Source organism: Neomegalonema perideroedes DSM 15528 (assembly GCF_000374145.1).
GTDB lineage: Bacteria > Pseudomonadota > Alphaproteobacteria > Rhodobacterales > Rhodobacteraceae > Neomegalonema > Neomegalonema perideroedes.
Genome location: NZ_KB893653.1, coordinates 282,259 through 390,367 on the forward strand (window position 1 = coordinate 282,259; position 108,109 = coordinate 390,367).

Below are 108,109 nucleotides of genomic sequence, written 5' to 3' on the forward strand. Positions count from 1 at the left end.
CGCCGCCGGTGTAGAAGATCGGCCGCTCGGCGCGCTCGATCAGCTCCACGGCTTTTTTAATGTCGGAGAGATCGCCGCGCGTCTGGGGATTATAGCTCTTGCGCCGGGATTCGCGGGCCGGGACATAGACGCCCGGCGACATCTGCACGTTCTTGGGGATGTCCACCAGCACCGGGCCGGGACGCCCCGTGGTCGCCACCTGAAAAGCCTGATGCATGGCCTTGGCGAGGTCGTTCGCGTCCTTCACCAGCCAGTTATGCTTGGTGCAGGGGCGGGTGATGCCCACCGTGTCGGCTTCCTGAAAGGCGTCGGTGCCGATGAGGAAGCTGCCCACCTGACCCGAAATGCAGATGATCGGGATCGAATCCATCAGGGCGTCCTGCAGGCCCGTCACGGCGTTGGTGGCGCCGGGGCCGGAGGTCACCAGCAGCACGCCCGGCTTGCCCGTGGAGCGCGCATAGCCCTCGGCGGCGTGCGCCGCGCCCTGCTCATGGCGGACGAGGACGTGCTGGATGGCGTTTTGCTTGAAGATTTCGTCGTAGATCGGCAGAACCGCGCCGCCCGGATAGCCGAAGATCACCTCGACTCCCTGATCCTTCAGGGCTTTCAGCACGATCTCCGCGCCGGTCATGGTCTGCGACATGATGATTTCCTCAAACTTCCTCGACATCGCCGCCGTCTCGCCGTCTGGGGCTCCGGGGGACGGAGCGCGGCGATTCGGAAATGAAAAAGGGGCCTCGAAGGCCCCCCGAATAGCGCGCCCTGCGCCGACGGATCATCCCGCCGCGCTCAGGCGCGCCCCGTAACGATAAGAACGCCGCGCATGGACATCGGCTCGACTCCCTGAACCCCGCCTGCGCCGGAGGCTCCTCCGGGAACTTCGCGCGGGAATGGCGGGCAAATTAATCAGGCTCCGGGAGCGCGTCAAGACGCGAATCGCGAGTCATGGAGGAAAATAGCGGGAAACAGCGTCATCCGCGCAATAATCTTGCTCGGAAAGCTTTAACCAGTCGCGGGCGCGGTTGCGAAACCACGTATCCTGGCGTTTGGCGTAGCGGCGGGTGTTGACGATCGCCTTCTCGCGGGCCGCCTCGAAGCTCATGCGGCCTTGCAGATAGGCGGTCAATTCCGGCGCCCCATGAGCCTGAAGTCCGGGGATCTGCGGCGGCAGGCCGCGCGCGAGAACCTTGCGGGCCTCCTCAAGGGCGCCTTCCGCCAGCATCTGGTCGAATCGGATCTCGATGCGCGGCAGGAGCCAATCGCGGTCCGGCGTCAGCGCGACCGCGACGCAGGCCGTCAAGGGGAGAAGCGGCGGCGGAGTCTCCCGCGCCCAGTGCGCGAGGCCCCGGCCGGTGCCTTTCAGCACCTCCCAGGCTCTTTGCACGCGGCGGGGATTGGCGCGGTCCAGAACCTCCAGAGTCTCGGCGTCCAGTTCGGCGAGGAGTCCGGCGGCTCCCTCGCGGGCGATGCGCTCGGCGGTCTCGGCGCGGAGTTCGGGCGGAATCGGCGGAATCTCCGCGAGGCCCTTGGTCAGGGCCTCGAAGTAAAGCCCCGTGCCGCCCACGAAGACCGGACGCCAGCCCTTCGCCGCGCAGAGCTCCAGAGCCTCCTTCGCCTCGCGCAGCCAGTCGCCGACGCTATAGGGCAGGGCGGCGTCGCGATGGCCGTAAAGCAGATGCGGGACGCGGGCGGCCTCGGCCTCCGAAGGCCGCGCCGAGAGCAGCCGCCAATCGGCGTAGACCTGCATGGAATCGGCGTTGATCGAAGCCCCGCCGTCTCGTTCCGCCACGGCCAAGGCCAGCGCCGATTTCCCCGAGGCGGTCGGGCCGCCGATGAGAATCGGCGGGGCTTTGCGGAAGGCTTCGGCGAGGGAATTCGTCGTGGCGGCGGGCATGGGGGCGGGATCCGGGAGCTGGAATCGAAAGCGCCGCGCTCCGGCGGAGGCGGCGCTTCCGGCGATTCGGCGATCTTAGCGCGGATCGACCGGCGAAATATCCTCCAAGTCGGGGGCCTCCTCGACCGGCGCGGCCTCCTCCTCAAGAGCGGGGGCGACCTCTTCGGCGGGCTCATCCTCCTCCGAAGCGGCGGGCGCGACGCCCTCGCGCAGCTCCTGCTTCAGCGGCCCGAGAAGCTCGTCGAGGTCGATCCATTCCTCTTCCTCGCCGGTCGGGGCGTCGAGGTCGATGACCTCCTCGCCTTCCTCTTCGCCCGCGGCGGCGGCCCGCAGAGCCTCCTGCGCGGCCGTGACGGCGGCCTGAGCCTCCGTCAGCGCGCTGAGGGCGCGGTCCAGATCCGCCATGGCCCCGGCTACGGAGCGCGATCCTTGAGGGGCGGGCTCGGTTTCGGCGTCCCAGAGATGCTGAAGCTCGGCGGTCACCTGATCGGTGTGGTCGTCCGTGGTCTCCACGAAGGCGCCGTAGACCACGAGGAAGGCGTTGTAGACGCCGCCGTTGACGACGGGGCACATGATGAGCACGTCGTTGTCGCCGGGCTCAAGATCATAGCCGTATTTGGTCCAGCTGTCGGATTCGACGCTGTGGCCGCCATTGGCTTCGAGATAGGCGTTCAGCACGCGGTCGGCGCGGTCCATGCAGAGATCCCGGCTTTCGACCTCGCCCAGATCCGTCACCACCCAGCCCTCTGCGAGGGCGGGCCCTGCGAGAGCGGTCGCGCAGGTCATCGCCAGAGCGGCGCAGATGCGTGTCATGGGCTTTTCCTCCTCCCGACCCGGCGGAGGCGCCGGGATTCTCTCGGAGGATCATGCCCATGGCGAGGGCGGGCCGCAAGCCCGCCTCTCGCTCGGGCGCCCGTTCTTGAGGTCAGCCTCGCGGCCTCCTCAGGGCGCGGGCGGAGTTTAGCGCGGGGCGTTGTCCCACTGCTCCTTGAGCCGCTCGGCGACGGTGTCGGTGAAATCCTCCTTCGAGTCTTCGAAGGCTCCGTAGACGCTGAGGAAGGCGTTATAGACGCCGCCGTTGACCACCGGGCACATGATGAGCACGTCGTTGTCGCCGGGCTTGAGGTCGTAGCCATAGGCGGTCCAGCTGTCTTTTTCGACGCTATGGCCGCCGAAGGAGCCGAGATAGCCGTTCAGGACGCTCTCGGCGCGGCTCATGCAGATTTCGCGCGTGGCGGTCTCGCCCAGATCCATCACCACCCAGCCTTCCGCGGCGGCGGGCAGGGTCAGACTCGCTGTGAGGACGGCGACAAGGGCTCCGACGCGTTTCATGAGGCTTCTCCTTCAATTCAAGCAGGACGGGTCACGCAGAAGACTGAGGATTCTCTATGGGAATGAGAAACGCAATCCGTAAAAAAGACGTGCGCGCCGAAGAAGCGCCGCCAATCAGGCGAGTTCCTGCGTCGAATATCGAGGAAAAGGCGACGGAGCGGAGACGAGGCGAAAAAATCGCGAGGACTCAACCCGCCGTCGTCGGAGCCGCGCCCCGGGCGGGAAGGAGCCTCGCCACGGGCGCCGCCGGATTCAGGTTCGGGGCCGGGATCTCGCCCGCGCAGAGCGAGCGGCCGCGCACGGCGTCGGCGGCCTCGATCTCCAGATCCTCGGTGAAGGCGGAGCCGGTGAAGGCCACGGCGTTCAGCGTCGGGCTGATGGAGGCGTAGCGCAGGCGCAGAACCTCGGCGCCGGAGAGGTCGCGGGCGCGAATCCCCTCGTCGGCGATCTCCAGATCCGCGAAAGGCGCGCCCGGCCCGCGCCAGCAGCGCGCCGCATGCAGCGAGACGGCTCCGCCGACCTCCTGAAGGCTCAGATTCGGAAAGACCGCCAATTTGGCCTCGGCGCCGAGCTGGTCCAGCGGCGTCGCCTTGACCGAAACGACGGGCGCGGCGGCGGGCGGCGGTCGCAGACGGGAATCCACGCTTGCGGAGGGCGGGCGCGTCGAGGCGCAGCCCGCCGCCGTCAGAGCCGCCAGAACGACGAGGACGGGCTTAAGGGCGCGGGTCATGCGGCTTCCTGCGTCAGGGTCTCGAACATGGGCAGGCCGTCCACGCCGCCGAGGATCGCCTCGATGGCGCGCTCGGGATGGGGCATCATGCCCAGCACGCGGCGGTTCTCCGAGAGGATTCCGGCGATGCGGCGCTCGGAGCCGTTGACCTCCTCGGCGTAGCGGAAGGCGACGCGGCTTTCGCCCTCCAGTCGGTCGAGGGTCTCGGCTTCGGCGACGTAGCGGCCGTCATGATGGGCGATGGGCAGACGAATCCGCGCGCCCGCCTCATAGCCGCGCCCGAAGGGGCTTTGCGTCTCCTCGACGATCAGCTCCACGGGCTTGCAGAGGAAATCCAGACCGGCGTTGCGCATCAGGGCGCCGGGGAGCAATCCGGCTTCGGTCAGCACCTGAAAGCCGTTGCAGACGCCGAGCACCATCCCGCCCCGCGCGGCGAAATCCGCCACCGCCCGCATGGCCGGAGAGCGCGCCGCGATGGCGCCGCTGCGCAGGTAGTCGCCGAAGGAGAAGCCGCCCGGAACCACCGCCAGATCCACGCCCAGAGGCAGCTCCGCCTCCTTATGCCAGACCATCTTGGGTTTGCGCCCCGAAACGCGCTCCAGAGCGACGGCCATGTCGCGGTCGCAATTGGAGCCGGGGAAGACCAGAACCGCGCTTTTCATGCTGCGCTCGCCTCCGTTGGGGGGATGCGGATGGGGGGTGCGGGAGAGGGGCCGCTCCGCCCCTCTCCCGGATCAGCCCGAAGTCAGTTCAGGATCTCGACGCGCCAGGTCTCGACGACCGTATTCGCCAGAAGCTGACGGCACATGGCGTCCACCTGGGCGCGGGCGGCCTCGGGGTCGGTCTCGTCGAGATCCAGATCCAGCACCTTGCCCTGACGCACGCCCTTCACGCCCTCGAAGCCGAGGGTTCCGAGCGCATGGGCCACCGCCGCGCCCTGCGGATCGAGAACGCCCGGCTTCAGACTCACATGCACGCGCGCTTTCATGGTCAGGTCTCCTCAGGATCTTCCTTGCCGCGGAGCGCGGCGGGGGGATCTTCCTTGCCGCGCTGGGCGGCGGGCTCGTCTTTGCGGCGCGAGGCCGCGGGCTTGGCCCTTTCGGGCGTCGAACCGGCGGAGCGCTTCGCCCCTTCCGCTCTTAAGCGGCGCCGGTTCGCAAGTTCGCTTCAATGAACGAGCTTGGGCCCGCCTTCGTCGTCGCCGGCCGAGACGTTTTCGGGCATCACGCCGAGCCGCCGCGCCACTTCGGCGTAGGCCTCGACCAGATCGCCGAGATTCTCGCGGAAGACGTCCTTATCGAGCTTGCGCCCGCTCTTGACGTCCCAGAGCCGCATGGAGTCGGGGCTGATCTCGTCGGCGAGCAGCACGACCTGCGTGTCGCCGTCCCAGATATGGCCGAACTCGATTTTGAAATCGACGAGCTTCAGCCCGACGCCCATGAACAGGCCGCTCAGGAAGTCGTTCACCCGCAGAGCCATGGAGATCATGTCGTCCATGTCCTGCTGGCCCGCCCAGTTGAAGGCGGCGATATGCTCTTCGCTGACCATCGGGTCGCCGAGCTTGTCGTCTTTGTAATAGAATTCGACGATGGGGCGCGGCAGGGCCTCGCCTTGGGTCAGGCCGAGCTTCTTGACGAGGCTGCCCGCCGCGACGTTGCGCACCACCACTTCCAGCGGGATGATCTCCACGGCCCGGATGAGCTGCTCGCGCATGTTGATGCGGCGGATGAAATGCGTCCGTATGCCGATGGCGTTGAGCTGCGTCATCAGGAATTCGGAGATGCGGTTGTTCAGAACGCCCTTGCCGTCGACGATGGCGTGCTTCTGCTTGTTGAAGGCTGTCGCGTCATCCTTGAAATATTGGACCAGCGTTCCCGGCTCCGGCCCTTCGTAGAGATTCTTGGCCTTGCCTTCGTAAACGAGACGCCGACGGCTCATGGAAGCCTCCGTGAGGGCGGCTCGACCGCATGCGGGAGCCGCAAAGAAGGGAGGGAGCCGCCGGAGATTCCGACGGCTCGCCTTTCGCGCTGTATATGGGGAGCGGCGGCGTCCCGCAAGCGCGGCGGAGGCGCGCAGGGAGACCGGCGAGGTTTCAGGGGGCGTCTTCAGAGCGCGAGGCGCATCAGGACGTCGTCGTAAAACCGCCCCTCCACGGCGTGGGCCTCCGGCATTAGGCCGATCTCCGCGAAGCCGAGCCGGGCGTAAAGCGCGCGGGCGGCGGCGTTCTGCGTCATGACGTCGAGATGGACGGCGCGCAGGCCCGGAAGGCTCCGGGCGTGGTCGAGCGCGGCCTCGACCAGTCCTGAGGCGAGACCCCGCCCGCGCTGGTCAGGCGTCAGATAGACATGGACGAGCGCCGCGAGATGGCGGCGTCTGGGGCTGGATTCCCGCCAGATCCCGCTCAGACCGACCATACGATCCTCCGCGAAGCCGCCGAAGAGCGCCAGATCTCCCGCAGGCTCCAGCCGCGCCCGCCAGAATTCAGGCGGGCGGGCGCTTTCCTCCTCGAAGCTTGCGCCGAAATGCGCAGGCTCCTCGCGCAGGGCGCGCAGCCGCAAGGCTTGATAGGCTTCGAGATCCTCGGGCGTCAGGCGTCGAACGAACATGGCGAACCTCCTCTTCGCCCCCGGAAGGGGACGAAGCCGGAGATCAGCGCGGATTCCCTGCGGAGTCGAGGATCAAAACTCCTCCTGCATCCCCTTGGGAGACTCGGCTTCGGCCCGCAATCCGCTGCGCCAAGCCAGAATCGCCAGAACCGGAGTCGCCAGCGAGAGCAGGATCAGCGTCGGCCAAAGTCCGATCCGCGAGACGAAGAGCCAATCCATGGCCGCGTCGAAACGCTGAAGGAATTCCGGAGAGGAGGGAAACAAAGCATAACCGAATTGAGCGCCCGTCTGGGCGATCACGAAAATCATAAGCGATGCGGCCGCAAGCGCCCTGCTGATGGGATTCATGGCGGTCTCCGGGAATGTCGGGGTGATCCTTGGCGGTCAGTATGCTCCGGATTTACGAAGGAAACCTCTCCGTCCGGCGGGGTCGGACGAAAAAAAGCGCGGAGTTCGCGCTTTTTTGAGGTTTGGACGAAAGAGGGTCGAAAACCGGGGCGCCGCCCTTGCCTCGGGGCGGCGCCGGAGTCGCGTCAGGCGACGGGCTCAAGCTCGGGCTCGGCCCGCAGAAGGCCCTTGTCGACCGCCAGCTCCTTCATACGCTGCTGGAGCTTCTCGAAGGCCCGCACCTCGATCTGGCGGATGCGCTCGCGCGAGACGCCGTAGACCTCGGCGAGCTGCTCCAGCGTGGCCGGATCGTCCTGCAGGCGGCGCTCGGTGAGGATGCGCTGCTCGCGTTCGGTGAGGCCGCCCATGGCCTCCGCGAGGATCTCGCGGCGGGCGTCCATCTCCTCGCGCTCGGCGTAGTCTCCGGCTTGGTCGGCGTTCTCGTCGGCGAGCCAATCCTGCCATTCGGAGGTCGCGTCGCCGTCGGATTTCACCGGCGCGTTCAGCGACTGGTCGCCGCCGCCCTGAAGGCGGCGGTTCATGGCCACCACCTCGTCGGCGGGCACGTTGAGCTTGGTGGCGATCTGCGCGACGGCGTCGGGATGCAGATCCCCGTCCTCCAGCGCGTTGATCTGGGATTTGGCGCGGCGCAGATTGAAGAACAGCTTCTTCTGCGCGGCGGTGGTGCCCATTTTCACCAGCGACCAGGATCTGAGGATGTATTCTTGAATGGCGGCCCGAATCCACCACATGGCGTAGGTGGCCAGACGGAAGCCGCGCTCCGGATCGAAGCGCTTCACCGCCTGCATCAGGCCCACGTTGGCCTCCGAGATCACTTCGGAGACCGGCAGGCCGTAGCCGCGATAGCCCATCGCGATCTTCGCCGCGAGGCGCAGATGCGACGTCACCATTTTATGCGCCGCCTCGCGATCTTCGCGGTCGGCCCAAGCTTTGGCGAGGAGATATTCCTCCTCAGGCTGGAGCATTGGGAATTTCCGGATTTCGCTCAGGTAGCGGCTCAAGCCGCTGTCCGAGGACAGGGCCGGCAGATTGCCATAGCTCATGGAGTCGCTCCTATTTCTAACCCTTGGCGCGATTTGGAAACCTCGCGCCCCCACCATCGGCATCATAGAAAGAATCTGGTCAAGACTGTGACCGGAGCCTTAAGATTTCTCCATGAGCGCCTTAAGATTTCTTCATGAATCCGCGCAAATCCTCCAGCAGGCGGGCGAAGGCGGGCGGGGGCGGAGCGCAAAAGGTCAGCATAGCCCCGTTTTCCGGATGCGGGAAACTCAGCCGCCCGGCGTGAAGGGCTTGGCCCTCCAGTCCGGCGATGGAGGCGCGCAGAGATTCGGGCGCGCCTTCGGGAATCGGGCGGGCGCGGCCATAAACCGGATCGCCGATCAGCGGATGGCCCAGATAAGCCATATGGACGCGGATCTGATGGGTGCGCCCGGTCTCCAGCTTGCAGCGCAGGAGGGAGGCGAAGGCGAGATCCCCCTCTTCCTCTCCGAGCGCGAAGCGCTCCTGAACCCGGACCCGCGTGACGGCCCGCCGCGCCGCGCCGCTCGATTCGGGTTTGACCACCGCCATGCGCTTGCGGTCGGCCGGATGGCGGCCGAGGAGGGTCTCCAGCCGCAGCACGTCGCCCGTCTCGAAGCTCACGCCGTCGAGCCCGCGGATTCGGCCGCTGGCGCTGGAGGGCGAGCCCCAGCAGACCGCCTCATAGACGCGCTCCAGATCATGGGCGGCGAATCGGGCCGCGAGGGCCTGATGGGCGGCGTCGGTCTTGGCGACCACGAGGACGCCGCTGGTGTCCTTATCGATGCGATGGACGATTCCGGGGCGGATCTCGCCGCCGATTCCCGAGAGGCTCGCGCCGCAATGATGGAGCAGGGCGTTGACCAAAGTGCCGCTCGGCGTGCCCGGCGCCGGATGGACCGCCATGCCCACGGGCTTGTTCACCACCACGATCTGGGCGTCCTCATAAAGGATCTCCAGCGGAATGGCCTCGGGCTGAGGGCGGGCCGGGACGGGGGCGGGGGGCGAGACCCGCCAGACCTCGCCGGCTTTGACCTTGCGGGAAAGCTCCGTTAGCTTCGCGCCCGATCCGGCGGACCCGGCCGGATCGAGCCGCTCCACGGCGCCTTGCGCCGCCAGAGCCTGAAGCCGCGAGCGGCTGAGCGCCAGATCCGGCGCCGCCTGCGCGAGGGCTTCGGCCAAAGCGCGGTCGGCCCGCAGCCCTTCGGCTCCGGGCGGCAGGGTCACGATCAAGGGCGCGGGCGCGTTCGGGATCGGCTGGGAGGGCGTCGCGCCCTCATCTTCGCCCGGATCTTCTTCAAGGTCGGAGTTCATGCGCGAGACGGAAGCCGAAAACCTCTCCGAAGTCGAGGAATATCCTGAAGCCCCGCAATTTCGCCTTCTGCGGCGGCTGGTGAGCCTGCTGCTCATGACGCTGATCGTCGCCACCATGGCGATCACGCTGGCGCTGGTCTCGAAGCTGGCGAGCTTCGGCGGCTCCTCCGCCGAGGTCGCGGCGGCGCCGGGGCTGCGTTTGGCGGCGGGCGAGCGCATCGAGGCGGTGGGCTTCGAGCAAGGTTCGGGCGGCGCGCGGGCCCTCGTGGCGGTGGAGGGTCCGGAGGGCGCGCGGCGCCTCGTGGTGCTGGAGATTCCGCCGGGCGGCGAGATTCTCGTCGAGCCGCCGAAAAATGCCCATTGACCGCCTGTCGCAAGACCGTTAAGAAGCCTCCCACGCCTGCAAGGGCGGTCCCGCGCCGCGTCCCCATCGTCTAGTGGCCTAGGACACCAGCCTCTCACGTTGGGAACAGGGGTTCGAGTCCCCTTGGGGACGCCACGCGCGTCACGAAAAAGCCTCTCCGCAAGGAGGGGCTTTTCGTTTTTCCCGCCTTCAGGCGAAGCGGCGCCCATGAAAAAGGCGGCGGATCGCTCCGCCGCCCCTGTGGCCGCCTTCCGCAGGAGAATCAATCCTCTTCCTGAAAGACCTCTTCGCGGCGTTTGCGGATCGAGGGCAGCAGCACCACGAGCAGCACCAGAACCGTCGCGATCAGCAAGCCCGCGCTGATGGGGCGCGTGAGGAAGGTCGTGGGGTCTCCGCGCGAGATCAGCATGGCGCGGCGGAGATTCTCCTCCATCATCGGCCCGAGCACGAAGCCGAGCAGCAAAGGCGCGGGCTCGCATTTCAGCTTCAGCATGAGGTAGCCGACCAGACCGAAGGCGCAGATCGAATAAAGGTCGAAGGCGTTGCCGTTGACGCTGTAGACGCCCACCGAGCAGAAGGCCATGATGATCGGGAAGAGGATGTAGTAAGGCACCGTCAGCATCTTCACCCAAAGCCCGATCAAAGGCAGATTGAGCAGCAGAAGCAGAAGATTGCCGATCCACATCGAGGCGATCAGACCCCAGAAGAGGTCCGGCTTCTCCGCCGCCACGCCCGGTCCGGGCGTGATGCCCTGGATGATCATCGCGCCGACCATCAGCGCCATCACGGGATTGGCCGGAATGCCGAGGGTCAGCAGCGGAATGAAGCTCGTCTGAGCGCCCGCGTTATTGGCCGATTCGGGGCCCGCCACGCCTTCGATGGCGCCCTTGCCGAACTCCTCCGGATGCTTCGAGATCCGCTTCTCGACCGTATAGGCCGCGAAGCTGGCGAGAATCGCGCCGCCGCCCGGCAGAATGCCCAGAAGCGAGCCGATGCCCGTGCCGCGCAGCACCGGACCGGCCATGCGGCGGAAGTCCTCTTTGCTCGGCCAGAGATTCGAGACCTTGGTCTGCAGCACCGTGCGCGTCTTCTCGTCTTCGAGATTGCGCAGAATCTCCGCCACGCCGAAGACGCCCACCGCCAGAGCCACGAAGCTCAGGCCGTCGGCGAATTCGCGGACTCCGAAGATGAAGCGCTCGCTGCCCGTGAAGACGTCGGTTCCCACCAGACCCAGCAGAAGCCCCAGAACCACCATGGCCAGAGCCTTGAGGATCGAGCCGTGCGCCAGAGCGATGGAGGCCACCAGACCCAGCAGCATCAGCGAGAAATATTCCGCCGGGCCGAATTTCAGCGCCACCGTGGTCAGAGGCGGCGCGAAGATCGCCACCAGCAGCGTCGAGACGCAGCCCGCGAAGAAGCTGCCGAGCGCCGCCACCGCCAAAGCCGTTCCGGCGCGGCCTTTGCGGGCCATCTGATAGCCGTCGATGGCCGTGACCGCCGAAGAGGATTCGCCGGGCAGATTGATCAGAATCGCCGTGGTCGAGCCGCCGTATTGCGCGCCGTAGTAAATGCCCGCCAGCATGATCAGCGCCGAAGTCGGGCCGAGCTGGAAGGTCAGAGGCAGCAGCATGGCGATGGTGGCCGTCACGCCGAGGCCGGGCAGAACGCCGACCAAGGTGCCGAGCAGCACGCCCGCCAGACAAAACAGCAGATTCTCCGGCGTGGCCGCCGTCTGGAAGCCGAGAATCAGATTATCGAAGATGTTCATGGGCTCAGCCTCCCGTCGCGGGCGGGGGAGGGGGCGGCGCCGAAGCGAAGAGGCCCTTGACCCAAGCGATGGCCGGAGAAAGATTCGGAACCAAATTCGCGATGGGCTCCGGAATCCAGGGCCCGATGCGCGGATAGGGCAAGCCCAGGCCATAGCTGAAGGCCGCCATGGAGAAGAGCGCCACGCACAGCGCGAGGATCAGCGCCTTGACCGGCTTCATCTTCACCGAGGCGAAGCTGGCGATCAGAGCGCAGAGAAACACCGAGGGCCCGAAGCCGAGCCCCCGCACCGTCACGCCGAAGACCACCGGCGCCAGCAGAATCAGCGCCATGCCGCGCCAGGCCACGGCGCCGATGGGCTCGCCTTCATGGCGGGTCGAGACGGCGACGATGAGCAGCCCGAGCAGAATCAGCACGCCCGAAAGCAGCAATGGAAAATAGCCCGGCCCCATGCGGCGCGCCGTGCCCATGTCGAGATCGAACCAGGAGGTCAGGCCGAAGATCAGCCCGAAGACGATGAACATCAGTCCCGCCAGAAGGTCCGTCAGGTCGAATTTCAAGGATTTCATGCGCGCGGAGGCTCCCCCTCGTCAGAAAAGCGAAAGCCCGGCGCTCCGAGGAGGCGCCGGGCGAAGATCCTCGCTGCGGTCAGTCGGCGTATTGGCCCGCCGCCTCGATGATCGGCCGCCAAAGCGCCACTTCGGCCTCCAGCTTGGCCTTGAGCGCCTCAGGCGTGGCCTCCTCGGCGGTGGAGGGCGCGGTGCCCAGCTCCGCGAAGCGCGTCACGACGTTCGGATCGGTCAGCGCCTTCTGCAGCGAGGCCGACAGGCGGCGGTTGACCTCGTCGGGCGTTCCGGCGGGGGTGTAGATCCCGTGCCAGATGCCCGCCTGAAAGCCGGGAATGACTTCGTTCATGGTCGGCAGATCCGGGAAGATCGCCAGCCGCTCCGGCGAGGTCGCGGCGTAGGCTTTGATGGTGCCGCCGTTGATCTGGGTGGTGGTGTTGGTGGTCTGGTCGCACATGAAGTCGACCTGTCCGCCGATGAGGTCGGTCATGGCCGGGCCGGTGCCCTTATAGGGGATGGTCTGGATCGGGGTCTCCAGCGCGCTGAGCAGCATCATGCCGCAAAGATGCGAGGCCGCGCCCAGACCGGCGTTGGCCATGTTGACGTCGTCGGCGTTCTCCTTGAGGTAGGAGATCAGGCCGGGGAGGTCGCCCGGCGGGAAGTCCTTGCGCGCCACGATGGTCATGGGCACGTCGGTCACGAGCCCGACGTAGTCGAAGGCCTCCAGAGTCTTATAGGGCAGCTTGCGGTAAAGCGTGTCGCTGGTGGCCATGCCGATGTGGTGGAGCAGCAGCGTGTAGCCGTCCGGCGCCGAGGCCGCCAGACGCGCCGCGCCCAAAGTGCCGCCCGCGCCGCCGACGTTCTCGACGATGATCGTCTGGCCGAGATCCTTGGTCATGGATTCGGCGACGAGGCGCGCCACGGTGTCGGTGGGGCCGCCCGCCGAGAAGGGCACGATCATGGTGATCTGGCGGGTCGGATATTGCTGAGCCGAAGCCGCGCCCGTCGAAAGAGCCAAGGCGAGCGCGACGGCCCCGCTCTGGGCGAAGATGGAGAAGCGCACGAAGATTCCTCCCGAAACTCTGGTTTTTGCGTCGGAGCGGCCGCGAAACGCCGCGCCGCCCTGCGTTGTCTTCTAGAAAAGCTTATCCGCGCTCTTGACGCAATGGTCGACTGAACAAGGCCGGAATTCCGGAGGAGGTTCAGGGCGGCTTCAAGAGGCGGCGGCGCGCGTGAAGACTCCGAATTCGGCCAGGCCGTCGAGCATGAACTGCACCGCCAGGGCTCCGAGAATCACGCCGAGGATGCGGGTCAGCAGATTCACCGCCGTCGGGCTGATGTGCCGCGCCAGAGAGCTGGAGAGCAGCAGAAAGACCATGGTCAGCGCCATGGCCGTCGCCAGAGCGGCCAGCACCACGGCCCGCGCGCCCCAATCCTCGCCGGAGCGGTTCATGAGCAGAATCACCGTGGCGATGGCGCCGGGACCGGCCAGAAGCGGCAGGGCCAGAGGAAAGATCGAGGGGTCGCTTTCCTGCGGATGATCCGATTCATGGGCGTGCATGGCGGCGTTGGAGCGTCTCTGACTGCGTTTTTCAAAGAGCATCTCGATGGCGATGAGCATCAGCATCAGCCCGCCCGAGACCCGGAAGGCGGGGAGCCCGATTCCGAAGAGCTTGAGGATCTCGGCGCCCGCCAGAGCGAAGACCACCAGAATCGCCGTGGCCGTGATCACCGCCCGGATGGCGATGCGCCGCCGCTGGACGGAATCCATGCCGGGAGTCAGCGCGATGAAGATCGGCACGATGGCGATGGGATCGACCAGCACCAGCAGCGTGACGAGGGTGGGCAGGAAAGCTTCCAGCATGGGCGCGGCTCCGGGCGTCTGAGGATGGGCGACCGCAGGATGGGCGGAGCCGGGGGATCCCTCTCTTTCTCCCTTGCCGGAAAGGGGAATGCAATTCCTCCGGCCCGCCCCCTCCCAGATTCATGGGGGCGTTCGGCGAGGAGGTTCGGCGTGGGGGGCTTCGGCTTTCTCTCGCGGGGCCTCTTGCGGCGAGGGGAGAGATTCGCTAAAACCCCGCTTCGCGAGCGGCGCGGGTGTAGCTCAATGGTAGAGCAGCAGCCTTCCAAGCTGAATACGAGGGTTCGATTCCCTTCACCCGCTCCAAACCCTCCTCAAGAACCATGAGGGGAAGCTTGCGCGGCGGCCTCCAAGCCGCTATCTAAACGCCACGCGCCGGAGGGGTATAGCTCAGCTGGTAGAGCGACGGTCTCCAAAACCGTAGGTCGCGGGTTCGAGCCCTGCTGCCCCTGCCACCGCGCGTATGGGCTTTGAGGCCCGATAGGGGTCGGGTCGTCTCCCGGCCGAAGGAGGGGGCGCCCTCCGCAGCATGATTCGGACAGCCCATGGCCAGAACCTCCCCCGTTCAGTTCATCAATCAGGTGCGCGCCGAGGCCGCCAAGGTCACTTGGCCCACGCGCCGCGAGACGATCACGGCCACCATCTCGGTGATCGTCATGGCCGTTCTGGCGGCGATCTTCTTCGTGCTGGTCGATCAGATCGTGGGCTTGTTCATCCGCTCCATCCTGAGCATCGGCGGCTGAGCCGCCTCTCCATCCTGAGCGTCGGCGGCTGAGCCGCCTCCGTCGAATTCCGGCGGGCCGGGCTTTCGGGGCTCTGCGGGGCTTCGGCGCCCCGGTCTTCGGCTCTGCGTCGATTTTTCCCCTGACGGCTCTTGCCTTCGCGGAGAAGGGCCGATAAAAGGCCCGCATTCCCCGTCGCCTTCATCCGGCGGCGGGATCGTCGTTTTTCTCCGATTCGCAGACGGCGCCTCGCGGCGCCCAGCTTCCGAGGCCTGCCCCCGCGATGGCGAAACGCTGGTACATCGTCCACGCCTACTCCAACTTCGAAAAGAAGGTGGCCGAATCGATTCGCGAGACCGCTCGCCAATTGGGGCTGGAGGAGTCTTTCGAGGAGATCCTCGTGCCGACCGAGGACGTGATCGAAATCCGGCGCGGCCAGAAGATCAACGCCGAGCGGAAGTTCTTCCCCGGCTACGTGATCGTCAAGATGGACATGAACGACGAGACTTACCATCTCGTGAAGAACACCCCCCGCGTCGCGGGCTTCCTCGGCCCTCAGGGCAAGCCGACCCCGGTTTCGGAAAGCGAGATCGAGCGCCTGATCGCGCAGGTCGAGACCCCCGCCGAGCGTCCCCGCACCACCATCGTCTACGAAGTGGGCGAGACGGTGCGCGTGGTGGACGGCCCCTTCGAATCCTTCACCGGCGTGGTGGAGGAGGTGGACGAGATCTCTTCGCGGCTCAAGGTGGCCGTGTCGATCTTCGGACGCGCCACCCCGGTCGAACTGGAATACGCGCAGGTGCAGAAGGCCTCCTGACGGGATCGTCGGGAGCCCCTCCGGGAGGCGGCGGCGGCCGCATCGCGGGGGGACGCGCTTTAGAAGAATTCAGTCTGGGCCTCGGGCGCTCCGGAGCGGAGCGGGGAGGGGTTCGGGCTTCAGGTTTCGCGGGAGGCCGTCGGGCCGCACCGCGCCCGCCTTCGGCTTCGCCGGCCGGGGGCTCAGGACGGAGAGAGACATGGCGAAAAAAGTCATCGGCCAGATCAAGCTGAACGTGCCGGCCGGCAAAGCGACCCCGTCGCCGCCGATCGGTCCGGCGCTGGGTCAGCGCGGCCTGAACATCATCGGCTTCACCAAAGAGTTCAACGCGCGGACTCAGGGTCAGGAGCCGGGCACGCCCCTGCCGACCATCATCACCTATTATCAGGACAAGTCCTTCAGCTTCGAGATCAAGACGGCGCCGACCACCTGGTATCTGAAGAAGGCGGCGGGCATCCAGTCGGCTTCGAAGAAGCCCGGCCGCGAGCCGGCCGGCGTGGTCACTCAGGCCAAGATCCGCGAGATCGCCGAAGCGAAGCTCAAGGACCTGAACGCGGTGGACCTCGAAGCCGCCATGAAGATCATCGAAGGCTCGGCCCGCTCCATGGGCCTGCGGGTGGAGGGCTGACCATGGCCGCTGGAAAACGCATCCGCGCCGCGCGCGCCAATTTCGCCGACAAGCGCAATCTGCCGCTCGACGCCGCGCTGAATCTCGTGAAGGCCAACGCCACCGCGAAATTCGACGAGACCGTCGAGATCGCCGTGAATCTGGGCGTCGACCCCCGTCACGCCGACCAGATGGTCCGCGGCGTGGTGAAGCTGCCGAACGGCACCGGCAAGAGCGTCCGCGTGGCGGTCTTCGCCCGCGGCGCCAAGGCCGACGAAGCGACCAAAGCCGGAGCCGAGATCGTCGGCGCCGAGGATCTGCTTGAGCAGATCCAAGGCGGCAAGATGGATTTCGACCGCGTGATCGCCACGCCGGACATGATGGGCCTCGTGGGCCGTCTCGGCAAGGTGCTGGGCCCCCGCGGCCTGATGCCGAACCCGAAGGTCGGCACCGTGACCATGGACGTGGCGACCGCCGTCGGCGACGCCAAGGGCGGTCAGGTGCAGTTCCGCGTCGAGAAGGCGGGCGTGATCCACGCCGGCATCGGCAAGGCCAGCTTCTCCGCCGAGGCGCTCGCCGAGAACGCCCGCGCCTTCGTCGACGCGCTGAACCGCGCCAAGCCGGCCGGCGCCAAGGGCACCTACGTCAAGAAGGTCTCGCTCTCCTCCACCATGGGACCCGGCGTCTCGGTGGAGAGCTCCGCCTTCTCGACGGCTGCGGCTTCGTAAGAGATTGAAATTCCGCGCCTCCTTCGGGCGGCGCGGTCTCGGAGGGCCTCGGCCCTCCGCCTGTCCAAGACCACGGGCGCCCAAGCGGTTCTCCGCCGAGGCTTAATCTCCCGTTGAGACGGGGTTCCGGATTCAAGACCGCCTTCGGGCGGGTCGCGGTCTCGGGGCCTGCGGACAGGAGCGGCCCCCTCCGGCGTGAAGCCGCAAGAGGGCCGAACCGGGCGCGGCGGATTCTCCCCGCGCCTCTCGTCCAAACCGGCGGGCCGTTTCGGCGGTCCGCCTCAGGTCAGGAGACCGACAATGGACAGAGCTCAGAAACAAGCCGAGATCGAAGAACTCGATCGCGCCTTTTCTGAGTCCGGCGTGGTGGTGATCTCCCACTATGTCGGCTTGACGGTCGCCCAGATGTCCGAATTGCGCGCGCAGATGCGAAACGTCGGCGCGCGCGCGAAAGTGGCGAAGAACACTCTGGCGCGTCGCGCCTTCGAGGGCAAGCCGGGCGCAGGCGCGGCCGAATACCTCAAGGGCCAGACGCTGCTCGCCTTCTCCGAGGATCCCGTCGCCGCCGCCAAGGTGGTCGTCGATTTCTCGAAGAAGAACGACAAGCTGGTGGTGCTCGGCGGCGCGATGGGCGCGACGGTTCTGAACGCCGACGGCGTGAAGGCTCTCGCCGAACTGCCCTCGCTCGACCAGCTGCGCGGCGGCCTCATCGGCCTGCTGCAGGCTCCGGCCTCCAAGGTGGCGCGCGTCGTTCAGGCGCCCGCCGGCCAGTTGGCCCGGGTTTTCGCCGCTTATTCGGAGAAGGACGCCGCCTGACGGCGTCCGGCGACCCTTTAAAAGACGCGCGGCCACGCCTTTTGCGCGCTTGCGCCGCGTTCAGATCTTGAACCAGAACAGGAATGCTCTAAATGGCTAACCTCACCCAGCTCGTGGAAGACCTCTCGGCCCTGACCGTCCTCGAGGCCGCCGAGCTCTCGAAGCTCCTTGAAGAGAAGTGGGGCGTCTCCGCCGCCGCTCCGGTGGCCGTCGCCGCCGCGGGTCCGGCCGCCGCCGCCGCCGCTCCCGTCGAGGAGAAGACCGAGTTCACCGTCGTCCTCGTCGACGCCGGCGACAAGAAGATCAACGTGATCAAGGAAGTCCGCGCCATCACCGGCCTCGGCCTCAAGGAGGCCAAGGATCTCGTCGAGGGCGCCCCCTCCGAGGTGAAGGCCGACGCGCCGAAGGCCGACGCCGAGAAGTGGAAGAAGCAGCTCGAAGAGGCCGGCGCCAAGGTCGAGCTGAAGTAATCGGACGCGGCGCCTTGAGCGCGGCGATGCGATTTTGAATCCGGGCTGGCTCCGCCTTGCGGCGGGGCCGGCCCTCCGCCGTCTCGAAGTTCGGGGCGGAGATATTCGTTAGTTCCTTTTCAGCCGCGCTCAGACGCGGCGCATTCACTCCCGGCCGCGCTTTTGGGCGAAGCGCGGCGCGACGAATCGACAGGCCGGGGCGGCGCGTTTGGGCGCGGCTCCGGCGTCACGCGGCGGCGCCGGGCCCCGGGGCGCGGCCGCAAGAGCAGGCGAGGACCAGCATGGCGCAGACCCAGTTCGGCCGCAAACGCATCCGCAAGGTTTTCGGCGGAGTCCGCGAAGCCGCGAAGATGCCGAATCTGATCGAAGTGCAGAAAAGCTCGTACGACCAGTTCCTGAACAGCGGCGACGACGGTTCGCCGCGCGACGGAGTCGGGATTCAGGGCGCTTTTCAGGGCGTCTTCCCGATTCGCGACTTCAACGAGACCGCCCTGCTCGAATTCGTGCGTTACGAGCTCGAGACTCCGAAATTCGACGTCGAGGAATGCCAGCAGCGCGATCTGACCTACGCCGCGCCGCTGAAGGTGACTCTGCGCCTGATCGTCTTCGACGTCAACGAGGACACCGGCGCCCGCTCCGTGAAGGACATCAAGGAGCAGGACGTCTATATGGGCGACATGCCCCTCATGACCGAGAACGGCACCTTCGTGGTGAACGGCTCGGAGCGCGTGATCGTCAGCCAGATGCACCGTTCGCCGGGCGTCTTCTTCGACCATGACCGCGGCAAGACCCATTCCTCGGGCAAGCTGCTGTTCTCGTCGCGCGTGATCCCCTATCGCGGCTCCTGGCTCGACTTCGAATTCGACGCCAAGGACATCGTCTACGTCCGCATCGACCGCAAGCGCAAGCTTCCGGCGACGACCCTGCTCTATGCCCTCGGCATGGATCAGGAGGAGATCATGTCCACCTTCTACGGTCAGGCGCCTTACACGCGTCGCGGCGACAGCTGGGCGACTCCCTTCAATCCGGATCGTCTGAAGGGCGCGAAGCCGATCTACGACCTCGTGGACGCGGATTCGGGCGAAGTCGTCGCCGAGGCGGGCCAGAAGCTCACCCCGCGCAAGCTCAAGAAGCTGGCCGAAGGCGGCGTCAAGGAGATCCTCGCGCCCTTCGAGGCCATTCTGGGCCGTTACATCGCCGTGGATCTCGTCGACGAGGGCACCGGCCTGATCCACGCCGAAGCCGGCGACGAGATCGACGAGAAGCTGATCGACAAGCTGCTCGGCCTCGGCATGGACGTCATCCCGACCCTCGACATCGACCATGTCGAGATCGGCGGCTATATGCGCGCGACCATGGCGGTCGATAAGAACGCCACCCGCGAGCAGGCGCTGATGGACATCTACCGCGTCATGCGCCCCGGCGAGCCCCCGACGCTCGACGGCGCCGAGGCTTTGTTCAACAGCCTCTTCTTCGATCTGGAGCGCTACGACCTTTCGGCGGTCGGCCGCGTGAAGATGAACATCCGCCTCGACCTCGACGCCCCGGACACCCTGCGCACCCTCCGCAAGGCCGATATTCTGGCCGTGCTGAAGATGCTCGTGGGCCTGCGCGACGGCCATGGCGAGATCGACGACATCGACAACCTCGGCAATCGCCGCGTGCGTTCGGTCGGCGAGCTGATGGAGAATCAATATCGCCTCGGCCTGCTCCGCATGGAGCGCGCGATCAAAGAGCGCATGTCCGCCGTCGACATCGACACGATCATGCCGCAGGATCTGATCAACGCCAAACCGGCCGCCGCCGCCGTGCGCGAGTTCTTCGGCTCCTCGCAGCTCTCGCAGTTCATGGACCAGACCAACCCGCTCTCGGAGGTGACGCATAAGCGCCGCCTTTCGGCGCTTGGCCCCGGCGGTCTGACGCGCGAGCGCGCGGGCTTCGAGGTCCGCGACGTCCACCCGACCCATTACGGCCGCATCTGCCCCATCGAGACGCCGGAAGGCCCGAACATCGGCCTGATCAACTCGCTGGCGACCTTCGCCCGCGTGAATAAATACGGCTTCATCGAAACGCCTTACCGCAAGGTCATCGACGGCAAGGTCAGCGACGAGGTGGTTTATCTCTCCGCCATGGAGGAGATGAAGCACACCGTGGCTCAGGCCGGCGCCGATCTCGACGAAGAGGGCCGCTTCGCCACCGATCTCGTCTCGGCGCGTCAGGGCGGCGATTTCGTCGTGGCTCCGCGCGAGCAGGTCACCTTGGTGGACGTCTCGCCCAAGCAGCTGGTTTCGGTGGCCGCGGCCCTGATTCCCTTCTTGGAGAACGACGACGCCAACCGCGCCCTCATGGGCTCGAACATGCAGCGTCAGGCGGTGCCTCTGGTCAAGGCCGAGGCGCCTTTCGTCGGCACGGGCATGGAATCGGTGGTGGCGCGGGATTCCGGCGCGGCCATCGCGGCGCGGCGCGGCGGCGTGATCGATCAGGTGGACGCGACCCGCGTGGTCATCCGCGTGACCGACGGCCTGCGTCCGGGCGAGCCGGGCGTGGACATCTATCGTCTGCGCAAGTTCCAGCGCTCGAATCAGAACACCTGCATCAACCAGCGTCCGCTGGTGAAGGTGGGCGACCGGGTGCGCACGGGCGACGTCATCGCCGACGGCCCCAGCACGGATCTGGGCGAGCTGGCTTTGGGCAAGAACGTGCTCGTCGCCTTCATGCCCTGGAACGGCTATAACTTCGAGGACTCCATCCTCATCTCCGAGCGCATCGCCAAGGACGACGTCTTCACCTCGATCCACATCGAGGAATATGAAGTCTCGGCCCGCGACACCAAGCTCGGGCCGGAGGAGATCACCCGCGACATCCCGAACGTCGGCGAGGAATCGCTGCGCAATCTGGACGAGGCGGGCATCGTCTACATCGGCGCCGAGGTCCAGCCGGGCGACATTCTCGTCGGCAAGATCACGCCCAAGGGCGAAAGCCCGATGACGCCGGAGGAAAAGCTCCTGCGCGCCATCTTCGGCGAAAAGGCTTCGGACGTCCGCGACACCTCGCTGCGCATGCCTCCGGGCGGCTACGGCACGGTGGTCGAGGTGCGCGTCTTCAACCGCCACGGCGTCGAGAAGGACGAGCGGTCGCGTCAGATCGAGCGCGAGGAGATCGAAAGCCTCCAGCGCGACCATGACGACGAGCTCGGCATTCTGGAGCGCAACATCTCGGCGCGTCTGCGCCAGCTTCTGGTCGGCCAGCGCGCGGTGAAGGGGCCCAAGGGCTTCAAGGCGGGCGTGGACGTCACCGACGAGGCTCTGGATTCGCTCCAGAAGAACCTTTGGTGGCAGATCGTCCCGCCGACCGAGGAGCAGGCCCGCGAGGTCGAGGCTCTGCGCGAGCAGTATGACGCCCTCAAGAAGACCCTGCGCCGCCGCTTCGACGATAAGGTCGAGAAGGTGCGCCGGGGCGACGACCTGCCTCCGGGCGTGATGAAGTCGGTCAAGGTCTTCGTGGCGGTGAAGCGCAAGCTCCAGCCCGGCGACAAGATGGCCGGACGTCACGGCAATAAGGGCGTGGTCTCGCGGGTGGTGCCTGAGGAGGACATGCCTTTCCTTGAGGACGGCACGCCGGTCGATCTCGTGCTGAACCCGCTGGGCGTGCCTTCGCGCATGAACGTCGGACAGATCCTCGAAACCCATCTGGGTTGGGCCGCCGCCGGTCTGGGCCGCAGCATCGGCGAGGCGCTCGACGGCTTCGAGCGCTCCGGCGACGCCGCGAAGGTCCGCGACGCCATGAAGCGCGCCTATGGCGACGCCTCTTACGCCGAGACCCTCGAAGGGCTCTCGGACGAGGAGCTGGTCGAGGCGGCGGGGAACGTCCGTCGCGGCGTGCCCTTCGCGACGCCCGTCTTCGACGGCGCCAAGGAGGCCGACATCGACAAGCATCTCGCGTTGGCGGGCTTCGATTCCTCGGGTCAGGTCCGTCTGCACGACGGCCGCACCGGCGAGCCCTTCGCCCGCAAGGTGACGGTGGGCTATAAGTATCTTCTGAAGCTGCACCATCTGGTGGACGACAAGATCCACGCCCGCAGCACCGGCCCCTACAGCCTCGTGACCCAGCAGCCGCTGGGCGGCAAGGCCCAGTTCGGCGGCCAGCGCTTCGGCGAGATGGAGGTCTGGGCGCTCGAAGCCTACGGCGCCGCCTACACGCTGCAGGAGATGCTGACGGTCAAGTCGGACGACGTGGCCGGACGCACCAAGGTCTACGAATCCATCGTCAAGGGCGAAGACAACTTCGAGGCCGGCATTCCCGAGAGCTTCAACGTGCTCGTCAAGGAGATCCGGTCTCTGGGTCTGAACGTCGAATTGCTGGACGACGAAGAGCGCTGAGCCCTTCCGCCGTCCCATCCTCCGCGCCCTGAGCAGGGGCGCGGAGCCTCAGACCGCCGCCATAACGCGCCCCGCCTCTCCCCACGGGGCCGCGCAGGAGCATAGTGATGAACGAGATCGCCAACGTCTTCAATCCGCTGGCTGCGCCCAAAAGCTTTGACGAAATCCGCATCTCGCTCGCCAGCCCGGAGAAGATCCTCTCTTGGTCTTTCGGCGAGATTAAAAAACCTGAGACCATCAACTACCGCACCTTCAAGCCGGAGCGGGACGGGCTCTTCTGCGCCCGCATCTTCGGCCCGGTGAAGGATTACGAATGCTTGTGCGGCAAGTACAAGCGCATGAAATACAAGGGCATCACCTGCGAGAAATGCGGCGTCGAAGTCACGCTCTCGAAGGTGCGCCGCGAGCGCATGGGCCATATCGAATTGGCCGCGCCGGTCGCCCATATCTGGTTTCTGAAGTCTCTGCCCTCGCGCATCGGCCTGATGCTCGACATGACTCTGCGCGATCTGGAGCGGGTGCTCTATTTCGAGCAATACATCGTGCTCGATCCGGGCATGACCACGCTGAAGCCGGGCCAGCTGCTCACCGACGAGGAGCTGCTCGACGCTCAGGACGAATTCGGCGAAGACACCTTCACCGCCGGAATCGGCGCCGAGGCCGTCCGTGAGATGCTGTCCGCCATCGACCTCGACGCCGAGGCCGAGCGCCTGCGCGTGGAGCTTTCCGAGGCCACCGGCGAGCTCAAGCCGAAGAAGATCATCAAGCGCCTGAAGTTGGTCGAGAGCTTCATCGAATCGGGCAACCGGCCCGAGTGGATGATTCTGACCGTGGTTCCGGTGATTCCGCCGGAGCTGCGTCCGCTGGTGCCTCTGGACGGCGGCCGCTTCGCGACCTCGGATCTGAATGATCTTTACCGCCGCGTCATCAACCGCAACAACCGCCTCAAGCGGCTGATCGAGCTGCGCGCGCCGGACATCATCGTCCGCAATGAAAAGCGCATGCTTCAGGAGGCCGTGGACGCGCTCTTCGACAACGGCCGCCGCGGCCGCATCATCACGGGCGCCAATAAGCGTCCGCTGAAGTCGCTCGCCGACATGCTCAAGGGCAAGCAGGGCCGGTTCCGTCAGAACCTGCTCGGCAAGCGCGTGGACTTCTCGGGCCGTTCGGTGATCGTGGTGGGTCCGGAGCTGAAGCTCCATCAATGCGGCCTGCCCAAGAAGATGGCGCTGGAGCTCTTCAAGCCCTTCATCTACGCCAAGCTCGACGCTCAGGGGCACAGCTCCACCGTCAAGCAGGCGAAGAAGCTGGTCGAGAAGGAGCGTCCCGAGGTCTGGGACATCCTCGACGAGGTGATCCGCGAGCATCCGGTGCTGCTGAACCGCGCCCCGACGCTCCACCGCCTCGGCATTCAGGCTTTCGAGCCCACCCTGATCGAAGGCAAGGCGATTCAGCTCCACCCGCTGGTCTGCTCGGCCTTCAACGCCGATTTCGACGGCGATCAGATGGCCGTCCACGTCCCGCTGAGCCTTGAGGCCCAGCTGGAGGCGCGCGTGCTGATGATGTCGACCAACAACATCCTCAGCCCCGCGAGCGGCCGTCCGATCATCGTGCCCTCGCAGGACATCATCCTCGGCCTCTACTACATCTCGCTTGAGAAGAAGGGCGAGCCCGGCGAGGGCATGCTCCTCTCCAGCATGAACGAGATCGACCACGCCCTCGCTTCGGGCGCGATCACCATGCATACGAAGATCGTCACCCGCATCGAAGAGACCAACGCCGAAGGCGAAACCGTCTCGCGCCGCGTGGAGACGACTCCGGGCCGCATGAAGCTCGGCGCCCTGCTGCCCAAGACCGGCGACATCTCCTTCGAGATCGTCAATCGTCTGCTCCGCAAGCGCGAAGTGGGCGAGGTCATCGACGCCGTTTATCGTCACTGCGGTCAGAAGGACACGGTGGTCTTCTGCGATCAGATGATGCAGCTCGGCTTCCGCGAGGCCTTCAAGGCGGGCATCTCCTTCGGCAAGAACGACATGGAGATTCCGCCCGAGAAATGGGACATCGTCGAGGCCACCCGCGAACAGGCGAAGGTCTTCGAGGAGCAGTATCAGGAAGGCCTGATCACGCAGGGCGAGAAATACAACAAGGTCGTCGACGCCTGGCTGAAGTGCACCGACAAGGTCGCCGCCGCCATGATGGACCGCATCGCCGCGCCGCGCTTCGACCCGGAGACGGGCCGTCAGCTGGAGCCGAATTCGGTCTATATGATGTCCCATTCCGGCGCGCGCGGCTCGCCCGCCCAGATGAAGCAGCTCGCGGGGATGCGCGGCCTGATGACCAAGCCTTCGGGCGAGATCATCGAGGCCCCCATCGTCTCGAACTTCAAAGAGGGCCTGACCGTTCTCGAATACTTCAACTCGACCCACGGCGCCCGCAAGGGCCTCGCGGACACCGCGCTGAAGACCGCGAACTCGGGCTATCTGACCCGCCGCCTCGTGGACGTGGCTCAGGACTGCATCGTCAAGGTCGACGATTGCGGCACCGAAGAGGGCATCACGGTTCAGGCCGTGGTCAAGGGCGGCGAAATCGTCTCGCCCCTCTCCGAGCGCATCTTGGGCCGCACCCTGCTGGAGGACGTGCTCCATCCGACCTCCAACGAGGTCTTCCTCGCTGCGGGCGCCCTGATCGACGAGACCATGTCTCTGGAGATCGAGAAGATCGGCGTGCAGCGGGTGAAGATCCGCTCGCCGCTGACCTGCGCCCTTGAGGAAGGCATCTGCGCCCAGTGCTACGGCCGCGATCTGGCGCGCGGCACCCCGGTGAACATCGGCGAGGCGGTGGGCATCATCGCCGCGCAGTCCATCGGCGAGCCGGGCACCCAGCTGACCATGCGCACCTTCCATATCGGCGGCACGGCGCAGCTGGCCACCAGCAGCTTCGCCGAGGCCTCGCAAGAGGGAACGGCGCAGATCGTCAATGCGCGCAGCACGCTCACCAACGCGGCGGGCGACGTCATCGCGGCGGGCCGCAACGTGCAGATCGCGATTCTGGACCCGCAAGGGCGTCAGCGCGCGCTGCATAAGCTGGCCTACGGCTCGAAGCTCCTCGTCAAGGAGGGCGACGAGATCCGCCGCGGCCAGAAGATCGCGGAATGGGATCCCTACACCCTGCCGATCCTCTCGGAGCGCGCGGGCGTGGCCAAGCTGGTCGACCTGATCCCCGGCATGTCGGTGCGCGAGGAGACGGACGAGGCGACGGGCATCAGCCAGCGCATCGTCTCCGACTGGCGCGCGGTTCCGCGCGGTCAGGATCTGAAGCCCGCCATCACCATCGTCGATTCCTCCGGCGAGATGGTGAAGCTGGAGAACGGCAACCCCGCGCATTACTTCATGTCGGTGGACGCCATTCTCTCGGTCGAGGACGGGCAGGAGATCAAAGTGGGCGAGGTTCTGGCGCGCATTCCGCGCGAGGGCGCCAAGACCCGCGACATCACGGGCGGTCTGCCGCGCGTGGCCGAGCTTTTCGAGGCGCGTCGTCCGAAGGACCACGCGATCATCGCGGAGATCGACGGCTATGTGCGTTTCGGCCGCGACTATAAGAACAAGCGCCGTCTGACCATCGAGCCCGCGGAAGAGGGCGTCGAGCCGGTGGAGCATCTCATCCCGAAGGGCAAGCACTTGGCCGTTCAGGAGGGCGACTTCATCCAGAAGGGCGAATATCTGCTGGAAGGCAATCCGGCGCCGCACGACATTCTGGCGATCATGGGGGTCGAGGCTTTGGCCGACTACCTCATCAATGAAATTCAGGACGTCTATCGGCTGCAGGGCGTGAAGATCAACGACAAGCACATCGAAGTCATCGTGCGGCAGATGCTGCAGAAGATCGAGATCGAGGAGTCGGGCGACACCACGCTGCTGGCCGGAGAGCAGGTCGAGCGCGACGAATTCGACGCCGAGAACGCCAAGGCGGAATCCGCAGGCCGTCGCCCCGCCAAGGGCAAGCCGGTTCTGCTGGGCATCACCAAGGCCTCGCTCCAGACGCGCAGCTTCATCTCGGCGGCCTCCTTCCAGGAGACCACGAGGGTCCTCACCGAAGCCTCGGTGCAGGGCAAGAGCGACCGCCTGGACGGCCTGAAGGAGAACGTGATCGTCGGACGTCTGATTCCGGCGGGCACGGGCGGCCAGGCCGCGCGCTATCGGCGAATCGCCGCCGAGCGCGACCGCAAGATCGTGGCGGATCGTCAGGCCGCGGCGGACGCCGCTCTGGCTCTCGAAGCTCTGGCGGAGCCGGTCCTCGCGACCGCTCCCGCGGCCGATCCGGCGGCGGATTCCGCCTCCTAATCGCGCGAGCGATCAAAAGCTTATTCCCGTCGCGCCGCAAGGCGCGGCGGGCGTTTCGAGCCGGGCGGGAGGACGCCCTTCGGAAGGCCGGGCCTCAGCCCTGATCCGCGTCCGAAAAGCTGTTGACCTCTTCAGCTCTTCCAATTAGGTTCCGCCAGCGTTCGGGGAATGAGGCGACTCAATTCCTTCCGGGCTTTGGTATTCAAAGCAAACTCGGTTCACGACCTCGGGGCGAAAGCTCTGCGGTCCTCTGGGTTTCTGGCCGCGCTTCCGGCGGAGCGCCGACGCGGCCCTTATTTCTATTCGCGGCCGCGCTAGGGGCCGGTCACGACGGAGTTAAGGCGAAGAGATGCCGACGATCCAGCAGTTGATCCGCAAGCCGCGGACCCCGAAGCCGGTCCGCAACAAGGTGATCCACCTTGAAGGCAGCCCGCAGAAACGCGGCGTCTGCACCCGCGTCTACACCACGACCCCGAAGAAGCCGAACTCGGCGCTTCGTAAAGTGGCCAAGGTGCGCCTCGTGAACGGCTTCGAGGTCATCAGCTACGTCCCCGGCGAGGGACATAACCTTCAGGAGCACTCGGTGGTCCTGATCCGCGGCGGCCGCGTCAAGGATCTTCCTGGCGTGCGCTATCACATCCTGCGCGGCGTTCTCGACACCCAAGGCGTCAAGAACCGCAAGCAGCGTCGCTCGCTCTACGGCGCCAAGCGTCCGAAGTGATCCGCAACTGATCCGATTCGAAGGAAGAACCTATGTCGCGTCGTCACAGAGCGGAAAAGCGCGAAGTCCTGCCGGACGCCAAGTTCGGAGACCTCGTCGTCAGCCGCTTCATGAACAAGCTCATGTATGCGGGCAAGAAGTCCGTCGCCGAAGGCATCGTCTACGGCGCCTTCGAGCGCATCGAGCAGAAGCTGCGCCGCAGCCCGGTCGAAGTGTTCCACGAGGCCCTCGACAACGTGAAGCCCTCGCTTGAAGTGCGCTCCCGCCGCGTCGGCGGCGCGACCTATCAGGTGCCGGTGGACGTGCGCCCCGAGCGCCGCGAGGCCCTCGCGATTCGCTGGCTGATCTCGGCGGCCCGCGGCCGCGGCGAGACCACCATGATCGACAAGCTCTCCAACGAGCTTCTCGACGCCGTCGCCAATCGCGGCTCGGCCGTGAAGAAGCGCGAAGACACCCATAAGATGGCCGACGCGAACCGCGCGTTCAGCCATTACCGCTGGTAAGCGCAACGGAGCCGCCACGAAGGCGTGGCGGCCCCCTCGCATCAGGATGAATTGAGATGGCCCGCGAATATCCGCTCACGCGCTACCGCAACTTCGGCATCATGGCGCATATCGACGCCGGAAAGACGACGACGTCGGAGCGCATCCTCTACTTCACGGGCAAGTCCCATAAGGTCGGCGAAGTCCACGAGGGCGCCGCGACCATGGACTTCATGGAGCAGGAGCAGGAGCGCGGAATCACCATCACCTCCGCCGCGACCACGACCTTCTGGACGGGCCGCGACGGCGAAAAATACCGCCTGAACGTCATCGACACCCCCGGCCACGTCGACTTCACCATCGAAGTCGAGCGCTCGCTGCGCGTGCTCGACGGCGCGGTCTGCGTGCTCGACAGCAACCAGGGCGTCGAGCCCCAGACCGAAACCGTCTGGCGTCAGGGCGACAAATACCGCGTGCCCCGCATCGTCTTCTGCAACAAGATGGACAAGACGGGCGCGAGCTTCGAGAACTGCCTCAAGGACATCAAAAACCGTCTCGGCGCGCGCCCTGTGGCGCTGCAGCTGCCGATCGGCGCCGAGTCCGAGTTCAAGGGCATGATCGATCTCATCGAGATGGACGCCATCACCTGGGACAGCGACGAAGCGACGAATAAGATGTCGCGCGGCCCGATCCCGGCCGATCTTCAGGCGAAAGCCGAGGAGATGCGCGCCGAGATGATCGAAGCCGCCGTCGAGCTCGACGACGCCGTCATGGAATCCTATCTTGAGGGCGAAGAGCCGGACGCCGCCACGCTGCGCCGCCTCGTCCGCAAGGCGGTTCTGACCGGCGCCTTCTTCCCGGTGTTCTGCGGTTCGGCCTTCAAGAACAAGGGCGTTCAGCCCCTGCTCGACGCCGTGGTCGACTTCCTGCCCGCGCCGACCGACGTGCCGGACATCAAAGGCATCGACTATAAGACCGGCGAGGAGACCACCCGTCCCTCCAGCGACGACGCGCCTTTGTCGCTGCTCGCCTTCAAGATCATGGACGACCCCTTCGGCGTCCTGACCTTCGCGCGCGTCTATTCGGGCAAGCTGGAGAAGGGCGTGAGCCTTCTCAACACCGCCCGCGAGAAGAACGAGCGCATCGGCCGCATGGTGCTCATGCACGCGAACCAGCGTCAGGAGATCACCGAGGCCTACGCCGGCGACATCGTGGCGCTGATCGGCCTGAAGGAGACCCGCACGGGCGACACGCTCTGCGATCCCGCCAAGCCGGTGATCCTTGAGAAGATGATCTTCCCGGCGCCCGTCATCGAGATGGCGGTCGAGCCCAAGACCAAGGCCGACCAAGAGAAGATGATCATCGCTCTCCAGAAGCTGGCGACCGAGGATCCTTCCTTCTATCTCGCGACGGATCCGGAATCCGGCCAGACGATCATCAAGGGCCAGGGCGAGCTGCATCTGGACATCAAGATCGACATCATGCGCCGCACGCATAAGGTCGAGGTCAACGTGGGCGCCCCGCAGGTGGCCTATCGCGAGACCATCCGCGGCGAGACCACCATCGACTACACGCATAAGAAGCAGTCCGGCGGTTCGGGCCAATTCGCGCGCGTCAAGCTCGAGGTCGGTCCGAGCGAGACCGGCAAGGGCTACGCCTTCGAGAGCAAGATCGTCGGCGGCGCGGTGCCGAAGGAATTCATCCCCGGCGTGGAGAAGGGCCTGAATTCGGTCCTCTCCTCGGGCCCCATCGCGGGCTTCCCGGTGGTGGACGTGCGGGCCGCTCTGATCGACGGCGCTTACCACGAGGTCGACTCCTCGGCCATCGCCTTCGAGATCGCCGCCCGCACCGCCTTCCGCGAAGCGCTCCAGAAGGCCAATCCGGTTCTGCTGGAGCCGGTGATGAAGGTTGAAGTGGTCAGCCCGGAGGAGTATGTCGGCGGCGTGATCGGCGACCTGAACTCCCGTCGCGGGCAGATCGCCGGAACCGACGTGCGCGGCAACGCGCAGGTCATCACGGCGATGGTTCCTCTGGCGAACATGTTCGGCTATGTGAACACGCTGCGCTCGATGAGCCAGGGTCGCGCGGCCTACTCCATGCAGTTCGACCACTACGACCAAGTGCCGCAGAACGTCGCCCAGGAAATCCAGGCGAAATACAAGTAATCCCATCGATGGCGCGGCGCGTCGACCCTTAGCGGCGGCGCGCGCCTTTCAGCGAGACGGAGGGGCCCCAGATGGCCAAAGAGAAATTCGAGCGTAACAAGCCGCATGTCAACATCGGCACCATCGGCCACGTGGACCATGGCAAGACGTCGCTGACCGCGGCGATCACCAAGGTCCTCGCGGAGAAGGGCGGCGCGTCGTTCAAGGCTTACGATCAGATCGACAACGCGCCGGAAGAGAAGGCGCGCGGCATCACGATCAACACCTCGCACGTCGAGTACGAGACCGCGAACCGCCACTACGCTCACGTCGACTGCCCCGGCCACGCCGATTATGTGAAGAACATGATCACCGGCGCGGCGCAGATGGACGGCGCGATCCTCGTCGTGTCCTCGGCCGACGGCCCGATGCCCCAGACCCGCGAGCACATCCTGCTGGCGCGTCAGGTCGGCGTTCCGGCTCTGGTCGTGTTCATGAACAAGGTCGACATGGTCGACGATCCCGAGCTGCTCGAGCTGGTCGAGATGGAGGTGCGCGAGCTCCTGTCCTCCTACCAGTTCCCCGGCGACGACATCCCGGTGGTCAAGGGCTCGGCGCTCGCCGCGCTTGAGGACAAGACCCCCGAGATCGGCCATGACGCCGTTCTGAAGCTGATGGAGGAGGTCGACGCCTATATCCCGACCCCCGAGCGTCCCATCGATCTGCCCTTCCTGATGCCGGTCGAGGACGTGTTCTCGATCTCCGGCCGCGGCACCGTCGTGACCGGCCGCGTCGAGCGCGGCATCGTGAAGGTCGGCGAGGAAATCGAGATCGTCGGCATCCGCCCGAACCAGAAGACGACCGTCACCGGCGTCGAGATGTTCCGCAAGCTGCTCGATCAGGGCCAGGCCGGCGACAACATCGGCGCGCTGCTGCGCGGCATCACCCGCGAGCAGGTCGAGCGCGGTCAGGTGCTCTGCAAGCCGGGTTCGGTGAAGCCGCACACGAAGTTCGAGGCCGAGGCCTACATCCTCACGAAGGAAGAAGGCGGCCGTCACACGCCGTTCTTCACCAACTACCGCCCGCAGTTCTACTTCCGCACCACGGACGTGACCGGCATGGTCAAGCTTCCGGAAGGCGTGGAGATGGTCATGCCCGGCGACAACGTGAAGATGGAAGTCGAGCTGATCCAGCCGATCGCCATGGAGGAGAAGCTCCGCTTCGCCATCCGTGAAGGCGGCCGCACGGTCGGCGCGGGCGTCGTCGCGAAGATCATCGCCTAAGGCGAACACAACCCCGCGGCGCGGACCCGCCAAGGATCCGCGCCGCTCCTTTATTTTCGGGCGCGTGACGTTTTTCTGACGAGTCGCGCGAAGAAAGCCGAGAGCCACGATGCAAGGACAGAACATCCGTATTCGGCTTAAAGCCTTCGATTTCCGCGCGCTCGACGCCTCGACGCGCGAAATCGTGAATACGGCCAAACGCACGGGCGCGCAGGTCCGGGGACCGATCCCCCTGCCGACCCATATCGAGAAGTTCACCGTGAACCGTTCGCCGCACATCGACAAGAAGTCGCGCGAGCAGTTCGAGATCCGCACGCATAAGCGTCTGCTCGACATCGTCGATCCGACGCCGCAGACCGTGGACGCGCTGATGAAGCTCGACCTCGCGGCTGGCGTCGACGTCGAAATCAAGCTCTGAGGGAGGTCACGCGGATGCGTACAGGCGTGATCGCGAAGAAGCTGGGCATGACCCGGCTGTTCATGGACGACGGGCGTCAGGTGCCGGTGACGGTGCTGCAGCTGGATCGTCTGCAGGTCGTCGGTCAGCGGACCGTCGAGAAGGACGGCTACACGGCCGTCACCTTGGGCGCCAGCGCGGCCAAGGCCAAGAACGTGACCAAGCCGATGCGCGGCCATTTCGCGGCCGCCAACGTCGAGCCCAAGAAGAAGCTCGTCGAGTTCCGCGTCTCCGAGGCCGAATTGGTCGAGGTGGGCGCCGAGCTCTCCGCCGAGCACTTCCTCGTCGGCCAGCATGTCGACGTCGCGGGCACGACCATCGGCAAGGGCTTCGCCGGCGGCATCAAGCGCCACGGCTTCGGCGGTCTGCGCGCGACCCACGGCGTTTCGGTCTCGCACCGTTCGATCGGTTCGACCGGCGGCCGTCAGGATCCCGGCAAGACCTTCAAGAACAAGCGCATGCCCGGCCATATGGGCGACGTGCGCGTGACGGTTCAGAATCTCGAGGTCGTGCGCACCGACGCCGACCGCGGGCTGATCATGGTCAAGGGCGCGGTCCCCGGCTCCAAGGGCGGCTGGGTCACGGTGCGCGACGCCGTGAAGAAGGCGGCTCCTGAGGGCGCGCCCGTTCCGGCCGGCGTGAAATCCGCCGCCGCTCCGGCTCAGGCCGAAGCCGCCGCCGAGGGAGGCGAATGATGAAGGCGCAAGTCGTCACTCTGGACGCGGGCTCCGCCGGCGAGATCGACCTCGACGAGGCGATCTTCGGCGTCGAGCCCCGCGCCGACATCCTGCATCGCGTGGTGCGCTGGCAGCTGGCCAAGCGTCAGGCGGGCACCCACAAGACCAAGACGCGCTCCGAAGTCGCGGGCACGCGCAAGAAGATCTACAAGCAGAAAGGCACCGGCGGCGCTCGCCACGGCGCCCGCAGCGCGCCGATCTTCCGCAAGGGCGGCGTGGCCATCGGCCTCACCCCCCGCAGCCATGCGCATGATCTGCCCAAGAAGGTCCGCGCGCTCGGCCTGCGGATGGCCCTCTCGGCCAAGCAGGGCGAGGGCAAGCTGACCATCGTCGACGCCGCCACCGCCGAGGGCAAGACCGCCCTTCTCAAGGCGAAGCTCGACAAGCTGGGCTGGGGCCGGACGCTCGTCATCGACGGCGCCGAGGTGAACGAGGGCTTCCTCCTCGCCTCGCGCAACATCGAGGGCGTGAACGTGCTGCCGACCATGGGCGCCAACGTCTACGACATCCTTCGCCACGACAGCCTGGTCCTGACCAAGGCCGCCGTGGAGGCGCTGGAGGCGCGGCTGAAATGAGCGTGAAGCCCGAGCATTACGACGTTCTGCGTCGCCCGATCGTGACCGAGAAGTCCACCATGGCCTCCGAGCATAACGCGGTGGTCTTCGAGGTGGCGATCGACGCGAACAAGCCTCAGATCAAGGAGGCCGTCGAGGCCCTCTTCAAGGTCGAGGTCGCGAAGGTCAACACCCTCGTCACCAAGGGCAAGAAGAAGCTGTTCCGCGGCCGTCCCGGCCGTCGCAGCGACGTGAAGAAAGCGATCGTCACCCTCCGCGAGGGCCATGCGATCGACGTGACGACCGGCCTCTGAGCCGGATGACGAACGACGGGAGACGTGAAGAATGGCGTTGAAGACTTATAAGCCGACCACGCCGGGCCAGCGCGGGCTGGTTCTGATCGACCGTTCGGGGCTGTGGAAAGGCCGTCCGGAGAAGACCCTCGTCGAGGGTCTGACCAAATCGGGCGGACGCAACAACCTCGGCCGCATGACGGTCCGGCATCGGGGCGGCGGAGCCAAGCGGCTCTATCGCTTCATCGACTTCAAACGGCGCAAATGGGATGTTCCCGGCGTCGTGGAGCGCTTGGAATATGATCCCAACCGCACGGCCTTCATCGCTCTGGTGAAGTATGAGGACGGCGAAGTCGCCTACATCCTCGCGCCGCAGCGGCTCGCGGTGGGCGACAAGGTCGTCGCCGGCGCGAAGGTGGACGTGAAGCCCGGCAACGCCATGCCCCTCTCGGGCATGCCGATCGGCTCGATCGTCCACAACATCGAGATGAAGGCGGGCAAGGGCGGCCAGATCGCGCGCTCCGCCGGCACCTACGCGCAATTCGTCGGCCGCGACGCCGGCTATGCGCAGCTTCGTCTGAACTCGGGCGAAGTGCGCCTCGTGCGCGAGGAATGCATGGCGACCGTGGGCGCGGTGTCGAACGCCGACCACATGAACCAGAACCTCGGCAAGGCGGGCCGCAACCGGCATCTCGGCTGGCGTCCGACCGTGCGCGGCGTGGCGATGAACCCGGTGGACCACCCTCACGGCGGCGGCGAAGGCCGCACCTCGGGCGGCCGTCACCCGGTCACGCCCTGGGGCAAGCCCACCAAGGGCGCCCGCACCCGCACGAACAAGACCACGCAGAAATACATTCTGCGCAGCCGTCACGCCAAGAAGAAGTAAGGAGCAGCCCCCATGCCGCGTTCCGTCTGGAAGGGCCCCTTCGTCGACGGCTATCTGCTGAAGAAAGCGGAAGCCGCCCGCACCTCGGGCCGTAAGGAAGTGATCAAGATCTGGTCGCGCCGCTCGACGATCCTGCCGCAATTCGTCGGACTCACCTTCGGCGTCTATAACGGCCAGAAGCATATTCCGGTCCTCGTCTCGGAAGAGATGATCGGCCAGAAATTCGGCGAATTCTCGCCGACCCGCACCTATTACGGCCATGCGGCCGACAAAAAAGCGAAGCGGAAGTAAGCCGATGGGACAGAAATCCAATCCGCGCCGCCTCGCGGACAATGAGGCTCAGGCCGTCGCGCGCATGCTGCGCGTCAGCCCGCAGAAGCTCAACCTCGTGGCGCAGCTCATCCGGCATAAGCCGGCGGCTCAGGCTCTGGCCGAGCTGACCTTCTCGAAGCGCCGCATCGCGATCGACGTGCGCAAGGCGCTTCAGTCGGCCATCGCCAACGCCGAGAACAACCACGGCCTCGACGTGGACAGCCTCGTCGTGGCGGAAGCCTACGTCGGCAAGAGCATCACCCTCAAGCGCGGCCATCCCCGCGCTCGCGGACGCTACGCGCGCATCGAAAAGCCTTTCGCCCAAGTGACGATCAAGCTGCGCGAGATCAAAGAGGAGGCCGCGTAATATGGGCCATAAAGTCAATCCGATCGGGCTGCGCCTCGGGATCAACCGCACCTGGGACTCGCGCTGGTACGCCGACGACAAGGATTACGGCAAGCTGCTTCATGAGGACATCGCGATCCGCGACTACGTCCACAAGAACCACAAGCAGGCCGGCGTCTCCCGCGTGGTGATCGAGCGTCCGCACCGCAAGTGCCGCGTCACGATCCACACCGCCCGTCCCGGCCTGATCATCGGCAAGAAGGGCGCGGACATCGAGCAGCTGCGCAAGAAGCTCTCGGACTTCACCGACGCCGAGACCCATCTGAACATCGTCGAGGTGCGCAAGCCCGAGATCGACGCTCAGCTGGCCGCCGAGGGCGTGGCTCAGCAGCTTGAGAAGCGCGTGTCCTTCCGCCGCGCCATGAAGCGCGCCGTTCAGTCGGCGATGCGCATGGGCGCCCAGGGCATCCGCATCAACGTGGGCGGCCGTCTCGGCGGCGCCGAGATCGCCCGCGTCGAGTGGTACCGCGAAGGCCGCGTGCCTCTGCACACCCTGCGCGCCGACGTGGATTACGCGACGGCCGAAGCCAAGACCGCCTATGGAATCATCGGCGTGAAGGTCTGGATCTTCAAGGGCGAAGTTCTTGAGCATGACCCGACGGCCCGCGATCGCCGCGCCGCCGAGGCTCAGGAAGGCGGCGGGGGCGGTCGTCCGCGTCGCGACCGCGACCGCGACTGATTCCGGCCCTCCTAGCTGAGAAGCGAGAGAAACTATGCTGCAACCTAAGCGCACGACCTACCGCAAGGCGCATAAGGGGCGGATTCACGGCCAGGCCAAGGGCGGCTACGAGCTGAACTTCGGCGAATATGGTCTGAAGGCCCTGGAGCCGGAGCGCGTCACCGCCCGCCAAATCGAGGCGGCCCGCCGCGCGCTCACGCGCTACATGAAGCGTCAGGGACGCGTGTGGATCCGGATCTTCCCGGATCTGCCCGTCACCGGCAAACCCGCCGAGGTCCGCATGGGCTCGGGCAAGGGCTCCGTCGATTTCTGGGCGGCCCGCGTCCATCCCGGCAGGATCATGTTTGAGATTGACGGCGTCCCGCCCGATGTGGCAGAGGAGGCGCTCCGTTTGGGAGCTATGAAGCTTCCGATCAAGTGCCGATTCGTTCGACGCACGGACTGGTGATCCCTTAAAGATCTCCAAACAGCCGCTCGGGCGGGGTTATCCCCGCCGCGGGCGGCGAACTTCATCTAGGAGGCCGCCCCTGTCTCAGGGATCAGGCCTCCCTGTCCAAGGATTTCGGGAAGGACCGCCATGAAGGCCGCCGAACTGAAAGACAAGACCCCGGACCAGCTCCAAGAGACGCTGGTGCAGCTGAAGAAAGAGCAGTTCAATCTGCGTTTTCAGCAGGCGACGGGGCAGCTTGAGAATCCCGCGCGTCGGCGCGCCGTTCGGCGCGATCTGGCCCGGGTTTTGACCGTGGTCAACGCCAAGGCGCGCGCCAGCGCCGCCGAAGCCTGAACGCCAAGGAAAGAGAATGCCGAAGCGCGTGCTGCAGGGCCAGGTGGTGAGCGACGCCAACGACAAGACCATCGTGGTCTACGTCGAGCGTCGTCTGACTCATCCCGTTCTGAAAAAGACCGTCCGCCTCTCGAAGAAGTACCACGCCCACGACGAGACCAACTCGGCGAAAAAGGGCGACGTGGTGCGCATTCGCGAGCGGGCGCCCATCTCGAAGCTGAAGCGCTGGGAGCTGGTCGCGGAGTAAGCTCCGTTCCAGTTTCCGGTCGTCGAAACCGAGTCTGAGGCCGAAAAGCCGATAGGCTTAGGTCGGGAGATCGAACCATGATCCAGATGCAGAGCAATCTGGACGTCGCCGACAATTCCGGCGCGCGTCGAGTGATGTGCATCAAGGTGCTTGGCGGAGCCAAGCGCCGTTACGCCGGGGTCGGCGACGTGATCGTCGTGTCCATCAAGGACGCCACCCCGAAGGGCAAGGTGAAGAAGGGCGACGTGCGCAAAGCCGTCGTCGTGCGCACCGCCAAAGAGATTCGCCGCGAAGACGGCACCGTGATCCGCTTCGACGGCAACGCCGCCGTGCTGATCGGCAAAGAGGGCGAGCCCATCGGCACGCGCATCTTCGGGCCGGTGCCGCGCGAGCTACGCGCCAAGAACTACATGAAGATCATCTCGCTCGCGCCGGAGGTGTTGTGATGGCCGCCAAGCTGCGCAAGGGCGACAAGGTCGTCGTGCTCACCGGCCGCGACAAGGGCCGTCAGGGCGAGATCCTCGAAGTGAACCCGAAGGAAGGCCGCGCGGTCGTCGCCGGGATCAATCTGGTCACGCGCCACCAGCGCCAGAGCCAGACTCAGGAAGGCGGCCGCATCAGCAAGCCCGCCGCTCTGGATCTCTCCAACCTCGCTTTCGTCGATCCGAAAAGCGGCGAACCGACCCGCGTCGGCTTCCGCATCGGCGAGGACGGCAAGAAGGTCCGTTTCGCGAAGAAGTCCGGGGAGGCGATCTGATGTCCGAGACTTACGTTCCGCGTCTCAAGACTCTTTACGATTCTGAGATCCGCAAGGCGCTCAAGGAAGAGTTCTCCTATAAGAACGACCTCCAGATTCCGCGGCTCGACAAGATCGTGCTGAACATCGGCGTCGGCGAGGCCACGGGCGACTCCAAGAAGATCAAGTCGGCTGAGGAAGACCTCACCCTGATCGCCGCCCAGAAGCCGGTCGTGACCAAGGCCCGCAAGTCCATCGCCGGCTTCAAGCTGCGCGAGGGCATGCCGATCGGCGTGAAGGTCACGCTGCGTCAGGCCCGGATGTACGACTTCCTCGACCGTCTGGTGACCATCGCGCTGCCGCGCGTCCGCGACTTCCGGGGCGTCAACCCCAAGAGCTTCGACGGCTACGGCAATTACGCGATGGGCGTCCGCGAGCATCTGATCTTCCCGGAGATCGATTACGACAAGGCGGAGAACGCCTGGGGCATGGACGTGATCATCTGCACCACGGCCAAAACCGACGACGAGGCGCGAGCTCTGCTCAAGCGCTTCAACATGCCCTTCATCACCAGCGCTAACTGACGCATCGGAACAGCATCGATATGGCGAAGAAAAGCTCCATCGAGACCAACAACCGCCGCATGCGTCTGGCCGCTCAATACGCGGCCAAGCGCGCCCGCCTCAAGGCGGCGGCGAAGGACGAGTCTCTGCCCCCTGAAGAGCGCTTCAAAGCGCGCATTCAGCTTTCGGAACTGCCGCGCAACAGCGCGCCGAACCGCATCCGCAACCGCTGCGAGGTCTCCGGACGTCCGCGCGGCTATTATCGCAAGCTGCGCATGTCGCGCATCGCCCTGCGGGATTTCGCCTCCGAAGGCTTGATCCCGGGCATGACCAAGTCCAGCTGGTGAGGAGGGTTACCCAATGACCATGACCGATCCTCTGGCCGACATGCTGGCCCGCATCCGCAACGCTCAGCTGCGCCGCCGCTCCACGGTGCGCACCCCCGCCTCGCGTCTGCGCGGCTGGGTGCTGGACGTGTTGGCCGCCGAAGGCTACATCCGCGCCTATGAGCGCCTCGAAGAGCCGGGTTCGCACCCGCAGTTCGAGATCTCGCTGAAGTATTTCGACGGCGAGCCCGTGATCCGCGAGATCAAGCGCGTCTCCAAGCCCGGCCGCCGCGTCTACACCGGCGTCGAGAAGATGCCGCGGGTCCGCAACGGTCTCGGCGTCTCCATCGTTTCGACCTCGCAGGGCGTCATGTCCGACGCCTCCGCGCGGGAGAAGAACATCGGCGGCGAAGTGCTCTGCACCGTCTTCTAACACTGGCCGGTCCGCAAGGCTCCCGCCGCAAGGCGGGAGAACCGACGGACCAGAAGAGGAAACCATGTCGCGTATCGGCAAAAAGCCCGTTCCCGTCGCCAAGGGCGTGGACGTGCAGGTGAAAGGCCAGACGGTTTCGGTCAAAGGACCGAAGGGTCAGCGCAGCTTCACCGTTCCCGACGATGTGTCGGTGGTCTTAGAGAACGGCGCGGTCGCTTTCGCGCCGCGCGGCGACAGCAAGCGCGCCCGCAGCATGTGGGGCATGTCGCGCAGCGTCGTCGAGAATCTCCAGATCGGCGTCACCAACGGCTTCAGCAAGAAGCTTGAGATCGAGGGCGTCGGCTATCGCGCGGCGGTTCAGGGCAAAGTCCTGAAGCTGTCGCTCGGCTATTCCCACGACGTGAATTACGAGATCCCCGAAGGCATCGAGATCAAGACCCCCAAGCCGGTCGAGATCGAGATTTCGGGCATCGACGAACAGCGCGTCGGCCAGGTGGCCGCCGAGATCCGCGCTTGGCGCCCCCCCGAGCCCTATAAGGGCAAGGGCGTGAAATACGCCGGCGAATTCATCTTCCGCAAGGAAGGCAAGAAGAAGTAAGGGCGCCCTCATGGCCAAATCCAATCAGGAAGCCCTCGCGCGCCGCCGTCAGCGGGTGCGGGGCCGTCTCAAGAAGGTCTCCGAAGGGCGCGCGCGTCTTTCGGTCTTCCGGTCTTCGCAGAACATCTACGCTCAGGTGATCGACGACGTCGAGGGCCGCACCCTCGCCGCCGCCTCGACGCTGGAGGCCGATCTGGCCTCCTTCAAGGGCAAACGCAACAAGGACGCCGCCGCCGCCGTGGGCAAGCTCGTCGCCGAGCGGGCCAAAGCCGCGGGCGTGGAGCAGGTCTACTTCGACCGCGGCGCCTATCTGTTCCATGGGCGCGTGAAGGCGCTCGCCGACGCGGCCCGCGAGGCCGGGCTGCAGTTTTAAGGAGGGCGATCCATGGCCCGTCAGGATGGCGAGCGCAACCGCGACCGCAACCGCGACGACGAGCGCGATTCCGAATTCGTGGATCGTCTGGTCCACATCAACCGCGTCTCGAAGACCGTCAAGGGCGGCAAGCGCTTCGGCTTCGCCGCGCTGGTCGTCGTCGGCGACCAGAAGGGCCGCGTCGGCTTCGGCCACGGCAAGGCCCGCGAAGTGCCTGAGGCGATCCGCAAGGCGACCGAGCAGGCGAAAGCCGGCTTGATCCGCGTGCATCTGCGCGAAGGCCGCACCCTGCATCACGACGCTCCGGGCCGTTGGGGCGCGGGCCGCGTCATGATGCGTTCGGCCGCCGCGGGCACGGGCATCATCGCCGGCGGCCCGATGCGCGCCGTCTTCGAGGCTCTGGGCGTGCAGGACGTGGTGGCGAAATCCATCGGCTCGCCCAACCCCTACAACATGGTCCGCGCGACCTTCGAGGCGCTCAAGAACGAGACCTCGCCGCGCGCGGTGGCCGCCCGTCGCGGCAAGAAGGTGGCCGACATTCTCGCCCGCCGTCCCGGCGAGGCCGTTTCGGCCCTGACCGAGTAAGGAGGCGAAGATGTCGAAAGCTACGGTGACGGTCCGTCAGGTCCGCAGCGCCGCCCGCCGCACCGAGGATCAGGCCGCCACTCTGCGCGGCCTCGGTCTGGGCAAGATCAACCGGACCCGGACTCTTGAGGACACGCCCTCCGTGCGGGGGATGATCAACAAGATCCAGCATCTGGTCGAAGTGGTCGAGCCGAAGGCCTGAGCCCTTCGGACCGCATTCTCCGGGCGGCCCCATCGGGCCGCCCGCTTCACATTTTCAGGCCGCGGCCTCCGACGCTGATGACGCGCGTCGATCAGGTCCGGCGATCAGGAGAGCGTCATGAAACTGCATGAGCTTCGCGACAACGAAGGCGCCGTCACCCGCAAATTCCGCGTGGGCCGCGGCCCCGGCTCCGGCAAGGGCAAGACCTCCGGCGTCGGCATCAAGGGTCAGGGCTCGCGCCGCGGCGTGGCCATCAAGGGCTTCGAAGGCGGCCAGATGCCCCTTCACCGCCGTCTGCCCAAGCGCGGCTTCAAGAACATCTTCTCGAAGCAGCACGCGATCATCAACATCGGCGACCTCGAGGCGCTGGTCGAGGCGGGCCGCATCGACGGTTCGGCCGAGATCACCCATGAAGTCCTCGTGGCGGCGGGCGTCTCCCGCGCGGCCAAGGACGGCCTGCGCGTCCTCGGCGGCGGCGAGCTGAAGCGCAAGCTGACCATCCGCGCCGCCGGAGCCTCGGCTTCGGCCCGCGAGGCGGTTGCAAAGGCGGGCGGGACGCTCCATCTTCCCGAAGCCGCGTCCGAAGCCGTCTGACCTGACGGCGCTCGGCGGCTCGGGAGCGCCCTGCGGTCCTCCCGAGCCTCACGGCGGCGCTCCGGCTCCTGAGGAGAGGAGGCGGCGGCGCAAAGATCCCGCGGGGGGGCCTCCTCCGCGGGGCGCGATGCTTCGAGGCGGGCGATCAACGGGCGAGGTCCGGCGCGCCGCGCCGGAATTCGGGGACCCCCATGGCTTCGGCTGCTGAACAACTCGCCGCCAATCTGAGCTGGAAGACCTTCGGCAAGGCCAAAGACCTCCAGCGCCGCATCCTCTACACGCTTCTGGTGCTGGTGGTTTACCGCTTCGGCACCTACGTGCCTTTGCCGGGCATCAATCCTCAGGCCCTGCAGCAGCTGATTCAGCAGAATCAGGCCGGCTTCCTCGGGATGATCAACGCCTTCTCGGGCGGCGCGGTCGAGCGCATGTCGATCCTCGCTCTGGGGATCATGCCCTATATTTCGGCCTCGATCATCGTCCAGCTGATGACCTCGATGGTCCCCTCTCTTGAGAAGCTCAAGAAAGAGGGCGAATCGGGCCGCCGCAAGATCAACCAATACACCCGCTATGGAACCGTGGCTCTGGCGATCCTTCAGGGCTGGGGCATCGTGGCGGGCCTCGCCAATCAGGGCACGCTGATCGACGGCGGCGCCTTCTACCGCGTCGCGACGGTGGCGATTCTGGTCGGCGGCACCATGATGCTGCTCTGGCTCGGCGAGCAGATCACCGCGCGGGGCGTGGGCAACGGCGTCTCGCTGATCATCTTCGCGGGCATCATCGCCGAGATGCCGCGCGCCATCGGCAATCTGCTTCAGCAGGGCAGCCAGAACATCATTTCTCCGGCTCTGATCATCGGCCTGATCGTCTTCGGTCTGCTGGTCATCGCCTTCGTGGTCTTCATGGAGCGCGCCCAGCGCCGGATTCTGGTGCAATATCCGAAGCGTCAGGTCGGCCCGCAGCAGATGACCGGCGGCGAAAGCTCGCATCTGCCGCTGAAGGTGAACACCGCGGGCGTGATCCCGGCGATCTTCGCCAGCTCCCTGCTGCTGCTGCCGATGACGGCGGCCAGCTTCGCCGGCGAAAGCGCGGGCGGCTGGCTCTCGACCCTCACCGCGGCCCTCGGCCCCGGACAGCCGCTCTATCTGATCATCTACGCGGCGCTGATCATCTTCTTCGCCTTCTTCTACACGGCGGTGGTCTTCAACCCCACCGACGTGGCCGACAACCTCAAGCGTCAGGGCGGCTTCATCCCCGGCGTGCGGCCCGGCGAGCGGACGGCGCAATATCTGGATTACGTGCTGACCCGTCTGACCGCCATCGGCGCGGTTTATATGGCGGCCGTCTGCCTCTTGCCGGAATTGATGAGAGCGCGCTGGAGCATTCCATTTTATTTTGGCGGCACTTCCCTTCTGATCGTCGTGAGCGTTACGATGGACACCATCACGCAAGTGCAGAGCCATCTGATCGCCCATCAATATGAAGGGTTGATTCAGAAATCGCGACTGAGGGGGAAACGGAAATGAACATCATCCTGTTGGGGCCGCCGGGGGCGGGCAAGGGCACTCAGGCCCGCATGCTGACCGAAAAGCGGGGGCTGGTTCAGCTCTCGACCGGCGACATGCTCCGAGCGGCGGTCGCGGCGGGAACTCCGGTCGGCAAGGCCGCCGACGCGGTGATGAAAAGCGGCGGTCTGGTCGGCGACGACATCGTCATCGGCGTGATCTCCGAGCGGCTCGACCAGCCGGACGTCAAGCAGGGCGTCATCTTCGACGGCTTTCCGCGCACTCTGGCCCAGGCCGACGCGCTGGAGAAGCTGCTTGCGGATAAAGGGATCTCCCTCGACCATGTGGTCGAGATGAGCGTCGACGACGAAGTCGTGACGGCCCGCATCGCCGGGCGCTACACCTGCGCCAAATGCGGCGAGGGCTATCACGACGAGAGCAAGCAGCCCAATGTTCCGGGCGTCTGCGACAAATGCGGCGGAACGGAGTTCAAACGCCGCGCCGACGACAACGCCCACGCCGTGCGCACCCGGCTCATGGCCTATTACCGCGAGACCTCGCCGCTGATCGGCTATTACTACGCCAAGGGGCGCCTCGCCTCGGTGGATGGTCTGGCCGACATCGACGAAGTCGAGCGCCAGATCTCCGCGGTTCTGGGCTGATCCTCCGCAACGGCGAGAAGGCGCTCCGCCCGCGGCGGGGCGCCGCGACGACCCGACGACAAGCATAGAGTCCTTGACTCGCGAGCGTTCCAGACTATCTTGCGCCGATCTTGACGGCCGGATGAGTCGACGCTCCTTTCAAAGCTCAGGACTCCATTCCGGACGACGCGCCGCAGCTCTTTTGAGAATTCGGGCGCGGCGCCGTCCGGCTCCCCTTTCCGCTTTCACGGGGGAGGGGGCGATTTTGGAAGCTACCGAAAGGCTGACTCAGCCGGAACCGAACGGAGAGAGACGTGGCGCGCATCGCTGGCGTGAACATTCCCACGAACAAGCAGGTCCAAGTGGCCCTGACTTACATTCATGGCATCGGCCCCCACAGCGCGAAAGAGCTCCTCGCCAAGGTCGGCGTGGACGCGACGCGCCGCGTGAACGAGTTGACCGACGCCGAAGTGCTGCAGATTCGCGAGGCCATCGACGCGAGCTATAAGGTCGAAGGCGACCTTCGCCGCGAAGTCTCGATGAACATCAAACGGCTGATGGACCTCGGCTGCTATCGCGGCCTGCGTCATCGCAAGGGCCTGCCGGTGCGCGGCCAGCGCACCCACACCAACGCCCGCACCCGCAAGGGTCCCGCCAAGCCCATCGCCGGCAAGAAGAAGTAAGAGATCATGGCTCCGAACGACAAGTCCCGTCCGCGCCGCAAAGAGCGCAAGAACATCGCCGCCGGCGTGGCTCATGTGAACGCCAGCTTCAACAACACGATGATCACCATCGCCGACGCTCAGGGCAACGCGATCTCGTGGTCTTCGTCGGGGATGATGGGCTTCAAGGGCTCGCGCAAATCCACGCCCTACGCCGCGCAGGTCGCCGCCGAGGACGCGGGCAAGAAGGCCATGGAGCATGGTCTGCGCACCCTCGAAGTCGAGGTTCAGGGCCCCGGTTCGGGCCGCGAATCGGCTTTGCGCGCGCTGCAGGCTCTGGGCCTCGCGGTCACCTCGATCCGCGACGTGACCCCGATCGCCCATAACGGCTGCCGCCCGCCGAAGCGCCGCCGCGTCTGACGCGCCGCGCTGAAGAACAGATCCCTCGTCTTCGCAGGAAGGCGAGGGATTTCGCCGTTTCGGCGAGACTGCCGCCGACAGATTCCCGGATCCTCGGGACACGCGCTTTCGGGCGCGCACGAATTGGAGGACGCCGTGATCCAGAAGAACTGGAAACATCTCATCCGCCCCGAGCGGCCCACCGTCGAGCATGGCGCCGACGCCTCGCGCAAGGCGACCATGACGGTCGAGCCCTTGGAGCGCGGCTTCGGCCTGACGCTCGGCAACTCGCTGCGCCGGGTTTTGTTGTCGTCGATTCAGGGCGCGGCGGTCACCGCGATCCAGATCAACAACGTGCTGCATGAATTCTCCTCGGTCGAGGGCGTCCGCGAGGACGTGACGGACATCGTGCTGAACGTGAAGGGCCTCGCCATCCGCATGGACGTCGAGGGGCCCAAGCGCCTCACGCTGCAGGCCAGCGGGCCGGGCGAGGTCCGCGCCGGACAGATTCAGGCCAGCTCGGGCATTGAGATCCTCAACCCGAATCATCTGATCTGCCATCTGGACACCAACGCCTCGATCAACATGGAGTTGACCGTGGCGCAGGGCAAAGGCTACGTCCCGGCCGATCAGAACCGCCCCGAGGACGCCCCCATCGGCTATATCCCGGTGGATGCGCTCTACAGCCCGGTCAAGCGCGTCTCCTATCAGGTCACGCCGACCCGCTCGGGCCAGATCCTCGATTATGACCGCCTGACGCTGACCATCGAGACCGACGGCTCGGTGACCCCTGAGGACGCGCTGGCCTACGCCGCCCGCATCCTTCAGGACCAGCTCCAGACCTTCATCAATTTCGACGAGCCCCGCGAAGACGTCCGCGAGGCCCCGGAGACCCAGCTCGAATTCAACCCGATCTTCCTCAAGAAGGTCGACGAGCTGGAGCTTTCGGTGCGTTCGGCGAATTGCCTGAAGAACGACAACATCGTCTATATCGGCGATCTCATCCAGAAGACCGAGGCGGAGATGCTCCGCACGCCGAACTTCGGCCGCAAGTCTCTGAACGAGATCAAGGAAGTCCTCTCGGTGATGAACCTGCACCTCGGCACCGACGTGCCGAACTGGCCGCCCGAGAACATCGAGGATCTGGCCAAGAAATTCGAGGACAGCTTCTGAGATTCCGACCGGGCTCCGGCGCGAACCGCCGGAGCCCGCCGGTCTATGGGCTGAAAAGCCCTCTGATCTACGGGCGCCGGGCTTCGGTCGTCGTCCCTCGATCTACGGGCGTCCGGCTTCGGCCGACGCCCTCCAATCTACGGGCGTCCGGCTTCAGCCGACGCCCCCCAATCTACGGGCGCCCGGCTTCGGCCGACGCCCCAAAGGCCCGACCCGACGCAGGGAAGGGCTGACAAAGCATAAAGCTTCAACCTAAGGAGATCCCCATGCGTCACGGCCATGGCTACCGCAAGCTCAACCGCACCCATTCGCATCGTCAGCATATGCTGGCCAATATGGCGATCGCGCTGATCGACCATGAGCAGATCAAGACGACCCTGCCCAAGGCGAAGGAGCTTCGCCCCTATGTCGAGAAGCTCGTCACCCTGAGCCGTCGCGGCGATCTGCATTCCCGCCGCCTTCTGGCCGCCCGTCTGCGCCATGACGCCCCGGCGAAGAAGCTGATCGAGGTGCTCGGCCCCCGTTACGCCGGTCGTCCAGGCGGCTACGTGCGCATTCTGAAGGCGGGCTTCCGCTATGGCGACATGGCCCCGATGGCCATCGTCGAATTCGTGGACCGCGACGTGAACGCCAAGGGCGCCGACGCCCGCGCCCGCGCCGCCGCCGAGGAAGCCGCCGAGGCGTAAGCTTTTCGCGCGTTTCGAGAGATTTCCGGAAAGGGGCGGGCTTGCGGGTCCGCCCTTTTTCTTTCATGCGGAAGGCCCCGCGCGGAGGCTCCGCAAGTTTTCTCCGCGCAAACCACCGGGACGGGCCTGTGTCGCCCGGCTCCCGCTTAGAGCAAGGGAAACTCCCATGCGGAATCTGACGGACAAGGCCGGAGGCGCGCGCGTCTCTCTGGCGCTCGGCGTTCTGGCGATGATGGTCGTCGTGGCCTCCTCGAACTTCCTCGTGACCAAGCCCATCGGCCAATGGCTGACCTGGGCGGCGCTGACCTATCCTTTCGCCTTCCTCGTCACCGACGTGATGAACCGCCTGCATGGCCCGGCCATGGCGCGGCGGGTGATCTGGGCGGGCTTCGCCTGCGCGGTGGTCCTGTCGGTGGTTCTGGCGACGCCGCGCATCGCCTTCGCCTCCGGAACGGCCTTCCTCTGCGCGCAGCTTCTCGACGTGGGGGTGTTCAACCGTCTGCGCGAAGGCTCATGGTGGAAGGCGCCTCTGGCGGCTTCTCTGGCGGGGGGCGCGCTCGACAGCCTGCTCTTCTGGGTTCTCGCCTTCGCGGGCGCGACCGGCGAGGACGCCTTTCCCGGCTGGCCGCGCTACGGCCTCGCGGATTGGGGCGTGAAGATGCTGATCACCTTCGTGACGCTGATTCCCTTCCGGCTGCTGACGGCGGGCAAGATCGGCCCGCGTGAGGCGCGCCGGGTCTGAGGCTTCGCCCCTCACGCGAGAGAGATCGGCGAAAGCGCGGATTCTCCAAGCGCTTTCGCTTTATGGCGCAGAATTCGCTTAACCCCGTCCCATTCTGAGGCTAGGGTTCTCCCGCGAATTCTCGGAAGCTGGGCGCGAGGTCGGTCGAAGATGGTGGAGGAGGCTCAACGCCGCCGTTGGGCGGCGGTCACGCCGGAGATGACGCGGCCCACTCTGACCCTGATCCTGATGATCGCCTTCCTCATCATGATCGGCGTGATCGGCTGGCTGGTCCATGGACGGATCGCGCAGATCTTCGCAGCCCATCTTTATCTGAACATCTTCATCTTCTCGGTCTTTCTGATCGGCGTGGCCTATGTCTTCTGGCAGGTGTTGCGGCTGTTCCGGAGCGTCGAGTGGATGGAGGCCTTCCTCGCCGAGCGCCCCGGCTTCGACCTCATCGAGCCGCCGCCGCTTCTGGCCTCCATGGCGGCGCTCCTGCGCGAACGCGAGAACCGCCGCCGCCTCAGCGCCTTCACGGTGCGGACGATCCTCGATTCGGTGGGGACGCGGCTGGACGAAAGCCGCGATTTCGGCCGCTATATCGCGGGCGCCCTGATCTTCCTCGGCCTTTTAGGCACTTTCTGGGGCCTCTCGCGGACGGTGCCCGCCGTGGTGGACACCATCCGCAGCCTCGCGCCCGAGCCCGGCGACGACGGAACCGCCGTCTTCGGGCGTCTGGTGACCGGGCTTGAGGAGCAGTTGGGCGGCATGGGCACGGCCTTCGCGGCGGCGCTGCTCGGCCTGACGGGCTCGCTGATCGTGGGCTTCCTCGACATCCTCGCCGGAAGGGCGCAGAACCGCTTTTATCAGGAGTTCGAAGAGGCGCTTTCGGGCATCGCCGACGTCAGCCGCAACGACGAAGGCGTGCTCGGCAGGCTCGCGCCCTTGCTGGAGCGCAATTCGGAATCTCTGGAGCGTCTGGCCCATGCGCTGATCGAAGGCGAGGCGATCCGCAATCAGAGCATGGCGCGGCTGGACCACGCCGCGCGGAATCTCGATCTTCTGGCCGAACGCTTTTCGGCGGCCGAAACCACGGTTTCGCGGCTGCTCGATTCGCAAAACGCCCTCGGGACGGTGCTGCGCGAGGCTTCGGCCCGCAATCGGGGCGTGCTCGGCGGCATGGACGAGGCCACCCGCGCCCATATCCGCAATCTCGACACGCAGATTCTCCGTCTCACGGAGGAGGTCGCCGCCGGACGTCAGGACGCGGTGGCCGAATTGCGCGCCGAACTCAAGCAGCTGACCCGCGCCGTTCAGGCGCTCGGCGGCGGCTCCTGACGAGCGGAGGCTCAGGCCATGGCGCTCGGGCGCAGAAGGCGGGACGACGGCGGCGTGACGCGGGACATCTGGCCCGCCTTCGTGGACGTCATGACCTCGCTTTTGCTGGTGCTGATGTTCGTGCTGTCGATCTTCATGCTGATGCAGCATTTCTCCAGCCAGACCATCGCCGATCAATCGAAAAATCTGGAGGCCCAGCGCGCCGCTCTGGCGGCTCAAGAGGAATCTCTGGAGGACGCCCGCGGCGAGGTGGAGCAGAAAACCCTCGCCCTGAGCGACCTCTCCGCGCAGCTCGACGCTCTCGCCCGCAGCCTCGCGCTGGAGCAGGATCAGAGCGGGCGGCTTCAGGATTCTCAGGCGCAGCTGACCTCCTCGCTCTTCGGCCTTCAGAACGAGCGCGACCGCCTCGCCTCCACGCTGAACCTCACCGAACAGCAGCGCGCCGATCTGGAGCGCGACGCCGCCGCCCTCTCGCTGGAGCTTGAGGCTCAGCGCCGCCGCGCCGAAGAGACTCTGACCCTGCTCGCCGCCGCCGAAGCCGCCCGCGCCTCTCTGGAGACCGACGCCGCCCGCGAACGCGCCGAGGCCATGACCGAGACCGAGCGCAACGCCGCCTTGCTGGCTCTGGCGCAATCGCAGCTGGCCGATCAGGAGGCGTTGAACCTTGAGGACCGCCGTCAGGTGGAGCTTCTGAATCAGCAATTAAGGGCGCTGCGGGCGCAAATGGCCTCGGTGGCCGTGGCGCTCGACGCCGTGGAGGCCGACGGCGAGACCCCGGAGGCCCGCATCGCCGATCTCGGGGCGCGGCTGAACGTGGCTCTGGCGGATAAGGTGGACGAGCTGACGCGCTATCGCTCGGAGTTCTTCGGCCGCGTCCGCGAGGCCGTGGAGGGCCGCGAGGGCGTGCGGGTGGTGGGCGACCGCTTCGTCTTTCAATCCGAGGTGCTGTTTCCCGTGGGTTCGGCGGATCTCGGCGAGGCGGGCCGCGAGGAGATCGCTAAGGTGGCGGAGATCCTCAAGGGGGTTTCGGAGGCCATTCCCGCCGAAGTGCCTTGGGTCTTGCGCGTGGACGGCCATACCGACCGCCGCCCCATCGCCGCCGGCGCCCGCTATGCGGATAACTGGGAGTTGTCTCAGGCGCGGGCCTTGTCGGTGGCGCGCTTCCTCATCGACGAAGAGGGCTTTCCGGCGGATCGCGTCGCGGCGACGGGATTCGGCGAATTCCAGCCCCTCGACGACGGCGATGGTCCGGCGGCCTTCGCCCGCAATCGCCGCATCGAACTGAAGCTCACCGAACGCTGAGAGGCGCATATGGCCGCGACGAGACTTCCGCCCGTTCCGGGGCCCCCCGTTCTGGGGCCTGAGGATCCGGCTTTCGAGATCGTCAATCCGGAGGGCGATCCGGGGATTCTGCTCCTCTGCGACCATGCGTCCAACGCGGTTCCGGAGGAATTCGGGACTCTCGGCTTGCCGCCCGAGGAGTTCCGCCGCCACACCGCCTATGACATCGGCGCGCGGGGCGCGACGCTCGCCCTCGCGGAGCTTCTGAACGCCCCTGCGGTCCTCTCGCGGTTTTCGCGTCTGCTGATCGACCCCAACCGCGGCGACGACGATCCGACTCTGGTGCGCAAGATCTCCGACGGCGCGATCATTCCCGGCAATCGCCACGCCGACGCCGCCGAAGTCGCGCGGCGCCGCGCGCGCTGGATGACGCCCTATCACGACGCGATCACGGCGCGCATCGAGGCGGCTTTGGCGCAGGGCGTCCAGCCGAAGCTGCTCTCCATCCACAGCTTCACGCCGCGCATGGCTCTGGGGCCGCCGCGGCCTTGGCATATCGGGGTTCTCTGGGATCACGACGACGGGCGTCTGGCCTTGCCGCTGATGAATTCCCTCGCCCGCGAGCCGGATCTCGTGGTGGGCGACAACGAGCCCTATTCCGGCGCTTTGAAGGGAGACACCATGTGGCGCCATGGGCTTCAGCGCGGATTGCCGCATGTGCTGGTCGAATATCGTCAGGATCTCATCGGCGAGGCGGCGGGCGAAAGGCTGTGGGCCGAAAGGCTCGCGCCGCATTTTCGGGAGCTCATTTCCTAAAAGTATGATTTTATAGATCATACAACCTATGGAGAGCGTTTCTTCATCATTTCCCCTCAATTGTCGAAAGCGCGCCGATTTTAAGCCCAGGAGGGGTGGAATGAGCAAAGTGAACGGGATCGAAGTCCCTGAATATGACGAGAAAAGCTTTCTCGCGAAGGCGGCCTCCTGGGCGGGGTCCATGGGGAGGGAGGGTTTGACGAAGGCCTTCCTCGCCTATCATCTGGTGATGGATTCCCAGACGCCTCTGGCGGCGCGGGGCGTTCTGGCCGGAGCCCTCGCCTATTTCGTCCTGCCGATCGATTTGATTCCGGACGTGATTCCCGTGGTCGGCTTCACGGACGACGTCGCCGCGCTCGCCGCAGGGCTGGCGACCGCAGCCGCCTGCACCACCGAAGAGCATCGCAAAAAGGCGGCGGCCTCGGTCGCCAATCTGATCGGCTGAGGTCGGCGGCTCGCTTGAGGCTCAGGCCGCGCCTTTTCTGAGGCGCGGTCTGAATACCGGGACGTCGCAGCGCCCGGCGCCGCGCTCCGGTCGGCGCGTCACTCGCAGGCGCCGACCTTGAAGACCTCGTAATCCACCCGGCCGACCATGCCCTCGGGCATGGGCAGAGCGCGGATCTCCACCGTCACGGCGCAATCTCCGGCGCGGATGCGCCATTCCGGATTCCCCTCCGCATTGCGCCCCAGCGATTCGACGCCCTCGACGGGCGCGCCCTTCACCGCGTCATAGACCGCGCCGTCCTCCAGAATGGTCTGGATCTGATGGGCGCCGTCATAGAAGGGGGGCAGGGCCGCAAGGGCGGAGCCCGCCGCGAGGAGAAGGCCGGAGGCGAGGGCGACGGCGATTTTCATGGCGGAAATCCTCAAATTCAGAACGAGGACGCCCTCCCGATCCCTGAAGATCGGAAGAGGCCTCTGAAGATTCAGATCAAGTGCTCGCGGATCTTCTCGAAGAGGTCCGGCGTTCCCGCCGCCACCCAGCCGCTGGCGAGCGGATCGTCTCCGCCCGAGAGATCGGCGAGGATTCCGCCCGCCTCGCGCACGAGCAGCAAGCCTGCGGCCATGTCCCAAGCGTTGATCTCGCGCTCCCAGAAGAAATCGAGGCGTCCGGCGGCCACATAGGCCAGATCCAGCGCCGCCGAGCCCATGCGCCGCAGGCCCGCCGTCTGAGGCATGAGGCGGGTCAATTCGCGCGCCGTCTGGGGGAGGGTGTTCTTGGCGCCGAAGGGCACGCCCGTGCCGAGCAGCGCGCGGCTCAGGTCGCGGGTGGGCGCCACGCGGATGCGCCGGTCGTTGAGCCAGGCGCCGCCGCCCTTCTCCGAGACGAAGAGGTCTTGTTTGGCGGGATCGTAGATCACTCCGGCGATGATCTCGCCTTTATGCTCCAGCGCGATGGAGACCGCCCAATGGGGAATGGCGCGCAGGAAATTCGTGGTGCCGTCCAGCGGATCGACGATCCAGCGGCGGGTTTCGTCCGCGCCCTTCTCCTCGCCGGTCTCCTCGCCGAGCCAGCCATAGGCCGGACGCGCCGTCATGAGGTCTTTTTTAATGCTGGCCTCGGCCTTGCGGTCGGCGGCGGAGACGAAATCTCCGGGGCCCTTCACCGAGGCCTGAAGATTCTCCAGCTCGGCGAAATCGCGCATCAGCCCGCGGCCCGCCTTGCGGGCGGCGTCGACCATGATTTTCAGATTGGCGGATGGCGCGTACATGAAGCCCCTGAGATGTCTGGAATGAAGATGGAGGGAAGGGGGCCTCAGCCCTTTTCGCGCAGAAGCCGCGATTTCTCGCGGTCCCAGTCGCGTTTCTTTTCGGTCTCGCGCTTATCGGCGGCCTTTTTGCCCTTGGCCACCCCGAGCAGCATTTTCGCGATGCCCCGGTCGTTGAAATAGACCTTGAGCGGAATCAGCGTCATGCCCTCGCGGTTGACCGCCTGCGCGAGCTTGGCGATCTCGCGCAGATGGAGCAGAAGGCGCCGCGGACGGCGCTCTTCATGGCCGAAGCGGTTGGCCTCGGCGTAGGCGGGGATATAGGCGTTGATCAGATTGATCTGGCCGTCCTTCGCCTCGGCGTAGGAATCCGCGATGCTGGCCTGCCCGTTGCGCAAAGACTTCACCTCCGAGCCGAGCAGGATCATGCCCGCCTCGATGGTGTCCTCGATGGCGTAATGGTAGCGGGCCTTGCGGTTCTCCGCGACCACGCCGTCGCCGCGCTGCGCCTTGCGAGCCATTCAGCTTCCTCTCAGGCCGCGACGGCGTTGGTCAGGCCCGCATGGACCATCGCCGCGCGGATCTGTTCGCGCGTGGCGGGGCCGAGGGGGACCAAAGGCAGGCGCTGCTCTTCGGAGATCAGGCCGAGCAGGGAGAGCGCGTATTTCGCGCCGCCCGGATTGGGCTCCACGAAAAGCGCCTTATGCAGAGGCATGAGCCGGTCCTGAATCGCGCGGGCGGCGGCGTAGTCGCCGCGCAGAGTGGCGGCCTGGAACTCCGCGCAGAGCCTCGGCGCGACGTTGGAGGTCACGGAGATGCAGCCGACGCCGCCATGGGCGTTGAAGCCGAGCGCCGTGGCGTCCTCGCCCGAAAGCTGGATGAAGTCCTCGCCGCAGGTCAGACGCTGCTCAGAAACGCGCTCGACTTTGCCGGTGGCGTCCTTCACCCCGACGATCCTCGGCAGCTTCGCCAGACGGCCCATGGTCTCGGGCGTCATGTCGACGATGCTGCGGCCGGGGATGTTGTAGATGAAGATCGGAATCTCGGCGGCGTCGTGCACGGCCTTGAAATGCTGATAGAGGCCCTCTTGGGTGGGCTTGTTGTAATAGGGCGTGACGACCAGAGCCGCGTCGGCGCCGGTCTTGGCGGCGAACTTGGTCAGCCGCACGGCCTCGGCGGTGGAGTTGGAGCCCGCGCCCGCGACGATCTTCACGCGGCCCGCCGCCTGACGCGCCACGATCTCCACCACGCGCTCATGCTCGGCGTGGCTGAGGGTGGGGGTCTCGCCGGTGGTGCCCACGGGCACGAGGCCGGAAGAGCCCTCGGCGATCTGCCAGTCGACCAACTGTTTCAGCGCTTTCTCATCGATCTCGCCGCCTTTGAAGGGCGTCACGAGCGCGGTGATGGAGCCTCTGAACATAGGAATGTCGCTGGACATGGCCTTTCGCCTTCTTAAAAGCAAAACGCGCCCACTCCCGAATCACGAATCTCGTCTCGGGGGACGCCTCCGCAGCTTAAGATTCCGGGCGCTCGGGCGCAAGCCGCCGAATCGGCGGAGAAGCCCCTCAGGAGGCCCGCGCCGCCAAAGAGGCCGGAGCCGCCGTCTCGGGCGCGGCGTGGACGTGCAGCCCGCATTCCTTCTTGGCGTCGGCCTCCCACCACCAGCGCCCGGCGCGCTCCTCCTCGCCGAGGCGCAAAGCGCGGGTGCAGGGCTGGCAGCCGATGGAGGGGAAGCCCTGATCATGCAGGCGGTTATAGGGAATCCGCTCCAGCGCGACGTAATCGACCAGCCTCTGGCGCGGCCAGTCCAGCAGAGGGGCGGCCTTGATCAGGCCATGGGCTTCGTCCCATTCGACGAAATGGCCGCCGCGCCGCGCCTGCGACTGTTCGGCGCGCAGGCCCGTCACCCAGATTCCCGCCCCCGCCAGAGCCCGCCGCAGAGGCAGAACCTTGCGCGCCCCGCAGCAGGCCTGACGCGCCGCCGCCGATTCGCGAAAGCCGTAGGGCCCCTGCTCGGCGGTGAGGCGGGCGAGATCCTCGGCGGCGGGGTGGAAGACCTCGACGCGGATCCCATAGCGCGATTCCGTCTCGGCCCAGACCTCGTAGGTCTCGGGAAAGAGCCGCCCGGTGTCGAGGGTGCGCAGCCGGATCGCCGCGCCGGAATCGACGATGGCGTGAGTCAGCGCCTGATCCTCAAGGCCGAAGCTGGTGGTGAAGACGGCTTCTCCGCCCGCCTCGCGGGCGGCCTCGGCGAGGCGCCTCAGCCGGGCGCCGAGGCCGATGGAGTCGAAGCCGCGCGCCAGCGACTCGAGACGGGAGATAGGGGCTTCGCTCAACGCCGTCATAGCCGGACCTGATTCTGCTGGGGGGCTGCGGTCCGCGCAGCTTAGGATGCGCGGATCATTTGCAAAGCGCATATTCCCCGATTATCAAATCCGGATGTTGAATTTAAAGCTCGTGCATCTGCGCCTTCTGGAGCGCCTCGGCGCCGACGGCGCCAATCTCAGCGCGGCGGCCCGGGGGCTCGGGCTGTCGCAGCCTTCGGCGAGCCGTCTGCTGGCGGAGCTGGAGCAATCCATGGGCGGGCCGCTGCTGCGGCGCGAGGGCAAACGCTTCGTGGGGCTGACGCCCCTCGCCGAAGAGGCCCGCGCCCATGTGCGGCGCATCGTCGAGGCGGAGCGGGCGCTGGAGTCGCTGGCTCAGGACAAGCGCGACCCCTCGACGGGCGAATTGCGCATCGCCACGACCCACGCCCAAGCGCGGCATTTCCTGCCCGCGCCGCTCAAGCGCTTCCGCAAGCGCTGGCCGGACGTGCGTCTGCGGCTGGTGCAGGGCATGCCGGAGACCCTCGCGGCGCTGGTGGTCGGCGGAGAGGCGGACGTGGCCGTCTTCACCGAGGGGCTCGGCGAGCATCCGGCGCTGAAAAGCGCCCCCTGCTACGCGTGGAGCCATGTGACTCTCTCGGCGCCGGGGCCGGAGGCGGGCCTCGGGCCGATCTCCATGGCGGAGGTCGCGGCGGCGCCGGTGCTGACCTATGTGGCGGGAATCAGCGGGCGGCGGGGGCTGGACGAAGCCTTCGAGGCGGCGGGGCGTCCTTTGCGCGTCGCGCTGGAGGCCGCCGATTCGGACGTGCTCAAGACCTTCGCCCGCGCCGGATTCGGGCGGGCCATCGTCTCGGCCATGACCTACGACCCCATGACGGATTCGGATCTGGTTCTGCGTCCGGTCAAGGAGCCGCTGCCGGTCTTCCACACCCGCGCGGCCTGGCTGCGCGAGCGTCCTTTGCGGCGCTTCGAGCGCGGCTTCCTCGAATTCCTCCGCGAGGAGAGCGTGAAGCTGGAGGAGCGCATGGCCGCCGTGGTCGCCCAGACGACCGCGCATGACGGCTACGGCGCCGACATCTGAGGCCCTTCCCCCACAAAAAACGACGCCCCTTCTCCCGGACGAGAAGGGGCGCGGCTCTTGAAGGCGGCGAAGCGGCCGGAGCGGAGCAAGCGCGCGGCTTCGTCGCGCTTCGAAGCTTTCAGAAGCCCCAGTAGGAGCCGGAGGCCCAGGGCGAGAAGATCCAGGGGCCGGGACGCATCTCCGTCTGAAGGCTCAGCGTGACGGCGCGATCATAGTCGCGGCTCACGGCGTAGGGGCTCGGGTGATGGAGGACGCCGTGTCCGTAGACATAGGCGGGGCTCGACCATTCCCGCAGCGGCACGAAGCGCGCCGTGATCTCGTCGTTCAGGCCGGGGCGCTGCTGGCGATAGACGCCATGCCCGACGTAGGACACGCGCGGCGAGTCGGGGACCATGCGGTCGAGGCAGGTCGAGCCGTAGGCGCTCAGGCTATAGGAGCCGTAGGAGCGGCCGTTGACGAGCAGCTCGACGTCCACGCGCTCATTGCGGTCTGAACGCAGGCAGACGCTGTAGGACGCGGCGTCGTTCAGCGCGACGCGTCCGCCGAAGCTCTCGACGCCCTGCGGCGCCGTGAGGCTGAAGCCGTTGTTCTGGACGGCTTGCGCGGAGAAAGGAAGGGCCGCGAACAGAAGGGCGGCGGCGAGAATCTTGCGCATGACGGGATCTCCTCCGAAGGGGTCGCTTGGGCGCGGGGGGCGGGAGCGTCTGGCCGAAGGCCCCTTGGGGGGCGTCGGGAGGCGTTCGGGCTTCGCCGGGCGGTTGATGGCCCATTTGCAACTTTGAGGGGATTCGAATCAATTTCACGAATTATGCTCCGTAATCCGTGGGGGCTTGCGCGGAATCCGGGGCGGGCGCCTGCGGCGGCGCCCTGAAACGCCGACGCCCCTTCTCTTGCGAGAAAGGGCGCACGGCTTCGGCTGCGGCCCGAAGGCCGGAGCGGCGGGGGGCGCCTCGGGATCCTGAGGATCCTTCGGCGGCCTGCGTTTCTTCAGATCCGGCCGAAGCCGGGGCTTAGCGCCACAGAGGAGCCGGAGCCGGGACGTCGAAGCGGCCGGGCAGGGGCTGGGGCTGCGGGGGCGCCGAGTAGTAGATCGGGGGGCGCGGCTGCGGCTGCGGCCAGGTCACGACCGGCGGCTGCGGCTGCGGCCAGGTCACCACCGGCGGCTGGGGCTGCGGCTGCGGCCAGGTCACGACCGGAGGCTGCGGCTGGGGCCAGGTCGCGATCGGCGGCTGGGGCTGCGGCTGCGGCCAGGTCGTGACGGGCGGGGTCGTCGGGAAGGGCTGCGGCTGGGGCCAGGTGGCGAGGGGCGCCGGCTCCTGACGCAGATCATGCACGAGGCGCAGCTCAAGCGTCACGGCGCGGGCCTGATCGCGCTGGATCGGCTGGGTCTGCGCGAACTGCTGCGAGGACTGGCCGGTCAGGCCGGTCACGCCGCTGGAGAGATTCGGGTCGAACTGCTGCGCGGTGGGCGCCGCGCTGCGGGCCAGGCCCTCGATCTGCGGCATGGCGAGCGTGCTGTGCGGCGCTCCGCCGGAGCGCGCCATGGGCGCCATCGGCGAGAGATTGCGCTCCGGGATGAAGCGGGCGCTGATGCGGCCGCGCTGCTGCTGGCTCACCACGCCCGAACCGGAGGAGATGCCGCCGAAGCTGTCGGCCTTGTAGAAGGTGAACTGGCCGCGCGAGCCGCTGGGGCGCTCAAGGCAGACGTTCGAATAGGGGTTGAGGCGGAAGGTGCCGACCGAAAGGCCGTCCACGCTCAGCTCCACGTCGGAACGCTCGGCGCGCTGGGAGCGCAGGCAGATCTGATAGGTCTGGCCGTCGCGGAGCCGGACGTAGCCGTTGCCGTCCTCGGCGCCGGCCGAGATGGTCAAGCTGTATCCGCCGCTCTGGACCGCATAGGCCGGAAGGGGCGCGACCGTCAGGAAGAGGGCCGCCGTAAGGAACTTGCGCATTTTGAACTCCACTCAATGCCGAAGCCAGGACAAGGTGACCTCGATCTAAGGCCATTCCAAGGCGCAACAATGGTTTTTCGAGCCTTATGAAAGGCCGTTCCGCCTTATACTGTCGAGTGAGGCGGAGCAAGCCGCATCCGCGCGGAAGGGAGCGGAAGCCGCCCCGGCGCGGGGGGCCTCCGTCTTCGTCCTTGTGCGCGGGGCGTGCGGATTCCTCAGGCGGGGGAGGAAAGAACCAAGGGTTTCAAGCCTGTTTTTCCCGAGGGGGAATCCGGCGCGGGGCCGCGTCGAGATCCGGCCTCAGGAGCGCGTCGAGGCGGGAGGGCTCGCCTGCGAGGGGCGACTTGAGCGCCGCATTCGCCTGAAAAGAGGCGAAACAAGGCCGTTCCGGCCAGGGGCCGCCGCCGCTTTGAGCTCGCGGCGGCGGCGGAGAAGGCGTCCGAGGCGAGGATCAGCCCCAAACGTCGCGGACGAAGCTGTCGTACCAGGCGTAGGCTTCGGCTTCGGTGGCCTTGCGGGTCTCGGCGGATTCGCCGACCTCGGAGATGAAGGGCTCGGCGGTCTCGATCTTCTCGGCGCCCGCCTGATAGGTCGCGCCGATCTTCACCGCGTCGCCCACCTCGATGAGGCTCCAGCAGGTGTTGAGATAGCGCGGCGGGAAGGCGCGCTCGCTCAGCAGCCGCGCCCGCAAGGCCGCCGCCGCCGCCTTCGCCTGAGAATTCGCCGAAAAGGCCGATTTGGGCATGTCGCCTTGCGCCGCCGCGTCGCCGAGAATCACGATGTCCGGATCATGGGCGCTTTGCAGAGTCTCGGGCAGGACCTGCGCCCAGTCGCCTTCGCCCGAAAGCCCCCCCAGACGCGCGATCGCCCCCGCCTTCTGCGGCGGGATGAAGTTGATCACGTCGCCCGCGAAGACCTCGCCGGAGAGGCCCTTCACGGTCTTGGCCTCGGCGTCCACCTGCGCGAAGCCGCCGCCGGTGAATTCGGCGGGCACCCATTCGACCATCCCCGGATAATGGCGCGTCCAGCCTTGTTCGAAGAGCGCCTGCTTCGAGAAGGAGCTTTTCGCGTCGAGCAGCAGGATCTTCGAGCGCGTGCGCCCGGTGGACTTCAGCAGATGGGCGATCAGCGAAACCCGCTCATAGGGGCCCGGCGGGCAGCGGTAAGGATTGCCGGGGACCGCCACGATCACCGCGCCGCCGTCCTCCAGAGCGTCGAGCTGGGCGCGCAGAAGCCGCGTCTGAGGCCCGGCCTTATAGGCGTGGGGGATCAGGGTCTCGGCGATTTCAGGCGTATAGCCCTCGACGGCCTCCCATTTGAAGTCGACGCCCGGCGCGAGGACGAGGGAGTCGTAGGGGATGCGCGTCCCGTCGGCGAGGATCACCGCCTTGCCTTCGCGGTCGAGATCCGTCGCGCGGCCCTGAACCACCTCGATTCCGGCGGCCTTCAGCTTGTCGAAGCCGTGGATCAGATCCTCAAAGGCATAGAGCCCGCCCAGATAATAATTCGAGAAAGGGCAGGTGATGTGATGCGGATTCTCGTCGATCAGCGTGACCGAAAGCCCGCCGCCCTGAGCCGCGTAACGCGCCAGAGTCGCGCCGCCCGGCCCGGCGCCCACCACCACCAGACGCGGCGCGGCGCCCTGCGCCAAAGAGGGCGTCGCCAGACCGAAGGCCGCCGCGCCGAGAGTCAATTTGCCGAAGCCCCGGCGGGTGAGGGCGGAGGCGGGGCGAAGAGGGGAGGACATGCGCGGTCTCCTTGAACTGGCCGGAAGCGGGGAGCCGACTGAAAGCGGGGGCGGCCCCGGGCGGAAATCGGCGCGGAGTCTGGCGCCGATCTCCGGGGGCGCAAATAAGAAGCGGAGATTTGCTTATGCCGAATGCGGATTTAGGGCCGTCCGGCGAACCAGGCCGCGACATGGCCGCGCTCCTCGGGCGTCAGGCTGCGGGCGACGACGCCCATCTGGTCATGCCTCCGGGCTCCGGAGGCGTAGGCCTCCAGAGCTTCATGGAGTTCGGCGAAGGGGCGGCCCTCCAGAGCCGGGACGCCGGGCGTCGCGCCGCCATGGCAGGCGGCGCAGCTCTCGGCGAGATAGGCGCCGTAGTCCAGATCCCAAGCCCCCGCAGGAGGGGCGGCCGGAGCCTGAGGCGGCTCCGGCGGAAAGGCCCCGCCCCTGAGGAGCGCCGCGAAGACCGCCAGAATCAGCAGAGCCGCCGGATTCATCGATCCGCCAATTCGTCCGACAAGACGTCGCGGACCACCGAAAGATCCGCCTCGCGCGTGGCGAAGGCCTCGCCGATCCCCCGGACGAGAATGAAGGTCAGAGCGCCCTGCGAGACCTTCTTGTCCTGAGCCATCAGCTCCATCAGCCCCTCGACCCCCGGCAGAGAGCCGGGGACGTCGCCGAGGCTGGTCTTGAGCCCCATCGCCCGCAGATGCGCCATGGCGCGCTCGGCCTCCTGACGCGGACAAAGCCCCATCCGCGCCGAGACCTCGAAGGCCAGAGCGCAGCCGATGGAGACGCCTTCCCCATGCAGAAGCCGGGCGGAGTAGTCGGTGGCGGCCTCCAAGGCGTGGCCGAAGGTGTGGCCGAGGTTGAGCAGCATGCGCTCGCCCTGCTCGGTCTCGTCGCGGGCGACGATGTCGGCCTTATCCTGACAGGAGCGCGCCACGGCTTCGGCGCGGGCCTCGGGGTCTCCGGCCTTGAGGGCGGGGCCGTTGCGCTCCAGCCATTCGAAGAAGGGGCGGTCGCCGAGCAACCCGTATTTCACGACCTCGGCGTAGCCCGCGAGGAATTCGCGCGGCGGCAGCGTGTCGAGCAGGGCGGTGTCGGCCAGAACCAGCTTCGGCTGATGAAAGGCGCCGATGAGGTTCTTGCCCTGAGGCGTGTTGATGCCGGTCTTGCCGCCGACGGAGCTGTCCACTTGCGCCAGAAGGCTGGTGGGGATCTGCGCGAAATCGAGGCCGCGCCGGAGAATCGCCGCCGCGAAGCCCACGAGATCGCCCGTCACGCCGCCCCCGAAGGCGAGGACCATGTCCTTGCGCTCGATGCGGGCCGCCAGAAGCTCCTCGGTCACGAAGGCCAGAGGCCCCCAGGCTTTGGTCTTCTCGCCGGGGGGGAGGATGATCTCCTTAACCGATTCCACTCCCCCCGCCGCCAGACCGAGCTTCAGCGCGGTCAAATGCAGTTCGGCCACGTTGCCGTCGGCCACGATGGCGACGTAAGGGCGCTTGAGCAGAGGCTTGAGCCGCGCGCCCGCCTCCTGAAGCAGGCCGGGGCCGATCAAGATTTCGTAATCGCGGCCGCCGCCGAGGCGCGTCCGGACCGTTTTGCGCAGAGGATTCGGGGAATTCGGAGAAGTCGGGGGGGCGCTCATTGGGGGCCTCGCTCGGCGGGATCGCGTTTCTCGGCCAGCCCTTCGCGGGCCAAAAGGGCGAGGGCGTGCAGGAGGGCCTCCTCCTGAGTCGCCTCGCCGCCGTCGAGGGTCAGATGGGCCTCGGCGTAGACCGGATGGCGCCGCTCGATCAGGGCCGCCAGAGTCGCGCGGCGGTCGCCGCTCTCCAGCAGGGGGCGGTCGGATTTCTTCGCCAGACGCCGCACCAGCACGTCCACATCGGCCTTCAACCAGAGAACCACGCAGCGTTCCTTCAATAATTTTCGTGTGTTGGGATCCATGAAGGCGCCGCCGCCCGTCGCGAGGACGAAGGGGGCGGGCGTCTCCGCGAGACGCGCGATCACCCGTCTTTCGCCGTCGCGGAAGGCGGGCTCGCCATGCAGCGCGAAGATCTCCGGAATGGTCATGCGCGCGGCGGCCTCGATCTCGGCGTCCGCGTCGAGGAAAGGGACTTCGGCGGCCAAAGCGAGCCTTTTGCCGATGGCGGTCTTGCCCGCGCCCATCAGGCCGACCAGCGCCAGACTGCGGCGCAGGCGCCACCGGGAAGCCTCGGCGAGAGGTTCGGAGGGAGGGGCTTCCTCCGATTCCTCGTTTTGGACTTGGGTTTTCGACATAATTCCCTGAACATCAGTCTCTGGGTATAGTGCGTGCGGTCTGCGGCCGCGCCACGAGCGTCGCGCGGCGGCGAGGGGCGGACCGATGAGCGGCGAGAGGATAGATGAAAACCTACAGAAGCGGCAAACGGGAGAAAAGTCTTTCCGGGCGTCTCCTTCGAACGCTCTTTTTGGCGGTCGCGGCGGCCGTCGTGGCTTTCGCGGTCTATGTGGCCGTGGCCGATCTGCCAGCGCCGCAACGTGAGATCGTGCGAGAGGCGCCCCATGACCTTCTGCTCCCCCGGTGATCCCGCCCTTCCTCCGAGGCTTTCCGAAGCCCGGAGGCCCCTCAGGCGCCGCGCTGCGCGGGGCCTCCTGCGAAGGGGCGCGCTGCTTTTGGGCGCGACGGCCTGCGCGCTTTGCGCGCCCGCCTTCGCGGTCCGGGCGCAAAACGTCTTTCAGCCCAAGAGCGTGATTCCATGGCTCGGCGGCGAAGCGACCTCGGCCCCGCGCGAGACGGCTCCACGCGAGACGGTCGCGCCTGCGCCGGTCCATCAGCCGGGGCCCCTTACCGGAGCCGGCCCGGGAATCGGCTCCGGAATTTCGGCGGCCCCTCTGGCGCCTATGGGCGCCTCGCCCGCGCCGAATCTCTCGCCGAATCTCTCCCCGAATCTTTCGCCCAATCCGGCGGCGCCCTTCGCCTTCAACGTCCCGAACGAGCCGCCCGCCCGCATCGTCATTCCGCGCGGGCTGGATCCTGAAACCAGCGGCTCCGCCGTGATCTCTCCGCAGGACCTCACGCCTCAGGCCCGCGGATCGCGCATCGATTCGGGCGAGGGCCTGAGCCTCGCGGCGCCCTCCGCCGAGGGCGCGGGTCTGGCGGGGGCCTTCGACCTCGGCCTGCCGCAGGACATGTGGAGCGGCTCCGATCCCGATTCCGCCGAAGAGGCGCTGAAGGGCCTGCGTCCCACCGCTTATCAGGCGGCGAACGGAGTGCTTCAGCGCTTTCTGATCGCCACGGCGCCGCCGCCTCCGGGCGCGGAGGGCGTGGCGGCCCTGAGGGCGCGGGCGCTTCTGGATCTCGGCGCCCCCGACGCGGCGGCGCGTCTGGCGGATCTGGCGCGCTCGGCCAAGGATCCCGCCGCCGAACGCGCGGGCGCCGAGGCGGCGCTCATCGCCGGGCGCGACGCGGTTTATTGCTCGGTGGCGCATAACGCCGTGGAATCCGCCGCCCGGACCGAAGACCTCGACGGCTTTTGGATCGGCATGCGGGCCTATTGCCTCGCGCGCGAAGGCAATCCCATGGCGGCGGTGGCGGTCTCGGCCATGCGCGAGCGCGGGCGGCTCGATCCTCTGACGGCCCAGCTGATCGAGGCCATGCTCGATCCGGGCATGAAGCCTTTCGTGCAGGCGCCTCCGCCTGAAGGGCTCGACCCGCTGCGTCTGGCGGCGCTGCGGCAGCTGGAGATCCCCCCTCCCGCCGCGGGCGCGCGCATCGCGCCTCTGGCTTTGCTGCCCGCCTATCTGGCCTCGCCCACGGCGGCGCCTGAGGCGAAGATCGTCGCGGCCGAGCGTCTGGAGGCGGCGGGCGCCATCAGCACCTCAGAACTGGTTTCGGCCTATGAGCGCTTCGGCGGGCCTCCGGGCGGCGGCCCCTTCGCCCGCGCCCGGGCGGTGCTGGCGGCGGCGCAAGGCGTGCTGGACCCCGCGGCCGTGGCGGCGGCTCTGATCCACGCTTCTGTGGAGGAGGGGCCTCAGGGCTTCTCCAGCCTCGCGCGGAGCTTCGCGCCTTTCCTCGCTTCGGCGGCTCCGGGGAGCATGCAGCCGGATCTCGCCTTCGCGGTCCGCGATTCGCTGCTCATGGCCGGAGACGCCGAGGCGGCCCGCCGCTGGACGCCCTTCCTGCCGAGCGACACGCCTTTCGAGCGGGCGGACGCGGCGGCTCTGCTGATCCTGACCGATCCGGCGCCGCAGCCGCCCCTCTCGCAGGAGGACCGCGCCGCTCTGGAGGCCCGCGCCCGCGAAAACGACCGCAGCGCGCGGCTGATCCTCATGGCTCTGGAGGGGCTGGACCCCAACGGACGCATCGGCCCCGCCGCGCCCTATGTGCAGGCGGCCCACGCCGGACGCGAGGCCGAGGCCTCTTTGGGCGCGCTCAAGGCTCTGGCGGCGGAGGGGCGGACTCCGCGCCCCGAGACCCTCGCGCAGGTCATGCGGGCGCTCTCCCTGTCCGGCCTCGGCGCGGACGCCCGGCGCATCGCCGCCGAAGCCGCCCTGATGACCCGCTGGCCGGGCTCTCAGGGGCGCTGAAGAGAAGAGGCCGTCCTGAAATCGCGCCGCTCCGGAGCCCGCTCCGGGGCGGCGGCGTGTGGAGGCTTCCCGTCGGGCGCCTATACGAATCAGGAACTTCCTCCCGCCTCCGCCCCCCGGCGACCGCAGAACCCGAGCGGCGAAAGGCCGCGTCTCCGCGCGCCTGAACGGCGCGGCTTGGACCGAATCGGCGCATCCTCCGGGGGAAGAATTCGCCTGCGGAGAACTCGGACGCAAATGCGACGCCTGCCCCCTTGCCGCCATAATTCGTCTCCAGAGCCTTCCTTTCATACATCTAAAGGATGGGCGGAATGGGCGGAGACTGGGCGCGGCGCGTGGGAATCTGGACGGTCTGCGTCTGGATGACGGGGGGAGCGGGCGTCTGGGGCGCCGCGCCTCCGCCTCCGCCGCCCGCCGCGTCGGCTCCTCCCAATCATCCGCCCGCCTTTTCGGCGCCGGGCGGGCCGCGCATCGCGGGGGTCTGGCGGGTGCTGCCGCTGCCGGAGGCTTTTCTGGCGGGCGAGATCGTCTTCTACGACCGCCAATTCGAGGGGCGGGCGGGCTGCGGACGCTTCTTCGGCTCCTATGAGCGCATGGATCCCTGGTTCCGCATCGGCGAGCCCTTCCTCGAAGGCCGCTGCGAAATGGAGGCCGAGCTGCTGGACCGTCTGAAGCAGGCGGCGCGGCTGATCCGGCGGGGCTCCGTGCTGGAGTTCTCGGATTCGGCGGGGCGGATGCTGCTCAGGCTCAGCCCCATGTGAGGCTCATTCCAGAGGAAAAGCCGAGAAGGGGAAGCAGGCGCGTCCCGCATCCGCATTGGCGAAGCGCTTGTCGTCCGGAGGCGCCGGGAGGTTGAACTCCGCGCAGATCTCATAGCGTCCCGGCTCGCCGAGCTGGCGATAGGCGTAGCGCTCCGGCGCGAATTCCGGGCAATAGGCCGAAGGCTGTTCGGCGCAGAAGCGCTTCGCCTCGGCCAGAGTTTCGGGCAGGGCTTTGCGGAGCTGATAATAGGTCTCGACGCCGCCCGCCACGCCCTGAAGCTCGTCCCTGAGCGCGGAATCCTCGCGCAAGAGGCGGTTATGGCCCGGCCCGCCCGAAAGCCAGAGCCCCCAGCCCGCCGTCGCCGCTATGGCGAGGCCGAAGACCAGTCTGACGATCCGCCGCTCGTTCATGACGCCGCCTCGTCTTTGCTGAGATCCGTCCGGTGATAGAGCCAGATCCCGAAGACGGAGAGCAGCAGGATCATGGTCTTGAGCATGAAGCGCAGCCCGAGTTCTCCGCGCAGCAGGTAATAGACGAAGTAAATGGCGTCCCCGAGCAGGGCGCAGGCCCCGACGAAGATGGTGAAATAGGCCAGAATCAGCCGGATGCGGGGAATGGCTTGTCCGGATCGGCTTTGCGCCCGCTCCAAACCCTTCTCGGTCAGCCAGAACAGCGGCGTGGCCACGATCAGCGCGGCCAGATTATCCTGAATCGCGCGGATGGGGTCGCCGGAATAGAAGAAGCCGCCCCTCTGGCCGAGGCCGTCCGGAAGATAATGATCGAGGAAGGTGAAGAGCAGCGAGATGAAGTTATAGGCGACGACGTAAAGCAGCACGAAATAGAAGCAATGCATGAAGAACAGCCGCGGCGAGACGAAAGCGCGCGGCTTTGGAGCGGGCACTCCGAGATCCGTCTCGGCGTAGCGGCCGAGGGCGGAATCGATGCGGGAGGCCTCCCAGCCCGCGCCGCTCAGGGCGGTTCGGATGCGGGCGAAATCGGCGCCCTTCGCGGCGGCGGCCCGGATGAAATCGTCGAGTTCGTCGAGTTTTGCGCTCATGATGCGGCGAGGCTAAGGCGCCTTTCGGGCGACGTCAATAAAAAATGATCGACGTTCAATGAATGGTCGGAGCTTCAGGGCCTGGCGCGGAGGCCCAAGGGATCAAGTTTTTGTTTGGTCGCGCCATTCGCCCGAAAAGTCTTTCAAACTTTTCGGATTGCGCTCTAAACTCATTTTGTTCTTATACAAGGAGGCCCTCATGGCGGCGCCCGTCGACGCGACTTCGCATCTTTATCTGATCGACGGCTCAGGCTTCATCTTTCGGGCCTTCCATGCTCTGCCGGGGCTGACGCGCAAATCCGACGGCCTGCCGACCGGCGCCGTCTCGGGATTCTGCAATATGCTCTGGAAGCTGGTGGACGACGCCTTCGACGGCGACGGCGTGGGGCCGACGCATCTGGCCGTCCTCTTCGACGTCAGCCGGGTGAGCTTCCGCAATGAGATCTACGCCGATTACAAGGCCCATCGCCCGCCGCCGCCCGAGGCTCTGATTCCGCAATTCCCGCTGATCCGCCGCGCGACCGAGGCTTTCAACCTGCCCGGCGTGGAGCTTGAGGGCTTCGAGGCGGACGACCTCATCGCCTCCTATGCGCAAAGCGCGGCGGCGTTAGGCGCGCAGGTCACCATCGTCTCCTCGGATAAAGACCTGATGCAGCTTGTCGGCGGCAAGGTGGCGCTCTTCGATCCCATGAAGGAGAAGGCCATAGGCCCCAAAGAGGTCGAGGAGAAATTCGGCGTGCCGCCCGAGCGGGTGATCGACGTGCAGGCCCTCGCCGGAGACGCCAGCGACAACGTGCCCGGAGCCCCCGGAATCGGACTCAAGACGGCGGCGCAATTGATCCTCGAATATGGCGATCTGGATCAGCTCCTCGCCCGCGCCGGAGACATCAAACAGCCCAAGCGTCGCGAAAGCCTGATCGACAACGCAGAGCGCATCCAAATCTCCCGCAAGCTGGTGACCCTCGACCGCAAGGCGCCTCAGCCTCTGGCGCTGGAGGATCTGGCCGCGCGTCCGCCTGATCCGGCCAAGCTGCTGGGGTTCCTGCGCGAAATGGAGTTCGCGACTCTGGCGAAGCGGGCCGTCTCGCGCTTCGGAGAGGCGGGGGAGGGCGGCCTTTTCGTGAGGCCCAAGCCCGCGCCTGAGCCCATGCTCGAAGACGAGGCCCCGCCCGCGCCCGAGGATCCGGCGCTTTTCACGCCCTTCGACGGGGCAGGCTATCAGACCCTCTCCACTGAGGCGGCGCTTGCGGAATGGGTCGCCCGCGCGCGGGCGCAAGGCTTCGTCTCCATCGACCTTGAAACGACCAGCCTCGACGAGATGCAAGCCGAGATCGTCGGCGTGGCTTTGGCTCTGGCGCCGGGCGAGGCGGCTTATGTTCCGCTCGGCCATGTCGAGGGCGAGGATGATCTCTTCGGCTCGCGCCGCCCGGCCTCCGGACAGATGCCCTTAGAGGCGGCCTTGGCGCTGCTCAAGCCGCTGTGCGAGGATGAGTCCGTCCTGAAGATCGGGCAGAATCTCAAATATGATCTGAAGGTTCTGGCGAATTACGGGATCGGCCTCGCGCCCATCGACGACACCATGCTGATGTCCTATGCGCTGGGCTCCGGCGAGGGCCGCCATGGCCTTGAGGCGCTGATGGCGGCGCATCTCGGCCAAGAAGGCCAGCCGATCCAAGAACTGATCGGCTCGGGCAAGAAACAAATCAGCTTCGCGCAAGTCCCTGTGGAGAAGGCCGCCCGCTACGCCGCCGAAGACGCCGACGCCGCCTTGCGTCTGGCGCTGCTCCTCAAGCCGAGGCTCTGGCGCAAGGGTCTGGCGACGGTCTATGAAACCCTTGAGCGCCCCATCGTTCCGGTTCTGGCGGCCATGGAGCGCGAGGGAATCCTTGTCGATAAAGCGGCTCTGGCGCGGATGTCGGGGGATTTCGCCCAGCGCATGGCGGGTTACGAAGCCGAGATCCATCAATTGGCCGGGCGCGAGTTCAATCTCGCCTCGCCCAAGCAGCTCGGCGAGATCCTCTTCGAGGAGATGGGCCTTCCCGGCGGGCGCAAGACCAAGACCGGCGCCTGGAGCACCGACGCCGAGGCTCTGGACGAATTGGCGGCGGATCACGCCCTCGCGGCGCGGATTCTCGACTGGCGGCAATTGGCTAAGCTGAAATCCACCTACGCCGACGCTTTGGTGGAGCATGTCGACCCTCGGACGGGCCGCGTCCACACCTCGTTTTCGCTGGCGGCGACCAGCACCGGGCGCCTCGCCTCGACCGATCCCAATTTGCAGAACATCCCCATCCGCACCGAGGAGGGGAGGGCGATCCGCCGGGCCTTCGTCGCGCCGGAGGGCTCCAAGCTGGTTTCGCTGGATTATTCGCAGATCGAATTGCGCATCCTCGCCCATGTCGCGGATGTGCCCGCCCTGCGCGAGGCCTTCGCCGAAGGCCGCGACATCCACGCCATCACGGCGGCGCGGGTCTTCGGGCTGAAGCTCGAAGAGGTGACGCCGGAGCTGCGGCGTCGGGCCAAGGCGGTGAATTTCGGCGTGATCTACGGCTCGACGGCCCATGGTCTGGCGCGGCAATTGGGCGTCGGGCGGAGCGAGGCGCAAATCTTCATCGACGCCTATTTCGCCGAATTCCCCGGCATCAGGGCCTATATGGAGCGCACCATCTCCGAGGCGAAGCGCAAGGGCTATGTCGAAACCATCTTCGGGCGCCGGATTCTGGCTTCGGGTGTGGGCGGCAAGGGGGCGCAGCGCGGCGCCGCCGAGCGCGCCGCCATCAACGCCCCGATCCAAGGCGCCGCCGCCGACGTCATCCGTCGGGCGATGATCCGCGTTCCGCCGGCTCTGGCGGCTTCGGGGCTCAGGGCGAAGATGCTGCTTCAGGTCCATGACGAACTCATCTTCGAGGCGCCGGCCTCCGAGGTCGAGGCTCTGACGGCGCTGATCAAGCCGCTGATGGAGGGCGCCGACGAGCCGGTGGTGAAGCTGGCGGCGCCTTTGGTGGTCGAGGCGGGTTCGGGCGCGAATTGGGCCGAGGCGCATTGAGCGTTTTCCAGCGAAGCCGATCAGGCTTCGCGTCGCGAAAACGCGACCAATCAAGCAGCCGGAGTCTTTTTGTGGTCGCGCAATTCATCCGAACGGCCGTTTCAGCCCGTTCGGATTGCGCTCCAGGCGTTTTCCAGCGAAGCCGATCAGGCTTCGCGCCGTGAAAACGCGACCACGAAAGAAGCCGGAGCCTTTGAAGGATCCGGCGGAGGCGCATTGAGCCGCTTCTCCGCCTGAGCTATCAGAGGGGCTTCTCCGGTTAGAGAGGGCGCAAGGGGCGGGCGATGGATCATTTTCTCTATAAGAACGGGGTTCTTCACGCCGAAGACGTCCCGCTGGCCGAGATCGCCGAGGCGGTCGGAACGCCGGTCTATGTTTATTCCCGCGCCACGCTGGAGCGCCATTACCGCGTCTTCGACGAGGGGCTGGCGAGCTTCCCGAAGCGCATCGTCTGCTTCGCGGTGAAGGCCAACGGCTCGCTGGCGGCGCTGGCGGTTCTGGCGAAGCTTGGGGCGGGCGCCGATGTGGTCTCCGAAGGCGAATTCCGGCGCGCTCTGGCGGCGGGGATCCCCGGCGAGAAGGTGATCTTCTCCGGCGTGGGCAAGACTCCCGACGAAATGCGCTTCGGCCTCGAACAGGGCGTGCGTCAGTTCAACGTCGAATCCGAGCCCGAGCTTGAGGCTCTGAACGCGGTGGCGGTCCAGCGGGGCGTGAAGGCGCCGGTGGCTCTGCGCATGAATCCCGACGTGGACGCCAAGACCCACGCCAAGATCTCCACGGGCAAATCCGAGAATAAATTCGGAATCCCCGCCTCGCAGATCGCCGAGGCGGTCCGCCGCGCGGCGCAGATGCCGGGAATCCGCCTGACGGGCCTCGCCATGCATATCGGCTCGCAATTGACCGATCTGGAGCCCTTCGCCGCCGCCTTCGCCCGGATGCGCCGCATGGCCGAGGATCTGCGCGCCGAAGGAATCTCTCTGGAGCGTCTGGATCTCGGCGGAGGCTTGGGCGTGCCCTATGAGGGCCGCACCAACGTCCTCCCGCCTCTGCCTCTGGATTACGGCCGCGTCGCCGAGGCCGCCTTGGGCGATTTCGTGCGCGAGACCGGGGCGGAATTGGCTCTGGAGCCGGGACGCCTGATCGCGGCCAACGCCGGGATTCTGCTTTCGCGCGTGGTCTATGTGAAGCAGGGCGAGGGCCGCCGCTTCCTGATCCTCGATTCCGCGATGAACGATCTCATGCGCCCCGCCATGTACGACGCCTGGCACGACCTCGTGCCGGTGAAGGAGGCGCCCCTCGACGCGCCCATCGGGCCTTACGACGTGGTCGGCCCGGTCTGCGAGACGGGCGACCGCTTCGCCGAACAGCGCCCCTTGCCGCCGCTCGTCGCGGGGGATCTCGTGGCCTTCCGCACGGCGGGCGCTTACGGGGCCTCCATGGCTTCGGAGTACAACACGCGTCCGCTGGTTCCGGAGGTTCTCGTGGACGGCGACCGCTTTGCGGTCACGCGTCCGCGCCCCACATATGACGAGATCTTGAGCCGGGACCGCATTCCCGATTGGTTATAAAGGCTGGGGCCTCTTGCAGGTCCGCCGCTTCGCCCGCAGGATGAGGACCATGAGCGCCCAGACCCCTCGCACGGCCCCCGCCCGTCCTGATTCCGCCGCCCCTCCCGCCGAGCTGCTCGTCAAGGCGCGGCGGACGGGGCGCGTCCTGAGTTTGGAGCGCCTGACGCGGCGCTTCTGGCCGCTCTGGACGGCGGCGCTCTTCGGGCTGGCGCTGACCTTGGCGGGCTTCTGGGGCCTCTGGAGCCCCGTGGTCCGGGCGGGGCTTTTGGCGGCCTATGGGCTGCTTTTGGCTTATATGTTCCGGCGAGGCGCGCGAGGCTGGGCCGCGCCCACCCACGCCGAGGAATTGGCGGCGCTGGACGTCGGGCTCTCCCGCCGCGCCGCGACCCATCTCGAGGATTCCCCCGCCCTCGGCGCCGAGACTCCCATGGGCCGCGCGCTCTGGGCGGCGCATCGGCGGCGGCTGGAGGCGGAGGCGGCGCGGGCCAAGGTTCCCGCGCCGGATTTGCGGCTCTCCGCGCCTGATCCTTGGGGTCTGCGCTATTGGGCGCTTCTGGCGCTGATCGGCGGCTTCTCGGTTTATTGGAGCGGCGCGCGCGAGCAGGTCGCGGGGATCTTCGCCGGAGCCCCCGCGCCAGCTTCTACGGTTTTGGCGGCGGCTCCGGCGCGGCTCGACGCCTGGATCAATCCGCCGCCCTACACCCGCGCCGCGCCGATCTATCTCATGAGCCGCCTCGGCCAAAAGATCGAGGTTCCGACGGGCTCCTTGCTGCAATTCCGCGTGGCGGGCGCCTCCGAGACGCCTGTGGGCGAGCTGCCCGGCTCGGCGGAGGTCTTCGCCGAGGACGGCCCCGGAATCTTCGCGCTCAAGGCCGAGATTCTGGCCTCCGGCCCCGCTTCCGCGCGGCATCAGGGCGAGACGCTCGGCTCTTGGGACTTCTCCGTCATCCCCGACGCGGCGCCGGTCGTCGAATTCGCCGAGACGCCCCGCGACGGGCGCCGTCAGGCTCTGAGCTTCCGCGTCAAGGCGACCGACGATTATGGCGTGGCCCGCGCTTGGGTGGGGCTGCGCGCCGTGGAGGCGCCGGGTCCGCGCGCCGTCGCGGGCGAGGATCTGCCTTCGGAGATCGCGCTGGAGCCCGACCGTCAGGACCGCGACCTGCGCGTGGGCGAGGCGGATTTGACCGAGCATCCTTTGGTCGGGCTGGAGGCCGAGGCCGTCGCCTACGCCGAGGACGACGCCGGAAACGTCGGGACCAGCGCGCCGGTCCGCTTCAAGCTGCCGGAGCGCATCTTCTCCGAGCCCATGGCCAAGGCCATCGTGGAGCAGCGCCGGGGCTTCGCGCAGGATTTCGACTATGGCGCGCGGGCTCAGGATCTGCTGGAGGCCGCCATGGACGAGCCCGGCGATTATTTCACCGATCCGACGGCTTATCTGGCGGCTTCGGTGGCGCTGCACAGCCTCACGCGCGGCGTGGAGGAGGGGACCGCCGCTCAGGCGCGCCCGGAGGTGCTCAGCCTGCTGTGGAAATCCGCCCTGCGTCTGGAGGAGGGCGACCTCTCCAACGCCTGGGACGCCCTTCAGGCCGCCAAACGCCGCCTTGAGGAGGCTTTGGAGCGCGGCGCCTCGGACGACGAGATCGCCCGCCTGACCGAGGAGATGCGTCAGGCGATGAACGACTACCTCGACGCTTTGAGCCAGATGGCCGAGCGCAATCCCGAGGCCTTCCGCCAGCAACAGCAGGGCGGAGGCGGCGGCGAGACCACCCGCGAGCAATTGGAGCGCATGCTCCGCCAGATGGAGCAGACCGCCCGCGACGGCGCCCGCGATCAGGCTCAGGAGATGCTCGACATGCTCGCCGAGATGCTGGAGAACCTGCGCCCCAACATGCAGGCGGGCGGCTCGGGCGGCGAAGGCGAGGGGGAGGGCGGCGATCCTCAGGCCGAAGCCCTGCAAGAGATGATGCGCCGCCAGCAGGAATTGGCCGACGAAACCTTTCAGCAGGGTCAGGGCCAGCAAGGCCGCGGCCAAGGCCGGCCGCAGGGCCAGGGCCAAGGCGGCGAAGGACGTCAGCAAGGACAGCGCGGCGGGCGCGGCGGCCAAGGCGGCGCGCCGCAAGCGCCCGGTCAGGGCGGGCTGGCGGAGCGTCAGGGCGATTTGCGCGAGGGGCTGGGCGAACTCGGGGATCTCGGCGAAGGCGAAGGCGAGCGCGGCGCGCCGCTGGATCGCGCCCGCGAGGCCATGGAGCGCGCCGAGCGCGCCTTGCGCGAAGGCGATTCCCGCGGGGCGCTCGACGCGCAATCCGACGCTCTGGAGGCTTTGCGCGAAGGCGCGCGCCGTCTGGCGGAGCAGCGCCGCGCCGGGAGTCCCGGCGGCGAAGGCGAATCCGCAGGCGGCGAATCCAGCGATCCCTTCGGACGCGCGCGCCGCTCCCTCGGCTCCAACGACGGCGAAGGCGTGGAGCTGCCCGAGGAGCGCGCCCGCAATCGGGCTCTTGAGGTGCAGCGGGAGATTCGCCGCCGCTCCAGCGAGCGCGAGCGCGGGTTGGAGGAGCTGGATTACCTCAATCGTCTGCAAAGGCCCTTCTGAGGCGAATCGGAGCGCAGGGCGCAGGCGCGGAACGCGCCGCGAACCCTCGGCGGGGCCTCTGAGCCGCGAAGAGGGTCTGAAGGAGGGGCGGCTCAGGATATGTTGCGCTGCAAAAAAACCGCCCTCAGGCGAAAGGCCCGGGTTTTTCCGTGGCGCCTTCCTCATAGGTTTGAGCAATAATGTTATTCTTCCTGAACATAGGTCAAGAAAGATGTGGCTTTCCCGCCTCATCCTTTCGCCTCTGCGTCAGAGTTTCGGATGAATCCTCAAAAAACCGCTTGCGCTTTGTGCGTTGCACACATAGATTTTCCTCGTGGTCGCTGACCACCGCCCTTCCTGGGCGTTTCCTCCCTAGACTCGGGCCGCCGTTGGGCGGCCTTTTTTTTGGTTTCCGCCCTTATTTCGCTTGCGGCTTAGGCGCCGGTCCTGAGCCGTCGGCCGTTTCAGGAGCCTCGCCATGAAGATGGGCGTGCTGCAGACGGGCGAGGTCAATCCCGCCCTCGTCGCCGAACACGGCGAATATCCCGAGATGTTCATGCGCCTTTTCCGTCAGGTGGACCCTTCGCTGGAGTTCCAGGTTTGGCGGTCGGTTCATGGCGAGATCCCCGCCTCGCCCGAAGAGGCCGATCTCTGGCTGGTCACGGGCTCGCGCCACGGCGTTTACGACAAGCTGCCGTGGATGGAGCCGCTCAAGGCTTTTCTGCGGGCCGCCTACGCCGCCGAGCGGCCGATTCTGGGCGTCTGCTTCGGCCATCAGATCCTCGCGGAGGCTCTGGGCGGCGAGGTGGTGAAGTCCGAACGCGGCTGGGGGATCGGCGCGCAGGATTACGCCCTGACCCGAAAGCCCGGCTGGCTCGAAGGCGCGCGCGATCATCTGCGCTTCAACGCCGTGCATCAGGATCAGGTGGTCAAGGCCCCCGCCGAAGCCGAGGTGCTGGCGGGCTCCGATTTCTGCCCCAACGCCATTCTGGCCTATGGCGGCGCCGAATCGCCTTTGGCCATCTCGATTCAGGCCCATCCCGAATTCGACGACGCTTATGAACGCGATCTGATCAAAATGCGCGAGACCCTCACCGAGGAGCAGCGCGCCCGCGCTCTGGCCTCGCTCGGCGGGAGCCTCGACGCGCTGGATTTCGCCAAACGCGCCCTTGAGGCTCTGACGCGCCGTCGCGCGCAGGCGGCCTGACATGGCGACGCGGACGGAGGAGGCGCCGGACACGACGGCGCGCGGCACGCTGATCGGCTTCGGCGCGGTGATTCTCTGGGCGCTGCTCGCGCCTCTGACGCTGGCTTCGGGCGAGATGCCGCCCTTCCAGCGGACGGCCTTCTGCATGATCCTCGGCGGAGCTTTGGGGCTGGCCTGGCTGGCTTTGAAGGGCGTCTCGCTGAAGCGGGTCTTCACCCAAACGCCGCGGGCCTGGCTGATCGGCGTGGGCGGGCTCTTCGGCTATCATGCGAGCTATTTCTTCGCGCTCGGCCATGCGCCGCCAGTGGCGGCGAGTCTGCTGAATTATCTCTGGCCCTTGCTGATCGTGCTGATGGCGGGGTTCGCCACCGGCGAGCCTTTGCGGCCCATGGTTCTGGCGGGGGCTCTGCTGGGTCTGGCGGGGGCGGCGACGGCGGTTCTCGCCGAATCGAATTTCCACCTGGAGATCGCGCCGGAGCATCTGGCGGGCTATGCGGGCGCCTTGGCGGCGGCCTTCATCTGGTCGGGCTATTCGGTGTTGTCGCGGCGCCATGGCGCGACCTCGACGGCGGCGGTGGCGGCTTTCTGCCTCGTGGCGGGGATTCTCGCGACGCTCTGTCATCTGCTCTTCGAGCCGCGGACGATCTGGCCCGCCGATTCTCAGGCTTGGGGCTTCTTCATGCTGCTGGCCCTGGGCCCGATGGGCGCGGCCTTCTTCCTCTGGGACCACGGGGTGAAGAAGGGGGATTTGCAGACGCTCGGCGCCTTGTCCTATCTGACCCCCGCGCTCTCGACGGCGGCCCTGACTCTGGGCGGCTTCGTCGCGCCGCGATGGAGCTCGGCGGCGGCTTGCGGTCTGATCGTGGTCGGCGCGGTTCTCGCGAGCCGCGCCGGTCGTCTTGCGCGGAAGGGATGATTAGGCCTGCGCGTGGCGGGCGATCTCCTCTTTGAGGCGCAGCTTTTCGCGCTTCATGCTCTGGATTTCGAGGTCGTCGGCGGCGGGACGGTTCACGGCGGTGGAGATGGCGTCCTCCAACGCCTTATGTTTCTTCTCAAGCTCCTTGACATGATTCGCAAGGCTCATCGAGTCGTCCTCCTCTTTATGGCAGGTCCGGGGATTACAGCATGATGACGCTGGCTTGTCGATGGTCCGCCGACTACGTCCTAAGGTCGATTGGAAAGAGAATGCGGAGAATTGATCGATTCCGCGCCGGGCGGGCGTCATGAGGGCGCCGCGGCTGGTCGTGGGGGTTTCGGGGGCCTCGGGGAGCCTTTACGGCGTGAAGGCGCTGGAGATGCTGCGCGCTTTGGGCGTGGAGACCCATCTGGTGGTCTCGGAGGGCGGCGCCCTGACGGCGGTCCATGAGCTGGGCTTCAAGCCCGCCGACTGGAAGGATCTCGCGGATCATGTCCATTCGCCGCGGAATCTGGCGGCCTCCATCGCTTCGGGCTCCTTCCGGACTTTGGGCATGCTGGTGGCGCCTTGCTCCATGCGCAGCCTCGCGGAGATCGCCACGGGCCTGACCACCGGGCTTCTCACCCGCGCCGCCGACGTGACGCTCAAGGAGCGCCGCCCTTTGGTGCTGCTGGCGCGCGAGACGCCGCTCCATGCGGGGCATCTCAGGATGATGCTGCAGGCCACCGAAAACGGCGCGGTGGTCATGCCGCCGGTTCCGGCCTTCTACGCGGGGATCAAGACCCTCGACGAGATGGTGGAGCAGACCGTGGGCCGCGCTCTGGATCTTTTCGGGCTGGATTCGCCGGAGGTGCGGCGCTGGGGCGAGTGAGACAGGACAGCGAGTCTGGCTTGTCGCGGCGGAGGACGCGGCGTAAAGAAGGCCCGTCAATGATCCCGAGCGGAGTCTTAAGGATATGTCCTCCTTCATCGCCGAGTCCCTGAGCCGCGTGAAGCCCTCGCCGACCATCGCCGTGACGAATAAGGCGGCCGAGCTGAAAGCGGCGGGCAAAGACGTGATCGGCCTCGGCGCCGGAGAGCCTGACTTCGACACGCCCGACAACATCAAACAGGCCGCCATCGCGGCGATTCAATCGGGCAAGACGAAATACACCGCCGTCGACGGCATCCCGGATCTCAAGAAGGCCATCTGCGCCAAGTTCAAGCGCGAGAACGGCCTCGACTATAAGCCGTCTCAGGTGACGGTCGGCACGGGCGGCAAGCAGGTGCTCTACAACGCCCTCATGGCCACGCTGAATCCCGGCGACGAGGTGATCATCCCCGCGCCCTATTGGGTCAGCTATCCGGACATGGTTCTGCTGGCGGGCGGCGAGCCGGTGGTCGTCGAGGCGGGCATGGAGACCGGCTTCAAGCTGACGCCCGAGGCTCTGCGCGGCGCGATCACCCCCAAGACCAAATGGCTGATCTTCAACTCGCCCTCGAATCCGACCGGCGCGGGCTATACGCGCGCCGAGCTCAAGGCGCTGACGGACGTGCTGCTGGACTTCCCCCATGTCTGGGTGATGACCGACGACATGTATGAACATCTCGCCTTCGCGCCCTATGAGTTCTGCACCCCCGCCGAAGTCGAGCCGAAGCTTTACGAGCGCACTCTGACCGTCAACGGCGTCTCCAAGGCCTACGCCATGACCGGATGGCGCATCGGCTACGCCGCCGGGCCGGAGCCGCTGATCAAGGCCATCGCCAAGATCCAGTCTCAGTCCACTTCGAATCCCTCCTCGATCAGCCAATGGGCCGCCGTGGAGGCTCTGAACGGGCCGCAGGACTATATCCCCATGTCGCGCGAGGTGTTCCAGCGCCGCCGCGATCTGGTGGTGAGCATGCTGAATCAGGCGGCGGGGATCCATTGCCCCACGCCGGAGGGCGCCTTCTACGTCTATCCCTCCATCGCGGGCTGCATCGGCAAGACCGCGCCTTCGGGCAAGAAGATCGAAACCGACGAGGATTTCGTCTCCGAGCTTCTGGAGAGCGAAGGCGTGGCGGTGGTGCAGGGCGCGGCCTTCGGGCTTTCGCCTTTCTTCCGCATCTCCTACGCGACCTCCGACAAGACGCTTGAAGAGGCCTGCACGCGGATTCAACGCTTCTGCGCCGCGCTGAAATAAGCCGTCCGACACGGCGAAGGAAGAAAGCGCCTCCGGGAGACCGGGGGCGCTTTTCGTTTTGTTGGGTCGCGCAATTCACCCGAAAAATCTTGCGATTTTTCGGATTGCGCTCTCAGGCCTTCGCCTGAAGGGCGCGGAGGATCTCCAAAGCCTCCTCGGCCCGATCCAGCGGCGTGAAGACATGATCATGGCGCAAAGCCGCGACCATATTGCAGGGGATGCCCCGCGCCGCCAAAGCCTGAGCGACCGCCGCCGTCAGGCCGACGCCCTCCAGAGAACTATAGACCTTGAGGATGATCCAGCCCATGGGCGGCGAAGCCTCCAGACCCAGAGCCTCGGCCTTCGCGGCGGGCAAGAGGAAGGACGGCCCCTCCGGTTCGCGGAAGCTCGCCAGAGCCGCCGCCGCGCAGGCCGCCGTCAGCGCCTCAGGCGGGGCGCAAAACACGTAAGCGCCCGGCTGAAGCTCCGGATTCAGGCCCGCGATCATGGCGCGGGTCTCGCGGAGGACGGGGCCGCTCATGAGGCCGCCAGAGCCTCAAGCTCGGCGATCAGCGCTTCGGGAAGCTCAAGACCCTCCGCGGCGGCCTTTGCGCGGGCCGCGAGGCGGCGAGTCCCCGGCATGCGGGCGCCGTCCTCGGCGTAAAGCCCGGCGAGGCCCGCCATGCGCTCGGGGAAGGCGGGCGAGGCCGCCGTATCTAGGACGATCAGCGTCTGTCCGAGATCCGGAGGCCCGCCCTCGGCGCTCACCACCCCGGAGGAGAAAGCCCCTAAGCTGGAGCCCACCAGACCCGCCGCCAGAACCTCGACCATCAGCGCCAGAGCCGCGCCTTTGGCCTCGCCCATCGGGGCCATGGTCCCCGCGAGGGCGGCTTTGGCGTCGGTGGTGGGGCGGCCTTCGGGGTCGAAGGCCCAGTTCTCCGGGATGGGCTCGCCGCGCTTGGCCGCGAGGATCACCTTGCCCCGCGCCACGCGCGAGACGGCCATGTCGATCACCAGAGGCGCGCCCTCGGGCATGGGCGCCGCGAAGCAGATCGGATTGGTCCCCAGCAGAGGCTTTTTCCCGCCCCAAGGCGCGATGGATTTGCCGGCGTTGCCGAAGAGCAAGGCGCAAAAGCCCTGCTCCGCGAGCTGCTCGCAGGGGCGTCCGCCCTGTCCGAAATGATGCGAGCGGGCGACATAGGCCGCCGCGATCCCTTGCGCGCGGGCGATCTCCGGCAGAGCCTCCACGGCCAGATCCAGCGCCGGGAAGGCGTAGCCGTATCCGGCGTCGACGCGGATCAGGCCGGGGCGCAGGCGCTCAAGCTTCGGCTCGGCGAAGCCCTCGACTTTGCCCACCCGCGCCTGAGCGGCGTAGGCCGGGACGCGGGCGAGGCCGTGAGTCTCCAGCCCGTCGGCCTCGGCGGCGACCAGAGCGCGGACCGTCGAGCGGGCCTGAAGCTCGCTGACGCGATTGGCCCGCAGAGCCCGAAAGCCGAGATCCTCGGCGGCGGCGAGGCTGAGGCGCGTCATGGCTCAGGACTCCGGCTGGAGGATTTCGACCTCGGCGCCCTCGCGCACCGCCGTATAAAAGCAGCTGCGGCGATTGGTGTGGCAGGCGGGGCCGGTCTGGCGGACGAGCAACAGAAGCGCGTCGCGGTCGCAGTCGATGCGCATCTCGACAAGCTCCTGAATATGCCCGGATTCGTCGCCCTTGCGCCAGAAAGCCCCCCGCGACCGCGACCAATAGACCACGCGCCCCGTGCGCAGGGTCTCCGCGACGGATTCGGCGTTCATCCAAGCCAGCATGAGCGCTTCGCCGCTGGCGTGGTCCTGCGCGAGGGCGGGAATCAGGCCGCGGGAATCATAGGTCAGCGTGGCCGGGTCGAAAGGAGAGGAAGGCATGGCGCGGCTCCGGGAGCTTCGGGCGGGAGATGGGGCGAGAGACGCCGCGCGACTCGCGGCCGAAGCCTCTTAGAGCGCAATCCGAAAAGCCTTTCAAATTCTTCGGCTCATGCGTTTTCGGCGAATTCAGGCGAAAGCGCGGCGATTCGTTTTGAACGCCGCTCAAATTTCTGCGAGTCGGCGGAGAAATTTCGCCTCAGAGGGGTTTTCCCGCGCCGCGCCGCGCCCTATGTCAGAATCGTCAGCCGTCTTTCCATCCGATGTTCAGCCTGCGGGGCTTTCATGCGTTTTTCTTTGCGTTTCCTTGGTTTGCTTCTTCTCGGCCCCTTCGCCTCCTTCGCGCCTCTGGACCGCGTCTCCGCCGCCCAGACGCCGCTGGAGCTTCGCGAAGGCGAGGCCCTTCGGCTGCGGGCGGCGGTGGACCCGGCTTGGCTGCGCGGCCTCGAAAGCCGGACGGCCCTCGCCCGGATCGAGCGCCTCGGCGGCGCTGAGGAGGCGCCGCGCCGCGTCTTCGAGCGCCGTTTGAGCGTCGCGGATTTCGACGCGGCGGGGCGTTTCGGGCTGGAGGTTCCCCGCGCCGCTCTGGAGGGCGCGCGCCATCGCCTGACTCTGCGTTTGCTCTCGGCGGAGGGGCGGGCGATCTGGACCGCCTCCGCGCTTTGGGAGCCCGGCGCCCTGACGGCCTCGCTTCAGGATCTCCCGGTTCAGGATTTAGGGCCTCTGACGCCCAAACCGGGATGATCTCGCCCCCGATCCTCATGGCGCCCGATTTTCAAGGCGCCCGATTTTCAAGGCGCCCTGTGAATCCGCGCGCGCGCGGCTTATCTTCAGGCTCCCGGAACAGGGAGCCTTTTTCATGTCCGACCTCTCCGCCGACCTCATGGCGCTTTATTCGAAGCGCATCCTCGCGCTGACCGCCGCCATTCCGCATCTGGGGCGTCTGGAGGCGCCGCAAGCCAGCGTGAGCCGCCGCGCGCCGCTCTGCGGCTCGACGACCGCCGTGGATCTGTCCCTCGGGCCGGACGGGCGCGTCGCGGAATTCGCGCAGGAGCCCAAAGCCTGCGCCCTCGGACAAGCCTCCTCGGCGATTCTGGGCGGCGGAGTCATCGGCCGCACGCCTGAGGAGCTCGCCGCCGCCCGCGACGCCCTCAAGGCCATGCTGAAGGAGGGCGCGCCGCCCCCCGAAGGCCCCTTCCATGATCTCGAAGTTCTGACCGCCGCGCGGGGCTACGCCAATCGCCACGCCTCGATTCTGCTCGCCTTCGAGGCCGCCGCCGAAGCCGCCGCCGAAGCCCGGAAGCGCGATCCGAAAAGTTGAAAGACTTTTCGGATCAATTGCGCGACCCGACACAGACCTCCAAAACACGACGCCGCCCCCGGAGGCCGGGAGCGGCGCGCGAAGATCCTGAAGCCTTGAGGCCCTCCGGCATAGGCGAACGACCGGAGAGGCCTCTCGTCTGCGGGATCGACCCGATCAGATCATGTATTGGCCGCCGTTGGCGGAGAGCGTCGAGCCGGTGACGAAGCCCGCGTCGTCGGAGACGAGGAAGGACACGGCGCGGGCGATCTCCTCAGGCTCGCCGAGGCGGCCCGCGGGGATCTGCGGAATGATGCGCTCTTTGAGCACCTTCTCGTCGATGGCGCGGACCATCTCGGTGCCGATGTAGCCGGGGCAGACGGTGTTGACCGTGATGCCCTTCGCGGCGCCTTCCTGCGCCAGAGCCTTCACGAAGCCGATGTCGCCCGATTTGGCGGCGGAGTAATTGACCTGTCCGGCCTGACCCTTCTGGCCGTTGACCGAGGAGATCACCACGATCCGGCCGAAGCCGCGATTGCGCATGCCTTCCCAGACGGGGCGGGTCACGTTGAACAGGCTGTCGAGATTGGTGCGCAGCACGGCGTTCCACTGATCTTTGGTCATCTTGTGGAAGAAGCCGTCGCGGGTGATGCCCGCATTGTTCACCAGCACCTCGACCGGGCCGAGATCGGCCTCGATCTGCGCGATTCCGGCGACGCTGGCGTCATAATCGCCCACGTCCCATTTATAGGCCTTGATGCCGGTTTCGGCGGTGAATTTCTGGGCGGCTTCGTCGTTGCCGCCGTAGTTCACGGCGACGGCGAAGCCGTCGGCCTTGAGCCGTTTCGCGATGGCCGCGCCGATTCCGCGCGTGCCGCCCGTGACAAGAGCCGTTCTCGCCATATGCAGTCCCCTCCCCAGAGAATTTATGAAGTTCTGGCGGAGGCGGCTTCAGCCGCCCCCGCAGTCGAAAAGGTCATTCGCGCTCGACGCAGAGCGCCACGCCCATGCCGCCGCCGATGCAGAGCGTCGCGAGGCCCTTCTTGGCGTCGCGGCGCTGCATCTCATGGAGCAGCGAGACGAGGATGCGCGCGCCCGAAGCGCCGATCGGGTGCCCGATGGCGATGGCGCCGCCGTTCACGTTGACCTTGCTCGTGTCCCAGCCGATTTCTTTATTCACGGCGATGGCCTGAGCGGCGAAAGCCTCGTTGGCCTCGACGAGGTCGAGATCCTCATGCTTCCAGCCGGCCTTCTCCAGCGCCTTGAGCGAGGCGGTGATCGGCCCGACGCCCATGATCGCCGGATCCACGCCGGTGGTGGCCCAGGAGCGGATGGTCGCCAGCGGCTTGAGTCCGCGCTTGGCGGCCTCCTCCTTGGACATCAGCACCACGACGGCGGCGCCGTCGTTGACGCCCGAGGCGTTGCCCGCCGTGACGGAGCCTTCCTTGTCGAAGGCGGGGCGCAGTTTGGCCATGCTCTCCGGCGAAGCGTCGTGACGGATGTATTCGTCTTCGGCGACGGTGACGTCGCCCTTCTTGCCGGGGATGACGACCGGGACGATCTCATCCTTGAATTTGCCGGCCTTCTGGGCCGCGGAGGCCTTCTGCTGGCTCTTCAGGGCGAATTCGTCCTGTTCGGCGCGGCCGATCTGGAACTTCTTGGCGACGTTCTCGGCGGTGGTGCCCATATGGTAGCCTTGGAAGGCGTCCAGCAGGCCGTCGCGGAGCATGGTGTCGAGCAGCTTCATCTCGCCCATCTTCACGCCGTTGCGCAGATAGGCGGCGTGCTGGGCCTGGCTCATGCTCTCCTGGCCGCCCGCGACCACGATGTCGTCGTCGCCGGCGAGGATGTGCTGATAGCCGAGCGCCACGGCGCGGAGCCCCGAGCCGCAGAGCTGGTTGATGCCCCAGGCGGGCGTCTCGACGGGCAGGCCGGCGTTGACCGAAGCCTGACGCGCCGGGTTCTGGCCCTGTCCGGTGGTGAGGATCTGGCCGAGAATGACTTCGTCCACGTCGGCCGGGCTGACCTGCGCGCGCTCGAGCGCCGCCTTGACCGCGATCTCTCCGAGCTTATGCGCGGGCAGGCTCGACAGGGCGCCGCCGAAGCTGCCGACAGGCGTGCGCGCCGCGCCGACGATGACCACTTCCGTCATTGAGCTTTCTCCCTCAAGAGCGCTTCATTCGGGGAATGCCGCGGCAAGCCCGAAGAGCGCAAGATAATTGCGTTCGCCTGCGCGGATACTGCGTCAGGGCGTCTAGGGCCGCAAGGGGGTTTCTGGCGCCGGGGCGCCCTTTTCGCGGGAGCGCCTTTTGCGGCGCGGGACGGCGCGCGCCTCGCCTGTACGGTCTGCGAAAAAAGCCGCCAGGGGCCGCCAGAGCTTCTCCGAGGCGCCGCCGCCGACGATCAGGCCGACATGTCCGGCGTTCGCCTCCAGAATCTCGGCGCGGGGCAGAGCTTCGGCGAGAGGGCGCGTCGCGGCGGGGGGCGCCACCACGTCGCGGACGCCGGAGGCCACCAGAACCGGGCGGTCGTAGCGCCGCGGCGCCACGAGATGATCGCCCAGACGCCAAAGGCCCCGATGAGGCTCGCCCTTGAGAAACCAGTCGTGGAAGGCCTCGCGGGCCACTTTGGGCGCCAGAGGAACGCCGTCGTTGGCCCAATCCTCAAGGGCCACGAAGAGCCGGGCTTCGAAGCTGAAGGGATCGAGGGCGGCGAAATCGCGGAATTTGCGCGCCGCCGTCCAAGGATCGCGCAGGGCGAAGAGCGTCTGGAGCGCCTCGCCCGGCGCCGCGCCGAAGATCGCCGCCGAAGCCTCCAGCCCCGCCGAGATCTCGGGCGCCTTGCGCCGCAGGCCCTCCAGACCGGGCATATGCCGGAAGTCCCAAGGCGCCGCCACCGCCGCGAAGCGCCGCGCCAGTCCCGGATCCAGCGAAAGCGCCCCCACGCAGAGCGGCCCCGCCATGCAATAGCCCATCAGCGCCGGAGCCTCGCCGCCGATCTCCGCCGCCGCCCGCAAGGCCGGCGCCAGACGCTCGCGGGCGTAGCCCTCCAGCCCGAGCCGCAGATCCTCGCCCGAGGGCTCGCCCCAGTCGAGCAGCAGCGCCCGCAGGCCCGAGCGCGCCATGCCCGCCATGAAGCTGCGCTCGTCCATCAGATCCAGCACCGTCGCCCGGTTCACCAGAGAAGGCGCCACCACGAGGATCGGCCCTTCGCCGCCGTAATCCAGCAGCCGCGCGCCGCCCGCGCTCCAGAGCGCGGGCCGCTCCAGACGGCGCGGCGGCAGAGGATGGCGCTGATAGGCCTCGATCCCCGCCAGAACCGCCGCCGCCTCGTCGAGCAGCGCCTTCAGCCGCTCGGGCGCCTGCAGAGGGTCGGCGCGGGGCTCGCCGCGCAGCGCCAGAAAAGGGCCGAGCAGAGCCAGAGCGATGGGAATGGGCCAGCCGCGCCGGTCGCGCCCCGGCGGCAAGGGCGGCGGAGAGGAGGGGGGCGGCGGAGCGGAAGGGCGGGGAGCGCCTTGCGGCGGGCGCGAAGGAAAGGAGCCTCCCCTCTGCGTCCCGCCGCCCTGCGCTCCGCCCTCCGCGCTCCGGGAGAGAGCGGCGGGGCGGGGCGGGGCGGCGCCCAGCGCGGAATCCCCTTGAGTCACGCGATCCCCAATTCTCGCTCCGCCGCGCGCTTTTGCGCGGATCGGGATTTCTTGTTGCAATTTTCTCTCGCAAATGCGAGATTTCCCGGCAGTTTTCGCGCCGTAGAACGCCCGCACGAACGCCCGCCGCGCCAAACCCCGGGTTAGGGCGCCTCTTCGCGTTCTCCGCTCAAGGAAGGGCAGTTCCGCCGTGTCCACCGACGCATCCAAGTCCGATCCGATCACCATCAAAAAATACGCGAACCGGCGCCTCTACAACACAGCCGCCAGCAGCTACGTGACCTTGGAGACTCTCTCGGGCATGGTCAAGGAGGGCGTGGACTTCGTCGTCTACGACGCCAAGACCGGCGACGACATCACGCGCTCCGTGCTCGCTCAGATCATCTTCGACGAAGAAGCCAAGGGCGAGAACCTTCTCCCCATCAATTTCCTGCGTCAGCTCATCCGCTTCTACGGCGACAGCCTCCAAGGCTTCCTGCCCGCCTATCTGGAGATGAGCCTCAACAGCTTCGCGCATAATCAGGAGCAGGTCCGCTCTCAGATGACCCGCGCCTTCAGCCCCGAAAAGGGCATTCAGGCGATGCAGAACCTCGCCCGCCAGAATATGGAATGGTATCAGAAGACCATGAGCATGTTCGCGCCCTTCAGCATGATGGGCGGAGCCGGGGCGGCTCAGCCCTTCGCGCCGCCTCCGGCCGAGAAGCGCGAGGCCTCGCGCACCGAGATCGAGGATCTGCGGGCGCAGGTCGAGGCCATGGCGGCGGCCCTCGCGGCCATCGCCAAAGACAAGATCGACTGATCCGCCCTCCTCCGCGCGCGGCGCAGGGGATGAGGCCGACGTGAAAAGGGGCGGCTCCGTCGGGAGCCGCCCCTTTATGCTTGCGCCGATCAGGCGGGGGCGAGCCCGCCCTGGCCGCCCCGGCTCGGGGGCGGCGTCTCCCGGATGGGCAGATGCACGATGGCGGAGAGCGCCCCGACTCCGACGCCCACCCACCAGACCAAGGTGTAGGAGCCGTAGGCGTCGTAGAAGGCGCCGCCCAGCCAGACGCCCATGAAGCCGCCGAGCTGATGGCTCAGGAAGATCACGCCGTAGAGCGTGCCCATATATTTCAGGCCGTAGAGATCGGCCACGATGCCCGAGGTCAGCGGCACGGTGGCCAGCCAAAGCGAGCCCATCAAGGCGCTGAAGATCAGCACGGTGGTCGGGGTCATGGGGGTCATGATGAACCAGGCCCCGACGATCGTCCGCGCGGCGTAGATCCCGGCCAGCAGATATTTCTTGCTATATTTCGCCCCGAGCCTCCCGGCGAGGATGGTCCCGACCACGTTCATCACGCCGATCACCGCGATGGCTTGGGCGCCCAAAGCCGCAGCCCCTTCGCCGAGGATCGGGCCGCAGATCTCGGTCACGAAGGCCGGAAAATGCGCCGTGATGAAGGCCAGCTGATAGCCGCAGGAGAAGAAGCCGATGAAGAGCAGCCAATAGGTCGGATCGCGGAAGGCGCGCCCGAGGACTTGGCCCATCGGCTCCTCCTGCGCGTCGGCGACCTTGGGCGGGCCCTTCACAAAGGGCGTCAGCAGGAGCATGAGCAGCGCCAGCCCCGCGAAGATCGCCAGCGTGACGCGCCAATCCGTGGCGCGCTGCAGCCATTCCGCCAGCGGCGGCACGACGACTTGTCCGAGCGACCCCGCCGCCGTCACCAGCCCGAGGATCTGGCTGCGCTTCTCGGGCGGCGCGATGCGCCCGACCACCGCCAGCACCACGCCGAAGCCCGTGCCCGCCACGCCCAGACCCACCAGCAGGCCCGCGCCCAGCGCCTGCTCGCCGGGCGTCATGGCTGTCGAGGAGAGCCAAAGGCCGAGCGCGTAGAAGAGCGCGCCCGCCGTCAGGGCTTTGCGGTCGCCGTAGCGGTCGGCGGCCATGCTGAAGAGCGGCTGCGCCAGACCCCAGACCAGATTCTGAATCGCCAAAGCGAAGGAGAATTCCGAACGCGGCCAATTCATTTCGGCGGCGATGGGCGTCTGAAAGACGCCGAATCCGGCCCGCAGGCCGAAGGAGAGCAGCAGGATCGCCGAACCGGCGAGCAGGACGGGCCAGATCGGCGCGGCCGGATCTGCGGCCCGCTGGACGGGCGAAGCGGAGGCGGACATGAGGAGGCGGCCTTTCGAACAAGAGGCGTCCCGGAGGCGGCTGCGGCGTCGCGCTGGAGGCGTCTCGTCATGAGGAATCCGCAGAAGCTTAGACCGCCCGCGCAGGTCGCGCCATAGGATTTCCGGCGGGTTTTCGGATGAGCGCGCCGGTTCTCCTCGCGAGCCTGCGCCGCCTGAACCTCCAGAATCGAACGGAGCCTGCGCGAGATTCGTCAGGCTCTGTTCGAAAATGCGCCTTGGCTCGCGCTCCGGTTCGTCGTCTAAAGAAGAAAAGACGCGATGGAGGAGCGCCCATGATCGATTTCACTCTCAGCGAAGAGCAAGCCGCCATCCGCGAGATGGCCGAAGCCTTCGCCCTCGCGGAGATCGCCCCCAAGGCCCTCGAATGGGACGCGGAGAAGCATTTCCCTCTCGACGTGCTGGCGGCGGCGGGCGAACTCGGCCTCGGCGCGATCTACACCCGCGACGACGTGGGCGGGACGGGCCTCGGGCGCATGGAGGCCGCGCTCATCTTCGAGGCGCTCGCCAAGGGCTGCCCGACGCTGGCGGCCTATGTCTCGATCCATAATATGTGCTGCTGGATGATCGACGCCTATGGCTCCGAGGCTCAGCGCGCCGAATGGTGCCCGAGGCTCGCGACCATGCAGGAGCTGGGGAGCTATTGCCTCACCGAGCCCGGCGCCGGATCCGACGCGGCGGCGCTCTCGACCAAGGCCGTCCGCGAGGGCGACGAATATGTCCTGACCGGCCAGAAGCAATTCATCTCCGGGGCGGGAGCCTCGGCGGTTTATGTGGTCATGGCCCGCACCGGAGAGCCGGGACCGAAGGGAATCAGCGCCTTCCTCGTGCCCAAAGACGCGCCCGGCCTGAGCTTCGGCGCCAATGAGAAGAAAATGGGCTGGAACGCCCAGCCCACCCGCAGCGTGAATTTCGACAAGGCCCGCATCCCCGCCGCCAATCTGCTCGGTCAGGAGGGGCGGGGCTTCAACATCGCCATGGCGGGACTCAACGGCGGGCGGATCAACATCGCGGCCTGTTCGCTCGGCGGGGCGCAAAGGGCGCTGGATCTGACCATCCCTTACTTGCGCGACCGCAAGGCTTTCGGCGGGCCTCTGCTGGATCTGCCGACGATCCGTTTCGAGCTGGCCGACATGGCCACCGAGATCGAAGCCTCGCGGATGATGCTCTGGCGCGCGGCCACGGCGCTCGACGCCAAGACGCCCGACGCGCCCAAGCTCTGCGCCATGGCCAAGCGCTTCATCACCGATTCCTGTTTCAGGGTGGCGGATTCCGCGCTCCAGATGCATGGCGGCTACGGCTATCTCTCGGAATATGGGATCGAGAAGATCCTGCGCGATCTGAGGGTGCATCGCATCCTCGAAGGCTCCAACGAGATCATGCGTCTGGTCGTTTCGCGGGCGCTCGTCGAAGAAGTTTGAGGGGGAGGAGTAAGGATATGGCGAAAATCGCCTTCGTGGGTCTGGGCAATATGGGCGCGCCCATGGCCGCCAATCTGGTCAAGGCCGGACATCGGGTCATCGGCTATGACGCGACCGAGGCCGCGCGTCAGGCGGCGGTCACGCGGGGCCTGACGGTCGCGGGGACTCTCGCCGAGGCCCTGCGCGAGGCCGAGGCCGTGGTGACCATGCTGCCCAACGGCGCCATCGTGCGCAAGGTCTGGGCCGAGATCGCGCAGAATCTCGGGGTGGGGACGCTGGCCATCGACAGCTCCACCATCGACGTGGACAGCGCCGTGGCCGTGCATGAGCTGCTCGCCGCGCGCGGCGCCCTGACCCTCGACGCGCCGGTTTCGGGCGGCGTCGGCGGCGCCGAGGCCGGGACGCTCACCTTCATGGTCGGCGGCTCCGAGGCGGCTCTGGAGAAGGGCCGCGCCATTCTGGAGCCCATGGCCGGGCGCATCGTGCCTTGCGGCGGCGCGGGCGCGGGTCAGGCGGCGAAGATCTGCAACAACATGGCGCTCGGCATTTCGATGATCGCCGCTTGCGAGGCCTTCGCCCTCGGCGAGAAGCTCGGGCTGACCCATCAGGCGCTCTTCGACGTGTTGTCCACCTCTTCGGGACAATCCTGGTCGGTGAACAGCTATTGTCCGGTGCCCGGCCCGGTGCCAAACTCGCCCGCCAATCGCGATTATAAGCCCGGATTCGCCGCGGCGCTGATGCTGAAAGATCTGAAGTTGTCTCAGGAGGCGGCGCTCGCGCGCGGCGTCCAGACGCCGCTCGGCGCCGAGGCCGCCCAGCTTTACGGCATTTTCGAGAAGCTCGGCCATGGCGGTCAGGATTTCTCGGGGATCATCAATTTCCTGCGGGGGAAGCTCTGAACCATGGCCTATGAGACCTTGCTCGTCGAGCGGATCGACCGCGTGACGCTGATCACGCTGAATCGTCCCAAGGCGCTGAACGCGCTGAATCTTCAGGTGGCGACCGAACTCGTCGCCGCCGCGACCGAAGCCGAGAAAGACCCCGGCGTGGGCTGCCTCGTGGTGACGGGCTCCGAAAAGGCCTTCGCCGCCGGCGCCGACATCAAGGAGATGCAGGCCCAGAGCTACGCCGAGATGCATATCTCGGACTGGTTCGCCATCTGGGAGGAGTTCACGCGCCTGCGCAAGCCGACCATCGCGGCGGTCGCGGGCTATGCTCTGGGCGGCGGCTGCGAAGTCGCGATGATGTGCGATTTCATCATCGCCGCCGAAAACGCCAAATTCGGCCAGCCTGAGATCAAGCTCGGGGTGATCCCCGGCATGGGCGGCAGCCAGCGTCTGACGCGTCTGGTGGGGCAGGCCAAGGCCATGGATCTCTGTCTGACCGGCCGCATGATGGACGCCGCCGAAGCCGAACGCGCGGGACTCGTCGCCCGGGTCGTGCCGACGGAGAAGCTCCGCGAGGAGGCCCTCGCCGCCGCGAAGACCATAGCCGAGATGCCTCTGACCGCCGCGCTCTCCGCCAAGGACGTCGTGCGCCGCGCGCAGGAGATCCCGCTTTCCGAGGGCGTGCGCTATGAGCGCCGCGTCTTCCATGCGCTCTTCGCCACCGCCGACCAGAAAGAGGGCATGGCCGCCTTCGTCGAGAAGCGTCCGGCGAATTTCACCCATCGCTGAGGCGCCGGGCCGCAGCGCGGCGCGAGCGGGAATCTCGGAGCGCCCTCCGGCCGGGTCAGGTCGTTCGGGCGCTCTAGAAGATCCGTCCGCCTCCGTCGCGCAGCGTCCTCTGAAGGGCTTCGAGGAGAGAAGGCGCGAAGAGGGCGCAGCCCGAAAGCATGGCGAAGCCCCAGAGCCTCGCCTGTCCGCCGAATCCCCGCAGCAGGCTGCGGATCAGAAGGATCAGCAACGCCACGCCGAGCGCCGTCACGACGATCAGGCCGACGTCTCCGGGGCCGGAGAGGAAGTTTCGGGCGGCCTCGGCGGGCGAATCCCAGAGCAGATCCTTCGCGGAGGCCGCGAAACGGTTCAATCCCGAAGATCCCTCCGCCAAAGCCTCAAGAGGCTGTCGCCAGATCAGGAACAGGGGCCAAAGGCAAAGGGGGATGAAGATTTTCCAGCTCATGACGCCGCAGTCTGAGCCGAAATCCTGAAGGATTCATCGACGGCCTGAGGCGCTCGAACGAAAATCCGCCGCCCCCGCCCCCCGCCGTCGCCGCCGTCACTCCGGCGCGGCCTGAGGCTGAAAGCGCGGGAGATTCTCCTCCACCCATTCGGCCAGCCGCCGCAGCTTCTCCGCCGCTTCGTGGCCGAGGGGCGTCAGCGTATATTCCACGCGCGGCGGAACCTCCGGCCATGAGCGCCGGGTGAGCAGGCCGTCCGCCTCCAGCTCGCGCAGAGTCTGAGCGAGCATCCTTTCGCTGACCCCCTGAAGCTTGCGCCGCAAATCGCTGTAGCGGCGCGGACCCTCCAGCAGCGCGCGGAGCGTCAGCAGGCCCCATCGGCTGCTCAGATGTTTGAGAACCTGACGCGAGGAGCAGGCGGCGGCGAAAAGATCGCCGCGCTCGTCAAGAGCGGCTTCGGAATCCATCCTCAAAACTTCCCGAAATGTGCGTGCTTCCGAAAAGGAAGCGGCTAACTTATATAAAGCTCCAGACGACGCGGAGCAACCCGCATCCACAGGAGCCCCTCATGAACGTCTCCCCCAAAACCACCATCGCCGTCACTGGCGCCTCCGGCCAGCTCGGCCGCCTGATTCTGAAGGATCTGCGCAAGGCCGCCCCCGAAGCCGAAGTGATCGGCCTGCTGCGCGATCCCGGCAAGGCCCTCGACCTCGCGGCGCTGGGCGTCGTCCTGCGCAAGGCCGATTACGAGGATCCCGCCAGCCTGAACGAGGCTCTGCGCGGCGTGGACCGGCTGGTGCTGGTCTCCTCCAACGAGATCGGCAAGCGCTTCGCCCAGCACCGGAACGTCATCGAGGCCGCCAAGGCGGCGGGCGTCCGGCTCGTCGTCTACACCAGCCTTCTGCACGCGCCGGACTCCGGCCTGAGCCTCGCGCCGGAGCATGTCCAGACCGAGGAGGCGCTGAAGGCCTCGGGCCTGTCCTATGTGATCCTGCGCAACGGCTGGTACACCGAGAATTACTCCGACGCGATCCGTCAGGCGTCGCAAACCGGCGAATTCGCCGGCGCGGCGGGCGAAGGCCGCATCGCTTCGGCCGCGCGGGCCGATTACGCGCTGGCGGCGGCTCAGGCTGTGCTCGGCGCGGCCAAGCCGGGCGAGACGCTCGAACTCGCCGGAGACCGCGCCTGGACGCTCGGCGACCTCGCGGTGGAGATCGCCCGCTTCACGGGCGGCCCCGTGGTCTACAAGAATCTGTCCGTGCCCAAATACGCCGCCCTGCTGAAGGCCTTCGGCCTGCCCGAGGCCGTGGCCGACATGCTCGCGGGCTGGGAGGGCGAGATCGTCAAGGGCGCGCTCGACGGACAAGGCGAGACTCTGCGCCGCCTGACGGGCCGCCCCTCCACGCCGCTCTCCGAGACGGTGGCCCAGCTCCTCAAAGCTTGAGCCGGGGACCGTTGACGAAGCCCATGAACTCCGCGCGGAGCGCCTGATCCGCGCGGAATTCGCCGCGCAGCTGGGTGGTGATCATGCCCACGCCGTGTTTGCGCACCCCGCGGGTGGTCATGCAGTGATGCTCGGCCTCAATGGCCACGGCCACCCCGCGCGGCTGAAGCGCTTCTTCAAGGCAATCGGCGATCTGCGCGGTGAGCTTCTCCTGCACCTGAAGCCGCTTCGTAAAAGCCTCGACCACCCGCGCCAGCTTCGAGATGCCGACCACTCTGCCGCCCGAGGGCAGATAGGCCACATGCGCCCGCCCCACGATGGGCGCGAGGTGATGCTCGCAGAGGCTTTCAAAGCGGATGTCGCGCAGGAGGACGATCTCGCCGTAATCCTCGACCTCGCCGAAGCTGCGCTTGAGATGCCGCGCCGGATCCTCGCCATAGCCGCCGCACCATTCGAGATAGGCTTTCGCCACCCGGGCCGGAGTCTCGCGCAGACCCTCGCGGGCGGGATCCTCGCCGACCCAGCGCAGAAGCGTGCGCACGGCCTCCTCGGCCTCCTCCCGAGAGGGGCGGGCTTGCAGATCGGGTTTGGGATTCATGGCGGAGGGCTCTCCGAAAGAAGGGGTCGCGAGCGCTCTTGTACCTCCGGAAGGGCGCGGGGCAAACCGATTCAGCTTCCGTCGGCGGAAGGTTTCCGTCTTGCGCGCCGGGCCGTCGCGCCCGCATGATGCGGGCCTCGGATTCCTGGGGGCGCCTTCATGCATATGCTGCTCGTGATCTTCGCCGGACTTTTGCTGCTGAGCGTCTTCGGGCTCTTCGGCTGGCTGTGGGGCCATGATCTCGCGGGAGTCGCCAAGGGGGCGCGGCTCTTCATGCCGGTCTGGGTTCTGGTCGCGCTGGTCAACATGTGGGTGGGCGTGACCAAGGCGGGCTACACCGTCGCGCAGGAGGCGCCGATTCTGCTGATCGTGGCGGGGGCGCCGCTGGTCGCCGCCGCGCTGGCGGTCTGGAAGCTGGCCTGATCCGGAGCGCTCTCCAAGCGAGGCCGATCAGGCTTCGCGTCGCGAAAGCGCGATCAGATCAAAGCTTTAGGGCGCGGGCGCCGTCGCCGCGACGAGGCGGCGGATCACCGCCTGAGCCTCGGGCGAACTCCAGTCGGCGTCTCCGGTGAGCCGCGCGACCTCGCGGCCTTCGCGGTCGAGCAGCACCGAGACCGGCAGGCCCAGAACCGCGAACTCCTTCGCCAGAGTCGAGCGCGGATCCAGATAGACGGGCAAATCCTTCACGCCGATCTCCGCGAAGAAGGCGCGGGATTTCTCGGCGCCGCCGCGCTCGATGTTCAGCGGCGCGATGTGGAAGTCCGGGCCGCCCAGCTCGCGCTGAAGCGCGTCGAGAGCGGGCATTTCGGCGCGGCAGGGCGCGCACCAGGTCGCCCAGAAATTCAGCAGAGTCACCCGGCCCCGGAAATCGGTCAGATCCATCGGGGCGTCCGTCTCCGAGGCGAAGCCCTTCTCCCAGAAAGGCCGCGTTTCGGGATGGACGATCAGCCGCGCCATGGGCCCGGCGGCGAGGGCGCGCAACTCCGTGCGGGCCGTCTCGTCGAGGCCGCGCCACTTCGCCGGAACGACGAGAGCAGGGGCGGGCGCGGCGGCGGGAGTCGCGGCGGCGGAGGCCGTGGAGGGGGCGCTCGCGGCGCTCTGGGCGGCGGGAGCCGCGCCGTCCTCGCCGCAGCCCGCGAGCAGCGTCGCCGCTAAAGCCAGAAAGCCGAAAGGCTTCGCGCTGATGAATCCGATCATGGTGAAAACTCCCTGCCTTCCGCCGCTCGGCCTGATATAGACGCCGGAGTCTGACCTCCCAAGCGCCGGAACGCCGCATCATGACCGCTGATTCTTCGAATTCCCCCAAAGCCTCCGCCGCGTCCTCCGCCATCTCCAAGACCTCCAACGAGATGTGGGGCGGGCGCTTCGCCGAGCGTCCCGACGCCGTGATGGAGGCCATCAACGCCTCCATCGACGTCGATAAACGCATGGCGGAGCAAGATGTTGCGGGATCCAAAGCCCATGCGCGCATGTTGGCGGCGCAAGGCGTGATCTCCGCCGCCGACGCCGAGGCTCTGGTCTCCGGGCTGGAGCAGGTGATCACGGAAATAAGATCGGGCGCCTTTCCCTTCTCGCGCGCTCTTGAAGACATCCACATGAACGTCGAGGCGCGGCTGAAGGAGATCGTCGGCGAGCCGGCCGGGCGTCTGCACACCGCACGCTCGCGCAACGATCAGGTGGCCGTCGATTTCCGCCTCTGGGTCCGCGACGAGATCGACCGCACGGATCGCGCTCTGGCCGATCTTCAGCGCGCTTTTCTGGCTCAGGCCGAGGCCGGGGCGGATCTGGTCATGCCGGGCTTCACCCATCTGCAAAGCGCTCAGCCGGTGACTTGGGGCCATCATATGATGGCCTATGTCGAGATGATCGCCCGCGACCGCGGCCGCTTCCGCGACGCCCGCGCGCGGCTCAACGAATCGCCTTTGGGCGCGGCGGCTCTGGCGGGGACCAGCTTCCCCATCGACCGCCACGCCACCGCCTCGGCGCTCGGCTTCGACCGCCCGACGGCCAATTCTCTGGATTCGGTCTCGGACCGCGATTTCGCGCTGGAGTTCCTCGCGGCGGCCTCGATCTGCGCCATGCATCTGAGCCGCCTCGCCGAAGAGATCGTCATCTGGTCTTCGGCGCAATTCCGCTTCGTGCGCCTGAGCGATAAATTCTCGACCGGCAGCAGCATCATGCCGCAGAAGCGCAATCCCGACGCCGCCGAGCTCGTGCGCGCCAAGACGGGCCGCGTGACCGGCGCCTTCGTCGGGCTCTCCACGGTGATGAAGGGCCTCGCGCTGACCTATTCCAAGGACATGCAGGAAGATAAGGAGCAGACCTTCCTCGCCGCCGACGCGCTGGATCTCGCCATAGGCGCGACGCTCGGCATGGTCCGCGACATGGCTCCCAACGCCGAAGTCCTGAGCAAGGCGGCGGGGGCGGGCTACGCCACGGCCACCGATCTGGCGGATTGGCTGGTGCGGCGGCTGGGCCTGCCCTTCCGCACGGCGCATCACGTCACCGGAACGCTGGTCAAGGCGGCGGAGGTCAAGGGAATCGGGCTGGAGGAGCTTTCGCTCGCGGAGATGCAGGCCGTCGAGCCGCGCATCGAGGCCGAGGTCTATGAAGTGCTCGGCGTGGAGAATTCGGTGCGCTCGCGCGTCTCTTACGGCGGCACGGCGCCGGATCAGGTCCGGGCCCAGATCGCCCGCTGGAAAGGGCTCCTCGCATGAGGGCGGCGGTTTTGGCTCTGATGGCCGCGCTCGCTTTGGCGGGCTGCGGCCGCAAGGGGGCTCTGGTCCGCCAAGGCCCGCCGCCTCCGGCTGCGGCGGTCGAGCCGATCAAGCCGACGGTGGTCGATCCCGAGCGCCGCGAAGACTGGACGCTCGAAGAAGAGGGTTCATGAAAAAAGCCGGAGCGGTTTTCGCCGCTCCGGCTTTCTGATGTCGAACCGCCGCCGAAGGGCCGCTTATTCCTCGTCGGCTTTGCCGCGATGGCGGCCGAGGCCGATGCGCTTGGCCAATTCCTGACGCTTCAGCGCGTAATTCGGCGCGACCATCGGATAATCGGCGGGCAGGCCCCAGCGCGCGCGGTAATCGTCGGGGGTCATGTTATAGGCGGTCTTCAGATGCCGCTTGAGCATCTTCAGCTTTTTGCCGTCTTCGAGGCAGATGATGTAATCCGGCGTGACCGATTTCTTGACCGGCACGGCGGGCTTCAGTTCTTCCTGGATCTCTTCGACGAGGACGACGCTCTCTTCGCCGAGATTCGCCAGAGTATGGAAGACGCTCTGAATCAAGGTCGGAAGATCCGCAATAGGCACGGAGTTGTTGGCGACGTGAGCGGCGACGATCTCCGCAGTGAGCTCCAGAGTTTCGGAGCGGCTCAAGGCGGCTTCGGTCATGCATGCACCCAAATGAATCGTGGTTTAAAAACGAAAAAACGAATGATCTTCGCGTGATCGCGAGATGCTGCATCCTAAGATTTAAGGATGAATATTACTGGCAGAAATTCTTGTTGCGAACAAGCAATAAAATCCGGCGTTCATCGGAATTTATTGCTCATAGGGCGTGCGTAAGGTTTGGGATCAGGCGAAGAGATGGAGATTCAGCAAAAATATCTTTGCGTCCATTCGCCCGTCCGGGCGCTGAAAATACGCCTTTCGGAGGGCGATTTCTTGAAATCCTAAAGATTGATAAAGTCCTAATGCGGAAATATTGTCCGCCGCGACTTCTAAGCGCAAAAGTTGCGCGCTTTCTTCGCGCAAATCGTCGCAGCCGAGCCTGAGGATTCCGCGCGCCGCGCCGCGCCGTCGCGCGGCGGGGGCCGTCGCGAGGGTGAGGATCTCGGCTTCGTCCAGCACGAGGTCGCAGAGCAGAAAGGCGCAGGGCGCGCCTTCGGCCTCCGAGGCGACCCAAAGGCGGGCGCTCGGACGGGCGCAAAGCTCCAGAAGTTCGGCGGCGCTCCAGCCGCGCGCGCCTTCCTCGGCGAAGGCGGCGGCGTGGATCTCCGCCAGAGCCGCCGCAAGGGGCGGCTCAAGCCTGAGGATGCGCTCAGACCGCATCTGCGGGAGACGGGGCGGGAATCTGGGCGGGAATCTTGGCGTCTGGCGGGCGCAGATAAAGCGGCGAGGGCGGGGCGGCCTCTCCGGCGGCGGCGCGGCGCAGGGCGATGCGCGCCAGAGCCTCCGGCTTCACGGCGTCGAAGCTCGCGCAGAGGCGGCGGGCGCGGGCGGCGGCCTCAGGCGCGGCCTCCAGCCAGAGCGCGGCGCCGGAGCCGGTCAGAGCGAAATCTCCCTCCGGCGCGGCTTGAGCGGCCTGCGTCAGCGGGATTTCGCGGGCTTCGTCCAAAGGCGCGCCGGCTTGGAAGGCTTGCGCGTAAAGCGCGTCCCTTTTGGCGTCGAGCGCGACGAGCAGCGGTCCCGCCTCTCCGGCGCCTTCGGCCAGAGCCTCCAGCACGGAGATTCCCAGAGCCCGCGCGCCCGTCGCCAGAGCCAGCCCCCGCGCGAAGGCCGGGCCGATCCGCGCCCCGACGAAGCTGCCGGGGCCGGTGGTGGTCGCGATCAGCGCGAGTTCCTGCGGCTTGCGGCCCGCCTCGGCGAAGATCTCCGCCACGAGGGGCGCGAGGCCCTCGCCCGCGCGGTCCTCGTCCAGACGGCGCGCGGCGAGCGGCGCTTCTCCTTCGAAAAGCGCCGCCGAGACTCCGGAGGAGGCCGCGTCCAAGGCGAGGATCAGGCTCAAATCGGCCGGACCTCCAGCACGTCGGGGATGTAATGGCGGAGCAGATTCTCGATGCCCATCTTGAGCGTCATGGTCGAGGAGGGGCAGCCCGCGCAGGAGCCCTTCATATGCAGATAGACCACGCCTTTCTCAAAGCCGTGGAAGGTGATGTCTCCGCCGTCCTGAGCCACCGCCGGACGCACGCGGCTGTCGAGAAGCTCTTTGATCTGGGCGATGGTCTCGGAATCGGGGCCGTCTTCGGCGCCTTCCCGATGGCCGTCGCCATGGCTCTGACCGGAGCCCTCGCGCAGAGTCGGGACGCCGGAGGTGAAATGGTCCATGATCGCGCCGAGAACGGCGGGCTTCACATGGGCCCATTCGAGATCGTCGCTTTTGGCCACGGTGATGAAGTCGGGGCCGAAGAAGGCGGCGGTCACGCCCTCGATCTCGAAGAGCCGCTCGGCCAGAGGCGAACGCCGCGCGGAGGCGGCGTCGGGGAAGTCGGCGGAGCCCTCCGGCAGGACTTCGCGGCCCGGCAGAAACTTCAGCGTGGCCGGATTAGGCGTGGATTCGGTCTGGATGAACATGGGGGTCTCCCGACGCCGCGCGGCGACGAAGCGTTACTTTGGAACAATTCCAATTTAAAATAAGCCTCCGGGGGCGGAAAGCAAGCGGCTCAGGCTTTGCGCCGCAGAGCCGCCTTCACCTCGGCGAGAGAGCCCGCCCCTAAAGCCATGAGCGCCAAGCCGTAGGCCGCCATCGCGCCCAGCACGATCCCCGCCAATCCGAGATAGCGCAGCGAAGAGCCCGCCAGCTCCGGCATGAGCGTCCGATCCGCGATCAGGACCAGCGCGGCCATGATCAGCGCCGCCAGCAGAAAGCGCGGAGCGCGCTTCCTGAGCCGGGCGTCGATCACGCGGGCGGGGTCATGGGCCGCCCCGCGCCAGAGCAGCCAGAGATTCGCCCAAGCCGCGACCGAAGTCGCCAGAGGAATCGCGCGCCAGTCCCAGAGCCAGACGCCGCCCAGAGCCAGAATCGTGTTCACGGCCATGCCCCAGAGCGCATAGCGCAGGGGGGTCTTGGAATCCTCGCGGGCGTAATAGATCGGGGCCACGGCCTTGAGCAGCACGAAGGCGGGCACGCCCAGAGCGTAAAGCGCCACCGCTTGGGCCGTGGCTTGGGTGTCGGAGGGGCCGAAGCCGCCGCGCTCGAACATCACCGAGATCAGCGTCCCCGGAATCGCCAGCAAAGCCGCCGCCGCAGGCAGAGCCCCCAATAAACCGAACTCCATGGCGCGGTTGAGGGCCTCTTGCGCGCCTTTGGCGTCTTCGGCGGCGGCGCGTCGGGAGAGCTCGGGCAAAAGCGCCGCCCCGATGGCCGCCCCCACCAGACCCAGCGGCAATTGATAGAGCCGATCCGCGTAAGAAAGCCAGGAGACCGCTCCGGCGAAGAAGCTGGCGATGCTGGTGCCGATGACGATGTTGATCTGCGTCGCGCCGCCCGAGACCGCCGCGGGCAGAGCGAAGCGCGCCATGCCCTTCATTTCGGGCGTCAGGCGCGGCCGCCTCAGCTCAAGGCTCATGCCGAGCTTTCCGGCCGCCCGCCAGACGATCCAGAGCTGGCCGAATCCCGCCAGCAGCGAGGAGATCGCCAGAGATTGCGCCATGGGCCAGCCGAAGCGCGCCGCAAGCACCATCCCGAGGATCATGAAGAGGTTGAGCAGGATCGGCGCCGCCGCCGTGATCGCGAAGCGCCCCAAGGCGTTGAGCATCGCGGAATAGAGCGCCGTCAGCGAGATCAGCGCCAGATAGGGGAACATGATCCGCGCCAGCAGAATGGCGAGGTCGCGTTTTTCAGGATCTTCGCCGAAGCCCGCCGCGATCACATAGACCAGAACCGGCATGAAGATCAGCGCGACCAGCGTGACGCCGACCAGAACCGAGCCCAGAACGGCCTGAGCCTGAGCGCCGAAATCACGGGCCTTTTCGGGGCCTTCGCGCTCCAGAGCCTTGGCGAACATCGGCATGAAGGCTGTGGTGAAGGCGCCTTCCGCGAAGATCCGCCGGAACATGTTCGGCAGCCGGAAGGCCGCGAAGAAGGCGTCCGAGGCGGGGCCCGCGCCTAAATAACGCGCGATCATCACGTCGCGCGCGAGGCCCGCGACGCGGCTCAGCAGGGTGACGCCGCCAAAGGCGGCCATGGCTCTTCCGAGGCTCAAAGGGGGCTCCCGCGCAAACCGTCGCATCGAGCGTTTTCCAGCGAGGCCGACAAGGCCGCGCGTCGCGAAAACGCGACAGAATCAAGACCCGGAGCGGTCTCCGAATCCGGCAGGATCGGAAAAAGCTCCGGGCCGGCGCATGGGCTTACAGCGGAAAGCCCTGAAAAGCCACTGGGCGGAGGAATGGGCGGGGGGAATGGGCGCGGGCGGGCCTCCGCCTGAATTCGGTCATTGAATCCGGATCGCCCGCAGGATCTCCGCCGTGGAGCGGCCCCGGAAGATCACGCCCTGATGTTCTCCGAGATCGGCCCGCGCGCCCTCCGGCCCGTCGCGCAGCGCCTGACGCAGAACCCCCGCGCCCTGAGCGGTCAGCACGAGCAGATCATGGGCCGGGTCGAAATCCCAGACCACCGTGAAGCCCCAGACTCCGTCATGCCCGAGCCAGAGCCGATCCGCGCCCAGCCCGAGCGCCACCGCGTTGACGCCGCCGTCGATGCGGATCACGTCGTCGCCGCGTCCGCCCGCGATGAGGTTGTAGCCGCCGCCGCCGGAGATTTCGTCGTCGCCGTCCCAGCCGATGAGGATTTCATTGCCGGGGCCGCCCTGAAGCCGGTCTCCGGCGTCGCCGCCGATGAAAAGGCGGTTTTCGGAATCGCCCTGAAAGCTCGCCGGACTCCGTCCGCGCCCCGAGACCGCCGCATGGCGCGACATGGCCAGAGTCGAGCCGTCGGGGAAGACCGGGACCAGAGTCCACATGGGATATTGCGCGGCGCCGTCGCCGTTCTTCGGATCGAGCAGGGCGGGGATCGTCTCCTTGGCCAGCCAGGCGTAGGCCTCGGCGAGATTGGGGTCGAAAAAGGCCGAGACGCCCGCCGCATAGCCCGAACGCGCCTGAGAGGCGTAATCCCAGCCCTTGTCATGGCCGCCCGCCTGATTCTGCGGCTCCGCCTCGAAGGCGGGCTTCTCGCCCATGAGGTTGGCCGCCGCGATGAGGCGCCAGCTCGGGATGGGCGCGCCGGATTCGTCGCGGGTGCGGTATTGATAGACCGTCGACCAGCGCGGATTGAAATCCGTCCGGAGGAAGCGGTTGAGGAAATAGGGCCGAATTCGCCGCCAGACCGGACCCGCCTCGGCGGCGAAGCCCATGCGTCCCGCCTGGGCGAGGGTGGTCAGGAAGTAATCCTGCTGCCAGTTGGAGACGATCCCTTCGGCGTTGGCGCCCTGAATCCAGCCTGAAGTCTCATAGGAGGCCGGGCCGCCGAGGGAATCGTCCTCGCCATAGGCCCGCGCATACCAGGCGAAGCGCTGGCCGAGCTTGCGGGCGAAATAGGCTTTGCTCGGGTCTTCGTCGGGCAGGATGAAGGCGGCGTTGGCGTGGGCGCGATTGGCCCAGGCCTGGCCGCGCACCTCCTCATTGCGGAGATTCCCCTGCGCGTCGTCGCGATAGCGCGGATTATAGCGCAGCAGCGCATAGGCCGCCTGAGCCTTGAGGTCGTCGAGATAGACCCGTTCTCCGGTCAGCAGATAGGGGACGTAGCTGGGATCCGGCTGATGGGCGTTGTCGAGCCGCCAGCCGCCGACGTTGGTCTCCAGCGGGCCGTGGCCGTTCTCGGCGAGGGTCGCGCGGCCGTCGAACCAGAGCTTCGGCCAGGCGTCGAGGGTCGGAGGCTCGCCGGTGGCCGGGTCGCGCAGACGCCAGGGAATGGAGCCCGCCGCCTCGGCGTTGGAGAGCATCATATGGCGGGTTTCGGCGCTTTGCAGACGCAGATGCGTCAGAATCCAATAGGGGACCGGGCCGATGTCGGAGCGGCCGCCGGTGTTGGGCATGGCTTTGGTGATGGTCCCCGATCCGAGCGGCTTGAAGTCGCCGCGGGTCTGGGCCTCGACGAAGCTGCGCATCTGACCGTCGACGAAGCGCTTGTCGATGGGAAGCTCGGGATCATAGGCCGGAACCGCCCCCGCCGCGATGAGATAAGGATAATCGACCACGGCGCGTCCCGATTCCGGCGCCGCGCCCGCCCAGACCACCTTGCGCCAGCGCGAAAAGCGGCGATGGGCGAAGTCCTCGGCCTGATGGACGACCTCGCCGCCGAGCAGAATCCGCAGATCATAGGTCGGATCAAGGACTTCAGACCCGGCGCCCGTCGGCATGCGGTCGGCGGAGAAGCCCGCCGAGAGCCGCGCCGCGCCGTCGGCCTGCGCCCGGAGGTCGAGGATGAGGGTCAGGCCGTTCGGCAGGGTCTCGGTCGCGCGGATCTCCTGCGCGAGGGGGCCGTCGAGCCAGGGCTTCGCGCCCGAAGCCAGAGCCGCCCGGAGCAGCCGCGCTCCCTCCAGACGAATCGGCGCGCCGCCTGCGGGCTGAATCTCGACGACCAGATCGAGCCCGCGCTCCAGAAGCCCCGCGAGAGAGGCCGCGCCTTGCGCGGGCTGCGGCGGCTCGGCGGGGCCGCGCGAGAGCAGGATCTCCGCTTCGCGCCCGCCCGGCGCGGCGAAGCTCAGAACCGCATGGCGCACGGAGCCGTCGGCCCAGCGCGCCTTGACGTCGGCCTGCAGAGGAATCGGGCGCCCGCCCGAGGTCGCGCGCAGGCCCGAGCCCTGAGGCCAGTCGCCCCGGCGGAAGACCTGTCCGAGCGTGAGGACCGCGCCCTCGCGGCCGGACAGCTCCACCAGCTTCAGCCCGACGATCTCCCCGGCCGCCTGCGGACGCGGAACCGCAGGCGCCAGAGGATCGGTCGCCAAAGGCGCGGCGCCGGCCGAAGGCGGGAGGGCGGCCCCCGCGAACAGGGCCAGAGCGAGGGCCGGAGCGAGAAGCGGGGCGCGCGAAAGGGCGGTCATGGCGGCGTCGTCCTTATGAGGGCGCCGAACCGGGCGGTCGGCGCTTCTTCACAATCGTCAACCGCTTCTGCACGAAAAGCGGTTTCAATTGGGTGAGCGCGCAACGTCTTATGGCGTAAGGTTTTTTCGGCGCTCCTTGAGGGAATTGGGGGGAGTGGAGGGCATGACTCAGGCCTTCGGCCATATGGCGCGGACGCGCGTCCGGACGCTGCTGACCATCGAGGGGCTGGCGATCCTCGTCGGGGTGGGGATTCTGGCGGCGGCCTTCGTGCCCTCGCGGGACAGGCCCGCGGCCTTCAGCGAGGCGGTCTTCGTCCCGACGGCGATGATCCTGATCCTGATGGTGGCGCTCGGGGTTTATGATCCCGACGCCCGCGCCCGCTACGCCGCCATGCGCGAGCGGCTGGCGGTGGCCAGCCTCTTCGGAGCGGCGGCGGCCTATCTGGCGCTTTATCTGTTCAGTCCGCTGTGGATCTCGCCGCTTTACGCTTTGGCGGCGGCCTCGGTGGCCTATGGCGCCGCGGCGGCGATGCGCTATGTCGTGATGCGCAGCCGGACTCTGGCGCGGCTCCAGCGGCGGCTGATTCTGGTCGGCGATTCCGAGGGCTTCGCCCGCTTCGACGCCATGCCCGGCGAGAAGCGCGACGCTCTGCGTCTGACGCTGGAGCAGGCCGCCGAGCCGGGCCGCCTCGCCGCCGAGATCGCGGATCTGGACGCGGGCGAGATCGTGGTGGCGGCCTCCAAACGCGAGACGCCCTTGCCCGTCGAGACTCTGCTCGACGCGCGCATGGCGGGTCTGCGGGTGATCGACCTCGCCGCCTTTCATGAACGCGAGACGGGGCGGGTGGATCTCGCCAATCTTTATCCTCAGCGCTTCATCTTCATGGAGACCAACGCCCATACCCAGATCGGGCGGCTGCTCAAGCGCTCGGGCGATCTGATCGTGAGCGGAATCGCGCTGATTCTGCTCTCGCCCGTGCTGGCGGGGGCGGCTCTGGCGGTGCGCCGCGACAGCCCCGGCCCGGCGCTGTATCGTCAGACGCGGGTGGGCCTGCGCGGCGAGCCCTTCGAGATCGTGAAGTTCCGCTCCATGCGCGTCGACGCCGAAGCTTCGGGACAACCGCAATGGGCGGGGGAGGCCGATCCGCGAATCACCAAGGTCGGAGCCTTTCTGCGCCGCACCCGCATCGACGAGCTGCCGCAGCTCTGGAACGTGCTGAAGGGCGAGATGAGCCTCGTCGGGCCGCGCCCCGAACGCCCTTATTTCGTCGGGAAGCTGTCGGAGACCATCCCGCATTACGCCGAGCGCCATCGCGTCAAGCCGGGTCTGACCGGCTGGGCGCAGATCAACTACCGCTACGGCGCCACCGAGAACGACGCCCGGGTGAAGCTCGAATACGACCTTTATTATATGAAGAACGCCAGCCTCGCGCTGGACGTCTACATCCTCATGAAGACGGCCCGCGTGGTGCTCTGGCCCGACGGGGTGAGGTGAGCGCAATCCGAAAAGTGGGAACCGGTTTTCGGATAAATTGCGCGACCACAAAAACTAAAAGAAGACCTCGGTTTGAAAGGCCGGGCGGACGCTCTCGCGCCATTCGGTCTTATAGAGCCGGATCAGACGCCCCGCCGCCGTCTCGCGGCGCTCCAGCATCCCGCGGAGCGGCGCGAGATAAGCCGCTTCGCTTGCGCCTGCTCCAAACTCAGCGGCGCGGGCGTTCAAGCCCGCCTCGGCGAGGGCCAGAACCTCATCCGCCACGCTCCAGAGATCGCGCCCGCCGATCTTCGCCGCCATGCCCTGAGCCGGAACCGCCGCGCGCAGAGCCAGAACCTCGGCGTGGGTCCAGTCTTTCACGAGGTCGAAAGCGGCGTCGAGGGCGGCGGAATCATAGAGCAGCCCCGTCCAAAGCGCCGGAAGCGCGAGGATATGGGCCGCGTCGCCCACGTCGGCGCCGCGCATCTCGATGAATTTCTTGAGCCGCACGTCCGGGAAGAGCGTCGTCAGATGATCCGCCCAATCCGAGAGGGTGGGGCGCTCGCCGGGCAGAGCGGGCAGGCGTCCGGCGAGGAAATCGCGGAAGGACTGGCCCAGAGCGTCGACGTAGCGGCCTTCGCGATAGACGAAATACATCGGCGTATCGAGGGCGTAATCCACCCAAGCTTCGAAGCTCGCGCCGGAGCCCTCAAAGGCGAAGGCGGGGATTCCCGTGCGGGCCGGATCGGTGTCGGCCCAGATGGCGCCGCGCCAGGATTCATAGCCGTTCAGCTTGTTCTCAGTGAAAGGCGAATTGGCGAACCAGGCCGTCGCCAGAGGCTGGAGGGCGAAGCCGACCCGCAGCTTGCGGGCCATGTCGGATTCGCTCTCGAAATCGAGATTCACCTGAACCGTGCAGCTGCGGAACATCATGTCGAGCCCCGAGCCGCCGACTTTCGGCATATGGCGCGTCATCAGCCCATAGCGGCCTTTCGGCATGACGGGAGTTTCGGCGCGGCTCCAGAGCGGAGAGGCGCCTAAAGTCAGGAAATTCAGACCCATCGGCCCGGCGACCGCGCGGACCTCCTCAAGATGGTTTTCGAGTTCGGTCCGGGCCTCGTGCAGGCTGCGCAGAGGGGCGCCGGAGAGTTCGAGCTGTCCGCCCGGCTCAAGGCTGACGTTCTCGGCTCCGCGCTTGAGGCCCACCAGAATCTCGCCTTCGTAAAGCCCCTCCCAGCCGAAGCGGCTCTTCAGCCCCTCCAGCAAGGCGCGGATTCCCGTCTCGCCCTCATAGGGGACCGGGCTCAGATCGGCCTGACGAAAGCCGATCTTCTCATGCTCCGTCCCGATGCGCCATGCGGAGCGGGGTTTGCAGCCGGCTTCGAGATAAGCCGCCAATTGCGCGCGGCTTTCGATCAAGCCGCCGCCCTGCTGAGGAATGGACATGAAGAACCCCGCGAAGCCCGCCCCTCGGCGGAGGCGCGGATCTTGTCATATTCGCCTTCCCCGCGCTCGGGCAAGCCCCCGCGCGGATCAGCCGAAAGAAGGAGGAAGAAGGCTCAGCCGCCCAGAATCCCCTTGGTGGAGGGCACGGAATCGGCTTTGCGGGGGTCCGTCTCCAGCGCGACGCGCAAAGCCCGCGCCACGGCCTTGAAGACGCTCTCGGCGATGTGATGGGCGTTGGCGCCGTAAAGCGTCTCCACATGCAGCGTGATTCCGCCGTTCATGGCGAAGGCGGTGAAGAATTCGCGGACCAGCTCGACGTCGAAGGTTCCGATCTTATCGCGGGGGAACTCCACCTTCCAGACGAGGAAGGGCCGTCGCGAGAGATCCAGAGCCGCCCGCGTCAGAGCCTCGTCCATGGGCAGGAGGCAAGAGCCGTAGCGGTTGATCCCCTTGGAATCGCCGACGGCCTTGTTCAGAGCCTGACCCAAGGCGATGCCCACATCCTCGACGGTGTGGTGATCGTCGATGTGGAGGTCGCCCTCCGCCCGGACATGGATGTCGATCAGGCTGTGGCGCGCGAGCTGCTCCAGCATATGGTCGAAGAAGCCGACGCCCGTCTTCACGTCGTAACGGCCCGTTCCGTCGAGGTCGACCGAGACGGAGACGCGGGTTTCAGTGGTCGCGCGTTCGACGCTGGCGCTGCGCATGGAGATCTCCCGGAGATGAAAGCCGGGCCGCAGAAAGGCCGCTCCGGGAGGCTTCGTCAAGTCCGCCGTCTGTCCTCGAGGAAGCGCAAGGCCGCCACCAAAGCGAAAGTCAGCAGCAGCAGCAGGAACCAGCTGCCGAATTTGCTCAGCGGCACCATGCGCCAGACCCGAATCTGATGCGGATAAAGCCAGATCCCCGCCGCCGTGGCGAAATTCTCCGCCAGCCAGACCAGCCCCGCCGCCGCCGTGAAAGGCAGGAGGAAGGGAATCCGTCGCCGCCCATGGCCCCAGTCCAGAGTCAGGATCGTCCGGCCGAAAGCCAGCAGAGTCAGCAGGAACAGCGGAATTCGAATGTCCGGGAGGAAATGATGGGCGAAGAAATTCAGATAGGCCGCCGCCCCGAGGCTCCAGATCGCCCAGAGCGGCGGCGCCCGCTCCAGACGCCAATCCGCCAGACGCCAGAAGCGCGCGAGATAGCTCCCCACCGCCGCATACATGAATCCGGTGAAGAGCGGCGCGCCCCAGAGCGAGAAGACTCCGCGATCCGGGTAAAGCCATGAGCCTTGCGAGACCTTGAAGATCTCCATGGCCGTGCCCGCGAGGTGGAAGACGAGGATCGTCAGAGCCTCGCCGCGGGTCTCCCAGCCGCCGAGGATCAGCCCGAGCTGAATCCCGAAAGCCGCCAGAAACAGCCAGTCGAGACGGGTCAAAGGGCCTTCCGGCGTGGGAATCGCCACGGAAAGCCCGATCAGCAGAAGCAGGATGATCCCGAAAGCCGCCGCCTTGATCTGAAGGCCGAGGAAGGCCCGCCAGCCGAAGCCCGAGGCTCCGGGCGCGGCCTCAGCGGCCTTCATAGGTCGGCTTGCGCTTTTCAAGGAAGGCCATGACGCCCTCGGCGAAGTCGCGGCTGCGGCCCGCCTCGGTCTGCAATTCGGATTCGCGGGTCAATTGCGCCGTGAGCGAGTCCTCCCAGCCCGCGCGCAAAGCCTGCTTCGCCAGCTTATAGGAGAGCGTCGGGCCCGCCGCGAGGCGCTGCGCCAAAGCCAAAGACTCCTCGATCAGCTTCTCATCCTCGAAGGCCTTCCAGACGAGGCCCCAATCCTCGGCCTTTTCGCCGGTCAGGGGCTCGGTGGTGAGGGTCAGGCCCATGGCGCGCTGAAGCCCCACGAGGCGCGGCAGAAGATAGGTCAGCCCGGCGTCGGGGATCAGGCCGATCCGCGCGAAGGCGATCACGAATTGCGAGCCCTTGCCGCAGACCGTCAGATCGGCCATCAGCGCCAGACCCGCGCCCGCGCCCGCCGCCACGCCGTTCACCGCCGCGATGGTCGGCACGGGGCAATCCGCGATGGCCCGCAGCATGGGGACGTATTCCTCGCGCAGAGTGCGCCCGATGTCCGGCATGCCCTGACGCTGCGCCTCGCCGAGATCCTGACCGGAGCAGAAGCTCCGCCCCTCGCCGGTGAGCAGCACCGCCCGCGCGCCCTCCTGAGGGGCCTGCGTGAAGGCGCGGGTCAATTCGCGGCGCATCCGCCCGTTGAGGCTGTTCAGGCTCTCGGCGCGGTCCAGCGAGATGAGGGCCACGTCGCCCGCCCGCGCATATCGGATCGCCTCGTAACGCTCGCTCATGGCCTTCCTCCCTCGGGGTTTTTCTTGACGGCGTTCTGAATATCAGAGCCCGAGCCCGCCGGAAACGGCGCCCTGAGGTCAGGGCGCCCCCCTCTCCGTCTCGCCCCCCTCCGTCGAAGGTCGCAGCCCCTGCGGCTCACAGCCGCTTGAGCGCGGCTTGCGCATGGGGCGAAGGGCCTTATGCTTCGTCTCCAGCCATATCCCGCGCCGCTGGAGCATTTTCCAGCGAAGCCGAAACGGCTTCGCGTCGTGAACATGCGACCAAATAAAAACTTAGAGCGTTTGAGCGATCCGGAGCGATCGAAAAACGTTCTAAACGTCGAGGAGAGCCGCCTTGATCGCCGAACTGGGCCATTTCGCCTTGATCCTCGCCTTCGCTCTGGCCGTCGCGCAGACGGTCCTTCCGCTTTGGGGCGCGCAGAAAGGCCATGACGGCGCCATGGCGGCGGCGGTTCCTCTGGCCGTGACGGGGTTTCTGCTGACGGCGCTTTCCTTCGCCGCGCTGACCTGGGCCTTTCTGACCTCGGATTTCTCGGTGGCGCTGGTGGCGGCCAATTCCCACAGCGCCAAGCCCTGGCTCTATAAATGGTCGGGCGTCTGGGGGAATCATGAAGGCTCGCTGCTGCTCTGGCTGCTGATTCTGACGCTTTACGGCGCTCTGGCGGCGGTCTTCGGACGCAATCTCCCGGCGACGCTCAAGGCGCGGGTTTTGGGGATTCAGGGCCTGATCGGGGTGGGCTTCGGCGCCTTCATCCTCTTCACCTCGAATCCCTTCCTGCGGCTGGCGGATCCGCCGCTGGACGGACGCGACCTCAATCCGCTGCTGCAAGACCCCGGCTTGGCCTTTCATCCGCCCTTTCTCTATCTGGGCTATGTGGGCTTCTCGATGGCCTTCAGCTTCGCGGTGGCGGCGCTGATCGAGGGGCGCATCGATTCGGCCTGGGCGCGCTGGATGCGGCCCTGGGCTCTGGCCGCATGGATCTTCCTGACGCTCGGCATCGCGCTGGGCAGCTATTGGGCCTATTACGAATTGGGCTGGGGCGGCTGGTGGTTCTGGGATCCGGTGGAGAACGCCAGCTTCATGCCTTGGCTGATCGGCGCGGCGCTGATTCATTCCGCCGTGGTGGTCGAGAAGCGCGGCGAGCTCAAGGCCTGGACGACGCTTCTGGCGATCCTCGCCTTTTCGCTCTCGCTGGTGGGCGCCTTCATCGTGCGCTCGGGGATCATCACCTCGGTCCACGCCTTCGCCAGCGATCCGACGCGCGGCGTCTTCATCCTCGGCATGCTGGCGGCGGCCACGGGCGGGGCCTTGGCGCTTTACGCCTGGCGGGCGCCTTTGCTGGTCTCGGACGGAGTCTTCAAGCCGGTTTCGCGCGAGGGGGCTTTGGTCTTCAACAATCTTTTTCTCTCGGTGGCGACGGCGGCGGTCTTCATCGGCACGCTCTGGCCTTTGGCTCTGGAGCTGATGACCGGCGAAGTGATCTCGGTCGGCGAGCCCTTCTTCGACAGCGCTTTCGGC

At 67.0% G+C, this 108,109-nt stretch carries 119 protein-coding genes and 3 tRNA genes (2 of these 122 running past the window's edge); 71 read left to right on the forward strand and 51 right to left on the reverse strand.

Translation table 11 applies throughout. The features are described from left to right. The 12 genes from B161_RS0101295 to B161_RS0101350 all read right to left on the reverse strand — a co-directional run. Window positions 1–643, reverse strand: partial view of an acetolactate synthase 3 large subunit gene (locus B161_RS0101295; RefSeq protein ID WP_018631542.1) — the 5' end (the start) only. Its footprint begins 1,112 nt before the window's first position; only the first 643 of its 1,755 coding nucleotides appear in the window; the start codon lies at window positions 641–643; its stop codon lies off the left edge, out of view. Window positions 644–943: 300 nt separating this feature from the next. Next, complete coding sequence (miaA, locus tag B161_RS0101300) at window positions 944–1,894, reverse strand: tRNA (adenosine(37)-N6)-dimethylallyltransferase MiaA (protein WP_018631543.1); 951 nt, start codon at window positions 1,892–1,894, stop codon at window positions 944–946. Window positions 1,895–1,969: 75 nt separating this feature from the next. After that, window positions 1,970–2,707 carry a hypothetical protein gene (locus tag B161_RS0101305; protein WP_018631544.1) on the reverse strand — a complete coding sequence of 246 codons (738 nt, stop codon included), beginning with the start codon at window positions 2,705–2,707 and terminating at the stop codon, window positions 1,970–1,972. 147 nt (window positions 2,708–2,854) lie between these two features. Then, window positions 2,855–3,226: a hypothetical protein gene (locus B161_RS0101310; RefSeq protein ID WP_018631545.1), complete on the reverse strand. Its 372-nt coding sequence runs from the start codon at window positions 3,224–3,226 to the stop codon at window positions 2,855–2,857. A gap of 187 nt (window positions 3,227–3,413) precedes the next feature. Next, window positions 3,414–3,956, reverse strand: coding sequence for a hypothetical protein (locus tag B161_RS0101315; RefSeq protein ID WP_018631546.1), 543 nt, complete (start codon window positions 3,954–3,956; stop codon window positions 3,414–3,416). Next, window positions 3,953–4,618: a phosphoribosylformylglycinamidine synthase subunit PurQ gene (purQ, locus tag B161_RS0101320; protein ID WP_018631547.1), complete on the reverse strand. Its 666-nt coding sequence runs from the start codon at window positions 4,616–4,618 to the stop codon at window positions 3,953–3,955. Before purQ ends, B161_RS0101315 begins: the two co-directional genes overlap by 4 nt. Before the next feature lie 83 nt (window positions 4,619–4,701). After that, window positions 4,702–4,944, reverse strand: coding sequence for a phosphoribosylformylglycinamidine synthase subunit PurS (gene purS, locus B161_RS0101325; RefSeq protein WP_018631548.1), 243 nt, complete (start codon window positions 4,942–4,944; stop codon window positions 4,702–4,704). A 179-nt stretch (window positions 4,945–5,123) separates the two neighbouring features. Beyond that, window positions 5,124–5,894, reverse strand: coding sequence for a phosphoribosylaminoimidazolesuccinocarboxamide synthase (gene purC, locus B161_RS0101330; protein ID WP_018631549.1), 771 nt, complete (start codon window positions 5,892–5,894; stop codon window positions 5,124–5,126). A gap of 167 nt (window positions 5,895–6,061) precedes the next feature. Continuing rightward, a complete protein-coding gene (locus tag B161_RS0101335; RefSeq protein WP_018631550.1) occupies window positions 6,062–6,562 on the reverse strand; it encodes a GNAT family N-acetyltransferase in 501 nt (166 codons plus the stop codon). 72 nt (window positions 6,563–6,634) lie between these two features. Continuing rightward, on the reverse strand, window positions 6,635–6,910 hold the full coding sequence (locus tag B161_RS0101340) for a hypothetical protein (protein WP_018631551.1): 276 nt from the start codon (window positions 6,908–6,910) through the stop codon (window positions 6,635–6,637). A 185-nt stretch (window positions 6,911–7,095) separates the two neighbouring features. Then, a complete protein-coding gene (gene rpoH / locus B161_RS0101345) occupies window positions 7,096–8,013 on the reverse strand; it encodes an RNA polymerase sigma factor RpoH (RefSeq protein WP_018631552.1) in 918 nt (305 codons plus the stop codon). A gap of 121 nt (window positions 8,014–8,134) precedes the next feature. Then, window positions 8,135–9,304 (reverse strand): RluA family pseudouridine synthase, encoded by a 1,170-nt coding sequence (locus B161_RS0101350; protein ID WP_018631553.1) that lies wholly within the window; start codon window positions 9,302–9,304, stop codon window positions 8,135–8,137. Between B161_RS0101350 and B161_RS0101355 the strand changes: the two genes are divergently transcribed. Next, on the forward strand, window positions 9,303–9,668 hold the full coding sequence (locus B161_RS0101355) for a DUF6476 family protein (RefSeq protein ID WP_018631554.1): 366 nt from the start codon (window positions 9,303–9,305) through the stop codon (window positions 9,666–9,668). The genes B161_RS0101350 and B161_RS0101355 overlap by 2 nt on opposite strands. Before the next feature lie 59 nt (window positions 9,669–9,727). Next, window positions 9,728–9,803 (forward strand) — tRNA-Glu (locus B161_RS0101360). Window positions 9,804–9,930: 127 nt separating this feature from the next. On the opposite strand, the gene B161_RS0101365 is transcribed toward B161_RS0101360, so the two are convergent. From B161_RS0101365 to B161_RS0101380, 4 genes are all read right to left on the reverse strand, one after another. Continuing rightward, window positions 9,931–11,436, reverse strand: coding sequence for a tripartite tricarboxylate transporter permease (locus B161_RS0101365; RefSeq protein WP_018631555.1), 1,506 nt, complete (start codon window positions 11,434–11,436; stop codon window positions 9,931–9,933). Between the two features lie 4 nt (window positions 11,437–11,440). Next, a complete protein-coding gene (locus tag B161_RS0101370) occupies window positions 11,441–12,004 on the reverse strand; it encodes a tripartite tricarboxylate transporter TctB family protein (RefSeq protein WP_018631556.1) in 564 nt (187 codons plus the stop codon). Between the two features lie 79 nt (window positions 12,005–12,083). Further along, window positions 12,084–13,064, reverse strand: coding sequence for a tripartite tricarboxylate transporter substrate-binding protein (locus B161_RS0101375; RefSeq protein WP_018631557.1), 981 nt, complete (start codon window positions 13,062–13,064; stop codon window positions 12,084–12,086). A 150-nt stretch (window positions 13,065–13,214) separates the two neighbouring features. Further along, window positions 13,215–13,865: a MarC family protein gene (locus B161_RS0101380; protein WP_018631558.1), complete on the reverse strand. Its 651-nt coding sequence runs from the start codon at window positions 13,863–13,865 to the stop codon at window positions 13,215–13,217. Window positions 13,866–14,094: 229 nt separating this feature from the next. Here B161_RS0101380 and B161_RS0101385 point away from each other — a divergent pair. The 46 genes from B161_RS0101385 to B161_RS0101610 all read left to right on the forward strand — a co-directional run bounded on the left by B161_RS0101385 (window position 14,095) and on the right by B161_RS0101610 (window position 50,803). Beyond that, window positions 14,095–14,168: transfer RNA gene (locus B161_RS0101385), tRNA-Gly, on the forward strand. Between the two features lie 73 nt (window positions 14,169–14,241). Next, a tRNA-Trp gene (locus B161_RS0101390) sits at window positions 14,242–14,317 on the forward strand. A gap of 90 nt (window positions 14,318–14,407) precedes the next feature. Next, complete coding sequence (gene secE, locus B161_RS0101395; RefSeq protein WP_018631559.1) at window positions 14,408–14,605, forward strand: preprotein translocase subunit SecE; 198 nt, start codon at window positions 14,408–14,410, stop codon at window positions 14,603–14,605. A gap of 262 nt (window positions 14,606–14,867) precedes the next feature. Continuing rightward, window positions 14,868–15,401, forward strand: a complete 534-nt coding sequence (nusG, locus tag B161_RS0101400) for a transcription termination/antitermination protein NusG (protein ID WP_018631560.1) — start codon at window positions 14,868–14,870, stop codon at window positions 15,399–15,401. A 199-nt stretch (window positions 15,402–15,600) separates the two neighbouring features. Further along, window positions 15,601–16,029 carry a 50S ribosomal protein L11 gene (gene rplK, locus B161_RS0101405; protein WP_018631561.1) on the forward strand — a complete coding sequence of 143 codons (429 nt, stop codon included), beginning with the start codon at window positions 15,601–15,603 and terminating at the stop codon, window positions 16,027–16,029. Between the two features lie 2 nt (window positions 16,030–16,031). Continuing rightward, on the forward strand, window positions 16,032–16,736 hold the full coding sequence (gene rplA / locus B161_RS0101410) for a 50S ribosomal protein L1 (protein WP_018631562.1): 705 nt from the start codon (window positions 16,032–16,034) through the stop codon (window positions 16,734–16,736). A gap of 300 nt (window positions 16,737–17,036) precedes the next feature. Beyond that, window positions 17,037–17,552, forward strand: a complete 516-nt coding sequence (gene rplJ, locus B161_RS0101415) for a 50S ribosomal protein L10 (RefSeq protein WP_018631563.1) — start codon at window positions 17,037–17,039, stop codon at window positions 17,550–17,552. Window positions 17,553–17,644: 92 nt separating this feature from the next. Further along, window positions 17,645–18,022: a 50S ribosomal protein L7/L12 gene (gene rplL / locus B161_RS0101420; protein ID WP_018631564.1), complete on the forward strand. Its 378-nt coding sequence runs from the start codon at window positions 17,645–17,647 to the stop codon at window positions 18,020–18,022. 281 nt (window positions 18,023–18,303) lie between these two features. Beyond that, the gene (rpoB, locus tag B161_RS0101425) at window positions 18,304–22,401 is read left to right on the forward strand and encodes a DNA-directed RNA polymerase subunit beta (protein ID WP_018631565.1); all 4,098 of its coding nucleotides are present in this window, start codon (window positions 18,304–18,306) and stop codon (window positions 22,399–22,401) included. A 107-nt stretch (window positions 22,402–22,508) separates the two neighbouring features. Further along, window positions 22,509–26,741, forward strand: a complete 4,233-nt coding sequence (gene rpoC / locus B161_RS0101430) for a DNA-directed RNA polymerase subunit beta' (RefSeq protein ID WP_018631566.1) — start codon at window positions 22,509–22,511, stop codon at window positions 26,739–26,741. A 349-nt stretch (window positions 26,742–27,090) separates the two neighbouring features. Further along, a complete protein-coding gene (gene rpsL, locus B161_RS0101435; RefSeq protein ID WP_018631567.1) occupies window positions 27,091–27,462 on the forward strand; it encodes a 30S ribosomal protein S12 in 372 nt (123 codons plus the stop codon). A 32-nt stretch (window positions 27,463–27,494) separates the two neighbouring features. Further along, complete coding sequence (gene rpsG, locus B161_RS0101440; RefSeq protein WP_018631568.1) at window positions 27,495–27,965, forward strand: 30S ribosomal protein S7; 471 nt, start codon at window positions 27,495–27,497, stop codon at window positions 27,963–27,965. Window positions 27,966–28,021: 56 nt separating this feature from the next. Then, entirely contained in the window at window positions 28,022–30,109 is a 2,088-nt protein-coding gene (fusA, locus tag B161_RS0101445) for an elongation factor G (RefSeq protein WP_018631569.1), read from the forward strand. 71 nt (window positions 30,110–30,180) lie between these two features. After that, window positions 30,181–31,371: an elongation factor Tu gene (tuf, locus tag B161_RS0101450; RefSeq protein ID WP_018631570.1), complete on the forward strand. Its 1,191-nt coding sequence runs from the start codon at window positions 30,181–30,183 to the stop codon at window positions 31,369–31,371. A gap of 109 nt (window positions 31,372–31,480) precedes the next feature. Continuing rightward, a complete protein-coding gene (gene rpsJ, locus B161_RS0101455) occupies window positions 31,481–31,789 on the forward strand; it encodes a 30S ribosomal protein S10 (protein WP_018631571.1) in 309 nt (102 codons plus the stop codon). 14 nt (window positions 31,790–31,803) lie between these two features. Then, entirely contained in the window at window positions 31,804–32,523 is a 720-nt protein-coding gene (gene rplC / locus B161_RS0101460) for a 50S ribosomal protein L3 (protein ID WP_020607767.1), read from the forward strand. Then, window positions 32,523–33,140 carry a 50S ribosomal protein L4 gene (gene rplD, locus B161_RS0101465; protein ID WP_018631573.1) on the forward strand — a complete coding sequence of 206 codons (618 nt, stop codon included), beginning with the start codon at window positions 32,523–32,525 and terminating at the stop codon, window positions 33,138–33,140. The genes rplC and rplD overlap by 1 nt, the downstream gene beginning before the upstream one ends. Then, entirely contained in the window at window positions 33,137–33,433 is a 297-nt protein-coding gene (locus tag B161_RS0101470; protein WP_018631574.1) for a 50S ribosomal protein L23, read from the forward strand. The genes rplD and B161_RS0101470 overlap by 4 nt, the downstream gene beginning before the upstream one ends. A 31-nt stretch (window positions 33,434–33,464) precedes the next feature. Next, window positions 33,465–34,298 carry a 50S ribosomal protein L2 gene (rplB, locus tag B161_RS0101475; RefSeq protein WP_018631575.1) on the forward strand — a complete coding sequence of 278 codons (834 nt, stop codon included), beginning with the start codon at window positions 33,465–33,467 and terminating at the stop codon, window positions 34,296–34,298. 12 nt (window positions 34,299–34,310) lie between these two features. Further along, entirely contained in the window at window positions 34,311–34,589 is a 279-nt protein-coding gene (gene rpsS, locus B161_RS0101480; protein ID WP_018631576.1) for a 30S ribosomal protein S19, read from the forward strand. Between the two features lie 4 nt (window positions 34,590–34,593). Beyond that, window positions 34,594–34,977 (forward strand): 50S ribosomal protein L22, encoded by a 384-nt coding sequence (rplV, locus tag B161_RS0101485; protein ID WP_018631577.1) that lies wholly within the window; start codon window positions 34,594–34,596, stop codon window positions 34,975–34,977. A 1-nt stretch (window position 34,978) separates the two neighbouring features. Beyond that, window positions 34,979–35,695 carry a 30S ribosomal protein S3 gene (gene rpsC / locus B161_RS0101490; protein WP_018631578.1) on the forward strand — a complete coding sequence of 239 codons (717 nt, stop codon included), beginning with the start codon at window positions 34,979–34,981 and terminating at the stop codon, window positions 35,693–35,695. Between the two features lie 34 nt (window positions 35,696–35,729). Continuing rightward, window positions 35,730–36,143 carry a 50S ribosomal protein L16 gene (gene rplP, locus B161_RS0101495; protein ID WP_018631579.1) on the forward strand — a complete coding sequence of 138 codons (414 nt, stop codon included), beginning with the start codon at window positions 35,730–35,732 and terminating at the stop codon, window positions 36,141–36,143. 129 nt (window positions 36,144–36,272) lie between these two features. Then, complete coding sequence (gene rpmC, locus B161_RS0101500; protein WP_018631580.1) at window positions 36,273–36,479, forward strand: 50S ribosomal protein L29; 207 nt, start codon at window positions 36,273–36,275, stop codon at window positions 36,477–36,479. A gap of 16 nt (window positions 36,480–36,495) precedes the next feature. Continuing rightward, window positions 36,496–36,726 carry a 30S ribosomal protein S17 gene (rpsQ, locus tag B161_RS0101505; RefSeq protein ID WP_018631581.1) on the forward strand — a complete coding sequence of 77 codons (231 nt, stop codon included), beginning with the start codon at window positions 36,496–36,498 and terminating at the stop codon, window positions 36,724–36,726. 77 nt (window positions 36,727–36,803) lie between these two features. Then, the gene (rplN, locus tag B161_RS0101510) at window positions 36,804–37,172 is read left to right on the forward strand and encodes a 50S ribosomal protein L14 (RefSeq protein WP_018631582.1); all 369 of its coding nucleotides are present in this window, start codon (window positions 36,804–36,806) and stop codon (window positions 37,170–37,172) included. Then, window positions 37,172–37,483 (forward strand): 50S ribosomal protein L24, encoded by a 312-nt coding sequence (rplX, locus tag B161_RS0101515; RefSeq protein ID WP_018631583.1) that lies wholly within the window; start codon window positions 37,172–37,174, stop codon window positions 37,481–37,483. Before rplN ends, rplX begins: the two co-directional genes overlap by 1 nt. After that, on the forward strand, window positions 37,483–38,046 hold the full coding sequence (gene rplE, locus B161_RS0101520) for a 50S ribosomal protein L5 (RefSeq protein ID WP_018631584.1): 564 nt from the start codon (window positions 37,483–37,485) through the stop codon (window positions 38,044–38,046). The genes rplX and rplE overlap by 1 nt, the downstream gene beginning before the upstream one ends. A gap of 20 nt (window positions 38,047–38,066) precedes the next feature. Continuing rightward, window positions 38,067–38,372, forward strand: a complete 306-nt coding sequence (gene rpsN / locus B161_RS0101525; protein ID WP_018631585.1) for a 30S ribosomal protein S14 — start codon at window positions 38,067–38,069, stop codon at window positions 38,370–38,372. Window positions 38,373–38,385: 13 nt separating this feature from the next. Beyond that, window positions 38,386–38,784: a 30S ribosomal protein S8 gene (gene rpsH, locus B161_RS0101530; RefSeq protein WP_018631586.1), complete on the forward strand. Its 399-nt coding sequence runs from the start codon at window positions 38,386–38,388 to the stop codon at window positions 38,782–38,784. A 64-nt stretch (window positions 38,785–38,848) separates the two neighbouring features. After that, complete coding sequence (gene rplF, locus B161_RS0101535) at window positions 38,849–39,382, forward strand: 50S ribosomal protein L6 (RefSeq protein ID WP_018631587.1); 534 nt, start codon at window positions 38,849–38,851, stop codon at window positions 39,380–39,382. Window positions 39,383–39,392: 10 nt separating this feature from the next. Next, window positions 39,393–39,755: a 50S ribosomal protein L18 gene (rplR, locus tag B161_RS0101540; protein ID WP_018631588.1), complete on the forward strand. Its 363-nt coding sequence runs from the start codon at window positions 39,393–39,395 to the stop codon at window positions 39,753–39,755. A 12-nt stretch (window positions 39,756–39,767) separates the two neighbouring features. After that, complete coding sequence (gene rpsE, locus B161_RS0101545; protein WP_018631589.1) at window positions 39,768–40,340, forward strand: 30S ribosomal protein S5; 573 nt, start codon at window positions 39,768–39,770, stop codon at window positions 40,338–40,340. Between the two features lie 10 nt (window positions 40,341–40,350). After that, complete coding sequence (gene rpmD / locus B161_RS0101550; protein ID WP_018631590.1) at window positions 40,351–40,542, forward strand: 50S ribosomal protein L30; 192 nt, start codon at window positions 40,351–40,353, stop codon at window positions 40,540–40,542. Between the two features lie 117 nt (window positions 40,543–40,659). Beyond that, complete coding sequence (gene rplO, locus B161_RS0101555; protein WP_018631591.1) at window positions 40,660–41,136, forward strand: 50S ribosomal protein L15; 477 nt, start codon at window positions 40,660–40,662, stop codon at window positions 41,134–41,136. A gap of 191 nt (window positions 41,137–41,327) precedes the next feature. Next, the gene (gene secY, locus B161_RS0101560) at window positions 41,328–42,659 is read left to right on the forward strand and encodes a preprotein translocase subunit SecY (protein ID WP_018631592.1); all 1,332 of its coding nucleotides are present in this window, start codon (window positions 41,328–41,330) and stop codon (window positions 42,657–42,659) included. After that, entirely contained in the window at window positions 42,656–43,300 is a 645-nt protein-coding gene (locus tag B161_RS0101565; protein ID WP_018631593.1) for an adenylate kinase, read from the forward strand. The genes secY and B161_RS0101565 overlap by 4 nt, the downstream gene beginning before the upstream one ends. A 293-nt stretch (window positions 43,301–43,593) precedes the next feature. Next, a complete protein-coding gene (gene rpsM, locus B161_RS0101570) occupies window positions 43,594–43,962 on the forward strand; it encodes a 30S ribosomal protein S13 (protein WP_018631594.1) in 369 nt (122 codons plus the stop codon). A 6-nt stretch (window positions 43,963–43,968) separates the two neighbouring features. Continuing rightward, window positions 43,969–44,361 (forward strand): 30S ribosomal protein S11, encoded by a 393-nt coding sequence (gene rpsK / locus B161_RS0101575; protein WP_018631595.1) that lies wholly within the window; start codon window positions 43,969–43,971, stop codon window positions 44,359–44,361. Between the two features lie 135 nt (window positions 44,362–44,496). Further along, a complete protein-coding gene (locus tag B161_RS0101580) occupies window positions 44,497–45,513 on the forward strand; it encodes a DNA-directed RNA polymerase subunit alpha (protein WP_026310116.1) in 1,017 nt (338 codons plus the stop codon). A 266-nt stretch (window positions 45,514–45,779) separates the two neighbouring features. Further along, window positions 45,780–46,199: a 50S ribosomal protein L17 gene (gene rplQ, locus B161_RS0101585; RefSeq protein WP_018631597.1), complete on the forward strand. Its 420-nt coding sequence runs from the start codon at window positions 45,780–45,782 to the stop codon at window positions 46,197–46,199. 166 nt (window positions 46,200–46,365) lie between these two features. Beyond that, on the forward strand, window positions 46,366–46,941 hold the full coding sequence (locus tag B161_RS0101590; protein WP_018631598.1) for a VUT family protein: 576 nt from the start codon (window positions 46,366–46,368) through the stop codon (window positions 46,939–46,941). Window positions 46,942–47,091: 150 nt separating this feature from the next. Continuing rightward, window positions 47,092–48,261: a hypothetical protein gene (locus B161_RS0101595; protein WP_018631599.1), complete on the forward strand. Its 1,170-nt coding sequence runs from the start codon at window positions 47,092–47,094 to the stop codon at window positions 48,259–48,261. Between the two features lie 18 nt (window positions 48,262–48,279). Beyond that, window positions 48,280–49,563 carry a peptidoglycan -binding protein gene (locus B161_RS0101600; protein ID WP_018631600.1) on the forward strand — a complete coding sequence of 428 codons (1,284 nt, stop codon included), beginning with the start codon at window positions 48,280–48,282 and terminating at the stop codon, window positions 49,561–49,563. 9 nt (window positions 49,564–49,572) lie between these two features. Next, window positions 49,573–50,358: an N-formylglutamate amidohydrolase gene (locus tag B161_RS0101605; RefSeq protein ID WP_018631601.1), complete on the forward strand. Its 786-nt coding sequence runs from the start codon at window positions 49,573–49,575 to the stop codon at window positions 50,356–50,358. A 100-nt stretch (window positions 50,359–50,458) separates the two neighbouring features. Then, window positions 50,459–50,803, forward strand: a complete 345-nt coding sequence (locus tag B161_RS0101610) for a YkvA family protein (RefSeq protein ID WP_018631602.1) — start codon at window positions 50,459–50,461, stop codon at window positions 50,801–50,803. Window positions 50,804–50,901: 98 nt separating this feature from the next. Here B161_RS0101610 and B161_RS0101615 read toward each other — a convergent pair whose 3' ends face one another. The 5 genes from B161_RS0101615 to B161_RS0101635 form a co-directional block, all read right to left on the reverse strand. Next, a complete protein-coding gene (locus B161_RS0101615) occupies window positions 50,902–51,213 on the reverse strand; it encodes a hypothetical protein (RefSeq protein ID WP_018631603.1) in 312 nt (103 codons plus the stop codon). Window positions 51,214–51,284: 71 nt separating this feature from the next. Continuing rightward, window positions 51,285–52,070, reverse strand: coding sequence for an inositol monophosphatase family protein (locus B161_RS0101620; protein ID WP_018631604.1), 786 nt, complete (start codon window positions 52,068–52,070; stop codon window positions 51,285–51,287). Between the two features lie 44 nt (window positions 52,071–52,114). Continuing rightward, window positions 52,115–52,588 (reverse strand): SsrA-binding protein SmpB, encoded by a 474-nt coding sequence (smpB, locus tag B161_RS0101625; protein WP_018631605.1) that lies wholly within the window; start codon window positions 52,586–52,588, stop codon window positions 52,115–52,117. An 11-nt stretch (window positions 52,589–52,599) separates the two neighbouring features. After that, window positions 52,600–53,487, reverse strand: coding sequence for a 4-hydroxy-tetrahydrodipicolinate synthase (gene dapA / locus B161_RS0101630; RefSeq protein WP_018631606.1), 888 nt, complete (start codon window positions 53,485–53,487; stop codon window positions 52,600–52,602). A gap of 145 nt (window positions 53,488–53,632) precedes the next feature. After that, on the reverse strand, window positions 53,633–54,412 hold the full coding sequence (locus tag B161_RS0101635; protein ID WP_018631607.1) for a phosphoadenylyl-sulfate reductase: 780 nt from the start codon (window positions 54,410–54,412) through the stop codon (window positions 53,633–53,635). Window positions 54,413–54,506: 94 nt separating this feature from the next. On the opposite strand from B161_RS0101635, the gene B161_RS16170 reads away from it, so the two are divergent. After that, entirely contained in the window at window positions 54,507–55,472 is a 966-nt protein-coding gene (locus B161_RS16170) for a LysR substrate-binding domain-containing protein (RefSeq protein WP_018631608.1), read from the forward strand. 118 nt (window positions 55,473–55,590) lie between these two features. Here the strand turns inward: B161_RS16170 and B161_RS0101645 are convergent, their stop codons facing one another. From B161_RS0101645 to B161_RS0101670, 6 genes are all read right to left on the reverse strand, one after another. After that, the gene (locus tag B161_RS0101645; RefSeq protein WP_018631609.1) at window positions 55,591–56,127 is read right to left on the reverse strand and encodes a hypothetical protein; all 537 of its coding nucleotides are present in this window, start codon (window positions 56,125–56,127) and stop codon (window positions 55,591–55,593) included. Window positions 56,128–56,482: 355 nt separating this feature from the next. Further along, entirely contained in the window at window positions 56,483–57,424 is a 942-nt protein-coding gene (locus tag B161_RS0101650; RefSeq protein ID WP_018631610.1) for a hypothetical protein, read from the reverse strand. A gap of 451 nt (window positions 57,425–57,875) precedes the next feature. Further along, window positions 57,876–59,171 (reverse strand): NAD(P)/FAD-dependent oxidoreductase, encoded by a 1,296-nt coding sequence (locus tag B161_RS0101655; protein ID WP_018631611.1) that lies wholly within the window; start codon window positions 59,169–59,171, stop codon window positions 57,876–57,878. A 140-nt stretch (window positions 59,172–59,311) separates the two neighbouring features. Further along, window positions 59,312–59,647, reverse strand: a complete 336-nt coding sequence (locus B161_RS18435; RefSeq protein WP_018631612.1) for a c-type cytochrome — start codon at window positions 59,645–59,647, stop codon at window positions 59,312–59,314. Next, window positions 59,644–60,801 (reverse strand): 3-dehydroquinate synthase, encoded by a 1,158-nt coding sequence (gene aroB / locus B161_RS0101665; protein WP_018631613.1) that lies wholly within the window; start codon window positions 60,799–60,801, stop codon window positions 59,644–59,646. The genes B161_RS18435 and aroB overlap by 4 nt, the downstream gene beginning before the upstream one ends. Then, window positions 60,798–61,433, reverse strand: a complete 636-nt coding sequence (locus B161_RS0101670) for a shikimate kinase (protein WP_018631614.1) — start codon at window positions 61,431–61,433, stop codon at window positions 60,798–60,800. The genes aroB and B161_RS0101670 overlap by 4 nt, the downstream gene beginning before the upstream one ends. Window positions 61,434–61,537: 104 nt before the next feature. Between B161_RS0101670 and B161_RS19770 the strand changes: the two genes are divergently transcribed. The 3 genes from B161_RS19770 to B161_RS0101685 all read left to right on the forward strand — a co-directional run bounded on the left by B161_RS19770 (window position 61,538) and on the right by B161_RS0101685 (window position 64,483). Beyond that, entirely contained in the window at window positions 61,538–61,720 is a 183-nt protein-coding gene (locus B161_RS19770; protein ID WP_018631615.1) for a hypothetical protein, read from the forward strand. Between the two features lie 88 nt (window positions 61,721–61,808). Then, on the forward strand, window positions 61,809–63,722 hold the full coding sequence (locus B161_RS0101680) for a hypothetical protein (RefSeq protein WP_018631616.1): 1,914 nt from the start codon (window positions 61,809–61,811) through the stop codon (window positions 63,720–63,722). Between the two features lie 311 nt (window positions 63,723–64,033). Further along, the gene (locus B161_RS0101685; protein ID WP_018631617.1) at window positions 64,034–64,483 is read left to right on the forward strand and encodes an META domain-containing protein; all 450 of its coding nucleotides are present in this window, start codon (window positions 64,034–64,036) and stop codon (window positions 64,481–64,483) included. Between the two features lie 3 nt (window positions 64,484–64,486). Here the strand turns inward: B161_RS0101685 and B161_RS18440 are convergent, their stop codons facing one another. Further along, entirely contained in the window at window positions 64,487–64,894 is a 408-nt protein-coding gene (locus tag B161_RS18440) for a hypothetical protein (RefSeq protein ID WP_018631618.1), read from the reverse strand. Next, on the reverse strand, window positions 64,891–65,541 hold the full coding sequence (locus tag B161_RS0101695; protein WP_018631619.1) for a DUF5671 domain-containing protein: 651 nt from the start codon (window positions 65,539–65,541) through the stop codon (window positions 64,891–64,893). Before B161_RS0101695 ends, B161_RS18440 begins: the two co-directional genes overlap by 4 nt. A 199-nt stretch (window positions 65,542–65,740) precedes the next feature. Here B161_RS0101695 and polA point away from each other — a divergent pair, with 199 nt between their 5' ends. From polA to yddG, 5 genes are all read left to right on the forward strand, one after another. Beyond that, window positions 65,741–68,587 (forward strand): DNA polymerase I, encoded by a 2,847-nt coding sequence (gene polA, locus B161_RS0101700; RefSeq protein WP_018631620.1) that lies wholly within the window; start codon window positions 65,741–65,743, stop codon window positions 68,585–68,587. Window positions 68,588–68,871: 284 nt separating this feature from the next. After that, entirely contained in the window at window positions 68,872–70,155 is a 1,284-nt protein-coding gene (lysA, locus tag B161_RS0101705) for a diaminopimelate decarboxylase (RefSeq protein WP_018631621.1), read from the forward strand. A gap of 49 nt (window positions 70,156–70,204) precedes the next feature. Further along, the gene (locus tag B161_RS0101710) at window positions 70,205–72,745 is read left to right on the forward strand and encodes a TIGR02302 family protein (protein ID WP_018631622.1); all 2,541 of its coding nucleotides are present in this window, start codon (window positions 70,205–70,207) and stop codon (window positions 72,743–72,745) included. Between the two features lie 457 nt (window positions 72,746–73,202). Then, the gene (locus B161_RS0101715) at window positions 73,203–73,931 is read left to right on the forward strand and encodes a glutamine amidotransferase-related protein (RefSeq protein WP_018631623.1); all 729 of its coding nucleotides are present in this window, start codon (window positions 73,203–73,205) and stop codon (window positions 73,929–73,931) included. 1 nt (window position 73,932) lies between these two features. After that, the gene (gene yddG / locus B161_RS0101720; RefSeq protein ID WP_018631624.1) at window positions 73,933–74,847 is read left to right on the forward strand and encodes an aromatic amino acid exporter YddG; all 915 of its coding nucleotides are present in this window, start codon (window positions 73,933–73,935) and stop codon (window positions 74,845–74,847) included. On the opposite strand, the gene B161_RS19085 is transcribed toward yddG, so the two are convergent. Beyond that, entirely contained in the window at window positions 74,848–75,015 is a 168-nt protein-coding gene (locus B161_RS19085) for a YdcH family protein (RefSeq protein ID WP_018631625.1), read from the reverse strand. A gap of 139 nt (window positions 75,016–75,154) precedes the next feature. Between B161_RS19085 and B161_RS0101730 the strand changes: the two genes are divergently transcribed. Then, window positions 75,155–75,718, forward strand: coding sequence for a UbiX family flavin prenyltransferase (locus B161_RS0101730; protein ID WP_018631626.1), 564 nt, complete (start codon window positions 75,155–75,157; stop codon window positions 75,716–75,718). A gap of 85 nt (window positions 75,719–75,803) precedes the next feature. Next, window positions 75,804–77,009 carry a pyridoxal phosphate-dependent aminotransferase gene (locus B161_RS0101735; protein WP_018631627.1) on the forward strand — a complete coding sequence of 402 codons (1,206 nt, stop codon included), beginning with the start codon at window positions 75,804–75,806 and terminating at the stop codon, window positions 77,007–77,009. Between the two features lie 112 nt (window positions 77,010–77,121). On the opposite strand, the gene B161_RS0101740 is transcribed toward B161_RS0101735, so the two are convergent. The 3 genes from B161_RS0101740 to hisI are packed head-to-tail and all read right to left on the reverse strand — an operon-like array spanning window position 77,122 to window position 78,890. Further along, window positions 77,122–77,529 (reverse strand): ACT domain-containing protein, encoded by a 408-nt coding sequence (locus B161_RS0101740; protein WP_018631628.1) that lies wholly within the window; start codon window positions 77,527–77,529, stop codon window positions 77,122–77,124. Next, on the reverse strand, window positions 77,526–78,518 hold the full coding sequence (locus B161_RS0101745; protein WP_018631629.1) for an Ldh family oxidoreductase: 993 nt from the start codon (window positions 78,516–78,518) through the stop codon (window positions 77,526–77,528). The genes B161_RS0101740 and B161_RS0101745 overlap by 4 nt, the downstream gene beginning before the upstream one ends. A gap of 3 nt (window positions 78,519–78,521) precedes the next feature. Continuing rightward, window positions 78,522–78,890 carry a phosphoribosyl-AMP cyclohydrolase gene (hisI, locus tag B161_RS0101750; protein WP_018631630.1) on the reverse strand — a complete coding sequence of 123 codons (369 nt, stop codon included), beginning with the start codon at window positions 78,888–78,890 and terminating at the stop codon, window positions 78,522–78,524. 282 nt (window positions 78,891–79,172) lie between these two features. On the opposite strand from hisI, the gene B161_RS0101755 reads away from it, so the two are divergent. Beyond that, a complete protein-coding gene (locus tag B161_RS0101755) occupies window positions 79,173–79,631 on the forward strand; it encodes a hypothetical protein (RefSeq protein ID WP_018631631.1) in 459 nt (152 codons plus the stop codon). 115 nt (window positions 79,632–79,746) lie between these two features. Continuing rightward, the gene (locus B161_RS0101760) at window positions 79,747–80,208 is read left to right on the forward strand and encodes an iron-sulfur cluster assembly scaffold protein (protein ID WP_018631632.1); all 462 of its coding nucleotides are present in this window, start codon (window positions 79,747–79,749) and stop codon (window positions 80,206–80,208) included. A gap of 156 nt (window positions 80,209–80,364) precedes the next feature. Here B161_RS0101760 and phbB read toward each other — a convergent pair whose 3' ends face one another. From phbB to B161_RS16185, 3 genes are all read right to left on the reverse strand, one after another. Next, on the reverse strand, window positions 80,365–81,090 hold the full coding sequence (gene phbB / locus B161_RS0101765; RefSeq protein WP_018631633.1) for an acetoacetyl-CoA reductase: 726 nt from the start codon (window positions 81,088–81,090) through the stop codon (window positions 80,365–80,367). Window positions 81,091–81,163: 73 nt separating this feature from the next. Then, window positions 81,164–82,339, reverse strand: a complete 1,176-nt coding sequence (locus tag B161_RS0101770) for an acetyl-CoA C-acetyltransferase (protein ID WP_018631634.1) — start codon at window positions 82,337–82,339, stop codon at window positions 81,164–81,166. Window positions 82,340–82,441: 102 nt separating this feature from the next. Next, window positions 82,442–83,830: an alpha/beta hydrolase gene (locus B161_RS16185; protein WP_018631635.1), complete on the reverse strand. Its 1,389-nt coding sequence runs from the start codon at window positions 83,828–83,830 to the stop codon at window positions 82,442–82,444. 190 nt (window positions 83,831–84,020) lie between these two features. Here B161_RS16185 and phaR point away from each other — a divergent pair, with 190 nt between their 5' ends. Further along, window positions 84,021–84,629: a polyhydroxyalkanoate synthesis repressor PhaR gene (gene phaR / locus B161_RS0101780; protein WP_018631636.1), complete on the forward strand. Its 609-nt coding sequence runs from the start codon at window positions 84,021–84,023 to the stop codon at window positions 84,627–84,629. 89 nt (window positions 84,630–84,718) lie between these two features. On the opposite strand, the gene B161_RS0101785 is transcribed toward phaR, so the two are convergent. After that, a complete protein-coding gene (locus B161_RS0101785) occupies window positions 84,719–85,981 on the reverse strand; it encodes an MFS transporter (protein ID WP_018631637.1) in 1,263 nt (420 codons plus the stop codon). Between the two features lie 293 nt (window positions 85,982–86,274). On the opposite strand from B161_RS0101785, the gene B161_RS0101790 reads away from it, so the two are divergent. From B161_RS0101790 to B161_RS0101800, 3 genes are read left to right on the forward strand one after another with little or no spacing between them, the layout of a single operon-like run. Continuing rightward, window positions 86,275–87,420, forward strand: coding sequence for an acyl-CoA dehydrogenase family protein (locus B161_RS0101790; protein ID WP_018631638.1), 1,146 nt, complete (start codon window positions 86,275–86,277; stop codon window positions 87,418–87,420). Continuing rightward, window positions 87,417–88,319, forward strand: a complete 903-nt coding sequence (gene mmsB, locus B161_RS0101795) for a 3-hydroxyisobutyrate dehydrogenase (protein WP_240471573.1) — start codon at window positions 87,417–87,419, stop codon at window positions 88,317–88,319. The genes B161_RS0101790 and mmsB overlap by 4 nt, the downstream gene beginning before the upstream one ends. A gap of 3 nt (window positions 88,320–88,322) precedes the next feature. Next, window positions 88,323–89,096 (forward strand): enoyl-CoA hydratase, encoded by a 774-nt coding sequence (locus tag B161_RS0101800; RefSeq protein ID WP_018631640.1) that lies wholly within the window; start codon window positions 88,323–88,325, stop codon window positions 89,094–89,096. Between the two features lie 73 nt (window positions 89,097–89,169). On the opposite strand, the gene B161_RS0101805 is transcribed toward B161_RS0101800, so the two are convergent. Continuing rightward, a complete protein-coding gene (locus B161_RS0101805; RefSeq protein ID WP_018631641.1) occupies window positions 89,170–89,541 on the reverse strand; it encodes a hypothetical protein in 372 nt (123 codons plus the stop codon). 96 nt (window positions 89,542–89,637) lie between these two features. Continuing rightward, the gene (locus B161_RS0101810) at window positions 89,638–90,006 is read right to left on the reverse strand and encodes a winged helix-turn-helix transcriptional regulator (RefSeq protein ID WP_018631642.1); all 369 of its coding nucleotides are present in this window, start codon (window positions 90,004–90,006) and stop codon (window positions 89,638–89,640) included. A gap of 101 nt (window positions 90,007–90,107) precedes the next feature. On the opposite strand from B161_RS0101810, the gene B161_RS0101815 reads away from it, so the two are divergent. Next, the gene (locus tag B161_RS0101815; protein ID WP_018631643.1) at window positions 90,108–90,983 is read left to right on the forward strand and encodes an SDR family oxidoreductase; all 876 of its coding nucleotides are present in this window, start codon (window positions 90,108–90,110) and stop codon (window positions 90,981–90,983) included. On the opposite strand, the gene folE is transcribed toward B161_RS0101815, so the two are convergent. Next, on the reverse strand, window positions 90,973–91,581 hold the full coding sequence (folE, locus tag B161_RS0101820; protein WP_018631644.1) for a GTP cyclohydrolase I FolE: 609 nt from the start codon (window positions 91,579–91,581) through the stop codon (window positions 90,973–90,975). The two genes, B161_RS0101815 and folE, sit on opposite strands and share 11 nt — an antisense overlap. A 159-nt stretch (window positions 91,582–91,740) precedes the next feature. On the opposite strand from folE, the gene B161_RS0101825 reads away from it, so the two are divergent. Beyond that, window positions 91,741–92,004: a hypothetical protein gene (locus B161_RS0101825; protein WP_018631645.1), complete on the forward strand. Its 264-nt coding sequence runs from the start codon at window positions 91,741–91,743 to the stop codon at window positions 92,002–92,004. A 66-nt stretch (window positions 92,005–92,070) separates the two neighbouring features. On the opposite strand, the gene B161_RS18445 is transcribed toward B161_RS0101825, so the two are convergent. Continuing rightward, window positions 92,071–92,778 (reverse strand): TlpA family protein disulfide reductase, encoded by a 708-nt coding sequence (locus B161_RS18445; protein ID WP_018631646.1) that lies wholly within the window; start codon window positions 92,776–92,778, stop codon window positions 92,071–92,073. 80 nt (window positions 92,779–92,858) lie between these two features. Here B161_RS18445 and argH point away from each other — a divergent pair, with 80 nt between their 5' ends. Continuing rightward, a complete protein-coding gene (gene argH, locus B161_RS0101835) occupies window positions 92,859–94,298 on the forward strand; it encodes an argininosuccinate lyase (protein ID WP_018631647.1) in 1,440 nt (479 codons plus the stop codon). Continuing rightward, window positions 94,295–94,471, forward strand: a complete 177-nt coding sequence (gene lptM, locus B161_RS19475; protein ID WP_018631648.1) for an LPS translocon maturation chaperone LptM — start codon at window positions 94,295–94,297, stop codon at window positions 94,469–94,471. The genes argH and lptM overlap by 4 nt, the downstream gene beginning before the upstream one ends. A gap of 63 nt (window positions 94,472–94,534) precedes the next feature. On the opposite strand, the gene B161_RS0101845 is transcribed toward lptM, so the two are convergent. The 6 genes from B161_RS0101845 to B161_RS0101870 all read right to left on the reverse strand — a co-directional run bounded on the left by B161_RS0101845 (window position 94,535) and on the right by B161_RS0101870 (window position 101,337). After that, the gene (locus B161_RS0101845; protein ID WP_018631649.1) at window positions 94,535–94,969 is read right to left on the reverse strand and encodes a MucR family transcriptional regulator; all 435 of its coding nucleotides are present in this window, start codon (window positions 94,967–94,969) and stop codon (window positions 94,535–94,537) included. 183 nt (window positions 94,970–95,152) lie between these two features. Next, window positions 95,153–95,629, reverse strand: a complete 477-nt coding sequence (locus tag B161_RS0101850; RefSeq protein ID WP_018631650.1) for a GNAT family N-acetyltransferase — start codon at window positions 95,627–95,629, stop codon at window positions 95,153–95,155. Beyond that, the gene (gene tsaB / locus B161_RS0101855; protein WP_018631651.1) at window positions 95,619–96,305 is read right to left on the reverse strand and encodes a tRNA (adenosine(37)-N6)-threonylcarbamoyltransferase complex dimerization subunit type 1 TsaB; all 687 of its coding nucleotides are present in this window, start codon (window positions 96,303–96,305) and stop codon (window positions 95,619–95,621) included. Before tsaB ends, B161_RS0101850 begins: the two co-directional genes overlap by 11 nt. Next, the gene (locus B161_RS0101860; RefSeq protein WP_018631652.1) at window positions 96,302–96,871 is read right to left on the reverse strand and encodes a NifU family protein; all 570 of its coding nucleotides are present in this window, start codon (window positions 96,869–96,871) and stop codon (window positions 96,302–96,304) included. Before B161_RS0101860 ends, tsaB begins: the two co-directional genes overlap by 4 nt. An 89-nt stretch (window positions 96,872–96,960) precedes the next feature. Further along, window positions 96,961–98,502 (reverse strand): murein biosynthesis integral membrane protein MurJ, encoded by a 1,542-nt coding sequence (murJ, locus tag B161_RS0101865; RefSeq protein ID WP_240471574.1) that lies wholly within the window; start codon window positions 98,500–98,502, stop codon window positions 96,961–96,963. Window positions 98,503–98,730: 228 nt separating this feature from the next. Next, on the reverse strand, window positions 98,731–101,337 hold the full coding sequence (locus tag B161_RS0101870) for a calcium-binding protein (RefSeq protein WP_018631654.1): 2,607 nt from the start codon (window positions 101,335–101,337) through the stop codon (window positions 98,731–98,733). A gap of 163 nt (window positions 101,338–101,500) precedes the next feature. Here B161_RS0101870 and B161_RS16195 point away from each other — a divergent pair, with 163 nt between their 5' ends. Continuing rightward, window positions 101,501–102,832 (forward strand): TIGR03013 family XrtA/PEP-CTERM system glycosyltransferase, encoded by a 1,332-nt coding sequence (locus B161_RS16195; RefSeq protein WP_018631655.1) that lies wholly within the window; start codon window positions 101,501–101,503, stop codon window positions 102,830–102,832. Window positions 102,833–102,886: 54 nt separating this feature from the next. Here the strand turns inward: B161_RS16195 and B161_RS0101880 are convergent, their stop codons facing one another. From B161_RS0101880 to B161_RS0101895, 4 genes are all read right to left on the reverse strand, one after another. Continuing rightward, a complete protein-coding gene (locus B161_RS0101880; RefSeq protein ID WP_018631656.1) occupies window positions 102,887–104,257 on the reverse strand; it encodes a glutamate--cysteine ligase in 1,371 nt (456 codons plus the stop codon). 113 nt (window positions 104,258–104,370) lie between these two features. Further along, a complete protein-coding gene (hisB, locus tag B161_RS0101885) occupies window positions 104,371–104,964 on the reverse strand; it encodes an imidazoleglycerol-phosphate dehydratase HisB (protein ID WP_026310124.1) in 594 nt (197 codons plus the stop codon). A gap of 56 nt (window positions 104,965–105,020) precedes the next feature. Then, on the reverse strand, window positions 105,021–105,818 hold the full coding sequence (locus tag B161_RS16200; RefSeq protein WP_018631658.1) for a DUF817 family protein: 798 nt from the start codon (window positions 105,816–105,818) through the stop codon (window positions 105,021–105,023). After that, window positions 105,805–106,590, reverse strand: coding sequence for an enoyl-CoA hydratase-related protein (locus tag B161_RS0101895; RefSeq protein WP_018631659.1), 786 nt, complete (start codon window positions 106,588–106,590; stop codon window positions 105,805–105,807). Before B161_RS0101895 ends, B161_RS16200 begins: the two co-directional genes overlap by 14 nt. 334 nt (window positions 106,591–106,924) lie before the next feature. Between B161_RS0101895 and B161_RS0101900 the strand changes: the two genes are divergently transcribed. After that, window positions 106,925–108,109, forward strand: the 5' portion of a protein-coding gene (locus tag B161_RS0101900; RefSeq protein WP_018631660.1) for a heme lyase CcmF/NrfE family subunit. 822 nt of this gene lie beyond the right edge of the window; the window shows 1,185 of its 2,007 coding nt (coding positions 1–1,185); the start codon lies at window positions 106,925–106,927; its stop codon lies off the right edge, out of view.

Excerpts from the sequence above, each read along its gene's own strand:
- miaA (WP_018631543.1), bottom strand. The coding sequence starts at position 1,894 with ATGCCCGCCGCCACGACGAATTCCCTCGCCGAAGCCTTCCGCAAAGCC.
- B161_RS0101305 (WP_018631544.1), bottom strand. The coding sequence starts at position 2,707 with ATGACACGCATCTGCGCCGCTCTGGCGATGACCTGCGCGACCGCTCTC.
- B161_RS0101310 (WP_018631545.1), bottom strand. The coding sequence starts at position 3,226 with ATGAAACGCGTCGGAGCCCTTGTCGCCGTCCTCACAGCGAGTCTGACC.
- B161_RS0101315 (WP_018631546.1), bottom strand. The coding sequence starts at position 3,956 with ATGACCCGCGCCCTTAAGCCCGTCCTCGTCGTTCTGGCGGCTCTGACG.
- purQ (WP_018631547.1), bottom strand. The coding sequence starts at position 4,618 with ATGAAAAGCGCGGTTCTGGTCTTCCCCGGCTCCAATTGCGACCGCGAC.
- purS (WP_018631548.1), bottom strand. The coding sequence starts at position 4,944 with ATGAAAGCGCGCGTGCATGTGAGTCTGAAGCCGGGCGTTCTCGATCCG.
- purC (WP_018631549.1), bottom strand. The coding sequence starts at position 5,894 with ATGAGCCGTCGGCGTCTCGTTTACGAAGGCAAGGCCAAGAATCTCTAC.
- B161_RS0101335 (WP_018631550.1), bottom strand. The coding sequence starts at position 6,562 with ATGTTCGTTCGACGCCTGACGCCCGAGGATCTCGAAGCCTATCAAGCC.
- B161_RS0101340 (WP_018631551.1), bottom strand. The coding sequence starts at position 6,910 with ATGAATCCCATCAGCAGGGCGCTTGCGGCCGCATCGCTTATGATTTTC.
- rpoH (WP_018631552.1), bottom strand. The coding sequence starts at position 8,013 with ATGAGCTATGGCAATCTGCCGGCCCTGTCCTCGGACAGCGGCTTGAGC.
- B161_RS0101355 (WP_018631554.1), top strand. The coding sequence starts at position 9,303 with ATGCGCGAGACGGAAGCCGAAAACCTCTCCGAAGTCGAGGAATATCCT.
- B161_RS0101350 (WP_018631553.1), bottom strand. The coding sequence starts at position 9,304 with ATGAACTCCGACCTTGAAGAAGATCCGGGCGAAGATGAGGGCGCGACG.
- B161_RS0101365 (WP_018631555.1), bottom strand. The coding sequence starts at position 11,436 with ATGAACATCTTCGATAATCTGATTCTCGGCTTCCAGACGGCGGCCACG.
- B161_RS0101370 (WP_018631556.1), bottom strand. The coding sequence starts at position 12,004 with ATGAAATCCTTGAAATTCGACCTGACGGACCTTCTGGCGGGACTGATG.
- B161_RS0101380 (WP_018631558.1), bottom strand. The coding sequence starts at position 13,865 with ATGCTGGAAGCTTTCCTGCCCACCCTCGTCACGCTGCTGGTGCTGGTC.
- secE (WP_018631559.1), top strand. The coding sequence starts at position 14,408 with ATGGCCAGAACCTCCCCCGTTCAGTTCATCAATCAGGTGCGCGCCGAG.
- nusG (WP_018631560.1), top strand. The coding sequence starts at position 14,868 with ATGGCGAAACGCTGGTACATCGTCCACGCCTACTCCAACTTCGAAAAG.
- rplK (WP_018631561.1), top strand. The coding sequence starts at position 15,601 with ATGGCGAAAAAAGTCATCGGCCAGATCAAGCTGAACGTGCCGGCCGGC.
- rplA (WP_018631562.1), top strand. The coding sequence starts at position 16,032 with ATGGCCGCTGGAAAACGCATCCGCGCCGCGCGCGCCAATTTCGCCGAC.
- rplJ (WP_018631563.1), top strand. The coding sequence starts at position 17,037 with ATGGACAGAGCTCAGAAACAAGCCGAGATCGAAGAACTCGATCGCGCC.
- rplL (WP_018631564.1), top strand. The coding sequence starts at position 17,645 with ATGGCTAACCTCACCCAGCTCGTGGAAGACCTCTCGGCCCTGACCGTC.
- rpoB (WP_018631565.1), top strand. The coding sequence starts at position 18,304 with ATGGCGCAGACCCAGTTCGGCCGCAAACGCATCCGCAAGGTTTTCGGC.
- rpoC (WP_018631566.1), top strand. The coding sequence starts at position 22,509 with ATGAACGAGATCGCCAACGTCTTCAATCCGCTGGCTGCGCCCAAAAGC.
- rpsL (WP_018631567.1), top strand. The coding sequence starts at position 27,091 with ATGCCGACGATCCAGCAGTTGATCCGCAAGCCGCGGACCCCGAAGCCG.
- rpsG (WP_018631568.1), top strand. The coding sequence starts at position 27,495 with ATGTCGCGTCGTCACAGAGCGGAAAAGCGCGAAGTCCTGCCGGACGCC.
- fusA (WP_018631569.1), top strand. The coding sequence starts at position 28,022 with ATGGCCCGCGAATATCCGCTCACGCGCTACCGCAACTTCGGCATCATG.
- tuf (WP_018631570.1), top strand. The coding sequence starts at position 30,181 with ATGGCCAAAGAGAAATTCGAGCGTAACAAGCCGCATGTCAACATCGGC.
- rpsJ (WP_018631571.1), top strand. The coding sequence starts at position 31,481 with ATGCAAGGACAGAACATCCGTATTCGGCTTAAAGCCTTCGATTTCCGC.
- rplC (WP_020607767.1), top strand. The coding sequence starts at position 31,804 with ATGCGTACAGGCGTGATCGCGAAGAAGCTGGGCATGACCCGGCTGTTC.
- rplD (WP_018631573.1), top strand. The coding sequence starts at position 32,523 with ATGAAGGCGCAAGTCGTCACTCTGGACGCGGGCTCCGCCGGCGAGATC.
- B161_RS0101470 (WP_018631574.1), top strand. The coding sequence starts at position 33,137 with ATGAGCGTGAAGCCCGAGCATTACGACGTTCTGCGTCGCCCGATCGTG.
- rplB (WP_018631575.1), top strand. The coding sequence starts at position 33,465 with ATGGCGTTGAAGACTTATAAGCCGACCACGCCGGGCCAGCGCGGGCTG.
- rpsS (WP_018631576.1), top strand. The coding sequence starts at position 34,311 with ATGCCGCGTTCCGTCTGGAAGGGCCCCTTCGTCGACGGCTATCTGCTG.
- rplV (WP_018631577.1), top strand. The coding sequence starts at position 34,594 with ATGGGACAGAAATCCAATCCGCGCCGCCTCGCGGACAATGAGGCTCAG.
- rpsC (WP_018631578.1), top strand. The coding sequence starts at position 34,979 with ATGGGCCATAAAGTCAATCCGATCGGGCTGCGCCTCGGGATCAACCGC.
- rplP (WP_018631579.1), top strand. The coding sequence starts at position 35,730 with ATGCTGCAACCTAAGCGCACGACCTACCGCAAGGCGCATAAGGGGCGG.
- rpmC (WP_018631580.1), top strand. The coding sequence starts at position 36,273 with ATGAAGGCCGCCGAACTGAAAGACAAGACCCCGGACCAGCTCCAAGAG.
- rpsQ (WP_018631581.1), top strand. The coding sequence starts at position 36,496 with ATGCCGAAGCGCGTGCTGCAGGGCCAGGTGGTGAGCGACGCCAACGAC.
- rplN (WP_018631582.1), top strand. The coding sequence starts at position 36,804 with ATGATCCAGATGCAGAGCAATCTGGACGTCGCCGACAATTCCGGCGCG.
- rplX (WP_018631583.1), top strand. The coding sequence starts at position 37,172 with ATGGCCGCCAAGCTGCGCAAGGGCGACAAGGTCGTCGTGCTCACCGGC.
- rplE (WP_018631584.1), top strand. The coding sequence starts at position 37,483 with ATGTCCGAGACTTACGTTCCGCGTCTCAAGACTCTTTACGATTCTGAG.
- rpsN (WP_018631585.1), top strand. The coding sequence starts at position 38,067 with ATGGCGAAGAAAAGCTCCATCGAGACCAACAACCGCCGCATGCGTCTG.
- rpsH (WP_018631586.1), top strand. The coding sequence starts at position 38,386 with ATGACCATGACCGATCCTCTGGCCGACATGCTGGCCCGCATCCGCAAC.
- rplF (WP_018631587.1), top strand. The coding sequence starts at position 38,849 with ATGTCGCGTATCGGCAAAAAGCCCGTTCCCGTCGCCAAGGGCGTGGAC.
- rplR (WP_018631588.1), top strand. The coding sequence starts at position 39,393 with ATGGCCAAATCCAATCAGGAAGCCCTCGCGCGCCGCCGTCAGCGGGTG.
- rpsE (WP_018631589.1), top strand. The coding sequence starts at position 39,768 with ATGGCCCGTCAGGATGGCGAGCGCAACCGCGACCGCAACCGCGACGAC.
- rpmD (WP_018631590.1), top strand. The coding sequence starts at position 40,351 with ATGTCGAAAGCTACGGTGACGGTCCGTCAGGTCCGCAGCGCCGCCCGC.
- rplO (WP_018631591.1), top strand. The coding sequence starts at position 40,660 with ATGAAACTGCATGAGCTTCGCGACAACGAAGGCGCCGTCACCCGCAAA.
- secY (WP_018631592.1), top strand. The coding sequence starts at position 41,328 with ATGGCTTCGGCTGCTGAACAACTCGCCGCCAATCTGAGCTGGAAGACC.
- B161_RS0101565 (WP_018631593.1), top strand. The coding sequence starts at position 42,656 with ATGAACATCATCCTGTTGGGGCCGCCGGGGGCGGGCAAGGGCACTCAG.
- rpsK (WP_018631595.1), top strand. The coding sequence starts at position 43,969 with ATGGCTCCGAACGACAAGTCCCGTCCGCGCCGCAAAGAGCGCAAGAAC.
- rplQ (WP_018631597.1), top strand. The coding sequence starts at position 45,780 with ATGCGTCACGGCCATGGCTACCGCAAGCTCAACCGCACCCATTCGCAT.
- B161_RS0101590 (WP_018631598.1), top strand. The coding sequence starts at position 46,366 with ATGCGGAATCTGACGGACAAGGCCGGAGGCGCGCGCGTCTCTCTGGCG.
- B161_RS0101595 (WP_018631599.1), top strand. The coding sequence starts at position 47,092 with ATGGTGGAGGAGGCTCAACGCCGCCGTTGGGCGGCGGTCACGCCGGAG.
- B161_RS0101600 (WP_018631600.1), top strand. The coding sequence starts at position 48,280 with ATGGCGCTCGGGCGCAGAAGGCGGGACGACGGCGGCGTGACGCGGGAC.
- B161_RS0101605 (WP_018631601.1), top strand. The coding sequence starts at position 49,573 with ATGGCCGCGACGAGACTTCCGCCCGTTCCGGGGCCCCCCGTTCTGGGG.
- B161_RS0101610 (WP_018631602.1), top strand. The coding sequence starts at position 50,459 with ATGAGCAAAGTGAACGGGATCGAAGTCCCTGAATATGACGAGAAAAGC.
- B161_RS0101615 (WP_018631603.1), bottom strand. The coding sequence starts at position 51,213 with ATGAAAATCGCCGTCGCCCTCGCCTCCGGCCTTCTCCTCGCGGCGGGC.
- B161_RS0101620 (WP_018631604.1), bottom strand. The coding sequence starts at position 52,070 with ATGTACGCGCCATCCGCCAATCTGAAAATCATGGTCGACGCCGCCCGC.
- smpB (WP_018631605.1), bottom strand. The coding sequence starts at position 52,588 with ATGGCTCGCAAGGCGCAGCGCGGCGACGGCGTGGTCGCGGAGAACCGC.
- dapA (WP_018631606.1), bottom strand. The coding sequence starts at position 53,487 with ATGTTCAGAGGCTCCATCACCGCGCTCGTGACGCCCTTCAAAGGCGGC.
- B161_RS0101635 (WP_018631607.1), bottom strand. The coding sequence starts at position 54,412 with ATGACGGCGTTGAGCGAAGCCCCTATCTCCCGTCTCGAGTCGCTGGCG.
- B161_RS16170 (WP_018631608.1), top strand. The coding sequence starts at position 54,507 with ATGTTGAATTTAAAGCTCGTGCATCTGCGCCTTCTGGAGCGCCTCGGC.
- B161_RS0101645 (WP_018631609.1), bottom strand. The coding sequence starts at position 56,127 with ATGCGCAAGATTCTCGCCGCCGCCCTTCTGTTCGCGGCCCTTCCTTTC.
- B161_RS0101650 (WP_018631610.1), bottom strand. The coding sequence starts at position 57,424 with ATGCGCAAGTTCCTTACGGCGGCCCTCTTCCTGACGGTCGCGCCCCTT.
- B161_RS0101655 (WP_018631611.1), bottom strand. The coding sequence starts at position 59,171 with ATGTCCTCCCCTCTTCGCCCCGCCTCCGCCCTCACCCGCCGGGGCTTC.
- B161_RS18435 (WP_018631612.1), bottom strand. The coding sequence starts at position 59,647 with ATGAATCCGGCGGCTCTGCTGATTCTGGCGGTCTTCGCGGCGCTCCTC.
- aroB (WP_018631613.1), bottom strand. The coding sequence starts at position 60,801 with ATGAGCGCCCCCCCGACTTCTCCGAATTCCCCGAATCCTCTGCGCAAA.
- B161_RS0101670 (WP_018631614.1), bottom strand. The coding sequence starts at position 61,433 with ATGTCGAAAACCCAAGTCCAAAACGAGGAATCGGAGGAAGCCCCTCCC.
- B161_RS19770 (WP_018631615.1), top strand. The coding sequence starts at position 61,538 with ATGAAAACCTACAGAAGCGGCAAACGGGAGAAAAGTCTTTCCGGGCGT.
- B161_RS0101685 (WP_018631617.1), top strand. The coding sequence starts at position 64,034 with ATGGGCGGAGACTGGGCGCGGCGCGTGGGAATCTGGACGGTCTGCGTC.
- B161_RS18440 (WP_018631618.1), bottom strand. The coding sequence starts at position 64,894 with ATGAACGAGCGGCGGATCGTCAGACTGGTCTTCGGCCTCGCCATAGCG.
- B161_RS0101695 (WP_018631619.1), bottom strand. The coding sequence starts at position 65,541 with ATGAGCGCAAAACTCGACGAACTCGACGATTTCATCCGGGCCGCCGCC.
- polA (WP_018631620.1), top strand. The coding sequence starts at position 65,741 with ATGGCGGCGCCCGTCGACGCGACTTCGCATCTTTATCTGATCGACGGC.
- lysA (WP_018631621.1), top strand. The coding sequence starts at position 68,872 with ATGGATCATTTTCTCTATAAGAACGGGGTTCTTCACGCCGAAGACGTC.
- B161_RS0101710 (WP_018631622.1), top strand. The coding sequence starts at position 70,205 with ATGAGCGCCCAGACCCCTCGCACGGCCCCCGCCCGTCCTGATTCCGCC.
- B161_RS0101715 (WP_018631623.1), top strand. The coding sequence starts at position 73,203 with ATGAAGATGGGCGTGCTGCAGACGGGCGAGGTCAATCCCGCCCTCGTC.
- yddG (WP_018631624.1), top strand. The coding sequence starts at position 73,933 with ATGGCGACGCGGACGGAGGAGGCGCCGGACACGACGGCGCGCGGCACG.
- B161_RS19085 (WP_018631625.1), bottom strand. The coding sequence starts at position 75,015 with ATGAGCCTTGCGAATCATGTCAAGGAGCTTGAGAAGAAACATAAGGCG.
- B161_RS0101730 (WP_018631626.1), top strand. The coding sequence starts at position 75,155 with ATGAGGGCGCCGCGGCTGGTCGTGGGGGTTTCGGGGGCCTCGGGGAGC.
- B161_RS0101735 (WP_018631627.1), top strand. The coding sequence starts at position 75,804 with ATGTCCTCCTTCATCGCCGAGTCCCTGAGCCGCGTGAAGCCCTCGCCG.
- B161_RS0101740 (WP_018631628.1), bottom strand. The coding sequence starts at position 77,529 with ATGAGCGGCCCCGTCCTCCGCGAGACCCGCGCCATGATCGCGGGCCTG.
- B161_RS0101745 (WP_018631629.1), bottom strand. The coding sequence starts at position 78,518 with ATGACGCGCCTCAGCCTCGCCGCCGCCGAGGATCTCGGCTTTCGGGCT.
- hisI (WP_018631630.1), bottom strand. The coding sequence starts at position 78,890 with ATGCCTTCCTCTCCTTTCGACCCGGCCACGCTGACCTATGATTCCCGC.
- B161_RS0101755 (WP_018631631.1), top strand. The coding sequence starts at position 79,173 with ATGCGTTTTTCTTTGCGTTTCCTTGGTTTGCTTCTTCTCGGCCCCTTC.
- B161_RS0101760 (WP_018631632.1), top strand. The coding sequence starts at position 79,747 with ATGTCCGACCTCTCCGCCGACCTCATGGCGCTTTATTCGAAGCGCATC.
- phbB (WP_018631633.1), bottom strand. The coding sequence starts at position 81,090 with ATGGCGAGAACGGCTCTTGTCACGGGCGGCACGCGCGGAATCGGCGCG.
- B161_RS0101770 (WP_018631634.1), bottom strand. The coding sequence starts at position 82,339 with ATGACGGAAGTGGTCATCGTCGGCGCGGCGCGCACGCCTGTCGGCAGC.
- B161_RS0101785 (WP_018631637.1), bottom strand. The coding sequence starts at position 85,981 with ATGTCCGCCTCCGCTTCGCCCGTCCAGCGGGCCGCAGATCCGGCCGCG.
- B161_RS0101790 (WP_018631638.1), top strand. The coding sequence starts at position 86,275 with ATGATCGATTTCACTCTCAGCGAAGAGCAAGCCGCCATCCGCGAGATG.
- B161_RS0101800 (WP_018631640.1), top strand. The coding sequence starts at position 88,323 with ATGGCCTATGAGACCTTGCTCGTCGAGCGGATCGACCGCGTGACGCTG.
- B161_RS0101805 (WP_018631641.1), bottom strand. The coding sequence starts at position 89,541 with ATGAGCTGGAAAATCTTCATCCCCCTTTGCCTTTGGCCCCTGTTCCTG.
- B161_RS0101810 (WP_018631642.1), bottom strand. The coding sequence starts at position 90,006 with ATGGATTCCGAAGCCGCTCTTGACGAGCGCGGCGATCTTTTCGCCGCC.
- B161_RS0101815 (WP_018631643.1), top strand. The coding sequence starts at position 90,108 with ATGAACGTCTCCCCCAAAACCACCATCGCCGTCACTGGCGCCTCCGGC.
- folE (WP_018631644.1), bottom strand. The coding sequence starts at position 91,581 with ATGAATCCCAAACCCGATCTGCAAGCCCGCCCCTCTCGGGAGGAGGCC.
- B161_RS0101825 (WP_018631645.1), top strand. The coding sequence starts at position 91,741 with ATGCATATGCTGCTCGTGATCTTCGCCGGACTTTTGCTGCTGAGCGTC.
- B161_RS18445 (WP_018631646.1), bottom strand. The coding sequence starts at position 92,778 with ATGATCGGATTCATCAGCGCGAAGCCTTTCGGCTTTCTGGCTTTAGCG.
- argH (WP_018631647.1), top strand. The coding sequence starts at position 92,859 with ATGACCGCTGATTCTTCGAATTCCCCCAAAGCCTCCGCCGCGTCCTCC.
- lptM (WP_018631648.1), top strand. The coding sequence starts at position 94,295 with ATGAGGGCGGCGGTTTTGGCTCTGATGGCCGCGCTCGCTTTGGCGGGC.
- B161_RS0101845 (WP_018631649.1), bottom strand. The coding sequence starts at position 94,969 with ATGACCGAAGCCGCCTTGAGCCGCTCCGAAACTCTGGAGCTCACTGCG.
- B161_RS0101850 (WP_018631650.1), bottom strand. The coding sequence starts at position 95,629 with ATGCGGTCTGAGCGCATCCTCAGGCTTGAGCCGCCCCTTGCGGCGGCT.
- B161_RS0101860 (WP_018631652.1), bottom strand. The coding sequence starts at position 96,871 with ATGTTCATCCAGACCGAATCCACGCCTAATCCGGCCACGCTGAAGTTT.
- B161_RS0101870 (WP_018631654.1), bottom strand. The coding sequence starts at position 101,337 with ATGACCGCCCTTTCGCGCGCCCCGCTTCTCGCTCCGGCCCTCGCTCTG.
- B161_RS16195 (WP_018631655.1), top strand. The coding sequence starts at position 101,501 with ATGACTCAGGCCTTCGGCCATATGGCGCGGACGCGCGTCCGGACGCTG.
- B161_RS0101880 (WP_018631656.1), bottom strand. The coding sequence starts at position 104,257 with ATGTCCATTCCTCAGCAGGGCGGCGGCTTGATCGAAAGCCGCGCGCAA.
- hisB (WP_026310124.1), bottom strand. The coding sequence starts at position 104,964 with ATGCGCAGCGCCAGCGTCGAACGCGCGACCACTGAAACCCGCGTCTCC.
- B161_RS16200 (WP_018631658.1), bottom strand. The coding sequence starts at position 105,818 with ATGAAGGCCGCTGAGGCCGCGCCCGGAGCCTCGGGCTTCGGCTGGCGG.
- B161_RS0101895 (WP_018631659.1), bottom strand. The coding sequence starts at position 106,590 with ATGAGCGAGCGTTACGAGGCGATCCGATATGCGCGGGCGGGCGACGTG.